This window comes from Pseudofrankia inefficax (assembly GCF_000166135.1).
Classification (GTDB): domain Bacteria; phylum Actinomycetota; class Actinomycetes; order Frankiales; family Frankiaceae; genus Pseudofrankia; species Pseudofrankia inefficax.
The window spans coordinates 345,802-458,572 of the sequence record NC_014666.1; the positions used below are offsets into that span (position 1 = coordinate 345,802).

General features: G+C 72.3%; 102 protein-coding genes and 2 tRNA genes (2 of these 104 running past the window's edge). 40 read left to right on the top strand and 64 right to left on the bottom strand.

All coding sequences use genetic code 11. From position 1 onward, the window contains the following. The 6 genes in view from FRAEUI1C_RS01355 to FRAEUI1C_RS01380 are tightly spaced (each overlapping or abutting the next) and all read right to left on the bottom strand, a layout consistent with a single transcriptional unit that may run on beyond the window. Nucleotides 1-200, bottom strand: partial view of a hypothetical protein gene (locus FRAEUI1C_RS01355; RefSeq protein WP_013421479.1) — the 5' portion only. Its footprint begins 235 nt before the window's first position; only the first 200 of its 435 coding nucleotides appear in the window; it begins with the start codon at nt 198-200; its stop codon lies beyond the left edge, outside the window. Next, nucleotides 197-379, bottom strand: a complete 183-nt coding sequence (locus tag FRAEUI1C_RS01360) for a hypothetical protein (protein WP_013421480.1) — start codon at nt 377-379, stop codon at nt 197-199. The genes FRAEUI1C_RS01355 and FRAEUI1C_RS01360 overlap by 4 nt, the downstream gene beginning before the upstream one ends. Further along, complete coding sequence (locus tag FRAEUI1C_RS01365) at nt 376-690, bottom strand: hypothetical protein (RefSeq protein WP_013421481.1); 315 nt, start codon at nt 688-690, stop codon at nt 376-378. The genes FRAEUI1C_RS01360 and FRAEUI1C_RS01365 overlap by 4 nt, the downstream gene beginning before the upstream one ends. Beyond that, nucleotides 687-1,508, bottom strand: a complete 822-nt coding sequence (locus FRAEUI1C_RS39275; protein WP_013421482.1) for a hypothetical protein — start codon at nt 1,506-1,508, stop codon at nt 687-689. The genes FRAEUI1C_RS01365 and FRAEUI1C_RS39275 overlap by 4 nt, the downstream gene beginning before the upstream one ends. Next, entirely contained in the window at nt 1,505-1,825 is a 321-nt protein-coding gene (locus FRAEUI1C_RS01375) for a hypothetical protein (protein ID WP_013421483.1), read from the bottom strand. Before FRAEUI1C_RS01375 ends, FRAEUI1C_RS39275 begins: the two co-directional genes overlap by 4 nt. Beyond that, entirely contained in the window at nt 1,822-2,283 is a 462-nt protein-coding gene (locus FRAEUI1C_RS01380; RefSeq protein ID WP_013421484.1) for a DUF6011 domain-containing protein, read from the bottom strand. Before FRAEUI1C_RS01380 ends, FRAEUI1C_RS01375 begins: the two co-directional genes overlap by 4 nt. A gap of 137 nt (nt 2,284-2,420) precedes the next feature. Between FRAEUI1C_RS01380 and FRAEUI1C_RS01385 the strand changes: the two genes are divergently transcribed. Next, on the top strand, nt 2,421-2,630 hold the full coding sequence (locus tag FRAEUI1C_RS01385) for a DNA-directed RNA polymerase sigma-70 factor (protein ID WP_013421485.1): 210 nt from the start codon (nt 2,421-2,423) through the stop codon (nt 2,628-2,630). A gap of 266 nt (nt 2,631-2,896) precedes the next feature. Here the strand turns inward: FRAEUI1C_RS01385 and FRAEUI1C_RS01390 are convergent, their stop codons facing one another. The 3 genes from FRAEUI1C_RS01390 to FRAEUI1C_RS41530 form a co-directional block, all read right to left on the bottom strand. Then, nucleotides 2,897-3,574, bottom strand: coding sequence for a Clp protease N-terminal domain-containing protein (locus FRAEUI1C_RS01390; RefSeq protein WP_013421486.1), 678 nt, complete (start codon nt 3,572-3,574; stop codon nt 2,897-2,899). Nucleotides 3,575-3,860: 286 nt separating this feature from the next. Continuing rightward, nucleotides 3,861-5,039, bottom strand: a complete 1,179-nt coding sequence (tuf, locus tag FRAEUI1C_RS01395; protein ID WP_013421487.1) for an elongation factor Tu — start codon at nt 5,037-5,039, stop codon at nt 3,861-3,863. 85 nt (nt 5,040-5,124) lie between these two features. Continuing rightward, on the bottom strand, nt 5,125-5,259 hold the full coding sequence (locus tag FRAEUI1C_RS41530) for a hypothetical protein (protein WP_269724386.1): 135 nt from the start codon (nt 5,257-5,259) through the stop codon (nt 5,125-5,127). A gap of 194 nt (nt 5,260-5,453) precedes the next feature. Between FRAEUI1C_RS41530 and FRAEUI1C_RS01400 the strand changes: the two genes are divergently transcribed. Beyond that, nucleotides 5,454-5,858, top strand: coding sequence for a hypothetical protein (locus FRAEUI1C_RS01400; protein WP_013421488.1), 405 nt, complete (start codon nt 5,454-5,456; stop codon nt 5,856-5,858). A gap of 29 nt (nt 5,859-5,887) precedes the next feature. Here the strand turns inward: FRAEUI1C_RS01400 and FRAEUI1C_RS01405 are convergent, their stop codons facing one another. After that, complete coding sequence (locus FRAEUI1C_RS01405; protein WP_013421489.1) at nt 5,888-6,655, bottom strand: ABC transporter permease; 768 nt, start codon at nt 6,653-6,655, stop codon at nt 5,888-5,890. Continuing rightward, a complete protein-coding gene (locus tag FRAEUI1C_RS01410) occupies nt 6,643-7,764 on the bottom strand; it encodes an ATP-binding cassette domain-containing protein (protein ID WP_013421490.1) in 1,122 nt (373 codons plus the stop codon). The genes FRAEUI1C_RS01405 and FRAEUI1C_RS01410 overlap by 13 nt, the downstream gene beginning before the upstream one ends. Before the next feature lie 594 nt (nt 7,765-8,358). Between FRAEUI1C_RS01410 and FRAEUI1C_RS01415 the strand changes: the two genes are divergently transcribed. Continuing rightward, entirely contained in the window at nt 8,359-8,637 is a 279-nt protein-coding gene (locus tag FRAEUI1C_RS01415; RefSeq protein WP_013421491.1) for an FDXHR family putative zinc-binding protein, read from the top strand. Between the two features lie 39 nt (nt 8,638-8,676). On the opposite strand, the gene FRAEUI1C_RS01420 is transcribed toward FRAEUI1C_RS01415, so the two are convergent. Further along, entirely contained in the window at nt 8,677-10,659 is a 1,983-nt protein-coding gene (locus tag FRAEUI1C_RS01420) for an integral membrane sensor protein (protein ID WP_013421492.1), read from the bottom strand. Nucleotides 10,660-10,970: 311 nt separating this feature from the next. On the opposite strand from FRAEUI1C_RS01420, the gene FRAEUI1C_RS01425 reads away from it, so the two are divergent. Then, on the top strand, nt 10,971-11,702 hold the full coding sequence (locus FRAEUI1C_RS01425) for a hypothetical protein (protein WP_013421493.1): 732 nt from the start codon (nt 10,971-10,973) through the stop codon (nt 11,700-11,702). A 66-nt stretch (nt 11,703-11,768) separates the two neighbouring features. Here FRAEUI1C_RS01425 and FRAEUI1C_RS01430 read toward each other — a convergent pair whose 3' ends face one another. The 5 genes from FRAEUI1C_RS01430 to FRAEUI1C_RS01450 all read right to left on the bottom strand — a co-directional run bounded on the left by FRAEUI1C_RS01430 (nt 11,769) and on the right by FRAEUI1C_RS01450 (nt 16,073). Next, nucleotides 11,769-12,197 (bottom strand): DUF3817 domain-containing protein, encoded by a 429-nt coding sequence (locus tag FRAEUI1C_RS01430; protein WP_013421494.1) that lies wholly within the window; start codon nt 12,195-12,197, stop codon nt 11,769-11,771. 106 nt (nt 12,198-12,303) lie between these two features. Further along, nucleotides 12,304-12,795 carry a hypothetical protein gene (locus FRAEUI1C_RS01435; RefSeq protein WP_041259931.1) on the bottom strand — a complete coding sequence of 164 codons (492 nt, stop codon included), beginning with the start codon at nt 12,793-12,795 and terminating at the stop codon, nt 12,304-12,306. 613 nt (nt 12,796-13,408) lie between these two features. Beyond that, a complete protein-coding gene (locus tag FRAEUI1C_RS01440; RefSeq protein ID WP_013421496.1) occupies nt 13,409-14,746 on the bottom strand; it encodes a hypothetical protein in 1,338 nt (445 codons plus the stop codon). Further along, on the bottom strand, nt 14,743-15,477 hold the full coding sequence (locus tag FRAEUI1C_RS35825) for a SigE family RNA polymerase sigma factor (protein WP_049806799.1): 735 nt from the start codon (nt 15,475-15,477) through the stop codon (nt 14,743-14,745). Before FRAEUI1C_RS35825 ends, FRAEUI1C_RS01440 begins: the two co-directional genes overlap by 4 nt. A 398-nt stretch (nt 15,478-15,875) precedes the next feature. Beyond that, a complete protein-coding gene (locus FRAEUI1C_RS01450; RefSeq protein WP_013421498.1) occupies nt 15,876-16,073 on the bottom strand; it encodes a hypothetical protein in 198 nt (65 codons plus the stop codon). A 158-nt stretch (nt 16,074-16,231) separates the two neighbouring features. On the opposite strand from FRAEUI1C_RS01450, the gene FRAEUI1C_RS01455 reads away from it, so the two are divergent. Both FRAEUI1C_RS01455 and FRAEUI1C_RS01460 read left to right on the top strand, forming a co-directional pair. Further along, complete coding sequence (locus tag FRAEUI1C_RS01455; RefSeq protein WP_013421499.1) at nt 16,232-17,218, top strand: NAD(P)H-quinone oxidoreductase; 987 nt, start codon at nt 16,232-16,234, stop codon at nt 17,216-17,218. A 73-nt stretch (nt 17,219-17,291) separates the two neighbouring features. Next, on the top strand, nt 17,292-17,846 hold the full coding sequence (locus FRAEUI1C_RS01460) for a bacterial proteasome activator family protein (protein WP_041258684.1): 555 nt from the start codon (nt 17,292-17,294) through the stop codon (nt 17,844-17,846). A 13-nt stretch (nt 17,847-17,859) separates the two neighbouring features. On the opposite strand, the gene FRAEUI1C_RS01465 is transcribed toward FRAEUI1C_RS01460, so the two are convergent. The 3 genes from FRAEUI1C_RS01465 to FRAEUI1C_RS35830 all read right to left on the bottom strand — a co-directional run bounded on the left by FRAEUI1C_RS01465 (nt 17,860) and on the right by FRAEUI1C_RS35830 (nt 21,956). Then, nucleotides 17,860-19,263 (bottom strand): metallopeptidase TldD-related protein, encoded by a 1,404-nt coding sequence (locus FRAEUI1C_RS01465; RefSeq protein WP_013421501.1) that lies wholly within the window; start codon nt 19,261-19,263, stop codon nt 17,860-17,862. 31 nt (nt 19,264-19,294) lie between these two features. Further along, nucleotides 19,295-20,860 (bottom strand): TldD/PmbA family protein, encoded by a 1,566-nt coding sequence (locus FRAEUI1C_RS01470; RefSeq protein WP_013421502.1) that lies wholly within the window; start codon nt 20,858-20,860, stop codon nt 19,295-19,297. Nucleotides 20,861-21,152: 292 nt separating this feature from the next. Next, nucleotides 21,153-21,956, bottom strand: coding sequence for a hypothetical protein (locus FRAEUI1C_RS35830; protein ID WP_049806801.1), 804 nt, complete (start codon nt 21,954-21,956; stop codon nt 21,153-21,155). Between the two features lie 551 nt (nt 21,957-22,507). Here FRAEUI1C_RS35830 and FRAEUI1C_RS01480 point away from each other — a divergent pair. The 3 genes from FRAEUI1C_RS01480 (at nt 22,508) to FRAEUI1C_RS01490 (ending at nt 24,481) form a co-directional block, all read left to right on the top strand. Beyond that, nucleotides 22,508-22,894: a hypothetical protein gene (locus FRAEUI1C_RS01480; RefSeq protein ID WP_013421504.1), complete on the top strand. Its 387-nt coding sequence runs from the start codon at nt 22,508-22,510 to the stop codon at nt 22,892-22,894. 399 nt (nt 22,895-23,293) lie between these two features. After that, complete coding sequence (locus FRAEUI1C_RS01485; protein ID WP_013421505.1) at nt 23,294-23,491, top strand: hypothetical protein; 198 nt, start codon at nt 23,294-23,296, stop codon at nt 23,489-23,491. Between the two features lie 69 nt (nt 23,492-23,560). Beyond that, the gene (locus tag FRAEUI1C_RS01490) at nt 23,561-24,481 is read left to right on the top strand and encodes a helix-turn-helix domain-containing protein (RefSeq protein WP_013421506.1); all 921 of its coding nucleotides are present in this window, start codon (nt 23,561-23,563) and stop codon (nt 24,479-24,481) included. A 135-nt stretch (nt 24,482-24,616) separates the two neighbouring features. Here the strand turns inward: FRAEUI1C_RS01490 and FRAEUI1C_RS01495 are convergent, their stop codons facing one another. Continuing rightward, nucleotides 24,617-25,186: a hypothetical protein gene (locus FRAEUI1C_RS01495; protein ID WP_041258689.1), complete on the bottom strand. Its 570-nt coding sequence runs from the start codon at nt 25,184-25,186 to the stop codon at nt 24,617-24,619. Between the two features lie 1,498 nt (nt 25,187-26,684). Here FRAEUI1C_RS01495 and FRAEUI1C_RS01510 point away from each other — a divergent pair. Further along, nucleotides 26,685-27,599 carry a helix-turn-helix domain-containing protein gene (locus FRAEUI1C_RS01510; RefSeq protein WP_013421510.1) on the top strand — a complete coding sequence of 305 codons (915 nt, stop codon included), beginning with the start codon at nt 26,685-26,687 and terminating at the stop codon, nt 27,597-27,599. Between the two features lie 221 nt (nt 27,600-27,820). Here the strand turns inward: FRAEUI1C_RS01510 and FRAEUI1C_RS01515 are convergent, their stop codons facing one another. Next, nucleotides 27,821-28,609 carry a Cof-type HAD-IIB family hydrolase gene (locus FRAEUI1C_RS01515; RefSeq protein WP_013421511.1) on the bottom strand — a complete coding sequence of 263 codons (789 nt, stop codon included), beginning with the start codon at nt 28,607-28,609 and terminating at the stop codon, nt 27,821-27,823. Nucleotides 28,610-28,837: 228 nt separating this feature from the next. Between FRAEUI1C_RS01515 and FRAEUI1C_RS01520 the strand changes: the two genes are divergently transcribed. Next, a complete protein-coding gene (locus FRAEUI1C_RS01520) occupies nt 28,838-29,101 on the top strand; it encodes a phosphoribosyl-ATP diphosphatase (RefSeq protein WP_013421512.1) in 264 nt (87 codons plus the stop codon). Nucleotides 29,102-29,219: 118 nt separating this feature from the next. Beyond that, on the top strand, nt 29,220-30,065 hold the full coding sequence (gene hisG, locus FRAEUI1C_RS01525; RefSeq protein ID WP_013421513.1) for an ATP phosphoribosyltransferase: 846 nt from the start codon (nt 29,220-29,222) through the stop codon (nt 30,063-30,065). 201 nt (nt 30,066-30,266) lie between these two features. Here the strand turns inward: hisG and folE are convergent, their stop codons facing one another. The 5 genes from folE to dacB all read right to left on the bottom strand — a co-directional run bounded on the left by folE (nt 30,267) and on the right by dacB (nt 38,140). After that, nucleotides 30,267-30,971, bottom strand: coding sequence for a GTP cyclohydrolase I FolE (gene folE / locus FRAEUI1C_RS01530; protein ID WP_013421514.1), 705 nt, complete (start codon nt 30,969-30,971; stop codon nt 30,267-30,269). Continuing rightward, entirely contained in the window at nt 30,968-33,124 is a 2,157-nt protein-coding gene (gene ftsH, locus FRAEUI1C_RS01535; RefSeq protein ID WP_013421515.1) for an ATP-dependent zinc metalloprotease FtsH, read from the bottom strand. The genes folE and ftsH overlap by 4 nt, the downstream gene beginning before the upstream one ends. Nucleotides 33,125-33,535: 411 nt before the next feature. Continuing rightward, nucleotides 33,536-35,347 (bottom strand): hypoxanthine phosphoribosyltransferase, encoded by a 1,812-nt coding sequence (gene hpt / locus FRAEUI1C_RS01540; RefSeq protein ID WP_013421516.1) that lies wholly within the window; start codon nt 35,345-35,347, stop codon nt 33,536-33,538. Between the two features lie 9 nt (nt 35,348-35,356). After that, nucleotides 35,357-36,457, bottom strand: a complete 1,101-nt coding sequence (locus tag FRAEUI1C_RS01545) for a zinc-dependent metalloprotease (RefSeq protein WP_041259938.1) — start codon at nt 36,455-36,457, stop codon at nt 35,357-35,359. 198 nt (nt 36,458-36,655) lie between these two features. Further along, the gene (gene dacB / locus FRAEUI1C_RS01550; RefSeq protein ID WP_013421518.1) at nt 36,656-38,140 is read right to left on the bottom strand and encodes a D-alanyl-D-alanine carboxypeptidase/D-alanyl-D-alanine endopeptidase; all 1,485 of its coding nucleotides are present in this window, start codon (nt 38,138-38,140) and stop codon (nt 36,656-36,658) included. A 497-nt stretch (nt 38,141-38,637) separates the two neighbouring features. Here dacB and FRAEUI1C_RS01555 point away from each other — a divergent pair, with 497 nt between their 5' ends. Both FRAEUI1C_RS01555 and FRAEUI1C_RS01560 read left to right on the top strand, forming a co-directional pair. Further along, nucleotides 38,638-39,186, top strand: a complete 549-nt coding sequence (locus FRAEUI1C_RS01555) for an inorganic diphosphatase (protein WP_013421519.1) — start codon at nt 38,638-38,640, stop codon at nt 39,184-39,186. Nucleotides 39,187-39,283: 97 nt separating this feature from the next. Then, the gene (locus tag FRAEUI1C_RS01560; RefSeq protein ID WP_198318688.1) at nt 39,284-39,607 is read left to right on the top strand and encodes a hypothetical protein; all 324 of its coding nucleotides are present in this window, start codon (nt 39,284-39,286) and stop codon (nt 39,605-39,607) included. Nucleotides 39,608-39,696: 89 nt separating this feature from the next. On the opposite strand, the gene FRAEUI1C_RS01565 is transcribed toward FRAEUI1C_RS01560, so the two are convergent. Beyond that, nucleotides 39,697-39,768 (bottom strand) — tRNA-Thr (locus FRAEUI1C_RS01565). 641 nt (nt 39,769-40,409) lie between these two features. Between FRAEUI1C_RS01565 and FRAEUI1C_RS01570 the strand changes: the two genes are divergently transcribed. Continuing rightward, nucleotides 40,410-41,135 (top strand): response regulator transcription factor, encoded by a 726-nt coding sequence (locus FRAEUI1C_RS01570; protein ID WP_013421521.1) that lies wholly within the window; start codon nt 40,410-40,412, stop codon nt 41,133-41,135. Nucleotides 41,136-41,216: 81 nt separating this feature from the next. Here FRAEUI1C_RS01570 and FRAEUI1C_RS01575 read toward each other — a convergent pair whose 3' ends face one another. Then, nucleotides 41,217-42,305 carry a PSP1 domain-containing protein gene (locus FRAEUI1C_RS01575; RefSeq protein WP_013421522.1) on the bottom strand — a complete coding sequence of 363 codons (1,089 nt, stop codon included), beginning with the start codon at nt 42,303-42,305 and terminating at the stop codon, nt 41,217-41,219. Between the two features lie 562 nt (nt 42,306-42,867). Between FRAEUI1C_RS01575 and FRAEUI1C_RS01580 the strand changes: the two genes are divergently transcribed. Continuing rightward, a complete protein-coding gene (locus FRAEUI1C_RS01580; protein WP_013421523.1) occupies nt 42,868-43,053 on the top strand; it encodes a lasso RiPP family leader peptide-containing protein in 186 nt (61 codons plus the stop codon). A gap of 233 nt (nt 43,054-43,286) precedes the next feature. Then, the gene (locus FRAEUI1C_RS01585; protein ID WP_013421524.1) at nt 43,287-44,558 is read left to right on the top strand and encodes an FAD-dependent monooxygenase; all 1,272 of its coding nucleotides are present in this window, start codon (nt 43,287-43,289) and stop codon (nt 44,556-44,558) included. Here the strand turns inward: FRAEUI1C_RS01585 and FRAEUI1C_RS01590 are convergent. From FRAEUI1C_RS01590 to FRAEUI1C_RS01615, 6 genes are all read right to left on the bottom strand, one after another. Further along, nucleotides 44,555-45,811: a DNA polymerase III subunit delta' gene (locus tag FRAEUI1C_RS01590; RefSeq protein ID WP_013421525.1), complete on the bottom strand. Its 1,257-nt coding sequence runs from the start codon at nt 45,809-45,811 to the stop codon at nt 44,555-44,557. The two genes, FRAEUI1C_RS01585 and FRAEUI1C_RS01590, sit on opposite strands and share 4 nt — an antisense overlap. Beyond that, entirely contained in the window at nt 45,808-48,270 is a 2,463-nt protein-coding gene (locus tag FRAEUI1C_RS01595; RefSeq protein WP_013421526.1) for a bifunctional MFS transporter/dTMP kinase, read from the bottom strand. The genes FRAEUI1C_RS01590 and FRAEUI1C_RS01595 overlap by 4 nt, the downstream gene beginning before the upstream one ends. Next, entirely contained in the window at nt 48,270-51,248 is a 2,979-nt protein-coding gene (gene topA, locus FRAEUI1C_RS01600) for a type I DNA topoisomerase (protein ID WP_013421527.1), read from the bottom strand. Before topA ends, FRAEUI1C_RS01595 begins: the two co-directional genes overlap by 1 nt. A 584-nt stretch (nt 51,249-51,832) precedes the next feature. Beyond that, complete coding sequence (locus tag FRAEUI1C_RS01605; RefSeq protein WP_013421528.1) at nt 51,833-54,217, bottom strand: sodium-translocating pyrophosphatase; 2,385 nt, start codon at nt 54,215-54,217, stop codon at nt 51,833-51,835. 715 nt (nt 54,218-54,932) lie between these two features. Then, complete coding sequence (locus FRAEUI1C_RS01610) at nt 54,933-55,526, bottom strand: ATP-binding protein (protein ID WP_013421529.1); 594 nt, start codon at nt 55,524-55,526, stop codon at nt 54,933-54,935. 322 nt (nt 55,527-55,848) lie between these two features. Beyond that, the gene (locus tag FRAEUI1C_RS01615) at nt 55,849-56,190 is read right to left on the bottom strand and encodes an anti-sigma factor antagonist (RefSeq protein WP_013421530.1); all 342 of its coding nucleotides are present in this window, start codon (nt 56,188-56,190) and stop codon (nt 55,849-55,851) included. 525 nt (nt 56,191-56,715) lie between these two features. Between FRAEUI1C_RS01615 and FRAEUI1C_RS01620 the strand changes: the two genes are divergently transcribed. Continuing rightward, entirely contained in the window at nt 56,716-59,292 is a 2,577-nt protein-coding gene (locus FRAEUI1C_RS01620) for a DEAD/DEAH box helicase (RefSeq protein ID WP_013421531.1), read from the top strand. A 248-nt stretch (nt 59,293-59,540) separates the two neighbouring features. Beyond that, the gene (locus FRAEUI1C_RS01625; protein WP_013421532.1) at nt 59,541-60,362 is read left to right on the top strand and encodes a hypothetical protein; all 822 of its coding nucleotides are present in this window, start codon (nt 59,541-59,543) and stop codon (nt 60,360-60,362) included. 64 nt (nt 60,363-60,426) lie between these two features. Here the strand turns inward: FRAEUI1C_RS01625 and FRAEUI1C_RS01630 are convergent, their stop codons facing one another. The 6 genes from FRAEUI1C_RS01630 to FRAEUI1C_RS01655 form a co-directional block, all read right to left on the bottom strand. Beyond that, nucleotides 60,427-60,885 carry an Rv3654c family TadE-like protein gene (locus FRAEUI1C_RS01630; protein WP_013421533.1) on the bottom strand — a complete coding sequence of 153 codons (459 nt, stop codon included), beginning with the start codon at nt 60,883-60,885 and terminating at the stop codon, nt 60,427-60,429. After that, nucleotides 60,882-61,475 (bottom strand): TadE family type IV pilus minor pilin, encoded by a 594-nt coding sequence (locus FRAEUI1C_RS41535; RefSeq protein WP_013421534.1) that lies wholly within the window; start codon nt 61,473-61,475, stop codon nt 60,882-60,884. The genes FRAEUI1C_RS01630 and FRAEUI1C_RS41535 overlap by 4 nt, the downstream gene beginning before the upstream one ends. A gap of 2 nt (nt 61,476-61,477) precedes the next feature. Continuing rightward, on the bottom strand, nt 61,478-61,771 hold the full coding sequence (locus FRAEUI1C_RS01640) for a DUF4244 domain-containing protein (RefSeq protein ID WP_013421535.1): 294 nt from the start codon (nt 61,769-61,771) through the stop codon (nt 61,478-61,480). A gap of 267 nt (nt 61,772-62,038) precedes the next feature. Continuing rightward, the gene (locus tag FRAEUI1C_RS01645; protein ID WP_013421536.1) at nt 62,039-63,544 is read right to left on the bottom strand and encodes a type II secretion system F family protein; all 1,506 of its coding nucleotides are present in this window, start codon (nt 63,542-63,544) and stop codon (nt 62,039-62,041) included. Beyond that, nucleotides 63,541-64,788: a TadA family conjugal transfer-associated ATPase gene (locus FRAEUI1C_RS01650; RefSeq protein WP_013421537.1), complete on the bottom strand. Its 1,248-nt coding sequence runs from the start codon at nt 64,786-64,788 to the stop codon at nt 63,541-63,543. The genes FRAEUI1C_RS01645 and FRAEUI1C_RS01650 overlap by 4 nt, the downstream gene beginning before the upstream one ends. A 381-nt stretch (nt 64,789-65,169) precedes the next feature. Further along, the gene (locus tag FRAEUI1C_RS01655) at nt 65,170-66,042 is read right to left on the bottom strand and encodes a Fic family protein (protein ID WP_013421538.1); all 873 of its coding nucleotides are present in this window, start codon (nt 66,040-66,042) and stop codon (nt 65,170-65,172) included. A gap of 201 nt (nt 66,043-66,243) precedes the next feature. Between FRAEUI1C_RS01655 and FRAEUI1C_RS01660 the strand changes: the two genes are divergently transcribed. Continuing rightward, on the top strand, nt 66,244-66,849 hold the full coding sequence (locus FRAEUI1C_RS01660) for a phage holin family protein (RefSeq protein WP_013421539.1): 606 nt from the start codon (nt 66,244-66,246) through the stop codon (nt 66,847-66,849). Nucleotides 66,850-66,973: 124 nt separating this feature from the next. Continuing rightward, entirely contained in the window at nt 66,974-67,897 is a 924-nt protein-coding gene (locus FRAEUI1C_RS01665) for an alpha/beta fold hydrolase (RefSeq protein WP_013421540.1), read from the top strand. Here the strand turns inward: FRAEUI1C_RS01665 and FRAEUI1C_RS01670 are convergent, their stop codons facing one another. From FRAEUI1C_RS01670 to FRAEUI1C_RS01690, 5 genes are all read right to left on the bottom strand, one after another. Beyond that, entirely contained in the window at nt 67,898-69,079 is a 1,182-nt protein-coding gene (locus tag FRAEUI1C_RS01670) for a MarP family serine protease (protein WP_013421541.1), read from the bottom strand. Nucleotides 69,080-69,120: 41 nt separating this feature from the next. Continuing rightward, complete coding sequence (locus tag FRAEUI1C_RS01675; RefSeq protein ID WP_013421542.1) at nt 69,121-69,501, bottom strand: cupredoxin domain-containing protein; 381 nt, start codon at nt 69,499-69,501, stop codon at nt 69,121-69,123. 89 nt (nt 69,502-69,590) lie between these two features. Continuing rightward, on the bottom strand, nt 69,591-70,466 hold the full coding sequence (locus FRAEUI1C_RS35840; RefSeq protein WP_013421543.1) for an NUDIX hydrolase: 876 nt from the start codon (nt 70,464-70,466) through the stop codon (nt 69,591-69,593). Beyond that, nucleotides 70,463-71,278, bottom strand: coding sequence for an endonuclease III (gene nth, locus FRAEUI1C_RS01685; protein ID WP_013421544.1), 816 nt, complete (start codon nt 71,276-71,278; stop codon nt 70,463-70,465). The genes FRAEUI1C_RS35840 and nth overlap by 4 nt, the downstream gene beginning before the upstream one ends. Nucleotides 71,279-71,413: 135 nt before the next feature. Continuing rightward, nucleotides 71,414-71,650 carry a hypothetical protein gene (locus tag FRAEUI1C_RS01690; protein ID WP_013421545.1) on the bottom strand — a complete coding sequence of 79 codons (237 nt, stop codon included), beginning with the start codon at nt 71,648-71,650 and terminating at the stop codon, nt 71,414-71,416. A gap of 218 nt (nt 71,651-71,868) precedes the next feature. Here FRAEUI1C_RS01690 and FRAEUI1C_RS01695 point away from each other — a divergent pair, with 218 nt between their 5' ends. After that, complete coding sequence (locus FRAEUI1C_RS01695) at nt 71,869-72,558, top strand: Crp/Fnr family transcriptional regulator (RefSeq protein ID WP_013421546.1); 690 nt, start codon at nt 71,869-71,871, stop codon at nt 72,556-72,558. Between the two features lie 49 nt (nt 72,559-72,607). Here FRAEUI1C_RS01695 and FRAEUI1C_RS01700 read toward each other — a convergent pair whose 3' ends face one another. From FRAEUI1C_RS01700 to sp36, 5 genes are all read right to left on the bottom strand, one after another. After that, on the bottom strand, nt 72,608-76,315 hold the full coding sequence (locus FRAEUI1C_RS01700; protein ID WP_438270011.1) for an AAA family ATPase: 3,708 nt from the start codon (nt 76,313-76,315) through the stop codon (nt 72,608-72,610). Between the two features lie 459 nt (nt 76,316-76,774). Further along, nucleotides 76,775-77,623 carry an MBL fold metallo-hydrolase gene (locus FRAEUI1C_RS01705; protein ID WP_013421548.1) on the bottom strand — a complete coding sequence of 283 codons (849 nt, stop codon included), beginning with the start codon at nt 77,621-77,623 and terminating at the stop codon, nt 76,775-76,777. Further along, entirely contained in the window at nt 77,620-78,576 is a 957-nt protein-coding gene (locus FRAEUI1C_RS01710) for an NUDIX hydrolase (RefSeq protein ID WP_013421549.1), read from the bottom strand. Before FRAEUI1C_RS01710 ends, FRAEUI1C_RS01705 begins: the two co-directional genes overlap by 4 nt. 99 nt (nt 78,577-78,675) lie before the next feature. Continuing rightward, nucleotides 78,676-79,155: a RidA family protein gene (locus FRAEUI1C_RS01715; protein ID WP_013421550.1), complete on the bottom strand. Its 480-nt coding sequence runs from the start codon at nt 79,153-79,155 to the stop codon at nt 78,676-78,678. A 37-nt stretch (nt 79,156-79,192) separates the two neighbouring features. Next, nucleotides 79,193-79,360 carry a Sp36 family protein gene (gene sp36, locus FRAEUI1C_RS38870; RefSeq protein ID WP_013421551.1) on the bottom strand — a complete coding sequence of 56 codons (168 nt, stop codon included), beginning with the start codon at nt 79,358-79,360 and terminating at the stop codon, nt 79,193-79,195. A 290-nt stretch (nt 79,361-79,650) separates the two neighbouring features. Between sp36 and bagA the strand changes: the two genes are divergently transcribed. Together bagA and bagB are read left to right on the top strand one after the other, a co-directional pair. Next, entirely contained in the window at nt 79,651-80,607 is a 957-nt protein-coding gene (gene bagA, locus FRAEUI1C_RS01720; RefSeq protein ID WP_232425261.1) for an ATPase BagA, read from the top strand. Further along, on the top strand, nt 80,604-81,941 hold the full coding sequence (bagB, locus tag FRAEUI1C_RS01725; protein ID WP_013421553.1) for an ArsA family ATPase: 1,338 nt from the start codon (nt 80,604-80,606) through the stop codon (nt 81,939-81,941). The genes bagA and bagB overlap by 4 nt, the downstream gene beginning before the upstream one ends. 165 nt (nt 81,942-82,106) lie before the next feature. On the opposite strand, the gene FRAEUI1C_RS01730 is transcribed toward bagB, so the two are convergent. After that, complete coding sequence (locus tag FRAEUI1C_RS01730) at nt 82,107-82,463, bottom strand: WhiB family transcriptional regulator (RefSeq protein WP_013421554.1); 357 nt, start codon at nt 82,461-82,463, stop codon at nt 82,107-82,109. Between the two features lie 618 nt (nt 82,464-83,081). On the opposite strand from FRAEUI1C_RS01730, the gene FRAEUI1C_RS01735 reads away from it, so the two are divergent. Beyond that, a complete protein-coding gene (locus tag FRAEUI1C_RS01735; RefSeq protein ID WP_013421555.1) occupies nt 83,082-85,562 on the top strand; it encodes a transglycosylase domain-containing protein in 2,481 nt (826 codons plus the stop codon). Nucleotides 85,563-85,612: 50 nt separating this feature from the next. Here FRAEUI1C_RS01735 and FRAEUI1C_RS01740 read toward each other — a convergent pair whose 3' ends face one another. Continuing rightward, the gene (locus tag FRAEUI1C_RS01740; RefSeq protein ID WP_013421556.1) at nt 85,613-86,068 is read right to left on the bottom strand and encodes a GatB/YqeY domain-containing protein; all 456 of its coding nucleotides are present in this window, start codon (nt 86,066-86,068) and stop codon (nt 85,613-85,615) included. A 150-nt stretch (nt 86,069-86,218) separates the two neighbouring features. Here FRAEUI1C_RS01740 and FRAEUI1C_RS01745 point away from each other — a divergent pair, with 150 nt between their 5' ends. From FRAEUI1C_RS01745 to FRAEUI1C_RS01755, 3 genes are all read left to right on the top strand, one after another. Beyond that, nucleotides 86,219-87,157, top strand: coding sequence for a metallophosphoesterase (locus tag FRAEUI1C_RS01745; RefSeq protein WP_013421557.1), 939 nt, complete (start codon nt 86,219-86,221; stop codon nt 87,155-87,157). Nucleotides 87,158-87,244: 87 nt separating this feature from the next. After that, nucleotides 87,245-87,321: transfer RNA gene (locus tag FRAEUI1C_RS01750), tRNA-Pro, on the top strand. Between the two features lie 99 nt (nt 87,322-87,420). Next, nucleotides 87,421-88,032, top strand: a complete 612-nt coding sequence (locus tag FRAEUI1C_RS01755) for a LysE family translocator (RefSeq protein WP_013421558.1) — start codon at nt 87,421-87,423, stop codon at nt 88,030-88,032. A 137-nt stretch (nt 88,033-88,169) separates the two neighbouring features. Here FRAEUI1C_RS01755 and FRAEUI1C_RS01760 read toward each other — a convergent pair whose 3' ends face one another. From FRAEUI1C_RS01760 to FRAEUI1C_RS01780, 5 genes are all read right to left on the bottom strand, one after another. After that, nucleotides 88,170-89,039, bottom strand: coding sequence for an Ig-like domain repeat protein (locus FRAEUI1C_RS01760; protein WP_013421559.1), 870 nt, complete (start codon nt 89,037-89,039; stop codon nt 88,170-88,172). Nucleotides 89,040-89,286: 247 nt separating this feature from the next. Beyond that, nucleotides 89,287-90,024 (bottom strand): response regulator, encoded by a 738-nt coding sequence (locus FRAEUI1C_RS01765; protein WP_013421560.1) that lies wholly within the window; start codon nt 90,022-90,024, stop codon nt 89,287-89,289. Continuing rightward, complete coding sequence (locus tag FRAEUI1C_RS01770; RefSeq protein WP_157734777.1) at nt 90,021-91,589, bottom strand: sensor histidine kinase; 1,569 nt, start codon at nt 91,587-91,589, stop codon at nt 90,021-90,023. The genes FRAEUI1C_RS01765 and FRAEUI1C_RS01770 overlap by 4 nt, the downstream gene beginning before the upstream one ends. A 111-nt stretch (nt 91,590-91,700) precedes the next feature. After that, a complete protein-coding gene (locus tag FRAEUI1C_RS01775; protein ID WP_013421562.1) occupies nt 91,701-92,525 on the bottom strand; it encodes an ABC transporter permease in 825 nt (274 codons plus the stop codon). Then, nucleotides 92,522-93,511 carry an ABC transporter ATP-binding protein gene (locus tag FRAEUI1C_RS01780; protein WP_013421563.1) on the bottom strand — a complete coding sequence of 330 codons (990 nt, stop codon included), beginning with the start codon at nt 93,509-93,511 and terminating at the stop codon, nt 92,522-92,524. Before FRAEUI1C_RS01780 ends, FRAEUI1C_RS01775 begins: the two co-directional genes overlap by 4 nt. A 357-nt stretch (nt 93,512-93,868) precedes the next feature. On the opposite strand from FRAEUI1C_RS01780, the gene FRAEUI1C_RS01785 reads away from it, so the two are divergent. The 4 genes from FRAEUI1C_RS01785 to FRAEUI1C_RS01800 all read left to right on the top strand — a co-directional run bounded on the left by FRAEUI1C_RS01785 (nt 93,869) and on the right by FRAEUI1C_RS01800 (nt 97,550). After that, a complete protein-coding gene (locus FRAEUI1C_RS01785; RefSeq protein ID WP_013421564.1) occupies nt 93,869-94,741 on the top strand; it encodes a putative protein N(5)-glutamine methyltransferase in 873 nt (290 codons plus the stop codon). Between the two features lie 95 nt (nt 94,742-94,836). After that, a complete protein-coding gene (locus tag FRAEUI1C_RS01790; RefSeq protein WP_232425262.1) occupies nt 94,837-95,676 on the top strand; it encodes an ABC transporter ATP-binding protein in 840 nt (279 codons plus the stop codon). Nucleotides 95,677-95,793: 117 nt separating this feature from the next. Further along, complete coding sequence (locus FRAEUI1C_RS01795) at nt 95,794-96,519, top strand: ABC transporter permease (protein ID WP_232425263.1); 726 nt, start codon at nt 95,794-95,796, stop codon at nt 96,517-96,519. Further along, on the top strand, nt 96,516-97,550 hold the full coding sequence (locus FRAEUI1C_RS01800; RefSeq protein WP_013421567.1) for an ABC transporter substrate-binding protein: 1,035 nt from the start codon (nt 96,516-96,518) through the stop codon (nt 97,548-97,550). Before FRAEUI1C_RS01795 ends, FRAEUI1C_RS01800 begins: the two co-directional genes overlap by 4 nt. A 21-nt stretch (nt 97,551-97,571) precedes the next feature. On the opposite strand, the gene FRAEUI1C_RS01805 is transcribed toward FRAEUI1C_RS01800, so the two are convergent. The 6 genes from FRAEUI1C_RS01805 to FRAEUI1C_RS01830 form a co-directional block, all read right to left on the bottom strand. Next, complete coding sequence (locus FRAEUI1C_RS01805) at nt 97,572-97,859, bottom strand: hypothetical protein (protein ID WP_013421568.1); 288 nt, start codon at nt 97,857-97,859, stop codon at nt 97,572-97,574. 162 nt (nt 97,860-98,021) lie between these two features. Then, on the bottom strand, nt 98,022-98,672 hold the full coding sequence (locus FRAEUI1C_RS01810) for a TetR family transcriptional regulator (protein WP_013421569.1): 651 nt from the start codon (nt 98,670-98,672) through the stop codon (nt 98,022-98,024). A 164-nt stretch (nt 98,673-98,836) separates the two neighbouring features. Beyond that, nucleotides 98,837-101,056 (bottom strand): acyl-CoA dehydrogenase family protein, encoded by a 2,220-nt coding sequence (locus tag FRAEUI1C_RS01815; protein ID WP_013421570.1) that lies wholly within the window; start codon nt 101,054-101,056, stop codon nt 98,837-98,839. Nucleotides 101,057-101,164: 108 nt separating this feature from the next. Beyond that, a complete protein-coding gene (locus tag FRAEUI1C_RS01820) occupies nt 101,165-102,028 on the bottom strand; it encodes an amidohydrolase family protein (protein ID WP_013421571.1) in 864 nt (287 codons plus the stop codon). Between the two features lie 329 nt (nt 102,029-102,357). Beyond that, nucleotides 102,358-103,764 carry a proline--tRNA ligase gene (gene proS / locus FRAEUI1C_RS01825; protein WP_013421572.1) on the bottom strand — a complete coding sequence of 469 codons (1,407 nt, stop codon included), beginning with the start codon at nt 103,762-103,764 and terminating at the stop codon, nt 102,358-102,360. Between the two features lie 142 nt (nt 103,765-103,906). Continuing rightward, nucleotides 103,907-104,206, bottom strand: coding sequence for a hypothetical protein (locus tag FRAEUI1C_RS01830; RefSeq protein WP_013421573.1), 300 nt, complete (start codon nt 104,204-104,206; stop codon nt 103,907-103,909). Between the two features lie 614 nt (nt 104,207-104,820). Between FRAEUI1C_RS01830 and pstS the strand changes: the two genes are divergently transcribed. From pstS to FRAEUI1C_RS01870, 8 genes are all read left to right on the top strand, one after another. Then, a complete protein-coding gene (pstS, locus tag FRAEUI1C_RS01835) occupies nt 104,821-105,936 on the top strand; it encodes a phosphate ABC transporter substrate-binding protein PstS (protein WP_013421574.1) in 1,116 nt (371 codons plus the stop codon). Between the two features lie 128 nt (nt 105,937-106,064). Continuing rightward, nucleotides 106,065-107,246: a PstC family ABC transporter permease gene (locus tag FRAEUI1C_RS37100; protein ID WP_013421575.1), complete on the top strand. Its 1,182-nt coding sequence runs from the start codon at nt 106,065-106,067 to the stop codon at nt 107,244-107,246. Next, nucleotides 107,243-108,310 carry a phosphate ABC transporter permease PstA gene (pstA, locus tag FRAEUI1C_RS01845; RefSeq protein WP_013421576.1) on the top strand — a complete coding sequence of 356 codons (1,068 nt, stop codon included), beginning with the start codon at nt 107,243-107,245 and terminating at the stop codon, nt 108,308-108,310. The genes FRAEUI1C_RS37100 and pstA overlap by 4 nt, the downstream gene beginning before the upstream one ends. Nucleotides 108,311-108,407: 97 nt before the next feature. Then, entirely contained in the window at nt 108,408-109,184 is a 777-nt protein-coding gene (gene pstB / locus FRAEUI1C_RS01850; RefSeq protein WP_013421577.1) for a phosphate ABC transporter ATP-binding protein PstB, read from the top strand. Nucleotides 109,185-109,186: 2 nt separating this feature from the next. Next, the gene (locus FRAEUI1C_RS01855) at nt 109,187-109,996 is read left to right on the top strand and encodes a response regulator transcription factor (protein WP_157734778.1); all 810 of its coding nucleotides are present in this window, start codon (nt 109,187-109,189) and stop codon (nt 109,994-109,996) included. Between the two features lie 147 nt (nt 109,997-110,143). Beyond that, nucleotides 110,144-110,629 (top strand): hypothetical protein, encoded by a 486-nt coding sequence (locus tag FRAEUI1C_RS01860; protein ID WP_232425264.1) that lies wholly within the window; start codon nt 110,144-110,146, stop codon nt 110,627-110,629. After that, nucleotides 110,629-112,056, top strand: a complete 1,428-nt coding sequence (locus tag FRAEUI1C_RS01865) for a hypothetical protein (protein WP_013421580.1) — start codon at nt 110,629-110,631, stop codon at nt 112,054-112,056. Before FRAEUI1C_RS01860 ends, FRAEUI1C_RS01865 begins: the two co-directional genes overlap by 1 nt. Further along, nucleotides 112,053-112,771, top strand: partial view of a vWA domain-containing protein gene (locus FRAEUI1C_RS01870; protein WP_013421581.1) — the 5' portion only. Its footprint extends 655 nt past the window's final position; the window shows 719 of its 1,374 coding nt (coding positions 1-719); it begins with the start codon at nt 112,053-112,055; its stop codon lies beyond the right edge, outside the window. The genes FRAEUI1C_RS01865 and FRAEUI1C_RS01870 overlap by 4 nt, the downstream gene beginning before the upstream one ends.

Sequence of the window (112,771 nt, forward strand, 5' to 3'; positions counted from 1 at the left end):
CGGGCAGGTGCGCCGTCGGCGTGGCCGACGACCAGCACCACGTCGGTGAGGCCCTCGACCGTGACCGCCTTGCCGTCCTCGCCGGCGAGAGCTACGTCGACGAGCGGCGCGTCGTCGACGAGACCGGCGAGCGCGGCGCGCAGCTCGCCGGCGGTGCACGGCATCGGCAGCACGAGCAGGTGCTTCGGGTGGGCGCTCACACGAACCTCCCAGACCAGTTCGGGCCGGGCGACCGCCACACCGGCGGGTCGGCCCGGTAGGACCAGACCGCGAACCGCGCGACCGCCCCGGCCGCCGCGAGGACGACCAGGGCCAGGGCGACACCAGGCACGGGCACGAGGACGGCGAGGACGGCCAGCACCATCAGGACGCGGATCATCGGCCGCCCACCACCCGCAGCGCCGGACGCGCCTGGTCCGCGTGGATGACCGCGGCGCGGCGCTCGGCCGCGGCCTGGTCGAGGGCCTCCAGCCGGCGCACCGCGACGGCTACCGCCTCGATGTCGCCGGCGGCTAGGGCCCGGCGGATGACGCCCGCGAGGCCGGTGGCCGCCAGGCCGAGGGCCGCATAGCCGGCGGAGAACGCTGCGCCCACGTCGCCGATGCGGACCCGCGCCGCGTCCAGCTCGGCCCGCGACGGGGTCAGCAACGCGGCCGGGATGACCGGCGCCTCCTTCGTCGACGCCCTCACTGGTCACCATCCGGCTGTAGCGCCTGGTCGATGCTGGCGATCTCGTCGGCCAGCTGGCCGGCCTGCGCCGTCCACCGGCCGTCGCTGTCGGCCTCGGTGCCAGCGCGTCGTTCGGCGGCGCGCAGCATCGCCTCGGCACCGGCACGCCGATGCGCAAGGTCGTCATCGTCGGCCGACGCGCCGGGCAGGTCGGTCACGACGGCGCCGAGCGCCCGCAGCTGGCGGCTGGTGAGCGCGCCGTCGCTGCCGACCCGCTGCCAGATACCGGCGCCTTCGTACCGCCACGTCCAGCGGGCGCCCCCGATGACGGCCGCGGCGACCGTGCCCGCCGCGTCGTCGTCACCCGGCTTCCCGTGGTCGTAGGAACGGGTGCAGCCGCACCCGCGGCAGCCGCCCGGCTTGCCCCAGTCGCTGTGGTCGGCGCCAAGATGGCCGCACGGCTCGCTGTCGGTGCCGAGGCAGACCACCGAGTCGACACCGGCCAGGGTGGCCGGCGCGAAGGCGACCAGCGACCCGCACGCCCCCGCCTCACGCCAACCGGCGCCGCGGTGGTCCGCGACCAGGGCGCCGCACTCGCAGCGCTCGACCACGACTGGGGCCGCCGGTACGGCCGGCCCCTCAACGTGCTGCTGGCCGTCATCCGGCGCCGCCGCGTACAGGAAGCCGAACAGTGCCTGCTGGAGCTCGACGAGGTCGGCGCCGGACGTGAGCGTCGGATAGCCGCGCCGCGCGAGCACCGCGGCGACGTCCAGCATCAGGCCGAACGTGAACCGCGGGTCGTCGTCCGGCCGGGGCAGCGGGTAGGCGCGGCCGGTCATCGGTCACCGGCCTCGGGCCGGGCCGCGCGCAGCTCGGCCATGAGCGACGCGAACACGGTCAGGACGTCGCCGGCGCCGGCGCGGTAGCGCAGGCTGGGAACGTCGCCGAGCGACGCGAGCCAGGTCAGGTACGGCTCGTAGGGCTCACGGGGCGCGGGCGGCGCGGCCTGGGCGAACAGCTCGTGCAGCTGCTCGACGGCGTCGGCCGCACCGGCGGCGCGCTCAACGTCTGGGTCGTCGAGGAGCGCGAACAGCGCGGCGTTGGCCTTCGCGTACGCCTCGGCGGCGCTGCTCGGCCTGGTGCACAGGGCGTTCATGCGGCGGCCCGCTCGACCAGCGCGACGGACGCCAGGTGCCAGCAGATGCGGCCCGACTGCCCGGCCGGGCAGTCACAGGCCGCACCGTCGGTCTGGTACACCTCGTCGCCCTTGGACGAGACGACGAGCCAGGCGCGGGGCGTCTCGGCCGGGACGATCGCGCCGTCCTCGACCGCCTCGACGGCCTGCTCGACCTGCCGGTCCGAGAACGAGCCGGCCAGCAGCGCGGCGCGCCGGCGGGCCCGTCGCCAGCAGCCTTCGCCGTACCCGCGGGCCACGGACGCGGCAGCGGTGATGCGGCGGCCGCAACCGAGGCAGGTCGCGGCGGGCGCCGGGGTGAAGTCGGCGACGACGGCGGCGAAGCGGGCCGCCATCTCGTCGGTGTCCGCGCCGAAGCTGTCCAGCGCGGCGAACGGGTCGGCCGGCGCTGCTGCCGGGCGGGTGTCGAGAATGGTCACTAGCGGGGTCCTCCTGGTTGCTCAGGTCGGTTCCGTTAGGGCCCGTTCCGGAGTTCGCAGCTCCGGGCGGGCCCGTCTTGGTTGTGCAATGCACAACCTATCGCAAAGTTGCGCAGTGCACAAGTAGGATGCGGGGCATGGGAGACGTTCCGCAGCTGTGGACGACCAAGGACATCGGCGCGCACCTCGGCATCAGCCGGGAGCGCGCGCGCCAGCTTTCGCACGGCGACGACTTCCCGGCGCCGGTCGGCCAGGTCGGACACATCCGGATGTGGTCGGCGCCCGACGTCGAGGCGTGGGCCACCGAGCACCGGCCCGATAAGGCGGACGCCGGTGACGCGCAGTAGCGGCACCGCCGGTGCGGCTCGCGCGGGATGACGGACGGGCCCGGTGCCCAGAGGGTGCCCAGAGGACGCGGCCGAAATCGGTCGGGCGAAGCCGGGCGAGGCCGGTTAACGGACGGAAAACACCCTGCTAGATAGGGGTTTGGCCGGATCATGCCGGGCCGTCCGGGTGCTGATCGCGGAGCTTGAAAACTGCTATGGGGGCAACCTCATCGTGGGTTCGAATCCCACGCCCTCCGCTCCTGACCTGGTGGGGACGTCGACGGTCGTCAGGTGGCCTGGGCTCGCCAGGAACGCACTCGATCCGCCGTGACGCCCGATGACTCGAGGACTCTGCGGGCTATGCCGCCCTCGTCCGCGAGGAGCGCCAGCAGGAGGATGTCGGTGTCGATGAGTTCTGCTTGGGCGCGGCTCATCTCGCGCGGCGCGTGCGTCTGGAGTACTGCCTGGGCCCGGCCTGTGAAGGCGAGATGCGCTGCCGACGGGGCCTCGCGGTGCACTGTCTCCTCGTTCACCGCGTCGCGTATCGACGCGTGCGAGACGTCGAGCCACTCAAGAACCCGCGTGGCCCTGGAACCGGGCTGACCGAGTAGTCCTAACAGAAGATGCTCAGTGCCGAGGTAGGGGCTGCCGAGTGTCCGGGCCTCCCTCGACGCCGCGGTGACCGAGTCCGAGGCGTCCTTCGTGTAATGCGAGAAGGGCTCTGCGACCGAGGCGGTGCTTTCGGGCCCGAAGCGCTCCCTGGCCGCTCGGTGGCCGATGCCGAGCAGGCCCCCGACCTCGACCCAGGAAGCGCCAGCCTCCAACGCCTGTTCGACGAACATTCTCATGGCGACGTCGGCCTCGATCTGAATTCTGGCAACCTGCCAGGCCGCCGCCGAAAGTTGGTGTAGCTCGTCGCCCTTGAGCGGTTTGACGGCGGCGATGATCTGCTCGGCGATCTCCATGGCGCCGATGATAATGACGGTCTCAGCCTCATTGGATCCGGTCGAGCTCGTTCCTGATCGTTGTTTCGGCCCTCGCGGGGTCGTTGCGGAGGCGCCTGCGCAACCGGTTGAGGGCCAAAACGACGATCAAGCGCCCTGGGTGGCCTCGGCGGCGCGGGCGATTCCGATTGACCCGACAGGTGCCGTATTTCTGCGGGTCTATGGCGGCTCCAGGCCGTCCGGGTGGGCGTGGCGAACGCGCCCACCCGGACGACTGGTGGAGCTGGCCGGGCCGGGACTGGCTCGGTCAGTCGAGCACGGTGACGACGGTTCCGGCGCCGACCGTTCGGCCGCCCTCGCGGATGGCGAAGCCGAGCCCGGTCTCCAGCGGCACGGGCTTGCTGAGCTCGACCGTCAGCTCGGCGGTCTCGCCCGGCAGCGCCAGGCCGGCCTCGCCCAGGTCGACCTCGCCGGCGACGTCCGTGGTCCGCAGGTAGAACTGCGGGCGGTAGCCGGACGCGATCGCGGTGCGCCGGCCGCCCTCGGCCGCCGTGAGCAGGTGAACCTGCGCGGCGAACCGTTGGTGGACCGTCACGCTTCCCGGCGCGGCGACGACGTTTCCCCGCCGGATCTGTCCGCGCTGCACCCCGCGCAGCAGTAGGGCGACGTTGTCACCGGCCTGACCGGAGTCCATTGGCTTGCCGAACGTCTCCAGGCCGGTGACCACCGTCGTCAGCGCCGTTCCGAGGCCGCGGACCTCGACCCGGTCGCCGACGCGGACCGTTCCCCGCTCGATCGCCCCGGTTACCACCGTCCCGCGGCCGGTGATCGTCAGGACGTTCTCCACCGGAAGCAGGAACGGCGCGCCGGTGTAGCGGTCGGGGACGGGGACGTAGCTGTCGACCGCGTCGAGAAGCGTGGCAATCGAGGCCGTCCACGTGGGGTCACCCGCCAGCGCGCGCAGCCCCGACACGCGGACCACTGGAATCTCCTCACCTGGGTAGCCGTGCGCCGACAGCAACTCGCGGATTTCGAGCTCCACCAGGTCGGTGAGCTCTGGGTCGGCGGCATCCGCCTTGTTCAGCGCGACCACCACGTGCCTGACTCCGACGTGCCGAGCCAGCAGTACGTGCTCGGTCGTCTGCGGCATGATGCCGTCCTGCGCCGACACCACCAGGATCGCGCCGTCGAGCTGCGCAGCTCCGGTGATCATGTTCTTCACGTAGTCGGCGTGGCCCGGCATGTCGACGTGCGCGTAGTGCCGGTTGGCGGTCTCGTACTCGACGTGCGCGATGTTGATCGTGATGCCGCGAGCGATCTCCTCGGGGGCGCGGTCGATCCGGTCGAACGGGATGAACGTGCCGGAGCCACCGTCGGCGAGCACCTTCGTGATCGCGGCGGTGAGCGTGGTCTTCCCGTGGTCGACGTGACCCATCGTGCCGATGTTGAGATGCGGCTTCGTGCGGACGTAGGCCTGCTTGGCCATGATCTCTTCCTCTGTGCTGGACGTCCGTGAGCCCCTGGGTCCTACCGACCCTTCCCCTGCGGGGCTCCGGACGATCCGGGAAGAGTCAGCGTCGAGCGCCGCCGGGCAGCACGTCGGCCGAGGGGGCCGAGAAGTCCAGCGCCGAGAAAGTCAGCGCCGACGAGGTCAGCACGACAACGCCCGCGACCGCGGCGGGCGAGGAGGCGTCGTGCCGGAACATGCCTCTCATGGTGGCCAGCGAACGTGCCGCTGGCGAATGCTTTTCCGCCCTCGTGGTTGGGCAGCGGTCTCGCCGAGGCGAGAGGCGATGCGGGAGTCCAGCACCGCCAGCGGTGTGGGCAATTGCCGGCCGGGTACTGGCCGGAGGTGACTAGCAGTGCGACGTCGTCCGGCGCTGGCCGGCCAGGGGACGAGATGACGGTGCCGCGCCTGGACGAGGCGACCAGCGCGGCGGTCGGGAAGCTCGGCGAGGCGCTGGAGTGGGTGGAACGGGCCCGCGGGGCGCTGTATGAGTTCCACCAGCTGTCCGGCCACGCGGACCGGACGCTCGCCGAGGCGATTGAAGACCTGGCGGCGGCGGGGCACCCGCGGTCGGCCGCCCAGCTGCGCCGGGAGCTGCACGGGCGCAACGTGCTTGATGGGCGCTGGACGTTCCAGATCGTCGAGGAGTACGACGAGCTCTACTACCAGCCTTTCGTCGCGTCCGACGAGCGGATCCGGACGAGGTTCACCGGCGGGCGCCGCCACGTCCACGAGGCTCGGATGAAGGCCGCCGAGCGCGACAGGGCCGGCCGCGACCGCTGGGGCCTGGGCGCCTGACCGCGAGCGGAGCCGGGAGCCGGCCGAAGCTAGGCGTCCCGACGCTTGGCCACGATGATGCCGATCGCCAGCAGCAGGGCGGCGAAGGCAGCGAAGTACGCGAGGGATCCCCACGGGCCCAGCCGGGATGGCTGGTCAAGCGCCGAGTCCGTGCCCAGTGGCTGTCCGTCGTACAGGAAGTTGCTGGCGGCGGTGAACGGCAGCCAGTCCTGCAGGTGCGGCCCGATCCGGGGGATGACCGGCAGCAGGTTCTCCAGCAGCAGGTTCCAGATCATGACAGCGCTGATCGCTCCGGCGGAGTGCCGGATGAGCAGGCCAGCCGCTATGGCGATCACCGCCCCGATCGCCCAGACCACTCCGCTTCCGATGACGACTCGGAAGTCCCTCGCGTAGCGCAGCGCCAGCGGGGCGTCCGGCCGCAGCACCACCGAGACGACCCACGAGCCGATCGCGGCGACCTCACCCGTGAGTCCGGCGAGCCCGGCGACGACCACGGTCTTCGCTAGCAGAGCGTCGGTGCGGCGCGGGAACGCCAGGAAGGTCACCCGGATCGTGCTGAACCGGTACTCCGTGGTGACCGCCAGGATGGCCATCACCATCATGATGACGGAGCCGAACCTGCCGGCGAACTGGGTCGCCGCCGGGGTGAAGGTCGGCAGGTCGTCCTTGGTGACCGTCCCCGCCACCAGCATCGCCAGGGCGATGGTCGCGACGGTGGCGGTCGCCAGACACCACCACGGCGACCGGGTCGAGAACAGCTTGATCCGTTCGACCCGAAGCAACGTCAGGCCGGCCACGAGGTCTCCGCCTCCCACACCAAGCCGCCGGCCGGCTCCGCGTAGCCGGCTGGCTCCGGGTAACCGGCTGGCTCCGGGTAACCGGCTGGCTCCGGGTAGCCGGCTGGCTCCGGGTAGCCGGCTGGCTCCGGGTAGCCGGCTGGCTCCGGGTAACCGGCTGGCTCCGGAAAACCGGCCGGCTCCGAGTAGCCGTCACCGGCCCGGTATTCGACGTCCCGGCTGGTCAGCTGCAGGAACGCCTCCTCCAACGAGCCGCGCTGGGCGGCAAGTTCGTGCAGGACGAGGCCGGCGGCACCGGCGAGCTCGCCGACCGCCTCCGTGGTCGCATCGTGCACGGTGAAGGCCGCGGGACCCGCGTCGGAGGCGGGCACCTCGTCGACGGCCAGCCCGCCGGCGGTCAGGACGGCCCGCAGCCGGTGCGGCTCGGGCCCCCGGACCCGTACCGTCGCGCCGGATGCCTGGTCGGTGAACGCGGCCGTGGTGGTCTGCGCGATCAGCCGGCCCCGGCCGATGACGACCAACTCACTCGCGGTCACCGCCATCTCGGACAGCAGATGACTGGAGACGAACACCGTGCGGCCCTCGTCCGCCAGCCGGTGCATGAGCCGCCGAATCCAGAGAATCCCTTCGGGATCGAGGCCGTTGACCGGCTCGTCGAACAGCATCACCCCGGGGTCGCCCAGCAGGGCGCCCGCGATGCCGAGTCGCTGCGCCATGCCGAGCGAGAAGCCGCCGGCCCGCCGGTGGGCCACGTCGGTCAGCCCGACGATCTCGAGGACCTCGTCGACCCGTCGGTCCGGCAGCCTGTTGGCGGCGGCCAGCCAGCGCAGGTGGGCGCGGGCGGACCGGTTCGGGTGGACCCATTTCGCGTCGAGCAGGGCGCCGACGTGGCGCATCGGGTTGGTCAGGTCGGCGTAGCGCTTGCGGCCGATGCGGACCTCGCCCGCGGTCGGGCGGTCCAGCCCGAGGATCATCCTCATGGTGGTGGACTTGCCCGCCCCGTTCGGACCGAGGAAGCCGGTCACCCGGCCGGACCGCACGGTGAACGACAGGTCGTTGACCGCGAGCGTGCGGCCGTAACGCTTGGTCAGCCCGCGGGCGTCGATCATCACTCTCCCCGCTCGGTGGTGCCTCGTTGTCGCCGTCGACCCGGATTCGGCGCCCATTCGGGCCAGACGGCGGCTAGGCGGCAACGACTGGTCGCAGTCTGCCCCTGCGATCGTGCCCCGGGCGATTCGGCGTCGTTGCCCCGGGTTGTCGGAATGGTCCATGACCCGCCCGGCCGGCACGCCGGTGGCGGAGCGAGGGGGTTGGTCACCCGGGGTGCGCCAGGAGCCTGCCGGTCGGGCTGGTCGGTCTGCCCGGTGAGGCGCGATTGATGCTGCGGCCCAGGCTAAGCCCATGATCCGGCGGTCCAGTCGGTGGGTAGGGGCCGGATGGCGGTAACGGGACCGCCAGATCGGCGGGTCGGCCGGTCGACATATGACCAGATATTGGAGATCCGGCACGATGGGGACGGCCGAAGGAGCCGAAGTGGGAGGGGGCCACGTGACCGTCGAGCAGCCGTGCGACAGGATGGCCCGGTGCCTGCCCGCCGGTCCCCTTCGTCCGCATCACTGGTGTCAGCGCCGCCGGTCGCGTCCCCGCCGGCCCAGTCAGCTTCGGCTGCGGGTTATCGGGAGTCAGCAGCCAGGACGGTCGCTGTGAGCGTCGGCCGGCCGGCGCGTCGCGCGGCTGGCGTCCAGCAGACGTTGCCCGTGCCGCTGCGCGGCCTCGGCCAGCCGGGCCGGGGCAGGCACGTTCCGGTGACCGCGAGCTGCGGCGGCTGCGACCAGCGCTGGACCGACGAGGCTGCGACGCACTGCCGGGGCTGCCATGGCCACTGGCCCGACCTCGCCGGCTTCGACGAGCACCTGCCGGCGTGCCCGGCCTACGTCTCGTTCGTGCCACCGAGCCGCAGCCGGGCGCGTAAGGCCTCCTGACCCGCCGTCGGGTCGCGTTACCGCGGACCCCGGCGCGTGTCAGTGCTCCGGGCGTGCCGGCGCGAGACGTAGCGGCCTGGTGGGAGCGCTCGGGTCGTCCGCGCGATGCCGCGCGACGGTGTGCCGCCCCAGCGCCGGCGTCAGGAACCACCAGGCCGGGGGCGGGAACCACAGCGGCACGGCCCACCTCGGCTGCGGCCCCACGCCACCGAGCTGACCGGGGGTCCACGGCTCGTCCGCCGAGGCGTGCGTTCCGTCGTGGCCTGCGCCCTGCGCGGTCGTCACGGAGATCCCCAGCGGGTCGGCGGACCACGGCACCGCGTGCGCGGCGCCCGTCGCGACGGTGCCCGGCGCGGGCGGCGGTACCGAGGGCAGCGGCGGCAGCCGTCGGCCTGGCGGCCCGGCTGGCGGTCCCGCCGGGACCCCGGCCGGGAGCGCGGCGGTCCAGACAGGCGAGCTGGGTGTCAGCACCGTCGGGCGCCGTGTCGGCCCGCTTCCGACCTCCGGGTCCGATGCCGGCTCGCCGGTCTGCTCGCCGGACCCGGGCGACTCGGACCGGGGGGCCCGGAGCGGGGCTGGCACGAGGACCGAGACCAGCTCACCGGAATCCGGGGCGGCGGCCCTGGGCGGCGGGCCGGCCGGTGCCGGCTCGCGACCGCCTGGCGGCGGCACGGCCGGCCGCGCCGCCGCGACCGCGACCGGGGCGAGCGCGTCATCGAACGGCGCGATGTCCTCTGGGTCGACGGCGGGAACATCGTCGATCGCCGCCTGTCCCGGGGCTGGACGCGCGTCGGCTGGCTCGTCGTCGGCCAGCTCCAGCAGCTCGACCGCGTCATCGACCGAGCCGGTGAACGACCGCCCGACGTAGGCGAGCTCCTCGAAGGTCAGCTCGGCGTGCGCGAGCGACGCGGGCGGCTCCTGGGTCGGCGCCCTTCCTGCCGGCGAGACGGCGACCGCCCGGGTGCCCGCGGGCACCGGCAGGGCCGCCTCCGCGCCAGGCCGCACGGGCGCCGGGCCGTCACCGGCGTTCTTGACGGGGATCGGGGCCTGGACGCCCGCCACCTGGACCGGGGCGGCCGCGGGCTTGGGCTCCGGAGGCGCCGGGCCGTCGCCGGGCCGTGCCGCGTGGGCGTCGTCCGGGCCGAAACCGGGGGTCGGTCTCCTGATGGCGGTCCCGCCCCGGCGGGGGGCCCAGGGCCGAGTGGTGGTGCCGAAACCGGCGACCCGAGGCTGCAGGAGGCCGCCGACGGCCGCGACCGCGATGAACATCAGGACGATCGTCGAGCCAGCCGCCGTCACGAGGCCCAGCGCGAACGGGTCGAGCCCCGGCGACCAGCCGTCCTTCGCGTCGGGGATGGTCCTCGTCGCGACCAGGGCGGTGTAGTAACCACCCCGGATGGCCGCCCCGAGCAGCATGGCCGCCACGACGTCGCGCAGGTACCGCTCGCCCGGGCGGAAGGCCACCCAGCAGAGCACGGTCGCGGTGGCCACGTTCATCACCACGGACAGGGCCGCCAGCACGAGGTCGTAGCCGAGCGTCCCGGTGGTGCGCAACGCGGCGATCGTCATGAAGGACGCGGCCGACCAGCCGGCCCCACTCACGATCCCGCCGACGACCAGCCGGCGGGAGCTGGCCGGGCTGGTCGCGACGATCGCCAGGCCGGCTCCGGTCGCCAGCGGCACGACCAGCGCGCCCATGACGATCAGGCGCAGGTCGAACAGCGCGGTGCCGCTGTACTCGCAGGACACGGTGCCGGCGAGCTGGGTCGACCAGACCGCCGCGCCGACCGCGACGGCCGCGGCGGCGGTCCAGCCGGCGCCGCGAACCCCGCGGGACCGCCGACCGTCCGTGGTCAGCCGGATCCTGGCGGCACAGGTGAGCGCCGCGAGCGCGGCCGCGGCGGCGAGCAGGTAGGACACGGCGATGCTCGGGCCGCAGGACGACGAGAGTTGTTCCTTGGCCGCCAGTCCGGATGCGAGCGATGTCAGATGAGGAACGGGGACAGCGGCGGCAACAGTCATGGCGATTCCTTGCTCGGTGACATCGTTGTCACTGTGTGTCCTATCCCGGACGCGGCGGTCTTGGCTTGGGGAAGACCACCAGAAGGCACGGACTCACCGGCTCGCCGCGATCGGGAACGGCGACCTCAATTCGGTCAAGGAGCCGGACGGGGGCCCGGCTACCTGCTACTTTCCGTCGCTGAACATGTGCTAGGGCCGATGGTTACGCGGTGGGTGCCGCCTGGCCGTCTTGGGGTAGTCGCGGCGCGGGTCCAGTCGCCGCCGCGCCGCCCCGCGCGGTCGGTCGCCACGGCGGACGGGAGGAAGCCGGCGTGACCCTGTGCGGCCTGCTGCGGCTGGACGGAGCGGACGTCCGCCGGTCCACCCTGACGGCGATGCTCGCCTCGTCCTCCCTGGGCCTGCCGGCGGCCCGCGGCGTCCATCTCGACGGGCCCTTCGGCGTCGTCACCGCCGCTGGAAGGGCGGGCGGCCCGATCCCACCGATCGTGGTGGACGACGGCGGGCTGATGGCCGTCGTGCTCGCGGGCCGCGGCCACCTGCGGCTCGCCGGTTGGCCAGCCTGTCCGGCGGGCCAGGCTGGCGACGCGGGGGAGCCGAGCGGGTCGGCGCGCGACGAGGACACCGCGGCCCTGAGTGTCGCCGCGGCCTACCGGGCCAGCGGCGAGCGCTGCCTGCGCGAGCTACCGCCGGACCGGCTCGTGCTCGTCTGGGACCCGGGCGCCAGACGGCTGTTGGTCACCCGCACCGGGCGGTTCGCCGCCGACCTGCTGACCTGGTCGGATGGGCGGCACCTCGCGTTCGGTACCGAGCCGGCGCAGCTGTTGGCCGCGTTCCGGGCCCCTGCTCAGGTCGTCGGCCCACGGCTGGACGGATCCGGCCGGCCCCGCCGGTTGGTACGTCGGCTGGCGGTCGGCGAGGGGATCTCGATCTCGGTGACGGCGGCCCGCCGCGGTCCGCGCCCGTCGCGGCCGGCCGCGCTGCGGCTCGTGCCGCGCCCGGCCGCCCCCGACAGCGCCGACCGTCACCGGATCGACCGAGACTGAGCCAGGTCGAGGAAGGCGAGCGTGGCGCAGAGCTCGCGATCGTGTCCGGTGGGTCTGGCGCCGCGGTCAGCGCTCGGTGACCGTGCCGGTGAGCCGTGGCTTCAGCTCGCGGGTGACCGACCGCTCGGCCACGAAGGACACGAACGGGATCGTGCCGGCGAGCATGACCAGGATCGCCCGCCGCAGCGAGAACTTCGCCTTGGTCGCCAGGTTGAAGGTGGCGAGCAGGTAGACGATGTAGAGCACCCCGTGGACCGGGCCGATGATCTGGACGAGCTGCGGGACGTCGGCCGCGTACTTCAGCGGTACGGCGACGAGCACCAGCACGACGAGGATGACGCCGACGACGTAGGCGAGGACCCGGTACGGCCTGTACGCCTTCGCGAGGGCGTCCGGACCGGCGCCCGCGCGGCTGGGCGTGGCCGGCGCCGATGGCGGGCCGGGCACGGGCGACGCGGTCGCGACGGCGGCCGGGTCCTGGCTGGGTGCGGTCATCGTGGTCTCCGGCGTGATCGTCGTGGTGGCACCGGTGCGGCGGGTGCGTCCTGGGAGGCGGGCGTCGTCGGGCGGGGTGTCGTCGAGGGTCAGGCGGAGTCGAGGGTCAGGCGGAGTCGCGGGTGCGCAGGTTGGCCAGGTAGGCGTTGTACGCCGCCAGGTCCTCGTCCTCGGGGTCCTCGTCGTCGGCCGGGGTCGCCGTGAGAGAGGCCGGCACGGCGACGGCGGCGAAGACCAGGGGAGCGTCCGCCCGGGCGACGGCCGTGGTGGCGCCGGCCAGCCCGGTCACCGGCCTCAGGTCCGTCGCCGCCGGGTCGGCCGCGGTGACGGCCGCCTCGGGGCCGGGCTCGGCGGCCGGCGCCGGATTCGGCTGGCTCGGGCGGATCTCTTCGCCGATCATCTTGCCCCACAGGTACAGCACGAACGCGGTGAAGATCCACCACTCGATGCCGTAGAAGAGGTTCTGCAGGGTGCCGTGGCTGGACTCGCCCTTCGTCCACTGCCAGCGGCCCATGTAGATGAAGAACGCGATGAGGCCGAGCGCGAGCAAGTGGCGCAGCAACCACGCTGGCGAGAACAGCTTGAGCACCCTGCGCACATCCCTGACGCTACCCCCGACCCGGCCTGGCGGGATGCGGTGGTAGGTCACGCCTCACGTACCGCCGGCCGCCGTCCGAGCCCGTCGGCGAAGGCGCAGGTCAGGGCATCGGCGGCCAAGACGGAAAAAATCTTCCGAAATGACGGCAACCTGACAGGCTCCCCGAGCAACTACCACGTGAATGCCGAACGGAGTTCGCGCCAGGAGGTTCGGTCGGTGTTCTGGCCCGCTTGTTCCCCCGCTAACCCCCCCCAGCCGGGCGAGCGGGCCACCTAAACCAGCAAGGCTTCGCCAGGCACCCGCCTGGCCGTACCGGCGATCGGAACGTCCGTTGGCAGGCGGACTTCCATCCCCAACCGCTGCCGCCCGGCCCCCCCTTCCCGCCCGGGCGGCAGCGGTACTCCCGGGGTGGGACGGCACGCAGGAGCTCGCGGCTCGCGTGCCGTCCCCTCCGAGGTCCTGTTCTCTTTCGTACTGGTGCTTGATCGCCGTTTTGGCCCTGGGGTGGTTGCGATCGAGCCCGGTTTTCGACCCGTTTGAGGGCCGAAACCGCGATCATGAGGACGCCGGAACGATTCGATCTTGCCTGAGGCGGCGGCAGGGGGCGGCCTGCCTAGTCGAGGACGGCGGCCGCGAGGGAGAATGAGCTTCCGCCCGCGCCGGAGATGCTGATCGTGGCTGGCGTCCAGTAGGGCAGCCCGCCGAGGTCCAGCGTGACCACCGCGGTCGAGCTCGGCAGCGCGACCGTGAAGGTGCTCGACTGCAGGCCGGCCGCGGACACGGTCACCCGCAGGCTCGCGGCTCCGCCCACGTAGAAGGCGAGCTTCCCGTCATGCGGGCCGCGGTACGTCGCGATCGTGGCCGAACGGCCCCCGGGAATCCGCAGCCGGGTCGTGGAATGGCTGCCCTGCGGGCGCGGCGTCCCCCAGGTCCAGCTCACGCTCGTGGGGTAGCCGCGCTGCGCCGACCCGACCCCGGCGATCCTGCTGACGTCCAGGAGCTGAAACGGGATGGCGGCCCGTGCCACGACCCCGCCGTGGCCGTCGCCGAACACGACCCAGTCGGTCGTGTTCCTGTCGGGCAGGACGAGTTCGCTGCCGGACCGGAACGGGGCGACGCTCCAGCCCCGGACAGCCCGCGGGCGGTTGTCCTGACCCGAGGGGACCTGGCCGCCGCGGCCGGACGCCGCTCCCCGTTGCTGGCTGGTACTGGCGACGCTCTGCGATCCGTTGGCGGCTGTGGGGTCGGCCGTCGACTGGCTCTGGCCGGCCGACGGCGTGGCGCTCGGCGCGTCGGGCGCCTGGGTCGCGGGGGCTGGCAGCGGTGCGGCCGGCTGCGTGACGAGGGCGCGGGGCGCGGGCGTCACCAGGACGCGTGACGGCTTCGACTGACTCTGGACGACGCTCGCGATACCCGCGCTGACGCCGATCACGCTGACCACGGCGGCGAGGGCGCCGGCGGTGACCAGACGCGGTCGCGCGGCGCCCGCCCGGTGCGCTCCCGCCGACCGGGCGCTGACCGGGCCGGCGGCGGGGCGGGTCGAGCGCGGCCGGGTACGCGAGCGGCGGCGGGCGGTGTCCGCCGCGCGCTTGCCGGCGGCGAGGTCGCGCTGGGCCGCGGTCGTGGCGGTCAGCACCCGCGCCCGCAGGCTGGCGCTGTCGACGGAGTACTCCCCGAGCACCTGCTCGAACCGCTCGGCCAGCGGTTCCGGACCGGATGGCTCGTCAGCCCCGAATGGGCGGCCGGCGACCGGCGCGGTGCCGCCCGGTTCGCCGGTCCCGAAATCGTCGAGCGCGCCGAACGCGGAGCCGGTGTGGGCGAGATCCGCGGACGTCAGCCGGGCGACCGTGAGGTCGGCGTCCTGGTGCGCGACCGCGGGACCCGCGACAGCGAGGTCCTCCGGCCCGTCGACCGCGGTGGAACTGGGGACGCGCTTGCCACAGAGACTCACGCCTCCCCTCCCCGCAGCGCCACCCGGCGGATGCGCGGACGCTTCCTGGCCGTCGCGCCGGCCCCGGCGCTGGCGGTCGCCCCGGCGCCGGTGCCACCGGCGGCCAGCAGCCGTTCCAGCTCGCTGACCGCCTTGGAGGTCTGGCTCTTCACGGTGCCGATGGAGATCCCGAGCGTGTCGGCCGTCTCCGCCTCGGACAGGTCCAGGCCGTGGCGCAGGATCACGCACTGGCGCTTGCGCAGCGGCAGCCGCAACAGGGCGGACTCCAGGTCCAGGACGGCGGGGACGTCCGGACCGTTCGTCGCCTGGATGGGCAGCTGCCGGCCCAGCTTGGCGAGCACGTTGCGCTCACGGACCGTCCGGCGGATCCGGCCGGCGGCCAGGTTGGCGACGCTGCGGCGCACGTAGGCCAGCGGGTTGTCGGCAGCCTGGACCCGGTCCCAGTGCACCCAGGCCGACGTGAGCGCCTCGGCGGTGATGTCCTCGGCCGCGTCCCGGTCACCGCTGAGCAGGAAGGCGAAGCGGGCGAGCTCGCGATGGTGCGCCTCGAAGAACTTCTCGAACTCGGCCTGGGCCGGTCGACCGCCCGCGTTGGCCGGCCGCCAGTCGGCGGTCGGCGGCTCCGGGAACTCCTCAGCCTGCGTCGGGATGCCCGTCGCGGTACCGATGCGGCGCGCGGTCGGGTCGGACGGCGGGAACGCGCGGCTGGCCGGCCGCGGCGGCGCGGTCATCCTTGACGGGGCGGCGGACCTGGCCCGCGCCGCCGATCGTGACGCCTTCGCGGACGCAGACCCATGACGTGGGCCGCCCAGTTCGTTGAGGTTCACGTCGTCGACGTACACGGCACGCTCCCCCACGGCATTGGCAGGCTCACGGCACGGTACCCCGTTCGGACCGTTGCGTAGAAGGCCGACGACGCTCCGGAACAGTGATAAGTCGGGGAATTCGGCAGATATCGGTGAGGATCTGGGCGTCCGGAGGTTTCCGCGTTCGCCATGATCTTCTGCTCGGACCGGCCGGGCCAGGACCGGTCCACGATCCGTCTGTCCGCTGAAGGCCGCGCCCGTTCACGCCGATACCGGATCGACGAGGCGTTCCGGTGCCCACGGGGCGGGATCGGTGGCCCTGCTCAGACCGGCTCTGGCTCGGGCGTCGACGGGTCGGTCGGCGCCGGCTCGGTGAAGGGGGACGGCTCGTGCGGGGCGGGCGGCAGGTCGCCAGGGCCGTCCGGCAGCAGCGGCCCCGGGTCGTCGGGGATCGGTGCGTCGGGGTTGAGCGGCGGCGGATCCTGCGGCCGTGCCGCAACCCCGACCGGGAGGGCCTCCATGGTCAGGGCCCTACCCCTGGTCCCAACCTGGAAACGCCGCGCCTTCGGAAAACGACCGACAGGGCCGATCACCGTGTCGCCGGCAGCCGTGGCCGGGCAGCGGAACGGCGCTGGGTCCGTCGTCGGCTCCGCCCCCTGCTGCGGACTAAGGTTGGCGGGTGTACGCGGTCACGGTGGACGAGCCCGGTGGTCCCGAGGTGCTCGAGTGGCGCGAGGTGGACGACCCGCCCGGCCCTGGCCCGGACGAGGTGGTCATCGACGTCGTCGCCACCGCGGTCAATCGGGCCGACCTGCTTCAGCGCCAAGGGCTCTACGCGCCGCCGCCTGGTGCCTCGGACATCATCGGCCTGGAGTGCTCCGGGCGGATCGCGGCCGTCGGGCCGGGCGTCGACGGCTGGCGGGTCGGGGACGAGGTCTGCGCGCTGCTCTCCGGCGGCGGCTACGCGACGAAGGTCGTCGTCCCCGCCGGACAGGTGCTCCCGGTGCCGCCGGGGGTCGACCTGGTCACCGCCGGCGGACTGCCCGAGGTCACCTCGACCGTCTACTCGACCGTTTTCCAACGGGCCCAACTCCTCGACGGCGAGACGTTCCTGGTGCACGGCGGCGCCTCCGGGATCGGCACCTTCGCGATCCAGGCCGTCCGGGCCCTGCGGCCGAAGGCCCTGATCGCGACGACGGCGGGCTCCCCGGAGAAGCTGGAGCGCTGTCGCGAGCTCGGCGCGGACGTCACCATCTGCTACCGGGACGAGGACTTCGTGGCCCGGGTGAAGGAGGCGACCGGTGGGCGCGGCGCGGACGTCATCCTCGACAACATGGGCGCGAAGTACCTGGCCCGCAACGTCGACGTGCTCGCCCCCGACGGCCGGCTGGTGGTGATCGGCATGCAGGGTGGCATCAAGGCCGAGCTGAACCTGGCGACGCTGCTGACCAAGCGGGGCGCGGTGCACGCGATGTCACTGCGTCATCGGCCGGGCGAGCAGAAGGCTGCGATCGTGGCCGGCGTGCGCGCCGAGGTGTGGCCGGCGTTCGCGTCGGGCGCGATCCGCCCGGTGATCGACCGAGTGCTCCCGCTGCGCGAGGCGGCCGAGGCGCACCGCGTCGTGGAGTCCCTCGGGCATGTCGGCAAGGTGCTGCTCGCGGTCTAGTGCCGCGTCGAGAGTCTCGGCGGTCTCGCGGCGGCCTGAACTACCGGGAGCCGGAATGCGGTTGGATGGGGACATGACAGATCAACCGGAACCGCGGGTGGTGGTCGTGGGCCCGGACGGCCGGCTGCGCAGCCCGCTGGACGGCGCCGGCGCCGGTTCGGACCACGCAGGCGACGGCGGCTCGGACTCGCCCGACCCGCGCACGATGATCTCTTCGATGGTGTCGCAGCCCGACAAGGTGATGCGGATCGGCACCATGATCAAGCAGCTGCTCGAGGAGGTCCGGGCGGCGCCGCTGGACGAGGCGAGCCGGCTGCGGCTGCGCGAGATCCACCGCAGCTCGATCCGCGAGCTGTCCGACGGCCTCGCGCCCGAGCTCAAGGACGAGCTGGACCGGCTCAGCCTCCCGTTCGACGACAGCCAGACGCCCAGCGACGCCGAGATCCGGATCGCCCAGGCCCAGCTGGTCGGCTGGCTGGAAGGCCTGTTCCACGGCCTGCAGACGGCGCTGTTCGCCCAGCAGATGGCCGCTCGCGCCCAGCTGGAGGAGATGCGCCGCCGGGCCCTGCCCAGCGGCCAGCCCGGCCAGTCCGGCCAGGACGGCTTCGGTACCGGCACCTACCTGTGACCCCGGGGGGGATCTATGACGCGGGGCTGACCGAGCTCATGTTGAAGTCGGGGACCCGTACCGCCGGCATGCGGGAGAGCTTGAACCAGTCGGCCCACTCGCGGCCCAGGGTGCGGCTGGCCGCGCCGAGCTCGGTGATCCGACCGAGCAGGCTCACCGGCGACTCGTTGAACCGGAAGTTGTTCACCGCGCCGGTCACCTCGCCGTTCTCGACGAGGTAGACGCCGTCCCTGGTCAGCCCGGTCAGCAGCAGTACCTCCGGATCGACCTCGCGGATGTACCACAGGCAGGTCAGCAGCAGCCCCCGCTTGGTCGAGGCGACCATGTCGTCCAGGGTGGCCGTCCCGCCGGCGTCCATCGTGAGGTTGTCGACGAACGGCGTCGGCCGGGCGCCGGCGGCCTGGGCTGAGGACCGGGTGTGCACGAGGGCGGCGAGCTTGCCGTCGTCGAGCCAGTTGGTCCGCCCCAGCGCGAGCCCGTTGTCGAAGACGCTCGCCGTCGCGGACGAGTGCCCCGAGACGGCGAACGGCGCGCAGCTCAGCTCGGGGTCGGCCGGGTCGCTGTACAGCGTCATCCCGGCGGGGCCGAACGCCTCACCCAGCCGGGTCCCGCCGCCGGCCTTGCTGAAGACCGTGCGGCCCTCCGCCGCGTCCCGCCCGGCGGCCGACCAGTAGGCGTCCAGGATCAGGTCGGAGACGGCGGACGGCGGCAGCAGGGTCTCGTAGCGGCCGGCCGGCAGGTCGATAGTGCGGGCGCACCAGCCGAGCCGGCGGCGCAGCTCGGCGTCGGTCGCGGCCACGTCGACGTCGGAGAAGTCGTGGGTCGCCTGGCCGTGCCAGACCGAGCCGCCCGGCTGGCCGTTCTTGGCGTTCCACTCGACCGAGCCGGTCGGCTGGCTGTGCCGCAGCCGCAGCCCGGTGGACGTGCCCAGCCAGGTGGTGGTCAGGTCGTGCTCGGCGAAGCCGTACAGCCCGCGGCCCTCGGCCCGCGCCGCCCGCAGCGCCTCACCGAGGTCGGCCGCGAACCTCGTGAACACCGACGTCGAGGTCCGCTCGGCCAGGGCGTCGAACGGCTCGGGGCTCGTCGCCGCGCCGGGCTGACCGGGCGCCAGCAGGTCGGCGTAGTCCTCCGCGTCGTCGGCGTCCTTGGCCGCGGCCTCGGCGGACCGGACCAGCTCGGTCAGCTTGTCGACCCCGGTCGTGCCGGCCTCGATCGTGCTCACCGACCGCACGCCGAAGGAACGGCCGACGATGCTGACGACGGTGACCGACCGGTCTCGGGCGGCCCCGTTCGTGGTGAGCGTGTTGTTCGCCCAGCGCAGGTTGACGGTGCTGGACTCGGTCGCGATCACGATGCAGCCGTCGGCCCGCGACGCGGCGAGTGCCCGCTCGACGATCTCGTGCGACGCCTCGGTCACCAGTTCTCCTTCGCCTGCGCGAGCCCCGTCATCAGCGACCGGCCTCGTGCCGGGTGTTGAGGATGTTGATTCCGCGGAACAGGGTCGAGGGAGCGCCGTGGCTGACGGCGGCGACCTGGCCAGGCTGCCCCTTGCCGCAGTTCATCGCCCCGCCGAGCAGGTAGGTCTGCTCACCACCAAGCCCGTCGAGCGCGCCCCAGAAGTCGGTCGTCGTCGCCTGGTAGGCCACGTCGCGCAGCTGCCCGACGATCCGGCCCTTGCGAATCTCGTAGAACCGCTGGCCGGTGAACTGGAAGTTGTACCGCTGCATGTCGATGGACCAGCTCTTGTCCCCGACGATGTAGATGCCACGGTTGACCCCGGAGATCAGGTCCTCGGTGGACGGCCCGCCGGCCGCCGGCTGCAGCGAGACGTTGGCCATCCGCTGGATCGGCACGTGCCCGGGGGAGTCGGCGAACGCGCACCCGTTCGACCGGCTCACGCCGAGGCGCTCGGCGTTCGCCGCCGCCATCCTGCGGTCCAGCTGGAAGCCGACGAGCGTGCCCGCGTGGACGATGTCCCACCGGCTGGCGGCTACGCCCTCGTCGTCGTAGCCGATCGTCGCCAGTCCGTGCGGCGCGGTCCGGTCGCCGGTGACGTTCATCAGCGGCGAGCCGTAACGCAGGTTGCCGAGCTTGTCGAGCGTCGCGAACGAGGTGCCGGCGTAGGCGGCCTCGTAGCCGAGCGCCCGGTCGAGCTCGGTGGCGTGGCCAACCGACTCGTGGATCGTGAGCCACAGGTTGGACGGGTCGATCACCAGGTCGTAGCGCCCCGGCTCGACCGACGACGCCTTCGCCTTCTCGGCGAGCAGGCCAGGAATCGTCTCGATCTCGGCGTCCCAGTCCCAGCAGCCGGCCGCCGGACCCGAGACCAGCCATTCCCAGCCACGCCCGGCCGGCGGCGCGATCGTGCGCATCGTCTCGAAGCCGCCCCCGGGGTCGACCCGGGTCGCCTCGATCTGGCAGAGCAGGCGCACCCGTTGCTGGGTGGTCGAGGTACCGCTCAGGTCCGCGTAGTACTTGTTCTCCAGGACCTCGTTGAGGTGCCCGTCGACGTGGTCGACGTCGGCCGCGGACAGCAACGTCCGGCACAGCCCGCCGACCCGGTCGACCTTCTCGCGGGTGTCGATGGCGAACGGGTTCACGGCATACGCCGACACCCAGGTGGCGTCGGCGTGCACCGGCTCGTCGGCGAGCTCGATCGGCTCGGTGTTCAACGGCCGGGCGACCCGGGCGATCTCGACGGCCTCCCGGGTGACGCGGACCGCCTCGTCGGTGGTCAGGTCGACCCCGGCCGCGAACCCCCAGGTCCCCTCATGCACGACCCGCACGGCGAAGCCGACGGTCGAGCCGTCATGGCTCGTCTCGAGGCTTCCATCCCGGAACGACAGCGAGCCGTCTCGAAGCCGTTCGATCCGGATATCCGCGTGGCTTACGCCGAGATCGCGGGCCGTCTGCAGCGCCGCGTCCGTCAGCGCCGCCCGCGGCAACGCGAGGAACTCCGGGTCGACCTCCTGCGGCGGCGTCCTGGACGCTGTAGGCGAAGCGGCTGTCGGCATGCGTCCCATCCTGTACCGCCCGCCGCCGCTCTGGCGCGCCGGGCGCGACCGAAATCACTCTTGGTGCTGGTGCTGGTGCTGGTCGGCTGGGTTGGCGCCTCGGCCCGCCCCCCGAGGACGAGCCGAGGCGCCTTGGCGGCTTGGTGGCAGCTGCCCTGTGTCGTGTTCCTGCGTCCCAGGTCCCAGTGGCCGCTGGCGGTCGGTGCTCGGCTTCCCTCCGGCCGTCCCCTCGTGCAGGCCGGTCAGGAGCGCGATTCGCCGTCAGGCGCTCAGGTGATGCGGTTCCACCCGCTTACCACTCGTCGATGCGAGGGTTGCCGGTGTCGTCGCCGAGGTGGCCGTGGTCCTGCTTGACCAACGTCCAGCGACGTTCCGCCTCGCTGATCGCCGCCGACATCAGCACCGGGTCCCGGGGGCTGCGGTCGAGGAACAGGTCGGTGGCGTAGGTGAACGCGGTGACGAAGCGCTGGGTCACGGGCGCCTGCAGGTCGACCACCGCCGGCCGGTCGTGGTGGGCCACGACATGCTTCATGAAGTCATGCGCGAGCTGGTTCATTCGCGTCGAGAAGGTGTCGCCCCGGGGGCTTCCGGCGTCGAGGCTCGGCCAGGGCTTTGTCCGCGGCGGGCCGGTGTCCGGTTCCGTGACGTCGCGGTCGTCCGCCCACACCGGATGCGGGTCGTCATCGAGGTCGTCGTTGTGGTCGCCGTGCCCGTGGGCCGCGCCGTCGAGCACGAAGTCCTCGCGGCGGGCCCGAGTGACGGCGGTGAAGAGCAGCAGCCCCGCCACGACCGCGATCAGCAGTGTGGTGGTTCCGAGGATCCAGACGGGCCAGTAGGAGTGGCCACGGGCGCCGGCGCCCGCGGTCGGATCGGTACCGGAACCAGCAGGCAGCGCTCGTGCCGGTGGCGCCGTCGGCCGCGTGGTGCTGTCCGCCGGGCCGGTGTCGCCGATCCCGGTCAGCCAGCCGATGACGCTGGCCAGGCCGGTGACCAGCAATGTCGGAATACCTAGGAATACCGCCAGGCGCGACTTCCCGAGGCAGGCCGCGAGGGCCGTGAGGCAGATCCCGACGATGATCAGCTCCTGTGCTGACACGCCAGATCCGAGACTCGACAAGCTAGGCTCAGTCACGTACTCGTCCTTCCAGCCACGGTGGATCTTCGGATTTCGTACCCCCGAGGGGGTCGTGGCCGGGTACTAGCGAGAGCTGGGCTGGCTGGGACGCTGAGTGACGTCAATGTCATCAAGCGAGGCATCGTGTACCCCCTTGACTAGGCGACCGGTGGTCGATCGGCTGGCCTCACCAGAATAGTGCGGCAAGATGAGTCGCCGTGGCAAGAAGATTCGGAATATTTGCCTGTAGGTCAGGTTCTGGACGTCGATCGCACGGGTCGACCGCAGTCCGCCTCGACCCGGCCCCGTGATCCAGAACGGCGCTCGCCGGTCGGCCAGGTGGCCAGGCCGGTTGGCGCGGTCGGCCGGGCGGCGGCAGTACAGGCCGTTGGGCGATGTTCAACAAAACGTCCCGCCGTGGGCAATCTGCCGTGTTTCAATAGAATTTCCGGTGGTCGGTCTCCTACGGGCCGCTGTGCCCGGCCGACCCCCACCAGAGCCGACCACGGTGGTGGCGGGAAGGTGAGCCCGGCATGGTTCTTGTCCTGGCCATTGCGGCCTGCGGTTCCGGCGCGTGCCACGCGGTCTTTGTGGATGGCCGTGACGTCTGGGTGGTCGGCGATCGGTTGCCGCAGAGGGCTTCCGGTCGGGACGGCGACCCGGCCCGCACGACCGTCCGGGTGGATCTGACGGTCTTTGAGCCGGCGACCGCGAGATTGCGCGCCGCGTTTCACGCGGCCGGCACCGACCCCGCTGAAATAGATGAGCTGGCCGAGAGCGTGCGGGCGGGATCGGCCTATGTGGTCGGCTCTGCAGCCACTACGCCACCCGAGTCCATTGGCGTCGCCTCTCACGAGGCCGCGGTCATCGCGCGCCGGTTGCCTTCGAAGGTGGTCGGGCAGTTGGCGCTGGCCGCCTAGCAGGTTCGGCCGCCGGTCGGCATCGGGTAACGAGGGCGGATCCCGTCGGCCTATGTCCGACCGGCATATTCGCGCCTCGTGTGCTCGGAGGCCACTGTCTCAGCGTCGAGTCTCGCCACCGGCCAACTACTCACGGTTGTCAATCTTGTTCAGATTGAATCATCGTTGCCCGCTGTGGCTCGACCTATAGCCACATGCAGTCTGTTGTTTACCAAAGGTGACACGCCGTGAGTGGAACCTCGCCGCCCAGCAGGCGGAGCCTGGATGGAGGCCGGTAGGGTCGCCTCATATTCCCAGTGGTGGCGTGGGTGGTCGGAGTGCGATGCCAACATATTCTGACATATTTGCCCTCGATCCACTCTGGGTGTAGGTTCCCGTGTGCCTAGGAGAGGACGAGCAATGCAGCCAACCCCTCTGGTGACTGTGTGCGGCTCCGGAGGTTGCCCGACCGTCTTCACGACCGAAGACGACGCGGTGATCGTCCAGGGCTACCTGCCGGAACCTCGCCTCTCCGAGGGCGTTCCCACGGGGGAAGCGCGTGTCGTCATCCCCCGGGAGCTGTTGAACGAGGCGGCGCGCAGGCTGTTGGCGAGCTGAGGTCGACGTCGGCTGGGGCGTGAGGCCGCCAGCGGTAGCCCGGGCTCGACCCCTGGGGCGGGAGGGACGATGGAGACCGACGACCGGTCCGGTCGGCATCATGATCCCTCCGAGACGGTGGGCGCCGCGCTCGCCAGACTGCGTCGGGAGAGCGGCCTGACCGGCGTCGAGGTCGCCAAGCGGTCCGGTGTCAGCCAGGGCCAGATTTCCAAGATCGAAAACTCGCGGGTCACGCCGTCGCAGGCCGATGTCGTGCGGTTCGCGGGTGCCCTCGATCTGCCTGGCGCCCTGGTGGCCGATCTCGTGGAGCGATCGCGCCAGGCTCAGGCGTTGGCGCGGGAGCGTCGACGTGGCGCGAACCGGAGCGTTGCCGCCAACCAGGAGGACTACCTCGAAGAAGAGGGCAGAGCGAGGCATCTGCGCGCCTTCGAGCCGATCCTCGTGCCGGGCCTGCTACAAACCAGCGAGTATGCCCGCCGGGTGATCAACAGGTTCTATGCCGTGATCTACGGCGACGACCGCCAGGGCTGGCCGGACACCGCCGCCGCGGTGCGGCTGCGGTTGGAGCGTCAGGAACGGCTTTACGATCCCGATCGAGATTTCAAGTTCATCATCAGCGAGTCGGCGCTCCGGGCCCGCTTCGGCGCGAAGGACTACTGGCCGCTGCTGATGGCCGCGCAAATCCAACGGATCGAGAGCGCCTGCGAACTCCCGAACGTCGAGATCCGGATCGTGCCCACCGACACGTCCCTGCCATTCCCGGCCATCGAGCCTTTCGAGATCATGGACGACGCCGTCGTGATCACCGAGTCGACCGCCGGATCCAGCCGCCGAGACCGTGATGGCGTCGAGATCTACGCCAGGGTTTTTGATCGGTTCTGGTCCAGCAGCACGCCAGACGTCCTGCCGATCCTGAGCCGGTACAAGACCGAGTTTCTCGAGGAAAGCACGAAGGTCGCGAAGTCGGAAGACGCGGGCACCGGACAGTAGTCCACGTCGTGCGTCGACCGGCGACCTGTTGGCCGGCGATGCGGTTTGGCCCGTGCCACCAGCCAGGCCGGCACGCGATGGACGTGCGGCACCTGGCCCGGCCGACTCCGTCGGCGGTCGGGCCAGGTGGTCGGCTTACCGTTGCGGGGTGAGCTCGCGGCGATGGCCTGCCGAGCCGACCGAGACCTTCTCGGCTATGCGGCTGTCGCTTCCACCCCGGCCTGTGGCCGGTGCATCGGGGACTCGGCCCGCGGCGGCCCGGGACTGCGCGAGGCGAGCCTCCGCGCGGCGGGTGGCCTCGACGGTCCTGCTGTCGTGGACGAGGGTGAGCCGCTGGGGCGTCTCGCCGCCGGTAACACGCTGCACGGGCAGGTCCCGCCGGTAACCGGGCCGCACCCGCAGGTCGGCCCAGGTGGTTCCGGAACGGTGCAGGTCGATCTGCACCTTCTGCCAGCTGTCCTCCGCGCGCCGGACGGCGCCGACCAGCGCGGTCCGCGAGTTCTCCTGGTCGCGGTCGACCAGGATGCGGACCGCGTCCCCCAGAGCGCCCGCCATCGACCGGGCTTCATCCGAGAATGCGTCCAGTCGGGCAGGCTGGCCGGGTTTCGCCGCCGTGTAGCGCAGGTACTGGCGGGTCAGCCAGGACAGCCGGGTGTACAACTGGTCGCGGTTGGTGCCGGTGAGAGTGGCGTAAACGGTCAGCATTGACATGCGATCACGTCCAGCTGGATCTTGGTGCTGTTCAGGCGTTGGCCGGCGCCCCCGGCCGTGGGGTGGGCTGTGCTGGCCGAGGTGGCCATACCCCACCTGGGTACTACACAGGAATCAGTGGTGAGATCCCCCGCGTGCGGCATATTCCGACGCACCTCCTGCTTCCGAGGCCCGTGACCGCTGGTCGACTGGACCCTTGAGCAAAAGGTAGACGACTGCGAGACCGTCGACAAGGCGACTTGAGAATATAGTCCAAGATCTTTACAAAGCTGGCGTTGAGGTGAATACTTTCGACCTGGCAGGGACATCGCTGGTTCGGCTGCCGTTCGCGAGCGGGCCAGCGATCCGATCCGGGTACCGGACCGGGACAGGACGAGACAGGTGGCGACGTGACGTCGAGACGGTCGCGCGGGTCCGTGCCGGCCGTCGTGCCTTTCGGGGCAGCAAAACCGGCCGGCTCGGTTGACGCCGGCGGGGTGAGTGTCGCCGGACCGGCCGGGGTGGGCGGGGCGGCCGGCGGGGGCAGGCTGGTCCGGTCAGGCTGGCCGGTCGGATACCGCTGCCGCCGCGGCCCGAAAGATTTCCGCCGGAATCTCGACCAGGACCTCACCGGGGGCCGGCTGCACGGTGTCGTCAGTCACGAGCGTGCCCTGGACGACGATCGTGCCGTGGTCGCTCGCATAGACCTGAGGGCACGAGTTGGTTCCGCAGTCGTGGTCGGTCAGAGGTATAAGGCGCATGTTCCCGCCCTTTCGTGTGGAGCCCCCAGATCCCTTCGGCGAACGTCGGGTTGGCGCCGCGGGACCCGGCCGACCGGGGATCGCCCCATCGGCGGACAGGACCGTGTTACTCGATTTGAGCACGCAATCGCGGAACACGCCGCCGATATACGTGGTCAACAGGTTCCACATCCGGACCCGTGGCAGACCACCCGCAGGCGCGAATTGCCTGGTAGACGCCCTTCGCATGCGCGTTTGTTGATTCATGCGAGTGTTCTTGCGTGGGGGGTGCCCGAATGGGTGGCTTGGCGGCTCCAGCTCGACGCGCCGGCCAGGTTCCCCGACTGCCGACTTGGCGCCGCCGGTCTAGTATTCAGGCCTGGGAGATCATGTTCTTCCGAAGATCGATATTATTCACTCTGTCATTGCCGGTGGCGGGTACTTGATGTTGAGCGCGCCGCGGAGGAAGTAGGAGCAATGGAGCTCGTGCCGCTTGCCCAGTCCAGCTGCGGGACGTCGACGTGCCCAGGCGTCTTCGAGGCGTCTGACGGGTCCGTGGTCGTTCAGGGTTATGTTGTGCCTACGCAGCGCTACGCTGACGGGGTGCCAGACGGGGAGGCCCGAGTGCAGATTCCTCGCGACCTGCTCATCAGAGCGGCGCGCAGTCTGCCAGACTGGGATGGACAGTAGTCGGGCCGGGTAGCTGCGCCATCGGGCCTGGTGTACTGGGTCTCGACCCGGCGTAATTGTTCTCGCGGAAGCGGAGGGCTGTCGTGGCGGACGATATTGTCGATGTCGTTCCGTCACTTGGCGTTCCCGCGCTTGGTGCGGAGCCGGGCTCCTCGACATTGGCTGGGGAGCTCGGTCGCGCGCTTGCTGGGTTGCGCAAGCGCAAGGGGATGACGGGGGAGGAACTCGGCCGGGCGATCGGCGCGAGTCAGGCGAAGATCTCGAAGATCGAGCGGGGAGCGCTGCGGCCGAGCCCGTTGGACGTTGAGAAGATCGTGTTGGCCCTGGACGGTTCGAAGGACGCCCTGCACGAGTTGGTGGGGCAGGCGACCGAGTTGCAGGCTCTGAGTAGCCGCCCGCGGTTGCCGCGTCGTGGCCCGGTTAACCAGCAGGACTATGCCGATCTTGAGAGTCGCGCCACGCTGGTGCGTGACTTCGAGCCGATCACCGTTCCAGGCCTGATGCAGATCAGTGAGTACACCCGCCGGGTGATCAACGCGTTCCATGCGGTCGACATTGGTGACCATGAGTCGAAGTGGGCCGAGACTGCGGCGAAGGTGACGCAGCGGCTCCAGCGCCAGGAGCGGCTCTACGACACCAACAAGACGTTTGAGTTCATCCTGCTGGAGAACCTGCTCAACAACATGTATGTCACTCCGGGGTACATGCTGGCGCAGGTCGACCGAATCGAGCAGATCGCGAAGCTGCCGAACGTGACGGTGCGGATCGTCCCGATGACGGCCCAGCTCGGCCTGCCACCGAGCCACGGATTCATGATCTTTGACGACGATGTGGTCGTCACCGAATCCCTGGACGCGACCGTCTACCAGGACCGGCGCAGTGTCGAGTTCTACACCCACTTCTTCGAGAGCTACCGCGAGCTCGCGAATGCCGACCTCTTCGAGGTCCTCGAGCGCTACAAGGCGCGCTACGCCGACATGGCGATGCCCAAGCCCTGATCGACCCGAGCCCTGAACAAGGCTGAGGGCTTGCCCGTCGCCATGATCGCTGTTTCGGCCCTCTGGTGGCTGCGAAACAGCCCCGGGCACGACCATCCGAGGGCTGAAACAGCGATCATCGGGCTGCCGAGCTGCCGGGGGACCGGGGCGCGACCTTGCGGGAGCCGGCGTTGGCCCGGCGCGGAAGGTCCGGGGTGCGGTCGATCTCGGACTGGGTGGCCTCAGTCGAAGAGGCGTTCCAGAACGAGGGCGACGCCGTCCTGGTCGTTGGAGGCGGTAATCTCGTCGGCGGCCGCGAGGACCTGCGGGTGGGCGTTGGCCACGGCGACGGCGTGGCCGGCCCAGGCGAGCATCGGCAGGTCGTTGAGCATGTCGCCGAAGGCGACGACGTCCGCCGCGGTGACCCCGCGGGCGGTGGCGACCTCGGCCAGCGCGACCGCCTTGGAGACGCCGGCGCCGGCGATCTCGATCAGCGTCTCGGTGGACCGGGTCACCACCGCCTCGGCGCCCGCGAGGTCCACGACCTTCTCGTAGACGTCGGCGAGCGACTCTCCGCTGCGGCGAACGAGCAGCTTGATGGGTGGCAGCGTCACCAGCAGGTCGGCGAGGTCGGCGACCAGCTCCAGCGGGTCGGGCCACATCGTGCGGAACCCGGGCTCCCGCCCGAACCTCAGCCCGCTCTCTACCGCGAACGCGACGTCCGGCACCATCTCCCGGATGGCCTGGGCCAGCCGTAGCGCCGCCCGCTGGTCGAGCTCGCGATGGTTGACCGTCGTCTGCGCGTCCAGGTCGTAGACGAGGGCACCGTTCGCGCAGACGGCGATGCCGGCGACCGAGGTCTTCGCGACGACGTCCGCCATCACCCGGATCGGTCGGCCGGTCACGAACACGACGGTCGCGCCGTGCTCGCGCACCCGGCGCAGGGCTCGACGGGTGCGCTCCGACACGGTGCCGTCCGACCGGATCAGGGTTCCGTCCAGATCGGTGGCGACGATCGCGGGAGGGGACACAGCGACCCAGTCAACCAGCGCTGGGCCGTTTTCACCATGGTCATGTCGGGGCGCGGACCCAGGTCGCTCCGCGTGACGGCGCCGTGCGTCTGTGCCGCTGGGACAGCGGGGCCCGGGACCGCGGGCCCGCCCAGGTAACATGCGGTTCATGAGGTCTGTCGGCTGCACGCGCGCGTGCCTGGGCGCATGTGGTGGCGTCACCGCTTCCGCTGCCGAGGGTCGCCGGCCGTGAAGACCTTTGACGAGCTGTTCGTCGAGCTGTCCGCGAAGTGGCAGGACAAGACCCCGGGCTCCGGCTCCGTCGCCGCGCTCGAGGCCGGCGTGCACCACATCGGCAAGAAGCTGGTCGAAGAGGCTGCCGAGAGCTGGATGGCGGCCGAGTACGAGACCGGCGAGCGGGCCGCCGAGGAGCTCTCTCAGCTGATCTACTGGATTCAGCTCATGATGATCTCCCGTGGCCTCACCCCGGACGACGTCTACCTCCATCTCTGACCCCGCACCCGGGTGTCGTATGCCCCTGGGGTGGCGCGGGTTCCGGCGACGTCAGACCACGTCGCGCCCCTTGCCCTGTGAGCGGCCACCATCGGCCTGAGATGACACGGACATGATCATGCTGCGTATCGCGGTACCGAACAAGGGCGCGCTCTCCGCCGCCTCCAGCCAGCTGCTCGGCGACGCCGGGTACCACGTGAAGCGGGACGGCGCCGAGCTCGTCGTCGCCGACGTCGAGAACGACATCGAGTTCTTCTTCCTGCGCCCGCGCGACATCGCGGTCTACGTCGGCGCTGGCCGCCTCGACGTCGGCATCACGGGCCGCGATCTGCTGCTGGACAGCGGGGTGCCGGCTCGGGAGCTCGTCGCGCTCGGCTTTGGGCACTCGACGTTTCGTTACGCGGCGCCGAAGGGCGCCATCGCCGACGTCGCGGAGCTGGACGGGTTGCGTATCGCCACCTCGTTCCCCGGGCTGGTCCGCGCGGACTTCGCGGCTCGGGGGCTGACCGCGCAGGTGGTCACCCTGGACGGCGCGGTCGAGACCGCGGTGCGCCTGGGCGTCGCGGACGCCGTCGCCGACGTCGTGGAGACCGGGCGCACGCTGCGCGCCGCGGGGCTGGAGCTCGTCGGTGAGCCGGTCATGCGGTCCGAGGCCATTATGATCACCAAGCAGGGCGCGGAGCTCGGGTCGGCGCAGGAGCGGCTGCTGCGCCGGGTCCAAGGTGTCCTCGTCGCCCGCCGATACGTGATCATGGACTATGACGCGCCGACCGACGTGCTGGAAAAGGCGTGCGAGATCACCCCGGGCTTCGAGTCACCCACGATCTCGCCGCTGGCTCGGGAGGGCTGGGTCGCGGTCCGGGCCATGGTGCTGAAGGACGACGTCAACCGCACGATGGACGACCTGTGGGACCTCGGTGCCCGCGGCATCCTCGTCTCCGCGATCCAGGCCTGCCGCCTCTAGGGCGTGCGCTGCGCGCCCGCCGTCGGGCGCTGGGGCGCCCGACAATGCGGATCTTGGCTGAGGTATTTGGCGTCGTTAGCCCGATACTGCCTGGCGAGGTGGTTGCGTTGGCGCCGCGCTGATGCGCCGTCACCTCTGACGGAGACAACGACGAAAGCCCCCGGGCGAACCCGGGGGCTTTCGTCGTGACTGGCTGAGCGGCTACCGGCGGTGGCTGCTCAGGATGAGGCTCATGCCCTCGTTGCGGGTCGCGGGGGAGAGGAACTGGCCCCGGACCGCGGACGTGACCGTGCAGGCGCCAGGCTTGCGGACCCCGCGCATCGACATGCACAGGTGCTCCGCCTCGACGACCACCATGACCCCGCGCGGCTGGAGCACGTCCACCAGCGCGTCGGCGACCTGCGAGGTCAGCCGCTCCTGTACCTGCGGCCGGCGGGCATACAGGTCGACCAGCCGGGCCAGCTTCGACAGGCCGGTGATCTGGCCGTTCTCGTTCGGGATGTAGGCGACATGCGCCTTCCCTGAGAAGACGACCAGGTGGTGCTCGCACAGCGACGAGAAGTCGATGTCGCGCACCAGCACCATCTCGTCGTGACCCTCGTCGAAGACGGTGGTCAGCACGTCGGCGGGGTCGCGGCCCAGCCCCTCGACCGCCTCCGCGTAGGCACGGGCGACCCGGTCGGGCGTCTTGCGCAGGCCCTCCCGATCCGGGTCCTCCCCGATGCCGATCAGCAGCTCACGCACCGCAGCGGCGACGCGGTCGTGGTCGAACGGGCGTATCCGACCGTTGCCCGGCCGGAACTCCGCGACGGCGGCGCCGGAACCTGACCCAGTCTCCGCCGCCGAGCCGCCCTCGTCATCGAGGTGGTCGAGGTCGGCGGACAGGAGGTCGGTCTCGGACGTCAACTGCGTTTCCTTTCGTCGTCGTTCGGCCACACCGGGGGCGCCCACGGGTTCGAGATCCGTGGAGCATCCGGCGGGGGCGCGGCCGGTGGCCCGGCCGGCCCGGTCGGGCCGTTGACGGGCCCGGAGACCGGGCCGTGGCCGGTGTCGGCACCCTGCCCGGGAGCGGCCGCCGGGTTGTTGAGGCCTGGCGAGCCGTTGCCGGTCGGGTGACCGTTTCCGTTCCCGTTGCCCTTGACCAGGTCGGCCACGTCGGACGCGACCAGACCCAGCTCGGCAGGGGTCTGCACGGGTGGACGATCCGACGGTACCCGTCGGCCGACGCCCGTGTAGAAACCACGAACCGGCCGCTTCTGAACGGTGGCGAAGGTCTCCAGCACGTCGTCCTTGCTGAGGGTCTCGGTGTCCATCAGCCGTAGGACAAGGTTGTCCAGCTCGTCGCGGTAGGTGTTCAGCACCTCCCAGGCCTCGTCGTGCGCGGCCTCGATGAGCTTGCGAACCTCGTTGTCGATCTCGCCGGCGACGGCCTCGGAGTAGTCGCGCTGGTGTCCGACCTCACGGCCGAGGAACACCTCGCCCGACTCGGCGCCGAACTTCAGCGCGCCCAGCTTGTCCGACATGCCGTACTGGGTGACCATCGCGCGGGCGATCTGGGTCGCCTTCTCGATGTCGTCGCTCGCTCCGGTGGTCGGCTCGTGGAAGACGACCTCCTCCGCGGTCCGGCCGCCGAGCAGCACGGCCAGCTTGTCGAGCATCTCCGACCGGGTGGACAGGTACTTGTCCTCCAGGGGGAGCTGCATCGTGTAGCCGAGCGCCCGGCCACGGGGCAGAATCGTGATCTTGTGGACCGGGTCGGAGTTCGGCAGCGCGTGTGCCACCAGGGCGTGTCCGCCCTCGTGGTAGGCGATGCGCTTCTTCTCCTTGTCGCTCATCGCCCGGGTCTTGCGCTCCGGGCCGGCGAGCACGCGGTCGATCGACTCCTCCAGCAGGTCAGAGGAGATCATCTTCTGGTCCGCGCGAGCGGCCAGCAGCGCGGCCTCGTTCAGCACGTTGGCCAGGTCCGCACCGGTGAAGCCGGGGGTACGGCGGGCGATGACCAGCAGGTCGACGTCCGGGCCGATCGGCTTGCCCTTGGCGTGCACCTTGAGGATCGCCTCACGGCCCAGTAGGTCAGGGCGGTCGACCACGATCTGCCGGTCGAACCGGCCCGGGCGCAGCAGCGCCGGGTCGAGGATGTCCGGCCGGTTGGTCGCGGCGATCAGGATCACGCCGCCCTTGACGTCGAAGCCGTCCATCTCGACGAGCAGCTGGTTGAGCGTCTGCTCGCGCTCGTCGTGGCCACCGCCGAGGCCGGCGCCGCGGTGACGGCCGACCGCGTCGATCTCGTCGACGAAGATGATCGCCGGCGCGTTCGCCTTGGCCTGCTCGAACAGGTCGCGGACCCGGCTCGCGCCGACACCGACGAACATCTCGACGAAGTCAGAGCCCGAGATCGAGTAGAACGGCACGCCTGCCTCGCCGGCGACCGCACGGGCCAGCAGCGTCTTACCGGTGCCCGGTGGGCCGTACAACAGCACGCCCTTGGGGATCTTGGCCCCGATGGCCTGGAATTTTCCTGGATTCTCCAGGAACTCCTTGATCTCCTGGAGTTCCTCCAGTGCCTCGTCGGCGCCGGCCACGTCCGCGAAGGTCGTCTTCGGTGTGTCCTTGTTGACCAGCTTGGCCTTGGACTTGCCGAAGTTCATCACGCGGTTGCCGCCGCCCTGCATCTGGTTCATCAGGAACAGGAACAACGCGACCACGAGCACCAGAGGCAACAGGTTGAGTAGCAGCGAGACCAGGACGTTGCTGCGCTCGACCTTGACCTCGTACGGGACGTTCTTGTCGTTCAACTCGGCGGCAAGCGAGACCGCCTGGTTGGTGACGTAGCTCGACTCGTACTTCTTGTCGTCCTTGGTCGTGATCTGGACTATCTGCTTGGAGTCCTCGATCGTGGCACTCTTGACCTGGCCAGCAGCGATCTTGGCCTGGATATCGTGCAGGTTCTCCTTGCTGTACTCCTTGGGACCAGACAAGACGTTGGTCGTCAGGAAGATCACAAGCAGGACCAGGAGAGCCAGGACCACCCAGCCGCGGAAGATTCTTCTTGGAGTCATCTGCCTGGAGCGCTGGACACGCGCGCTCCACCCTCCTGACGTGTGTGCTGCCCTCGATCGGGATTCCCTTGTGCCGAGGGTACCGCCGGCACGCGCATGTCACCCACGCGTACAGCTGAGGAACGGTTCGCCAGCCCGCCGTGTTCCGTACGCGGCGGTCGGCCGGAACCGGGCGCGGAGCGCCCTTCGCGGACCTGCCGGATCGACTCCGTCGATCCGGCAGGAACCCCGGCTCCGCCTGGTCGGGCGCTGCGCGCCCTCCCCAGCGCTTGCTGTCCTGGCACCCTGAAGTCTGGGGTCGGAGTGAATCTAGGTCGGGTCCGTGGTTGGTTCACGCTGCCACCGATCTGGGAGGTTCGGAGCACGGAGGGCAGCCTTCCCAAGCGAGACGGGACGACGCGGAGCCGCCGGTCAGGACGGGCGGGGGCCTCGGGCGATTGCTTCGGGGGTGAGTGTCCCCACGAACGGCAAGGTTCGGTAGTGCTCGGCATAGTCGAGGCCGTAGCCGACCACAAAGGCGCTCGGGATGTCGAAACCGACATATCGGACGTCGACGTCGACGGTGATGGCCTCCGGCTTCCGGAACAGCGCCAGCACCTCAAGCGAGCCCGGGTTACGCGAACGCAGGTTCTTGAGTAGCCAGGACAGGGTCAGCCCGGAGTCGATGATGTCCTCGACTACCAGGACGTCGCGTCCCTCGATCGACCGGTCCAGATCCTTGAGGATGCGGACCACTCCGGACGAGGAACTCGCCGAGCCGTAGGACGACACGGCCATGAACTCCATGGTCACGGGGGTACGCAGCGCCCGCGAGAGGTCGGCCATGACCATGACAGCGCCCTTGAGCACGCCCACCAGCAGCAGCTCGCGCCCGGCGTAGTCGGCGTCGACCTGCGCGGCGAGGGCGGCGATGCGGGTGGCGATCTCCTCCTCGCTGACGAGGACCTCGCCGATGTCCCCGTCGTGCCAGGGCGGCGTGTCGGCGGGCGCCGAGCCGGGTTTGCTCTGATCGGGCGAGCCGGTTGTGCTTTGATCAGCGGAGTCGGGTGCGCTCACTTCGGCCTGGCTCACCGGCATGCCCTCCTCGGCGTCGGGCCGCGCGGCGTCAGGCCGGCGCGGCGATGGTCGCGGGCCGGTCGGCCCTGATGCAGCGTCGCCACCGTCCGCCGTCCCGCGGCGCCCGGACCTGGTCTCGCCCGGTCCGGCCACGCTGATCCTGTCACCTCGACGCCGGGCGGTGACGCCGGACGGCAGCGGGACCGGCTGCTGCCCGCGCCATCGGGTCACCAGCTCCTCCATCGCCCAGACGTGCTCGGCGCGCAGCGCGGACGCCGATGCGCCCAGCGCGAGCGCGGCCCGGCGCAGCACCCGGGTCCGCAGCGCGCTGGGTAACGACCCGAGCGCCTCGACGGCGAGTTCGACCGAACCAGCGCCGGCCGGTGAACCGGCGGTGGCCTGGGCATAGGCGTCATCCGTCAGCGCGTCGAGCGCCTCGGCATCGGCGCGCAGCAGGTCGGCGCTGCGGGACAACGACTCGGCGATACCAGGACCGAGCTGTTCCTCCAGCGCCGGCAGCAGGGCGTGCCGGACGCGGGCTCTGGCGAAGGCCGCGTCGGCGTTCGTCGGGTCCTCCCACACGTCTAGACCCTCGGCGCGGCAGGCGGCCCTGGTCTGCTCCTTGCGCAGTCCCAGCAGCGGCCGGCGCAGCAGTCCGTCGCGCGGCGACATGGCGCCCAGCGAGCGGGCCCCGGCGCCGCGGGCGAGCCTCAGCAGCACGGTCTCGGCCTGGTCGTCCAAGGTGTGGCCGAGCAGCAGCGCCGCGGCGCCCAACCGTTCGGCGGCGGCCGCGAGCGCCGCCCGCCGGGCGTCCCGCGCGGCTCCCTCGGACCGGGCCGAGTGCGCGACCAACAGCTCCACCGGGTCCAACCGCAGCGCCCGGCCCTGCGCGACGACGGACTCGGCCCGCTGGTCGGAGGCGCCGTCCCAGCCGTGGTCGACCGTGAGCAGCCCGGCGCGCAGGGCGCGGCGCGGCGCGACGAACGCCGTCGCGGCGGCCAGCGCCAACGAGTCCGGCCCCCCCGAGCAGGCGACCAGCACCAGCGCTCCGGGCGGCAGATCGGCGACGGCGTGCCGCACGGCCAACCGGATGGCGGCCACGGCCGGCGCCGGCGACCCCGACGGGTGGATCCGCTGCCCGCTGGCGGGGCTCGCGGAACCGGTCACCCGCGGCACCTAGGCGGAGATGGACGGACGGCTACCCAGGACGCGAGCCATCCAGGCCCCTGGGTCGGCGATCTCGGCCTGGCTCGGCAGCGTAGCGGGCGACTGCCAGACCAGGTTGAACCCGTCGACACCCGCCTCGGCGACGACCGCGCGCACGAACGCGCCGCCCTGCCGGTACTGGCGCAGCTTCATGTCCAGGCCGAGCAGCCGGCGCACGAACCGGTCCAGCGGCGAGCCGCCGGAGCGACGGGTGTCGAACCTCGCGCGAATGTCGGCGACGGTCGGCACCACCTGCGGGCCGACGGCGTCCATCACCTGGTCGGCGTGGCCCTCCAACAGCGTCATGAGCGCCTGCAACCGGTCGAGCACCGACCGTTGGGCCGGCGTCTGGAGTGCCTCGACCACGCTCGGGGCGTCCGGGCCGCGGTCGCGCACGGCGCCGCGCAGCGCTCCGACGGCCGAGCGCAGCCGGTCCGCGAGCACGTCAGGGTCCAGGTCGGTGGCCTCGATGAAGGCGCCGATCTCGGACTCGAGGTGGGCGCGCAGCCACGGCACGGCGGTGAACTGGCTGCGGTGGGTCTGCTCGTGCAGGCACACCCACAGCCGGAAGTCACGCGGGACGACGCCCAACTGGCGCTCGGCGTGCGCGATGTTCGGCGCGACCAGGCTCAGCCGGCCCACCGGCCCCGCGCCGTCGGCCCAGTCGGACCGCGCCGGCGTGGCGGTCGGCCCGTACTCCTCGGGCGGGAGGAAGACCTCGTACTGGCCGAGAACCTTGCCCGCGAGGTAGGCGAGCGCCGAGCCGAGCTGCACGCCGGTGACGCGGCGGCCGACGGCCGTCGACAGCGAGCCCTTGGCGTTGTCGGCCAGCCGGTCGAGCAGCGGGGTAGTGATCATGCGAAGGCCGGCGACGTTGGAACGGGCCCATTCGGGCCGGTCGACGACGGCGATCGGCGTCACCGCTGCGGCCGGCCGCAGGTGGGTGTAGTCCTCGACGTGCCGCTCGGCGTCCACCGCGAGCCTGCGCAGGCTGCTGACGACCTCGTCGGCCTCGGCGCGGGTGAGCTGCGGGCCGGGCCGGACCAGCTTGCGGGCCGTCGCGACCGCCAGATCCCAGTCGACGGGCTGCTGGTCGGCGTGTTGCCCGTCGTCGGGCCGCTTGTCCTCGGGTTCGCTGTCCTGGGGCTGCGCGTCCACCACGGGGACCACGCTACCCGCTCAGGGCTATTCGATCTTGAGAACCGCCACCCCGCCGATTCGCCGTGCGCCGGTCCGTGGCATCGCCCCGGATGCTGGCCGCGGGTGCGGTCAGTGCCCGCGCTGGGTGGCTGCCTGCGGCTCGCCGCCCTTGTCGGGCTGGACGGGCGCCGTGCCGGCGGACGTGGAGGCCGGCGGCCCGGCGGCGGAACAGCCGCAGCCGGCGAGGGCAGCGGCGACCCGGTCGAGGCTCGCCTTCGCGGCCGTCGACTCGTTGACCGGCGCGAAGAAGCCGAACAGCAACAGCCGCCCGTCCGCGTCGACGAGCTGGCCGGCGAGGCTGGTGACGGTGCTCAGGCTGCCGGTCTTCGCCCGCACGTCGCCGGCGGCCGGCGCGGTGTCGGTGCCGCCGTACCGGTCGCCGAGCGTGCCGGAGAATCCCGCGATCGGCAGGCCGGTGATCAGCGGGCGCAGCTCGGGATGGCCGGGCAGCGTCGCGGTCCGCAGAATCGCCACCAGCGTCCTCGGCATGATCGCGTCCGTCACCGACAGGCCGCTCACATCGGCCAGTGACATCCCGGCGGTGTCGATACCGAGCTGTGTCAGCACCTTTCCGACGGCGGCGGTCGCGCCGGCGAACGTCGGCGGCAGCCCGTGGGCGCGCGCGACGAGCCGGCCGAGGCTCTCGGCGATGTCGTTGTCCGAGTCGGTCAGCATTCGCTCGACCAGCACCGGGATCGGGGGGCTCGCGGCCGTGGCGACCGTCTTGGCCGCGGGGTCGGCCGGCCCGGTGCCCAGGCCGCCCACGGCGACGCCCGCGGTGTGCAGCGCGGCCGCGAACGCGCCGGCCGCGGCGGCGTCCGGGGTACCGGTTCTCGGCCCGACAGCCCCCGGCGTGGGCCGGCCCGCGTCGACCTCCAGCGCCGAGACCGGTGTGACGTCGCCTTCGGACACGTAGACGTCCTTCCAGCCGGGCGCGGTGGCCGGACCCTGGTAGAGCGTCCCGTCGCCGATCAGCCGGCTGACCGAGGTGATCCCCGCGGCGTGGACCTGGGCGGCCAGCTCCGAGAGCTTCGCGCTGATGCTGGCCGGGTAGCCGGCCGGGCCGGTCGCGGCGGTCAGCGTCGGGTCGCCCGCGCCGACCAGCCAGAGCGTGCCGCCCTGGCGGACGCCCGGGCCCGGGGTGGACGGCCCGGCGGGGGGCGGCAGGTAGACCACCCGGGTCGTCAGCCGGGTGCCGGCGGAGAAGGTACGCAGCGCGGCGGCGGCCACGGCGGTCTTCAGCGTCGAGGCGGGCGCGGTCGGCACCGAGGCCCGTTGGTCGAACAGGACCTTCCCCGTCAGGCCGTCGACCACCAGGCCCGCCGGGCTGCCCAGCAGCGGGTTCGCGAAGGGCCCGGCCAGGCGGCCGGAAAGAGCGGCCGGATCCGGGAGCGGGCGGTTCGCGGCCAGGCCTGCCAGAGGCGCCGCGCTGACCGGGGGTACCGTCGGGCCGGGCGCCTTGTCTCCTCCGGGCCCGGGGGAGATCGTCAGCGATCCGGCGAGCAGCGCGCCGGCCAGCGCGGTGAGGCCGCCGACCCGGGCACCTGCTGTCACGGATGGAGCCTACGGTCGCTCGCTCCGGTCCGGCTGCCGGGGCGACCCCTTCGATGACCTTTGGCGGGGATATCCCAGGCGGGCTCGTGTGTGGCTGGTCCGGGCGCTCCGGCAGGATATCGGCGGGGGCTGGACCTGGAACGCCGACTGACAGAGGTTCCGGGGTCAACCGCCCGTGGAACAGGTACTGAAGGTTATGAAGAGGTCACTGCGGCGGCGGTCGGGTGGGGCCGGGCAACGAGGTCGGAACCTCGGGGTGGGGTAGGCCACATCGCCGGAGCTGCGGACGGTCCGATGTCCGTCGACACTGGACGAAGGCACGATTCACGAACCTGGTGTGATCAGACGGCTTGTTCTGGTCGCCGCCGGGCGAACGCAGGTCGGTCCTGGGCCGACCGGGCACCGAGCCGGAATCCGACCCGCGGAAACCGGCTGACTGGAGAGAAGCCGCGCCCATTCGGGGCTCGGCTGTCAATAAGAAGGAGACAGGGAGCGGCGTGGACCTCGAGTTCGACGTGACCATCGAGATCCCCAAGGGGCAGCGCAACAAGTACGAGATGGATCACCACACGGGGCGGATCCGGCTGGACCGGATGCTGTTCACCTCCACCCACTACCCGTCCGACTACGGGTTCATCGAGGGCACGCTCGGCCGCGACGGTGACCCGCTGGACGCGCTCGTGCTGCTGGAGGAGCCGACCTTCCCGGGCTGCCTGGTGCGCTGCCGGACGATCGGCATGTTCCAGATGACCGACGAGAAGGGCCCGGACGACAAGGTCCTGTGCGTGCCCGTGGCCGACATCCGCCAGGAGCACCTGCGCGACATCCGGCACCTGCCGGAGTTCGACCGGCTGGAGATCCAGCACTTCTTCGAGGTCTACAAGGACCTCGAGCCCGGCAAGTCGGTCGAGGGCGCCAGCTGGGTCGGCCGCGCCGACGCCGAGCGCGAGATCCTCGCGTCGATCAAGCGTCTGGAGACCGACGGGGCGGAGCACGCTCCCGTCGTCGACGAGGTCGAGACCGAGGCGGAGACCGAGACCGCCTGAACTCCCCGCGGCCCGACCGGGCCGCACACATCGCAAGGCCCCGGCAGGTTCGCGAACCAGCCGGGGCCTTCTCGATGTCTCGGGTCTCGTGGCTGTCGTGGCCTGGCGCGGCCTGCGCGGGGCCGGCCGGCTGGCCCGGCCGCCGAGCGAGGCGACGTACGATCCGGTCGTGTCGTCGCGACTCGACAGATCGTGGTTGGTTCTCGCCAGCCACCAGACGGCCGAGGCTGATCGCTGCGTCGACATCTTCAGACGCCCCGAGGGGACCTTCGGGTTCGAAGAGTTCCGCAAAGACCCAGAAGACATGGGCAGATGGACGCCGGTCAGCTACTTCTCAGGCTGGCAGTACCCAACGGAAGACGAGACCCTCGACGCCGCCTGCGCGACAGTGCCCTGGCTCGGCCCGCTCGTAGGCCGCTGACCGCTTCGATCCCGGGACGTCAGCAATCAAGCTGGCCTGTCCGGACTGATCGTGCCTGACGGGCGACTGCCCTGGTCGGCGGGGGTCTGAGCCGAAGGCGGGGATTGAACCCGCGACCTATCGCTTACGAGGCGATTGCTCTGCCACTGAGCTACTTCGGCGTACGCACCAGCAGGACCTACTGGTTGGCGCGGCTCCGAGTATGCCAGATGGGATGACCTGCTGACCGGTGCGCCTCGGGGGTAAACAGTGCCCGCTGGGCACCGGCTCCGTCGGGTGGTTCGGCCCGCGGGGAGATCGGCTTGGGGCAGCGGCCGGGGCTCCGGCGTGGGCGATCTCCTCCGGCTCCTCCGGCCAGGTAGCCAGCCGATCACCGCGTCCCGCGGAACGCGAAGATCGGCCGGCTACCTGGCCCGCGGAGATCGCGCCAACGCCTGACTCTCCGTCCGGCTGCCTCTTCCTGTGGCACATGGGCGGACACCGGATCCGTCGCGCGCGGCGGGGGCTGGCCGGTCGTCCGCGTCTGCCGGCTCGGTGTCTGGTTGGGAGCACGTACGGCATCTGGGGGGCTTGTGGTGTCTGTGTGTGCTCCTAAGGTGCCCGCGAGCGCGGATTTGGCGTTGGGCTTCCGGATCGTGTGGTGACGGACTGATGGGTGACTAGGGGTACAGGTGAGGGTTTGGTGACCGGAGGCTTTGGTCCGGTTACGACCGTGTGTCGAGATGGCCTCCTCCGTGGCCCGAATTTCGTCAAATGCGACCCCGCTCGCAGTGGCACCGGAGAGGTTGCGTAGGGTTTCGGCATGACCGGGGAAGCAGTCGCGACGACGACGCGGGGAGCATCGCTCCTCGTCGCCGAGGACGACGAAGCATCGCGCGTCGCACTCGCGCGCAGTCTGGAACGTTTCGGATACCGCGTTCTGGAGGCGGCGGACGGCGAGACCGCGCTGCGCCTGTTCCAGACCACAGAGATCGACTTGGTCGTGCTCGATGTCGCGATGCCGCGCATGGACGGCTTTGCCGTGCTCAGCCGGCTGCGGCAGACGAGCGAGGTCCCGGTGATCATGCTCACCGGCCGGGCCGAGGAAGTCGACCGGGTGGTCGGCCTGGAGCTCGGGGCGGACGACTACGTCGTCAAGCCGTACTCGCTGCGCGAGCTGGTCGCCCGGGTCAGGGCCCGGCTGCGCCGCCGTCCCGTGGAGGCGCCGCCTCAGCGGTCCGGGGACGGCAACGAGCCGCTGATCTACGGCGACGTGTCGATCGACCTGCGCGCCCGGGAGGTGGCCGTCGCCGGCGAGCGGATCGATCTGACCGCTCGCGAGTACGAGCTGCTGGCCTTCCTCGCCCGGCACCCGCGCCGCGTCTTCAGCCGCGAGGAGCTGTTGGAACAGGTCTGGGGCACGCGCTTCCAGGACCCGGCCACGGTGACCGAGCACGTCCGGCGGGTCCGGACGAAGGTCGAGGGGCGGCCCCCGCAGCGTCGCCTCGTCACCACCCTGCGCGGCATGGGCTACCGCTTCGACCCGTGATCCGTTGATCGCTGGCCCTGAGCTGGGGGCGCCTCCGTCCGGTCGGGCGGAACGGGGTCCCCAGTTGAGGGCCGTCCACGGTTAGGCCGGGCCGGCGGGGCGGGAACGTCGCCGCCGAATCCGATGGTGACCCCCTTCGCCCGAGTCGGTCTGGCCCGCCGCGGTTTCCGCGTCGGGCCGTTCGGCGTTGCCCGCCCCGCCGGGCCCCGGGCCTCGGCTCACGGCCTCCGTCGCGACGCCCGCCGCGGTCGAGCCCGCGCCGACCTGGGCGGCGTCGCGGCCGGCGTCGGCCTCAATCTGGCCGGGACCCGCACCGGCGAGGACGGCGGAGTCGCAGCCGGAGGACGCGGTCGCCGGGTAGGCGGCGTCGTGAGCGCGGCGGGACGAACAGACGTCGGACCGGTCGCACGCCTTGCGGCCCCCCGCGTCGAGCGCGACGACGACCTGTTGGCGCGGTACGTCATGGGCGATCACCCGGCCGGGGCCGTCGGGCGTGCGCGCCTTTGCGCCGACCGCCGGGACGGCGGCGGTGAACTCCTCGTACAACGGGTGTTCGTAGCGCAGGCAGCACATCAGTCGCCCGCAGGCACCGCTGATCTTCAATGGGTTCAGGGCCAGGTTCTGGTCCTTCGCCATCCGGATGCTCACCGGCTCGAAGTCGGTGAGGAACGTCGAGCAACACAGGTCTCGGCCGCAGGAGCCGATCCCACCCTGAAGCTTCGCGCTGTCCCGCGCGGACAGCTGGCGTAGGTGGACCCGGGTGTCCAACGTCCGGTTGAGGTCACGGACGAGCGCGCGGAAGTCGACCCGCCCCTCGGCGGTGAAGTAGATCGTGAAGGTGTCGGCGGAGCTGACGTGGTCGACTCCGACGATCTTCATCGGCAGTCCGTGGTCGCGGACCAGGCGCCTGGCGGCGACCCTCGCCTGGGCGCGCCGCCGCCGCGAGGCCGCCTCACGCTCCACGTCGTGGTCGGCCGCGAGCCCTACCAGCACCGGCAGGTGCCCGATGTCCTCGCTGACCCACTGGGGCGCCCACATGCAGGTGGCCACCTCGGCGCCGTCATCGGTCGGGACGAGCACCCGGTCGCCGACCTTCGGCGTGAGTGACCCGGGATCGGCGTAGTAGAGCTTCCCTCGAGGGGAGAAAGCCACCGCGCACATCATCGGCATGGGTGCCCGCGCCTTCCGTGTCGCTGCCGGCGACCGCGCCTGCCGCGACAAGCCTCGGCGTCGGCGGGGCAGGGAACCCGTCGTGTCCGCGCCGATCGGGAGATCGGCACCGAACGTGGTCATCCAGGCCGTGGCCGGAAATCGGGCGGAGGAACCGGCGGGAATCGCCCTGCGGGCCAGAGCGTACGTCCGGTGCCGTCCCCGGGCATCAGGTTCGCCGGGTCCTGGGCGGTTCGTCCTCAACCTGCTGGTAACGGCGGGATCTGCGCAGCGTGCTGAACCGTCGGTGAACCGGCCGGTGGCATCCTGGTAACCGGTTGACTTCGGACGGTAATCCGCGACGACCGTTCCCACCTTTGGATAAAGATTCGCGACGCCCGGAGTCGCCGAGGTATGTGCACGCTGAGTAATGAACGGCGGATGAATCCTCAGGTGGGAGGCTAGTGACTGGTCGGATGCGGGCGGTTATTACGCCTGATCGACGCGTCGGTGCTTAGCCGATGGCCGTCGGCTTGTTCGGCCGAGGGCGCCTAGGAGCGCACTTACAGGGGGAGGAAACATCATGAAGGCTACGTATCAGGCCCCGACCCTCCAGGATGCCGGGTCCTTCCGCGACCTCACCGGGTACGGCTTCGTCGGCGTCGGCGGCTTCGGCGGCTGGGGCGGCGGCGGCTGGGGCGGCTGGGGCGGCGGCTGGGGCGGCTGGGGCGGCGGCGGCGGCTGGGGTGGCTGGGGCGGCGGCTGGTAAGACAGCGGCCCTGGCGCCCGTTGAGGTCGTGGACGCCTCGATTCGAGACAGCCTCACATGCAGGACCCGTCGGTGGCGGTGGTCGTTCGATGACCACCGCCACCGGCGTTCGCTGGGACGGGCCTGGCGGGCTGAGCTGTCCGGCCGGCGGGCCGCCGCGTCGGTGGCGCCGGGAGTGGGTACCCACACTGCAACACGTGGTGACTGAACCCTCACGGAAGGCGACGGCTCGGATGAGGATTGTTTGTGTCGGCGGCGGGCCCGCCGGGCTGTACTTCGCGATCTGCGCCAAGCGGCGCAACCCCGACCACGAGATCACCGTGCTGGAGCGGGACCCGGCTGGAGCGACCCACGGCTGGGGGGTCGCCTACTGGGAGCCGTTGATCGACAACATGTTTCACAACGACCCGGTCTGCGCGCTGGCAGTGCAGGACGCCGCGGCGCTGTGGCAGGAGCACCGGCTCGCCGTCGGCACTCGGACGGCCTACCTGCCCGGCCACGGCTACGGCATCCAGCGGTCGGTCCTGCTCGACGTGTTCGCGCGGCGCGCGACCGAGCTCGGTGTCCGGCTGCACTACCGCCAGGGCATCGTCGACGAGGCGGAGCTGCGCGCGTTGTGCGCGGAGAACGACCTGGTGGTCGCGGCGGACGGCGGGCGCAGCCAGGTGCGGCGGCTGGCCGGGACGGACGTCTTCGGCACCCGTCTCGAAGAGGGCCTGAACCCGTATATCTGGCTGGGCACCGACCAGCGGTTCACGGACTTCCGATTCGCGTTCCAGCGCACGCCACATGGCTGGATCTGGTTCCACGCCTACCCGTCAGCGTCGGATGTCGGGACCTGCGTGTTCGAGTGCGCGCCGACGACCTGGACCGGGCTCGGTCTGGACCGACTCGACGACGCGGCGGGGCGCGAGCTGCTGGAGACGATCTTCGCCGACCAGCTCGCCGGCCACCGGCTCCTCGGCGGCGGCGAAGGCGACCGGGGCACGAGTCGGCCGGCCCACTGGCAGCGGTTCACCCATGTCAGCAATCGCTCGTGGCGGCACGACAACATCGTGCTGATCGGCGACGCCGCGCACACCACTCACTTCACCTTCGGGTCCGGAACCGCGCTGGCGATGATGGACGCCGTCATGCTCGCCCGGTTCCTGCGCCGGCACGACGGCGACCTCCCGGCGGCGCTGACGGCGTTCGACACCGCCGGGCGCAAGGCACTCGGCCGGGTGCAGGCGCACGCGCGCAGGGGATCGGACTGGTTCGAACGGATCGACGACCTCTTCGACAACGAGCTGGCCAGCCCGCAGGACAGTATCGACGGGCCCGATCCGGTGACGGTCGCCGCGGCGCTGTCCAGCCGCCATGGCGGCGGTATCCAGCCGCTGCGCCGCCGCGTGCTGCGCTCGAACCAGGTCCCGGCGGTGCGCCGGGTGCGCCGGGAGGCCAGCACGGGCGGCCGCTGGCTGCGCGAGCGCCGCCGCGCCCGCGAGCTGACCCGAGCCGGCTAGGGCTCTCGAAGCGTCAGGGCGAGGGACTCGACGGTGAGCTGGGCGACCAGCCCAGGGTTGGCCGCCAGGGCGTCGCGGGTGGCGAGCACCGCCTCCAGGCGCTGCAGCGTGCGCTCCGGCGTCGCCCTGGCCGCCAGGCTCGCGATCTCGCGGGTGGCGTCCGGATTGACCGGGTCGACGGTTGCGCCGAGCTGTCGGGCGAGGACGTCGCGGTACAGGCCGGCGAGGTCGAGCAGGGCCCGGTCGAGCGAGTCCAGGACGGTGCGCCGGCCCCGGCTCTTCTGCGACTTCTCCAGGTCCTTGAGGGCGCCGGCCGCGCCGCGCACCATCATCGTCTTCGCCTTCGGGGCGGCCTTCGTGACACGTTTGGTCCGGCCGGTGCCCCCGGACGAGGTGGCGCCCATGCCGAGCGCGGTGCGCAGCGCGCCGGCCTCCGCCTCGTCGCGCTCGGAGTTCGCGGTCTGGGCGTCGGCGTTCGCGGCGGCGACGAGGTCGCCGGCCGCCGCCAGGCACTCGGCGACCCGTCCGAGCCGGCTCGGGAGCGCCAGCACCTGAGCCCGGCGGCCCCGGGTCTCGTCGTCGGTGGCCAGCAGCCGCGCCCGGCCGAGGTGGCCTTGCGCCGCCCTGGCCGCGACCTGGGCCGTCGCCTCGTCGACCCCGTCGCGCCGCAGCGCTCCGACCAGGTCGTCGACGGTCGGCAGCCGCAGCGCCACCACCCGGCAGCGGGACCGGATCGTCGGCATGACGTCGTCAACGGAGGGCGCGCACAGCAGGAACACCGAACGCTGCGCCGGCTCCTCCAGCGCCTTCAGCAGCGCGTTCGCGGCCGAGTCGGTCAGCCGGTCGGCCTCCTCGATGAGCAGGATCCGGTACCGGCCGCTGGTCGGCGCGCTCGCCGCGTCGCGGACCAGCGCCCGGACGTCCTGGACCCCGAGTGAGAGCCCCTCGGCCCGCACCGTGCGCAGGTCGGCCGCGGTGTCGGTGAGCACCGTGTGGCAGCCGACGCACTCCCCGCAGCCTGGCCGCGCGCTGGTGCCGTCGGCGCGCACGCAGCTCAGCGCGGCGGCGAAGGCCCGAGCCGCGTCCGTCCGGCCAGCGCCGGCAGGACCGGTGAACAGCCACGAGTGGGTCATCCCGGCGCGGGCGGCCGCGAGCGCTCCCTGCGGACCGCCGACGAGTGTCGCGGCGGCAGCCGCCGCCTCCAGGGTCTCGACCACCGCGTCCTGGCCGACGAGCGCGTCCCAGACGGTCATGCCGACCCCTCAGGCCCCGCTCCGTCGACGGAGCCGGCCGGGCGGCCGGCGCCGTTCGCCCTGCCGGGGTAGGCGGCGTCGTACAGCGCGTCGTCGTAGACCGGGTCGTGATCGGTGGCGGCTGTCGCGGTGGCCGCCGTCGCGGGCTCGGTGAGCCGGCGTTGGACGGCCTGCCTGATGCGGCCGCGCAGCTCACTGGCCGGGGCCGTCCCGTCGAGAACCAGGTAGCGGTGCGGCTCGTCGTCGGCGAGCTGTAGGAGCGCCGCCCGCACGCGTTGGTCGAACAGCCCGCCATGGCCGTTCGCGCGGGCGCCGTTCGTGGACGTGCCGTTCGCGGGAGTGCCGGGCGCGGACGGGTTCCTGGGCTCGACGTCGAGCAGGATCGTCACGTCGGGCACCAGCGACCTGGTGGCCCAGTGCGACAGGATGGTCAGCTCGTCCAGGGCGGCACAGGCCTCGGCGCTCTGACGGGCTATCTCCGCGTCGACGTACGAGTCGGTGAGCACCACCGCGCCGCGGGCGAGGGCTGGCTCGATCACCCGGGCCACGTGCTCGGCGTGGATCGCCGCCGTGAGCAGTGCCGTGGTCCGCGGGTGCAGCCCGGCGGCCGGGTCGGGCTGCACGGTGCGCAGCGCGGCCTCCAGCTCGGAGGTGTCGGCCGGGCTCTCCGCGGTGACCAGCACCTCGCGGCCCGCCTCCAGCAGCCACCGACGCAGTGACTCCAGTTGGTCGGCCCGGCTCCTGAAGTCGGCGCCCTCGATGGCGACGAAAAGCCCGGCGTGGCGCGGCCGGCGGACCCCGCGGCGGCCGCGCAGCGCGTTCCACAGCTCCGGCAGCACCGGAACGCCCGAATGATCGTCCATCTGCCGGTAGGCGAACAGGCCGACCACGATGGCCAGGGCACCGCCGGCCAGGAGCACCACCGTCACGCCATCGGCGCGGACGTTGACCTCGCCCCAGAGGTGAATCTGATGGGTGCCGATCAGGCCGACCAGCGCCGGCGCGACCGCCAGCACCAGCAGCAGGTCGACCCGGACCAGCGACTGCACCAGCGCGAACGTGCGCCCGCGCAGCTCGTCGGCCACCTCCGCCTGCAGCAGCGTGTTCCCGGTGACCCAGGCGACCCCGGCGAACATCCCGACCAGCACGACCAGGATGCAGGCCAGCACCAGGTTCGGGATGATCGCGACGAACACGAGCGTGATGCCGGCGCCGGTGACGCAGACGCCGAACAGGCGGGTACGGCTGTAGTCGCCGAGCAGCCTCGGCCCCGCCGCCATCCCGGCCGCCAGGCCCACGAACACCGCGCCGAACAGCACGCCGTAGGCCGAGTCGCCGCCGCCGAGAATGTGCACGTAGAGCCGGCCCAGCGCGATCACACAGCCGGCGCCGGCGAACCCGCCGAGGATGCCGACGACCAGGCCGCGTACCAGCCGGTCCTGGCCGACGAACTTCCAGCCCTCGGTGATCGAGGCGAAGAAGCCCGGCTCCGGGCCCTGGTCCGGCCGCTGGGCCTTGCCGATCGAGCGCAGTCCCCAGATCACGATCGCCGAGAGCAGGAAGGTGACCGCGTTGAAGTAGAGGGCGAGGTCGACGGGCGAGTCCCGGAACCACGGGTAGCTGGGCGCCAGGCTGCGGGCCAGTGTGGCCAGCAGCGCGAAGATCGCCGCGGCCACCGGCGCGCTGCCGTAGGTGGTGATGAGGCTCAGCGTGTTCGCGGCCGCCAGCCGCTCCTTGGGCACGAGGTGCGGGACGCTCGCCTCCTTGGCCGGCGCCCACAGCAGCGTCACGCACTCGACCAGGAACGACGCGATGAACAGCCAGGCCAGCGTCCCGACGATCGGGATCGAGGCGAACAGCGCGAAACGCATCAGGTCGGTGACGACCATGGTGCGGCGCCGGTCGAGCTTGTCCGCGACCGCGCCCGCGATCGGGCCGAAGATCAGCGCCGGCATCAGCCTGATGATCAGCAAGGAGCCGATCCCGTAAGCCTGCCCGGAGAAGCTGTGCGCCAGCTCGGCGACCATCGCCGTCGTGGCCAGCAGGCCCATCCAGTCCCCGAGGCTGGACAGCCCGAGCTGGATCCACAGCCGGCGGAACTCCGGGATGCGAAGGACCGCGCGGACGTCGCCTTCGTCCGAGCTTGCCGGGGCTCGCCGCTCCGGTGGCTCGGGGACGCTGGTGACCGGGTGCTGCCCGACCGACCGGTGTGCCCAGCCCGCCCGGCGCGCGCGCCGCACGACTAACGCCGTGTCCGCGCCCTCCGGCCCGTCGGCGGGCAGCTCGGCGCGCCCGTTGGGGGCCGTGGCTCCCGACGGGCCGTCCGGGCCGTGCGCCGCCCTGGAGGGCGCGGCGGCCTGTGGGCCCGGGGAGCCGGTCCCCGGCTGGTCATCGCGGGCGTCCTGGAAGCCGAGCTGCGCTCGGCGAACGGAGCCTTCCGCCTCGTCCGCCGTCGACATCAACCCTCGCCGGCGCCGTCAGCGCCGGACGCGGACCGCTTCGTCGCGCGCGTGCCGGTCTTCGTGGTCGTCTTCGCCGTGGCCTTGGCGGCGGACGACGCGCGTGCCGAGGACTTCGCCTTGGCGGTGCTCCCAGCCTTCGCCGGCGCCTTGGAGCCGGCCCGAGCGTTGGCGCGGCGCGGGGTCGCCGGGCCCCGGGCCCGCCGGTCGGCGAGCAGCTCGGCGGCGCGCTCGATCGTCAGGGTGTCGATCTCGTCGCCCTTGCGCAGGCTGGCGTTGGTCTCGCCGTCGGTGACGTACGGGCCGAACCGGCCCTCCTTGAGCACCATCGGCTTACCGGTCGCCGGGTCCGCGCCGAGCTCGCGCAGCGGCGGGATCTCGGCCGCGCTGCGCCGGCCCCGCGTCTTCGGCTGGGCCAGCAGGTCAAGCGCCTCCTGGAGCGTCACCGTGAACAGCTGCTCCTCGTTCGCCAGCGAGCGGCTCTGAGTCCCGTGCTTGACGTAGGGGCCGTAGCGGCCGTTCTGGGCGGTGATCTCCTCACCGTCCTCGCCGGCGCCGAGCACCCGGGGCAGGGTGAGCAGCTTGCGGGCGTCGTCGAGGGTCAGCGTCTCCAGCGACATGGTCGACAGCAGGCTCGCGGTGCGCGGCGGCTCGGTGTCGGTGGTGACGTAGGGGCCGTAGCGGCCCGCCTTGGCGGTGATCGTGGCGCCGTTGTCAGGGTCGGTGCCGAGCACCCGGTCGCCCGACGGCGCGTCGAGCAGCTCCAGCGCCTTCGGGATCGTCAGCTCGTCCGGTGGCAGGTCCTCGGGCACGCTGGCCCGGCCCTCGCCGTGCTGGACGTAGGGGCCGTACCGGCCGACCCGGACGACGACCGGAACCCCGTCCTCGGCGGCGCCGAGCGGGATCGAGTTGACCTCACGGGCGTCGATCTCGCCGAGCCGCTCGCTGACGAGGTGCTTCAGGCCCGGGTCGGGGGTGGCGCTCTTGCCGTTCGCGGCCGATGACGCCACCGGGGCGGCGGCGTCATCGCCGAAGTAGAACCGGGTGAGCCAGTCGGTCGATCCGGACGAACCGGACGCGATGGCGTCGAGGTCGTCCTCCATCGTCGCGGTGAACCGGTAGTCGACCAGCCGGCCGAAGTGGTCCTCCAACAGCCCGACGACGGCGAACGCGACGAAGCTGGGGATGAGCGCTGAGCCCTTCTTCCAGACGTAGCCGCGGTCCTGGATCGTGCCGATGATCGACGCGTAGGTCGACGGGCGGCCGATGCCCAGCTCCTCCAGCGTCTTGACCAGGCTCGCCTCGGTGAACCGGGGCGGCGGGCTGGTCGAGTGGCCGCGTGGGGTGAGGTCGCGGGTGGCCAGCGGGTCGCCCTGGCGGACGTCGGGCAGCCGGGTCTCGCGGTCCTCGAGCTCCGCGTCCGGGTCGTCGGCGCCCTCGACGTAGGCCCGCAGGAAGCCGGGGAAGGTGATGACCTTGCCGGTCGCGGCGAACTCGGCGTCCTCGTTCGTGCTGGACTTGCCGCCGAGCCGGACGGTCGCGCTGGTGCCGCGGGCGTCGGCCATCTGGCTGGCGACCGTGCGCTGCCAGATCAGCTCGTAGAGGCGGAAGCCGTCGGCGTCGAGCTCGCGGCGGACCTCGCCCGGGGTGCGGAACGTGTCGCCGGAGGGGCGGATCGCCTCGTGCGCCTCCTGGGCGTTCTTGACCTTCTTCGTGTAGACCCGGGGCTTGTCCGGCACGTACTCCGACCCGTAGAGCTGCCGGGCCTGCTCGCGGGCCGCCGCCAGCGCCGTCTCGGACAGGTTCGTCGAGTCGGTTCGCATGTAGGTGATGTAGCCGTTCTCGTACAGCTTCTGCGCGATCTGCATCGTGCGCTGGCTGGAGAACCGCAGCTTGCGGCCCGCCTCCTGCTGCAGCGTGGAGGTCATGAAGGGCGGGTACGGCGAGCGCTTGTACGGCTTGGTCTCGACCGAGCGGACCGCGAACGCGGTGGCGGCCAGCCGTTCGGCGAGGCCCCGGGCCGCGGCCTCGTCGAGCCGGACGACCTCGGCCGAGGTCAGGTTGCCGGTGGCGTCGAAGTCGCGGCCGGTCGCCAGCCGACGGCCGTCGAGGGCCACCAGGTTCGCCGGCAGCGGCGTCGTGTCGGGTGCCTTGCCGTCGTGGCCGACGGTGGCGACGAACCGGCCCTCGATGTTCCAGTAGTCAGCGGAGCGGAACCGCATCCTGGCCCGCTCGCGCTCGACCAGGATGCGCGTCGCGACGCTTTGCACCCGGCCGGCCGAAAGGCGCGGCATGACCTTCTTCCACAGCACGGGGGAGACCTCGTAGCCGTAGAGCCGGTCCAGGATGCGCCGGGTCTCCTGGGCGTTGACGAGGTTCTCGTCGATCTCGCGCGGGCTGTCGACCGCGCGCCGGATCGCCTGCGGGGTGATCTCGTGGAAGACCATCCGCTTGACCGGGACCGTCGGCTTGAGCGTCTGCAGCAGGTGCCAGGCGATCGCCTCGCCCTCGCGGTCCTCGTCTGTCGCGAGGTAGAGCTCGCTCGCGTCCTTGACCAGCTCCTTGAGCTTGGACACCTGCGGGCGCTTGTCCGGGGTGACGATGTAGAGCGGCGCGAAGCCGTTGTCCACGTCCACCCCGAGCCGGGCCCACGGCTTGCCCTTGTGCGCGGCCGGCACGTCCGCGGCGCTGCGCGGCAGGTCGCGGATGTGGCCGATGCTCGACTCGACCTGCCAGCCCGGCCCGAGGTAGCCCGCGATCGTCTTCGCCTTCGCGGGCGACTCGACGATCACCAGTCGGTTGCCGGTGCCCGCCGGTGCCCGCCTGCGCCCGCCGCCGCGGGTGGTACCGGACGACGGCTCGGCGTCGTCGACCTGCTCGGCCAGGTCGACGATCTCGGCGTCGAGGTCGAGCGGTTCGGCTAGCGGTGTGGACGACCGGGACGGGGTCCGGGCCGTCGTCTTCGCGCGCGGTGGCACTGGTCTCCTCGGTACTGCGTGTGCTCGGCTCTGCGTTTGGTGAGCGTCGTGGGGCCCGGGAGCTACCCCGGCTCGATAGTGCGGCCCTCCGGGACGCTGCCAGAAGGTCAGCGACCACGGTAGGCCGGCTCGGTTGTCCGGAGTCGCGTCCTGGCAGCGGCCTCGGCTGCCGCGTGTCGTGCTGCACGGTACGCCGCGCCGTCGCGGTCGGCTGCTCGCCGCCCGGCCGGGTGAGGCCGGCGCAGGTTCGATCGTGGCACGCTCGCGACCGCGAGGGACGAGTCCCCCCGGTCACAGGCCGCCCGCCGGACTCCCGATCCCACCACTACCAGTGAACCCGAGATATCGCGAGAGTAGGGCCCGGCGCTCTGGGGGCCAGGTTACGGACCTGCCGGCGGGAGCCCAGGGGGCGCGCCGCCGGAGGTCCCGCTCCGACCGGCGGGGCACCCCCGATGGGGCCTCGGACGACAACGACCACCCGCCTCCGGCTGAGCCGGCGACGGGTGGTCGTTGGATGCGGACGCCTGGCCTGGCGGCGGTCAGGACCGCCGACTGGTCAGGACTGCCGGTCGGTCACGTCCCCGTCAGACGTTCACCTGGTCGGGGGCGGTCGCCGGCTGGCCAGCCGCCGTCGCCACGACGACGTTCGACGAGACCGCGGTCCCGCTGTCTCCCGGAACGGCGTCGAGCGCCGAGCCGCGCCGCTTCGAGATCGTGATCACCGTCGCGATCACGGCGAGCGCCACGATCGCGATGAGAACCCGCAGCCAGGTGTTCTTGTCCTGGCCGACGGAGAACTTGACCACAGTTGGCGCGATCAGCAGGCTGACCAGGTTCATCACCTTGATCAACGGGTTGATCGCCGGGCCGGCCGTGTCCTTGAACGGGTCCCCGACGGTGTCGCCGATGACCGTGGCGGCGTGGACGTCGGAGCCCTTCCCGCCGTGCATGCCGTCCTCGACCAGCTTCTTGGCGTTGTCCCAGGCACCGCCCGAGTTCGCGAGGAAGACGGCCATGAGCACACCACCGGCGATCGCGCCGGCGAGGTAGCAGCCCAGGGGCGGGTAGCCGAGACCGAAGCCGACCGCGATCGGTGCCATCACGGCGAGCGTGCCGGGTGTCACCAGCTCCCGCAGCGAGTCACGGGTGCAGATGTCGACGACCGCGCCGTAGTCGGGCTTCTCGGTGCCCTCCATGATCCCCGGGTGGTCCTGGAACTGCTTGCGCACCTCCCAGACGACCCGCCCGGCGGCCCGGCCGACGGCGTTGATCGCGAGGCCGGAGAACAGGAACACGACGGCGGCGCCGAGGATCAGGCCGACCAGCGCGTCCGGGTAGGCGACGTTCAGGCCGCCGATGGTGCCGCGGGTGGTGCTCGGGTTGACGCCCGCCTTGGCGAGAGCCTCGGTGATGGTGTCGGTGAACGACCCGAACAGCGCCGTCGCGGCGAACACCGCGGTGGCGATCGCGATGCCCTTGGTGATGGCCTTCGTGGTGTTGCCGACCGCGTCGAGCGAGGTGAGGATCGTTGCCCCCTCCTCGGTGACCTCGCCGGACATCTCGGCGATGCCCTGCGCGTTGTCGCTCACCGGCCCGAAGGTGTCCATCGAGATGATGACGCCGACGGTGGTCAGCAGGCCGGTTCCGGCCATCGCGACAGCGAACAGCGCGACGGTGATGCTCCCGGAGCCGAGCAGGTAGGCGCCGAACACCGCCGCGCTGATCAGGACCGCCGAGTAGACCGCCGATTCCAGGCCAACCCCGATGCCAGCCAGGATGTTGGTGGCGGGGCCGGTGGTGGAGGCGTCCACCACGCTGCGGACCGGCTTGCGCTTCGTCTCGGTGAAATAGCCGGTGAGCAGCTGGATCGCCGCCGCCAGCACGATTCCGATGAGGCAGGCGCTGATGGCGATGACCCGCGGGTCACCCTTCGGGACGCCGCCGGCCAGGTCGTGGAAGCCCTTGAAGCTGCCCGGCAGGTAGACGAGCGCGACCACCACGACGCCGATCGCGGAGATGACGGCCGAGATGAAGAACCCGCGGTTGATCGCGGCCATCCCGTCCCGGTCACCCGACCGCGGGGCCACCGCGAAGATCCCGATGACGGCGGTGATGACGCCGATCGCCGGGATCAGCAGCGGGAACACCAGCCCGTGCGAGCCGAAGGCCTTGATCCCGAGAATGAGCGCGGCCACCAGGGTGACCGCGTACGACTCGAAGAGGTCGGCCGCCATGCCGGCGCAGTCGCCGACGTTGTCCCCGACGTTGTCCGCGATCGTCGCCGCGTTACGGGGGTCGTCCTCGGGGATGCCCTTCTCCACCTTGCCGACCAGGTCGGCGCCGACGTCCGCGGCCTTGGTGAAGATGCCGCCGCCGACCCGCATGAACATCGCGAGCAGCGCGGCGCCGAAGCCGAATCCCTCCAGTACCTGCGGCGCGGTGTGCTTGAAGATCAGCACCACCACCGCGGCACCGAGCAGGCCGAGGCCGACGGTGAACATGCCGACGACGCCGCCGGTGCGGAAGGCCAGCCGAAGCGCGGCCTTCTCACCGCGCTCGTTGGCGGCCGCCGCGGTCCTGGTGTTCGCCCTGGTCGCCAGCGACATGCCGACGAAGCCGACGAGCGCGGAGAACACCGCACCCACGACGAAGAACGCCGACCGTCCGATCCGGGCGCCCAGGTCGTCGGCCGGCAGGGCCAGCAACACGAACGGGATGACGACGACGAACGCGGCCAGGGTTTTGAACTGTCGACTGAGGTAGGCCGCGGCACCCTCCTGGACGGCCTTTCCTACCTCGATCATCTTGGGGCCGCCCTGGCTCGCCGCGAGCACTTCGCGGACCAGATAACCGGCCACCAGCAGGGCCAACGCTGCGATGAGCGCCACACCGGCGACCAATCCCAGTTGCCCGCCAGTAAGGTCGATCCCAGTGCCCGCGGGTGACTCCGCGGCCTGGATCGGGGGCATGGTTCCTCCCGGTCTGCACTTTTTGTCCCCTGCCTGATCGGCAGCGCGTACCTCGTCATCGCTCGACGAAGCACGCGCGTCCGACGGTCACAGCGCGGCGCCGCATCTGACGACGCCGTGGGTGGTGACTCGGGGATGTTGTGGACTCGCGGTTTCCGCGGGTGGCGGCGCGCAGGCGACATCGCCCCGCGGGACCGGCTGCAACCGATCCCGCAGGCAGTTCCAGTCGGGGTCGCGGTGCCCTTTTCGGGGGCGTCACGAGTGAACCGACCGGGTCGGCGCCTGCGTGGCCGTTCCTAGCGGAAGCTCCTGCGTCCCCACCTCCACCGCACTCCACCGGGAGCACCAACGGGGTCACGGCCGGTCAGTTGCGACCGTCCGTGAGATGCGGCGGAGTCTATCCACACGTCTGCGGCGTGCGCTCGTTTTTGAGCCTCCCGCCCCGTGACATGTTTGGCCAACTGCGGGCCTACCTGCGGGTACGTAGCCACTATGTGGCGAGCGGCGTTCCCCGGACGCGCCGCGCAAACGGGGTTGAAAAGCCAAAGATCAGCGGGCGGATTTTCCGCAAATGTCACTCAGCTGTCGCCGAAAGGCCGTGCTGCCACGGTCGGCTGCCGCCGGATCGCGGCTTCTCGCCGACGCGGTCCGGCGGCGCCCTGGACCGCCCGCGCCGGATCCGGCGCGGGCGCCGTGAGAGCTACCCAGAGCTACCTCAGAGGGCGGACGCCAGGCCTCCGTCGACCAGGGACGTGGTGTCCCAGGTCATCGTGACGACGGTGCCGACGCCGTCCGGGCGGCGTCGGACCTCGACGTCGTCGACGAGCCCCTCGATGAGGGCCAGCCCGATGCCGGGCGGCAGCGCCGACCCGGCGCCCGCGGAGTCCGCGTCACCGGGCAGGTACTCGGCACCAGGGCCGCCTCCGGCGGTCTCCGTGCCGTAGCCGGCCACGCCGAACAGGGCGGGCAGGCCGAGCGGCCCGCCGTCGGGGCCAGGAGCCGCGTCGTCGCCCGGCTCGCCGGAGTCGGCGACCGAGACGGTGAAGACGCCGTCGGCGCTGGTCATCCTCACGACGACCAGGTCCTCGGGGGCGCGAAGGCGGTTCACGTTCACGGCCCGCAGGCAGGCCTCGCCTACCGCGAACCTGATCTCGTCGAGCGCGTCCGTCGGCACCAGGGACCGCCGGGCGACCGCCGTCGCGATCATGCGGGCGGTGCGGACATGTCCTGGCAGGGCGGCGATGCGCAGCTCCACGGTGGACGTGCCGAGAGCGGGTGGGTCGACGGTGGATGTGTCGACGGTGGACATGCGGCGCCTCCCACCGATCTGCTTCTCCGGCGACACGAGGCCGCCCGCACGGGTCCGGGGCGCAGATCGGCGGGTCCCCGGCCAGGGGCACATTCTGGTCGTTCGAGGTAGAGCTTGTCCTGTTTCGCTCCTCCACCTGCCCGTCGCTCACGGCGACGAGTGCTGAGGTGGGCGAGGCCGGGCACCAGATCCCCGCCGGCTCCGGTGCGAGCCGGCGGGGACGGCAGCCGTGACAGCCCGACCGGCCGCCTCGGCGAAGCGACCCGTGAGAGCCCAGGCCCGCGTCGAGGCGACGCGAGCACGGACCAGCCGATCTCCCCGGTCAGTCGGTGGCGGCGAGCGCTTCCTCGACGGAGGCGTGGATCGGGAAGACCTTGGTCAGGCCGGTGATCCGGAAGATCTTGAGGATTCGCTCCTGCGTGCACACGAGGCGCAGCGAGCCGTCGTGCGCGCGGACCCGCTTCAGGCCCCCGACCAGGACGCCGAGGCCGGTGGAGTCGAGGAACTCGACACCCTCCATGTCGACGACCAGGTGGTAGGAGCCGGCGGAGACCAGGTCGATGAGCTGCTCGCGCAGCTTCGGCGCGGTGTAGACGTCGATCTCGCCGCCCACGACGACGACCGTGTGGTCGCCTTCCTGGCGGGTCGTGAGGGACAGGTCCACGGGGGTCCTCCTGGGTGTTGCGTCGTCGGCGGTGCTACGTCGTCACGGAGCGTCTGGTGGTCGTCCGGCTGCGCGGTGGCCGGCCCGGCAGGTCCGGTTTCAGGCGCCACTACCCCACCAGACGGAGAATCAATCCGCCTGGCTCGGGCACAACCAGCCGTTGCCGCCGCGCCGGGATGACCCCGCGCGCCGGACCTGACGCGTACCGACGCCACCGGAAATCTACGCCGGATCTTGCGGCTTCGGGTGCGACTGTCGGTGACCGAGCTTCGTTCGGTTGTCAGAAGACACCGCAGTGGCTTCCACGGCCCCGTCCTGTCACCTTTCGGCGCCCGTTTGCGTGATATGTCGGATGCGTGTGGGTTGTCCGCCAGATTGTCGCGCCCGCCTGGTCCGTCGCGACGTCCTGGGCCGCGGGGGCGGATGTTGGCCGTTTCCGTGATTTCCTGGCTGTCACGCGGGTCGCTCGCCGAATCGGCTCGCCCGGCACGGTCCGGGTGTGACCAGCGACCGGCCCGGCCCGCTATGCCGCCCTGTCCTGACCGGGGGCGCACTATCCTGACTCGGGTGATTCCGACGGTGGGGACCGACCGGGGCTCCGAGATCCTTTCCCGGCTGCGGGCGGACCGTCGGCGCGACCGCTGCGTCACCCACGTCGAGCGGGTCCCGGCCCGCCTGGGGTCCCCGGTCGACTGGCCGGACTGGGTGGACCCGCTGCTGCTGGGCCGGCTGCGGGCCGCGGGCGTGACGGCGCCGTGGAGCCACCAGGCGGCGGCGGCGACAACCGCGCACGCCGGCCGCAGCGTCGTGCTGGCCACCGGGACGGCGTCGGGAAAGTCGCTCGGCTATCTGCTTCCGGTGCTCAGCGCGCTGCTCGCGGATCCCGGCGCGCGGGCGCTGTACCTGGCGCCGACCAAGGCCCTCGCGCACGACCAGCTGCGGGCGATCCGGGCGCTGACCCTGACCGCGGTCCGGGCCGCGAGCTACGACGGCGACACGCCCGCCGCCGAACGCGAGTGGGTGCGTGCGCACGCCAACTTCGTGCTGACGAACCCGGACATGCTGCATCGGGGGATCCTGCCGGGACACCGTCGGTTCGGCCCGTTCCTGCGGGGCCTGCGCTTCGTCGTCGTCGACGAGTGCCACGGCTATCGCGGGGTGTTCGGCGCGCACGTCGCCCAGGTACTGCGCCGGCTGCGCCGGGTCTGCGCCCGCTATGGGGCGGACCCGGTCTTCGTGCTGGCCTCGGCGACGGTCGCCGACCCGGGCGTCGCGGCCGGCCGCCTGACCGGGGTCGACGTGGACGTGGTCGACGAGGACGGCTCGCCGCGTGGCGCCACGGACTTCGTCCTCTACGAGCCGCCCCTGTTCCTCACCGCGCCTCGGGACCAGCCGGGCACTGCCGCGGCCGGGATCAGCCGTCAGCGGACGCCACAGGGCGGTGGGGGGCCGGGCGACGGTGCGGGCCTTGAGACCCGTGGGGGCCTGGGTGCCGCTGGGGGACCAAGTGCCGAGCAGGGGCCAAATGCCGGCCAGGGGCCAAGTGCCGGAGCAGGGCCGGGTTCCGTGGCGGGGCCAGGTGGGAGCCAGGGGGTGGGTGCGGGGGAGAACGGGGCGCCCGTGCGGCGATCGGCGACGGCCGAGGCGGCGGACCTGATGGCGGACCTGGTCGTCGACGGGGTGCGCACGCTGGTCTTCGTCCGGTCCCGTCGGGCCGCCGAGGTGGTCGCCAACTCGGCGCGCCGGGCGCTCGGCCTGGTGGCCCCCGAGCTCGGCGAGCAGATCGCCGCTTACCGGGCCGGCTACCTGGCCGAGGAGCGGCGCGAGCTGGAGGCGCGGCTGCGCTCCGGCGACCTGCTCGGCGTCGCCGCGACGTCCGCGCTCGAGCTCGGCGTCGACATCAGCGGGCTGGACGCGACAGTGATCGCCGGCTACCCGGGCACGCTGGCCTCGCTGTGGCAGCAGGCCGGGCGGGCCGGGCGGGCGGGCCAGGGCGCGCTGGCGGTGCTGGTCGCGAGGGACGACCCGCTGGACACCTACCTGGTGCACCACCCGGAGGCGGTGTTCGGCCGGCCGGTCGAGGCGACGGTGTTCGACCCGGACAACCCCTACGTCCTCGGCCCCCAGCTGGAATGTGCCGCCGCGGAGCTGCCCGTCACCGAGGCCGACCTGGCCCTGTTCGGCCCGTCGGCCAGGGCGGTGCTCGACGATCTGGTCCGCCGCGGCAGGCTGCGTCGGCGCCCGAACGGCTGGTACTGGACGCAGCGGTCGCGCCCGGACGTCGACATCCGGGGCGTCGGCGGCACGCCGGTGCGGATTGTCGAGGCCGACACGGGCCGTCTGCTCGGCACCGTCGACGCGGCCACCTCCCACTCCACCGTTCATGCCGGCGCGGTCTACCTGCACCAGGGCGTGAGCTTCGTCGTCGACGAGTTGGACCTGGACGAATCGGTCGCGTTCGTCGTCCGCGCCGCGCCGGACTGGACCACGACCGCCCGCGATCACACCGACATCCGCATCGTCGAGTCCAGCCGTTCCAGGCCGGTCGACGACGACCTGACGGTGTTCTTCGGCACCGTCGAGGTGACCAGCCAGGTCGTCGGCTACCAGCGACGGCTGATCACGACCGGCGAGGTTCTCGGCGACGTGCCGCTCGACCTGCCGCCGCGCCACCTGCGCACGCGCGGCGTCTGGTATACGGTCTCGGACCGGCTGCTGGAGCAGGCGGCGATCGAGCCGGCGGACGTGCCCGGCGCGGTCCATGCCGCGGAACACGCCGCGATCGGCCTGCTCCCGCTGTTCGCCACCTGTGACCGGTGGGACATCGGCGGCGTCTCGACCGCGCTGCATCCGGACACCGGCCAGACGACGATCTTCGTCTACGACGGCCACCCGGGCGGCGCCGGCTTCGCCGAGCGGGGGTATGGGCGGTTCGAGCCGTGGCTGACCGCCACCCGGGACGCGGTCGTGGCGTGTGAATGCCCCGCGGGCTGCCCGTCCTGCGTCCAGTCACCCAAGTGCGGCAACGGCAACGACCCGCTGGACAAGGCCGCGGCTGTCCGCCTGCTCGACTCCGTCCTGGAGCGGATCCGCTCGGCCTGAGGGAACCCGTTGTGCCTGAGGCGGATATGTCCGCGCCAGGTGGGTACTTCGCGATCGTCAGGGTGATCTAGGCCGTCGCCGGGCTTGCCCGGCCGGCGGACGAGCGCCCGGCAGGATCGCCCGTCCCTTCGCGAGGGGCTCCGCCGGTCCGTCGTAGCGGATCGACGGAGCGGGCCTCGGGAGACTGGCGATCTTCTGTCCGACGACCACGAGGAAATCCGAACTAGTCGGGGGATCTGGAGGTCAGGGTGTTCACCCTTGGCGTGGTGCTGCTCGTCATCGCGGGCGGGCTCACCGCGGACATCGTGCTGGAGAGCAACGACGTGACACAGGTCGCGCTCTTCGGTCACGAGTTCGCATTCGACAACTGGCGACTGTTCGCCTTCGGGCTGCTCACCGGTGTGCTCACCGTGATCGCCCTTCAGCTGATGTGGGGTGGCCTCGTCCGTGGTGGCCGCCGCCGTCGGACCCTGCGGGTTCAGCGGCGCGAGCTCGCTGCCGCGGGACTGGCGACCGGGTCGACCGTCCCGCAGGCGACCACTCCGGCCCCGCAGGCCACGGTTCCGCAGGCCACGGTTCCCCGGGCCACCGTTCCCTCGGCCACCGTTCCGCAGGCCGCGGCTCCGCAGCCGGCTACGGCTCCGCGGCCGAGGGTCCCGCAGGCGGCCGTTCCCCAGCCGACAGGTCCGACCCCGCAGGCCACGGCTCCGGTCCGGTCGAGGTTCGGCCGCCGCTCGACCGATGGCACGTTGATCGGGTCCGGCCGTGAAACTCCGGCGGGTGCCGCGACCGTGGCCTCGGCTGAAGGCGCCCGCACCGGCCCGGCGCCGGTCGTCACCGCGGACGACTCGGCGACTGCGACGATGCCCTTCCGGCGCTTCCGTCGGCCGGTGGGCAAGCCCGCCGACTCCGACGGTGCGGCCGCCGACCGGGGCGACGCCGTCCCCGCGCAGTCGACGAGCAGGACCGGCGCGGGCGCGGTCTACCCGTCGGACCGCCCCAAGGACCGGGTGGTTGCCCGTGCCCGCGGCGCGCGCGACACCGTTGGTCAGGACACCGCTCGCGACTGACATCCCGGGCGTGCGAACACCCCGACTTCTGTCCGCTGTCCAGGACGGCCCACGGCCGAGACCGTTAGCCCGGTCCGGTCGTGGGCCGTTGGGCCGCGCCGATCCAGGGCCCCGCCCGCGCGGTCGCCGCGAGCGGGCCGAACCCGCCTAGCGCGGGCGGCAGCCGCGCCGCCGCCACGACCTCAACCGTGCCGCCGCCCACCCGGCAGGCGATCAGATCCGTGCCGTTGCGTGCCGCGAACGTCCGGGCCTGGGCACAGACGGCCGCCGGGTCTCCCGTTCGGTCCATCGCCCCGGCCAGCGCCGCGAGGTCCGCGCCGGTGGCCGCCTGCCGCCGGGCCAGCGTCACCGCTCCGACGGCGAGCAGAATTCCTCCCACCGTCGCGACGACGAGCAGCCAGCCCAGCAGCAGGACTGTCGCGGAGCCACGATCCCCGTTCCGGTTCGCCTGCGGCGCAGACCATTGACCCGGGGGCGCGGACCGTGCCCGTCGCCGTCGTTCTGGCCTGGTCCCCGCGCTCATCGTCTGTTCTCGCCGTCCGGCGGGAGTGGCGTCGCGTCGACCTCGGCCGGAGTAGCGACGTCCGCCGATGCCGCGTCGGTGATCGCCTGTTCGGACGGGGCCGTCGCCGTGGCGGTGAGCGCGACGGGCGTCACCAGTGGGCCGGCCGCGGCGAGCCGATAGTGCACCGTGACCGCGACCCGGTCGTCCTGGCGGCTGATCTTCACCGTCGCGCCGGCCGGCGCCGCGTCACGGACCCACGCGGCGACCTGCCCGTCGGCCTCGCCGCGGGCTGCGGCCCGCGCACCGATCCTTGCTGCCTCGTCCACGCGTGCCTGCGCCCCGACGGCCGCGAGCAGCCACAAGGCCACGATGATGATCGCGCCCAGGGTCGGCAGACCGAGGGCGAGCTCCGCGGTGGCCTGACCCCGGTCGGGCCGGCGGTTCCCTCGGTGGCGCGCCGGCGCAGCCGGGTCCGACTGACCGCGCTCATGGGCCGCCTGCTCACCGGGCCTCGCCGCTGGCGGTCGTCGCGGGTCGGGTGGCGTGACGACAGAGGAGCCGAGACCGCGAGCGGCCGGCGTCGCGAATGTGCTCCGGGACCGGTACATGGTCAGAAGGGGAGCGTCAGCGCGCGGCGGACCACCGACATGATCAGGTCGTGGGTCGCCGAACTGCTGACGACCGCGTAGAGCACTCCCGCGAACGCCACCGCGGCGACCGTGCCGACGGCGTACTCGGCCGTCGACATGCCGGCGTCGCCGGGCCGGTCCTCCCGGCGGAGCTGACCGGGCCGGCCCGGCGTGGCGTGCCGGTCCTCGGCTGGGCGCCGCGCCAGGCCGTGGGCCAGGACGGCGCAGCCCGCCACCATCGCGGCCAGTGAGACGACTGTGGGCAGCAGGGACATCGCTGAGACCTCCGTGGTCGGGGCGGGGAGCCACCTGGCCCACCGCGTCGCCGGCTGAATGCGGGCCCGCCGACGAGCCGCGTGGTCGGCGAGCAGGGAGATCGTGACCGGGCGGCACTCGTCGTGTCAGGCCGGACGAGCCGTCTGTGGAGAACGTCCGACTGTCCACAGGGCCGCCCCCAAGGCTGCGAGGCCGACGCGATGTCCAGAGCCCAGGGGCAGGCCCGGAACAACCCAGGAAGCGACTCGCGGGGAGGCGGGGCGCCTTCACGGGGCCGGAACCAGGCCGTGGAACGAGCCGAGAATCGTCGGAACCACGCCGAGCAACAGGAACGCTGGCAGGAAGCACAGGCCGAGCGGGGCGACGGCCGCGACACCGGCCCGACGAGCCGCGCCGATCGCCTCGTCGTGGGACTGCGCGCGGGCCCGGGAGGCGATGCTGGTGAGCGCGTCGGCAAGCCGGGCGCCGCTGCTCTCCACCCGGCCAAGCGCTTGCGCCGCGGCCGCCAGCGGCTGCCCACGGCCTGTGCCGCGATGGCCCGTCACTCGACGCAACGGCCCGGGGAACGGCCCGGGTGGTCCCTGGCCGGCCGCTATCAGCCGGGTGGTCGTGTGGCCGGCAGGCGCGCCGAGCCGGAGGCCTCGGGCGGTCGCCCGCAGCTCGGCGCCGAGCGGTCCGCCGACGCCGTCCCCGGTCGCCTCCAGCGCCGCAGGGACCGTCGCTCCCGCCACCAGGCAGGCGGCGACGAGGTCGAGGGCCAGCGGCAGGTCGGCCAGGAGCCGTTCCCGTCGCGCCCGATCCGGATCGGTGCGCATCCCCGCGCCGACCAGCGCGGCGACCGCCCCGGTGGCCAGCAGCACCCCGAACCCACGCTGGCCGTGGCTCACGAGCGCCGCCGCGCCCGCGCACAGCCCACCGGCCGCGATGACCAGCGCGATTGGCCGGCCTGGCCGTCGGCCGGCGGAGCTGGGCGGGCGCCGAGACTGATCGGTGCCGGACCGCCGTGGCCGTCTGCCGGGCGCGGCCCTCCGCCCAGGCCGGAAGGAGGCAGCCGACGCGCCTCCGGATGACAGCGACCGACGATGGGACGCCTGATCGGCCCACCTTGTCGGCGGCTCGGCCCGTCGCGCGACCCGGTCGCCGGTCCAGCGCAGCCACCGCAGGCCCAGGAGGTCGAGCAGCACCCCGCCGGCCAGGCAGGCCGAGCCGGCCGACGTGCCCAGCAGGACGTGCACCGGTCCGGCGCCCAGCAGGGCCGCGAATCCGAGGCCGACCAGCGGCAGCCCGGCCACCAGCCGCCCGGACGACCGTGGCCCGGCCAGCGCTGCGGCCAGTTCACCGGCCCGTCGAGCGTCCGCCTGGGCCTGCCCGGCCAGCGCCCGGGCGACCGGCGCGAGTCGAGCCCCGCCCGCCCGGCAGACCTGCAACGCGATCCCCAGCTGCCGCAGCATGGGCGTCCGGCAGCCGGCGAGTAGTCCGGCCGGGTCCGTCCCGGCCGCCAGCCCGGCGGCCACCGCGTCCAGCTCGCCGTCGCGGGACGCGGACGGTCCGGTCGCGGTTTCGACGGGCCCGGTGCCGGCCGCGCGGGACGCCGTGACCGCCGAGCGCAGGGCCACGGCCGGCTCCGCCCCGGCGTCGAGCTCGGCCGCGAAGGCCACCAGCAGATCCTCGGCGACGGCACGGTCGTCGGCCGATCGCCAGCGCCGCGCGGCTCGCCGCGCCGACCGGACGGCCGAGACCAGGACGACGATGCCGAGCGCCACGGCGATCACGAGGCGGCCCCGAACGGGGGCGGCAGGGTTACGCCGCGGTCGCGCAGCAGGTCACGCAGCGCGGACAGGCCGTCGGCCGCCAGCAGGGCGCCCGGCCAACCGTTTCCCGCCGGAGCCGTGACCAACGCGGGCCGGACCCGCACGAGACCGTCCGACTCGGTGCGCAGCACGCCGATCGCGGCGACGGCCCGCCGCCCGCCGCTGTCCCGACGCAGGTGGACGGTCACCTGTACGGCCGCCGCCAGCTGGCTGTGGACCGCCGCCCGGGACAGGCCGGCGAGCGCGCCAAGCGCCTCGACCCGTGCGGGCAGCGCCCCGGCGGCGTTCGCGTGAATGGTCGTCAGGCCGCCGTCATGGCCGGTGTTGAAGGCGACCAGCAGGTCGAGCACCTCCGGGCCGCGGACCTCGCCGACGACCAGCCGGTCCGGCCGCATCCGCAGTGCCTGGCGGACCAGGTCCCGCTGGGTGATCGCGCCGGCTCCCTCGATGTTCGCGGGCCGGCCCTGCAGCCGGACCAGGTTCTCCCGCGCGAGCACCAGCTCGGAGGTGTCCTCGACGATGACGACCCGTTCCGCGGGGTGCGCACAGCCGAGCAGCGCCGCGAGCAGCGTCGTCTTGCCGGTGCCCGTGCCGCCGGTGACCACGACCGCGAGCCGGCCGGCGACCAGCGCCCGCAGTACCCCAGGCAGCGCGACGTCCTGCCCGTCGACGCACTCGGTGAGGGTGAGCGGCACCCGGCGCGGCCGGCGCAGCGACAGGCAGGTCCCGTCGGCCGCCACCGGGGCCAGCACCGCGTGCAGCCGGCTGCCGTCCGGCAGGCGGGCGTCGGCGAACGGCGCGGCCGCGTCGAGGCGCCGGCCGGCCGCGGCGGCGAGCCGGGTCGCGAGCCGCCGGACCGCCTCCTCGTCGGCGAAGCGGACCTCGGTTCGCTCCAGGCCGGCTCCGCGGTCGACCCAGACTCGGGCCGGGCCGTTGACCAGCACGTCCGTCACGTCCGGGTCCGCGAGCAGCGCCTCCAACGGGCCGGTGCCGAGCAGCTCGGCGGTGACGGCCCGCCGGGCGGCCTCCTGATCGGCCGCGGGCAGCGGCCCGGCGACCTGGGCCAGGGCTCGGGCGACGTCCGCGGGCGTCGGCGGGTGTGCCGTGTCGGTCAGCCGGTCGCGCACCGCGTCGACCAGGGGCGGGCCCGCGGCAAGCGCGGCGGCCGGGATCCGCGCGGTGCGGGTGGTGGGGGCAGGGGGCATGGCACCCGCGTCCCTTCGGTCCGGAGGGCGAGTTCCCGCCTACCGTGCCCCAGCGAGCGCCCTGTGGATGAACGTCATCCACAGGCGCCTGATGCGCTACAAGGGAGGGTTGACCGCGGCCCGCTGATCATGGACGGGCGGCTGTTCGCGACGACGCGGCCGGGATCACACCATCGCGCCGACGGTCGGGAGCGAGCCGGCCGCATCCGCGTGGGCGCCGATCTCCGTCGAGATCGGCGCCGTCCGCGGCGTCGCCTGCCGGTTTGATCGCCGATTTGGCCCTCGCCTGGCTGTGATCAGGGCTTTTCTACGACCACCCGAGGGCCAAGACGACGATCATGAGCCCGAAGGCGGTGGGTGGTTGGCCGGGTTGGTGGGGCGCTAGGACGCCGCCCGGCTGATCGCTTCGCAGACAGCGAGGGACTCGCGGGCGCCGAGCTCGGTGGCGCGGGCGCAGTGCAGCAGCCAGGCGCGCAGGCCGTCGGCGCCTCCGTGGACGTACCCGGCCGCGGCGGTCCGGTAGTCGGCGACGCCGTCGCCATCGACGCCGGCCTCCAGATGGCCCACGTCGGTGGCGGTGACCGCCTTGGGGTCCAGCCCGCGGCCGATGAGCACCAGCCGGGCGGCAGCTCGGCCGATCATCCCGTCCAGGCTCCCGAACGGCCGCAGCGCGAGGAGCTCGCCGTGCACGATCGCGCTGACGACGATCGCGGGTGCCGTCGTCTTCTCGACCAGGAGGCCGACCAGGCCGTCCAGCCGGGCCGACACCTCGGCCGGGCCGGGTGGTGTACCCAGCCCGAGTGGGTCGGCGGCGGACGCGTCGGCGCGCGGCCGGCCGAGCTCGCCGTCGGGGACGATGCCCCGGCCGAGCAGGGTGTGCATGCGGGCCAACGCCTGCCGCGGGGCCCGCTCCCAGGCGCCGGCCAGGCTGCCCAGCTCCGCGTACAGCCGGACCGCGCCCAGCGTCACCGCCAGCTCGTCCCCGCCCTGGGCCGCCGACTCGCCGGCGGTCAGCCGGGCCCGCAGCGTCTCGAGGCCGAGGTCGTGGCCCTCCAGGGCGGCGCTGGCCCGGGCGGAGCGCAACGACGCCTCGGCCGTCACCTCGGCGCTCTGCCGGCGCAACACCCGGTGGCGCAACAGGGTGTCCACGGCCGAACGGGCCGTCGTGACGGCCTCGGCGACGCCGGGCAGGGCGGCGACCCGGGCGAACGGGTCGAGCGCGGGACCGGCCTGGGTGCTGGGCGCTGTCGACACCCGGCCGACGCTACACCGGCCCTGCCGACGGCTCGGCCGGGCGCGAACCCCGCCACATAACGGCCCACTTATCGCTACGCGCCGCGCTCGGGCGTCGCTGCCGGCACACTCGACGTGGGGCGGGAAGTCCGGGGGCGCGGGTGGCCGCCGGACCCAGGGGCAGGCGCGGTGCCGACAACCGCGGGGATGTGGGAGGGACCTGTGGCGGTGTTCGGACACGGCGATCGGCGCCTGGGGCGGGACGCGTCCCTGGGTGAGCTGGTCGCGCTCGCGACCAAGGACGTGTCGCTGCTCGTCCGCCAGGAGATCGAGCTGGCCAAGGCAGAGGTGGGGCGCCAGGTGGCGTCGGCCGCGGTGGGCATCGGGCTGCTCGGTGTCGCGGCCGGCCTGGTGCTGGGCGCGCTGCTCGCTCTGATGATCTTCTTCGGTGAGCTGTTCGCCTGGCTGGGCCTGGAGCGGTTCTGGGCCTTCCTGCTGACGGCCGGGCTGTTGTTCGTGCTCGCCGGGGTGTTGGCGCTGCTGGCGGCCCTTCGCCTGCGCAAGCTACAGCCGCCGCGCCGGACCGTTGCCTCGGTCCGTGAGGACGTCGCCCTGTTGCGCCACGCGACGGGCGGCGCGGGCGACGCCAGGGGCGGGTCCCCGGCGAAGTCGGGCCCCCCAACCGGGCAGACGACCCCGGTAGGGGCCGAGACACGCTCGGCCAGGCCGGTCGTCGCGCCGATCCCGCAGTCCCGGGACGCCGCCCCGCCGGCCGGCCGCCGGCCCGCCGAGTTCGACCGGCCCGGGGCCGTCGAGCCGCGCGCCTGAGCCGTCGAGCGGCCCGTTACCGGCGGGTGAGCGTCCCGGCCGGCGACGCCGGATCCACCGGTCAGCGGGCCTCCGGCGGCGACCGGCCGGACCAGCGGCCGCCCGGTCTGCGATTCTCGTGGGAATGGACGAGGCCGCACCGGATCCCGCCAGCGTCCTGATCGACGGGCCCTGGCGGCATCGCGACGTCTCCGCGAACGGCACCCGGCTGCACGTGGCCGAGCTGGGCCAGGGGCCGTTGGTGCTGCTGCTGCACGGATTTCCGCAGTTCTGGTGGGCCTGGCGCCACCAGCTGGTGGCGCTCGCCGCAGCCGGTTACCGGGTTGTCGCGCCGGACCTGCGCGGCTACGGCGCCAGCGACAAGCCGCCTCGGGGCTACGACGCCTTCACGCTCGCCGACGACGTCGCCGGGCTGATCCGCGCGCTGGGGGAGCGCGACGCGGTCCTGGTCGGCCACGACTGGGGCGGGCTCGCCAGCTGGACGGCGGCGGCGGTCTGGCCGCGCCAGGTCCGCCGGATCGCCGTTCTCGGGATGCCCCACCCGCTGCGGATTCGGCACGAGTACGCCGTCGACCCGCGCGGGCAGGGCCTCGCCGGCGCGCACCTGTTCGGCTTCCAGCTGCCCTGGCGCCCGGAGCGCCAGCTCGTCGCCGACGACGCGGCCCGGGTCGGCGGCTACCTGCGCGCCTGGGGCGGTCCCGGTTTCCCCAGCGACGACGAGGACCGGCGGTACCGGGCGGCGATGCGGATCCCGGGGGTGGCGCACAGCTCGCTGGAGTACCACCGCTGGGTGTTCCGGTCGCTGTTCCGGCCGGACGGGGCCCGGTTCGCCCAGGCGCTGCGCCGGGCGGTGAACTGCCCGGTGCTGCACCTGCACGGCGGCGCCGACCCGTTCCTGCTGCCGGACACCGCGCAGGGCTCGGGCCGCTTCGTCAGCGGGCCCTACGCCTGGCAGTTGCTGCCAGGCGTAGGGCATTTCCTGCCCGAGGAGGCGCCTGACCAGGTCAGCGACGTCCTGCTGCGCTGGCTGGACGCCCCGACGCCCTGATCAGCGGCAACCGCTGGTGCTGACGGGAGTGGTCGCGGTCGCGGCGGCCTGTGCCGAGGCGTTGACCTCATCGGCGGTCAGCGCGTAGCCGGTGTCGTTGTCGTCGGTGGCCGCCGCGAAGATCACGCCGTAGACCGTTCCCGAGGCCGACAGCAGCGGGCCGCCCGAGTTGCCCGGCAGGACCGTGCCCCGGATGGCGAAGATGTCCCGCAGGACGCTGCCGCGCGAGTAGATGTCCGGCGCCTTGGCCTCCTGCCGGTCACGGATGCGGGCCGCGACCATCTGGTACGGCCCGTCCTCCGGATAGCCGGCGATGACCGCGCTGTCGTCGGCGCCTCCGTCGGGCGAGCTCTGCAGCCGCAGCGGCGCCCGGTTGAGGTCCGGAACGTAGAGCACCGCGATGTCACGCGCCGGGTCGAACAGCACCACCCGGGCCGGGAGCTGCCGGCCACCGACCTCGACGGCCGGCTCCCGGACGCCGGCGACGACGTGGGCGTTGGTCATGACGTGCTGCGGGGCGAAGACGAAGCCACTGCCCTCGATCTGACGGGAGCAGGAGGGCGCGATCCCGCGGACCTTCAGCACGCTCGCCGCCGCGTCGAGCACCGCCGGGTTCTGCACGACGGTCGGGTCGGGCGGGTCGGTCGCGACGATCGAGCCGCCGCCGATGCCGGAGAACACCGCGGGGAAGCCGCTCCCGTCGGCGAGCCTGCGCAGGCTGGAGAACGCGTCCCGCACGGCCGACGGCATGCCGGCGTCGACCGTCGTCAGCACGGCGGAGCCGCGGACCTCGCGGGCCGCGGTCGGGTAGGGCGAGCGCTCCACCGCGGTCGCCAGCAGCCAGGCGACCAGGAGCACCGAGAGGCCAGCCAGCACCGCGCCGGCGAGCGAGTCCACGGTCTCCCCTGGCCGCCAGGTGAGCCGGCTGCGCAGCGCGACCCCGGCGGCCGTGCCGGCGACCTGGCCGAGGCAGGCGAGCACGATGACGACGGCCAGCGCGATCAGCGCGCCGTGCTGGCGCTGTCCGATCAGCTGGGCGAACGGGTAGGCGATCTGCGCGCCGATCATGCCGCCGCCGAGGAAGCCGACGAAGGACAGCGCGCCCACCAGGAAGCCCTGGCGGTAGCCGGAGGCCGCGAAGAGCAGCGCGACGAGCAGCAGGATGACGTCGAGGAGGTTCATCTAGTTCGTGGTCGTCCCGGGGTCGTCGAGGGCGCGCCGGGTCAGCCGACGTGCAGCGTTGCGGACATGCTTGGGTGCAGCGTGCAGATCACCGGGTAGTCGCCCGGTTCGGTGACCGCGAACGTCACCGACTGGGTCGACCCGGCGCCGATGATGTCCGTGCGCGCCGCCGGGATCTTCGGAATGACGAAGTCGTGGGACGCGGAGCCTCTCGCCACCGTGAAGTCGACCCTGATCTTGCCGGGTCTCGCCTCCAGGGTGCTGACGTCGAAGCGCAGGTCCGCGAGGCCGGTGACCTGAAAGACCTGGACGTCGCCCGACATCGTCGGCGTCTCGATCGCGACGACCTTGGGCGCGACCGGCTCCTTGGCCGCGCAGCCCGCGGCCGTCACGCCCAGTGCCAGTGCCGCGGCGATGGCCACGCGCCGGCCCCTCTGGACGCTGCCAGGACCTTCGCCAATGGGGCCGCCATGGAGCCGTGCCACGGTGTCCGAGCTGTTCCAGGCCCTGCTCACGCCGCCGACCCTTCCTCGGTGGAGTCGGCACCGGTCCCGGTGCCGACCGGGCCGCCGTCTGGCGCGCTGGCCGGCGCGGGGACGCCCAGATCCCGTACCGGTAGGTCGGCCGGGTCGATCTCGCCTGGGCCGGCCTCGGGCAGCTGGGCCGCCGACAGGGCGATCGACGCGTTGACGGTCGCGTCCTCGACCGGTGGCCCCTCGCCCCACGGCCGCTCCAGGCCGGCGAGGCGCAGCAGCGCGTCGAGGATGCCCGCCGTGAAGCCCCAGACCGTGGCCGTCAGGCCGGCGACCCGGAACGCGGGGCTCGGCAGCGCGGTGCGTGGGTGGCTCAGCCGCACCCGGTTCGCCGGGTCGACCAGCTCCGCGATCGGCACTCTGGCGACGGCGGACGTCTCTCCCGCGTCGACGGCGAAGACCCGCGACGGCACCCGCCACCAGGCCAGCACCGGGGTGACCAGGTAGTTGCTGTGCGGGACGTAGAGCGGCGGGCCGACGCCCAGGATGTCGACGCCGGCCGGATCGAGGCCGACCTCCTCGCGGGCCTCGCGCAGCGCGGTCTCGGCCGGCGAGCCGTCGCTCGGGTCGGAACCGCCACCTGGGAAGGCCGGCTGACCCGCGTGTTTGCGCAGGTCGGCGGACCGCTCCAGCAGTAGCACCTCGGTGCCGCGCTCGCCGGCGCCGAACAGGATGAGCACGGCGGCGGGCCGGGCGTGCGAGGGCGGCCCCGGCCAGTCCTCCGGGTGGAACGACAGCCCGCCGTCGGCGACCGTCGCGACCACCGCCGTCAGCCAGCCGGGCGGCCCGTCCGCGGGCTGCTCGGCCGGATCAGGCTGCTCGGTCGGATCAGGCCCGCCGTCGGGTCCGGTCATCGGGCCGCTTCGACGTCGCCGCGGACCAGCTTGGCCGCCTCGATCTCGGACGTCGGGCCCGTGCCGTACGACGGGCACAGCTTCGCGACGGCGCACGCCCCGCAGGCCGGCCGCCGGGCATGGCAGATCCGCCGACCGTGGAAGATCATGCGGTCGGAGGCGATCGTCCAGTCCTTGCGCTCGATCAGCGCGGCCAGGTCGGCCTCGACCTTGACCGGGTCGTCCTGGGTGGTCAGGCCGAACCGGCGGGAGAGCCGCCCGACATGCGTGTCGACCGTGATGCCCGGCGTGTCGAACGCGTGCCCGAGCACGACGTTCGCGGTCTTGCGCCCGACGCCGGGGAGCGTGACCAGCTCCTCGAGGGTCCGCGGGACCTCGCCGCCGAACCGGTCGACCAGCGCGGCGCCCAGGCCGATCACCGAGTTCGCCTTGGCCCGGAAGAAGCCGGTCGGCCGCAGGATCGTCTCCAGCTCGGCCCGGTCGGCACCGGCATAGGCCGCCGCGGAGGGGTACCGGGCGAAGACGGTGGGAGTGACCTCGTTGACCTTCTTGTCCGTGCACTGCGCCGAGAGCACGGTCGCGACGATCAGTTCCAGCGGCGTCGTGAAGTTCAGGGCGATCCGGGCGTCCGGGTGCACCTCACCCAGGATGCGCACGATCCGCCGTGCCCGCCGGGTCCGCGCCAGCGGCGTCTCCGACGGCTGCGCCTGTGCCTGCCGTGTCTGTGCCTGCCGTGTCTGTGCCTGCCGTGTCTGTGCCTGCCGTGTCGGGGGCCCGGGAGTCTCCGGGGACGGGTCGACGGTGGCTGGCATGAGCCGAGCCTATTCCTCCGTGCCGACAGGTTCCGACACGTGGGGCACCCGGGCGGCTACCGGACAGCCCGGACGGACCGGTCGGTCAGCGACCGCCTGACCTGCGCGCAAGCGCCCCAGGCGGTGGTCGGGAGCCTAGGCCGCCCGGTGTTTGCCGGGAGGGGTCCGGCGAATCCGGCGGCGGTAGCGCTCGAGCGCGGCGGCCAGGCCCTGGTTGACGAAGGTGTTGACCTCGTCGGGCCGGGCGTTGTCGAGGAAGCCCTCGAGGCCCTTGCGGGTGTCGGCGGCGTTGAGTGGGCGCTCGACCCGCTCCATCGCCAGCAACAGCCCGAGCAGCACCACAGGGAACGCGATGGCGGCAAAGAGAAACATGACGGGTACATGGTGGACGACGCACCCACGGTCGTGGAAGTGGGGTCCGGCGTGTCGTGGGCGAGGGGTGTCGCCGACCGCCGGCGGACCCCGCCAGCCGTCTCAGGCGACTACTCTGTGCAACATCTTTGGGCTGATCTGGTCATTTTGAGCGGCCGCGAGGGGTCTCCAGGTGCCCTGGTCGTGCTCGACGGGCGCTGGACTGGCATGCTCACTCCGTGGACGATCTGCTTGCCCGCGTTCCGTTGTTCGTCGGGCTGTCCGACCTGGACCGCCAGGCGCTCTCCAGTCACCTCGAACGGAGGGACGTCACCCGTGGTGACGTGCTCTTCCGGGAAGGGGAGCCTGGCGACCGCGTCTTCGTGGTCCTATCCGGCAAGGTGAAGATAGGACGCCAGTCGGCCGACGGGCGCGAGAACCTCTTGTATGTCATGGGCCCAGGGGACATCTTCGGAGAATTGTCGCTCTTCGACCCAGGCCCTCGGACCGCGACCGCGACGGCCGTGACAGACGCCTCACTGGTGTCGCTGGAGCACTCGGCGCTGCGACCGTGGCTGCGGGCCCGGCCGGACGCCGGGTCGCTGCTGCTGCGGGTGCTGGCCGCCCGGTTGCGCCGGACCAACGACGCCATGGCCGACATGGTGTTCACCGACGTGCCCGGCCGAGTCGCCAAGGCGCTGCTCGACCTCGCCGGACGGTTCGGTGAGCCCGCGCAGCCTGGCAACGAGGCCGCCGGGGTCCGCGTCGAGCATGGCCTGACCCAGGAGGAACTGGCCCAGCTGGTCGGCGCCTCCCGGGAGACGGTCAACAAGGCGCTGGCCGACTTCGCCACCCGAGGGTGGCTGCGGCTGGACTCCCGCGCGGTCGTGCTGCTTGACCGCGACCGGCTGGCCCGCCGCGCCCGGTGATCGGGCCGGCCGGGCCCGGCCGGCGGTTCCGCTCCGCGGCCCCGTTCGGTTAGGCGCTGGTGACGGTGGCGCCGTCGGGGATCGCGGGTTCGTCGCCACCAGTCCGTGATCCGTCCTGGTCGTCGGCGACCAGTCCCGTGGCGTCGGCGGGCACGGTGTGTTCGGCGAGCACCGTGTGTTCGGCGAGCCCGTTGCCGGTCGGACGGGCCGACAGGGCCGGTGCGTGGTACCCGCGCGCGTCCGAGGGCTCCATGCCCGGTTCGGGCAGTGCCGCGAGCAGCCGGCGGGTCTGGGCCGCCTCGCTGACCGCCTCGGTCGCGGTCGCCGCCCGCAGCGCGCGCAGGTAGGCGTCCCGGCCGCCTTCCAGGTCGCCGCTGGAGGCCAGGCAGGTCCCCAGTGCGCGCCAGGCGAGCACCTGGGCCCGCACGTCCTCCGCGTCCACCGCGACCGCCCGGCGGGCCACGGCGAGGGCCTCCTCAGGCTGGCCCGCGTCCAGCAGGGTCCCGGCCAGATGCGCGTACGCCTGGCGGCGGGGGAACAGCAGCGTCGCCGGCTCGCTCGCGGACAGCGCCTCGCGCAGCAGGGCGATCGCCTCGCCGAGCCGGCCGCGGGCGCGGGCGATCTGAGCACTGAGGACCTTCGCGCCCAACTGGGCGTGGGGGCGCAGGTCGAGGCTGCCCAGCTCGGCCATCGAGGCCTCGGCCGCCTTCTCGGCCTCGTCGACCCGGCCCGCGTCCAGCAGTGTCAGCCCGAGCATCAGCGACGCGAGCGCGCCGACGAGCGTCTGGCCGGCCTCGTTCGCGTCCGCGCAGGCCGCGGCCAGGAACTCCGCGCCGGCGTCCGGTTCGCCGGCCCCGCGAGCGGCCAAGCCCTGGGCGACCTTCGCGAGGATGCGTCCCCAGCTGTCACCGCCGCTCTCGAACAGGGCCGCGGCGCGGGTCGCGTCGGTGCGCGCGGCGCTGATGTCGCCGAGTTCCGCGGCGGCGATCGCGCCGATCGTCAGGCAGACCGCCATCCCCCAGCGCTCGCCCATCGACTCGCCCGCGTCGACCAGCCCGCGCGCCAGCGCCCGCGCCCTGGCCAGCTGGCCGCTCAGCAGCAGTACCAGCGCCTCGGTGCCGCTGCACCAGCCGATGCCGCCGGCGTCCTCCAGCCGCTCGAAGACCTCAGTGGCCTGGCGCAGGTGGCGTTCGGCCTGCGGGTAGTCGCCCCGGGTCGTCGCCGACCAGGCCAGGTGCTGCAGCGCCCAGCCGACACCGCGCGGGTCGTCGACCCGGCGGGCCAGCTCCAGGGCCTCCCGGTAGAGCTCCTCGGCGACCCGGATCCGAGCGGCGCCGTACTCCAGCGTTCCCAGCCGGCGCAGCGCGGCGGCCGCGGCCCGGTCGTCGCCGGCGGCGCGGGCCGCGTCCAGGGCCGTGCGCAGCGCCCGGGTGGCGAGCTCCGTGCGGCCCTGCTTCTGGCGCAGCTCGCCGAGGACGGCGTAGGCGGACGCCCGGCGAGCCGGCTGCGTCACCCGCAGGGCCGGGCGCAGCGTCCGCTCGGCCTCCTCCAGCCGCCGCAGCGACACGAGAGCCTCGGCGTGCAGCACCCGGGCGACGTTCTCGTCGTCGTCATCGATCACGCCGCGGCCCAGCCGACGGGCGTCGGCGAGCTGGTCGGCCGCGGTGCGGTGGTCGTCGCGGGCCAGGGCGGCTCGGGCCAGTCGCAGCAGCGCCCGGAAGCCTGGCTCGCGCGCCGACCAGGCCGGATCGGTCGGCGGCAGCGCCATCGACGACGCCAGGTCGAACGCCCGCAGGGCGTGGGTGGCGACGAAGTTCGACACCTCGCGGGACGAGCCGGTCATCGCCGTGACGCCCCAGCGGGCGGCGGTCGAGTGGCGCCGCGCCCGTTCGACCTTCGGCAGCCCGGCGTAGGCCACGTCGCGGGCCATCGGGTGGACGAAGCGCCACAACTGCTCGCCGGCCCGCGGTGAGCGGACCAGCTGGCGTTCGGTCAGCCGGTCCAGCGCGCTGGCGACCTCGGGTCCCGGCAGCTCCTCGACGGACGGCAGCGCGGCGGCCGGGAATCGGCTGCCGAGCACGGCGGCGGCCCGGAGCACGGCCTTGTCGGTCTGTTCGAGGTCGTCGATCCGGGCCGCGAGCACCGACTGGACCCCGGCCGGCATCGCGGTCTCCGACAGCTGGCCCTCCAGCACCCAGCGCGGGCCGTCCTGGCCGGTCGGCTCGGCCGTGGCCTGCCTGCGCAGCTGGTCACGGTCGATCAGCAGGTTCAGCAGCTCGGCGAGGAAGAACGGGTTCCCGTGCACCCGGTTGAGCAGGGCGGCCCTGGTCTGCGCGCCGAGCGCCGCTCCGCCGAGGAAGTCGTTGAGCAGCCGGGACGCGGCCTCCTCCGGTAGCGGCGCGAGCGCCATCCAGTGCGCGCCGGGAAGGTCGGTCAGCCGCGGGCCCTCCCGGTCCAGCAGCGTCAGCATGATCGGGCCGACGATCCGCGCCGCCAGTCGGCGCAGCGCGGCGGTCAGCGGGCTGGACGCCCATTCCAGGTCGTCGATCACGACGATGAGCGGGTGCTCGACGGCGAGGGCCGACAACATCAGGGCGACGGTGTCGACCGCGAGGTCGAAGGAACGTTCGCCGGTGGACGTCTCGCCCTGGTCGTTCTGCCGGCCGGCGGGGTCGCCGGGAGGCGCCTCGGCCGGGGAGGTGGCCCGCCGGTCGGTCGGGACGCCGAGCATGCCGAGCAGCCGGTCGGCGAGCCCGGCGGGCAGCCTGGCCCCGGTGATCGGGTGTGCGAGCCTTCCGACGGTGCGTCGCACCCGGTCGGCGACCCGGTCGAGGCTGTCGCCGTCGACGACTCCGCAGGCGCCGCGGATCACGTCGGCCAGCGGCGCCAGGCTGCGCCCGTCGCCGTGGCGGACCGTGCGCCCCCACAGCACCTGGGCGCCGCCCTCGTCACGGGCCCTGGCCGCGAGCTCGCCGGCGACGCGGGTCTTGCCGATGCCGGCCTCGCCGGTGACCACGGCGATCGTCGGCGCGCCGGACTCGACGGTCTCGACGAACCAGGAGTACAGCTCGGTGAGCTCCCGGTCGCGCCCGACGAAGGTCGCGTCGTCGCCGAGGCCCGGCCGGGCCACGTTGGACGGGCGCAGGCTGACCAGCTCGTAGGCCGGGACCGGCTCGCGCTTGCCCTTGAGGGTCAGGTCCGGCAGCTCCCGCCAGGTCGCGACCGAGCGGGTGGCGTGCATGGTCTCGCGGCCGGCGTAGACCGCGCCGACGGCGGCCGCCCCGGACAGGCGCGCGGCGGTGTTCACGGTGTCGCCGACGACCGTGTAGGTCATTGAGGCCTGGACACCGGCGAGCACCTCGCCGGTGTTGATCCCGACCCGCAGGCCCAGGGGGCTGGAGTCGTCCTCGCTGTCGGTGACCAGGCGGCGGACGGTCTCCTGCATCGCGGCGGCGGCCCGCACGGCGCGCTCGGGGTCGTCCTCGTGCGCGGTCGGCGCGCCGAAGACCGCCATGATCCCGTCACCGGCGAGGTTGTCCACCCGGCCGCCGACGTCGTCGACCTCCTTGGACAGCGCGGCGAGCACCAGGTCGGTCACCTCGCCGACCCGCTCCGGGTCGCGGTCCTCGGCCCACGAGGTGAAGTCGGACAGGTCACCGAACAGGACGGTGACCACCCGGCGCTCAGCCGACTCCGGCCCGGACGCGAGCTGGGTGAACCGCAGGCCGCAGTGGAAGCAGTAGCGCGCGGCCGGCACGGCCGGCGTCCCGCACCGCGGGCACCGCAGCGTCCCCCCATGGGTCGGGACGATCACCATTGCTGACTGGCCTTACGGACTGTGCGCTGCACTGGCGGGCCCCCTCCAGTCGGCAATTCTAGTGGGCGGGTTTCGACCCACTTGCGCGCTCGCCGTCCCTGCGTTGTCGGACGCCTGACCGGCCGACACCCCAGGTTGGCCACGTCCAAGCCCTCAGCGGAGGGAGCGACGGGTCGCCGCTTCTCGGGTACAAGGTCCCGGCGACTGTCGGATCGAGGCTTTCCCACTGTGATGCCGCTCACACCATCTTGCTCCCGGTCAGTCCGTCAGGTTCCGGGGGCCCCGCCTTGGGCGTCCTGAGTCGCATGACGAAGAGGCCTCTGGTCCCCGCCTCGGGGGGGGGACCGGCGTTGGGAGGGCGCGCAACGCCCCCGGCGGACCGAGTCGCGGGTGGCGCGGTCAGGCGTTGTCGCGGAGGTATTCCAGTTGGGCGCGGACGGAGAGCTCGGCGGCCGGCCAGAGGACGCGGTCGACGTCGGCGTAGACGCGCTCGACGACGGCCCGGGGGGAGGCTTGCGCCGGGCCGACGCCCGCGGCCGTGAGGGCGGCCCTGACCTGGTCGAGCCGCTCGGCCCGGTGGGCCAGGTAGTACGTCGCCGCCGCCCGGGCGTCAGCCAGCTCGGGTCCGTGACCGGGCAGCACCCCGAGGCCGGTGGGCAGGTCGGCCAGTCGGTGCAGGCTGGCGAGGTAGTCGGCCAGCCGGCCGTCCGGATGGGCCACGACGGTGGTGCCGCGGCCGAGGATCGTGTCGCCGGTCAGCACGGCGACGGCCTCGTCGCCGTCCGGGACGTCCCCGAACAGCAGGAAGGACAGCGAGTCGGCCGAGTGGCCCGGCGTCGCCAGCACCCGCAGCTCGATCCCGGCGGCCGCCACGACGTCGCCCTCGACCAGGCCCTCCGAACCGAGCCGGTGCGTCGGGTCCAGGGCCCGGACCGGGGCTCCGGTGAGCTCGTGCAGCGCCGCGGCGCCCTCGCTGTGGTCCGGGTGGCCGTGGGTCAACAGGATCGTGGTGACGGGGCCGGCGGCGGCGATCGCGGCCAGGTGCTCGGGGTAGTCCGGGCCCGGGTCGATGACGACGCAGCCGTCGTGGCCGGGCGCGCGCAGTACCCAGCTGTTGGTGCCCTCCAGGGTCATCGGGCCCGGGTTCGGGGCGAGCACGACGGCGGCCAGCGGGTTGACCTGCCGCGGGGCGGAGGCGGGGGGCGGCGGCCCCGCCGGGCGCGGGCTCGGCTGGCTTCCGGCGGTCATACCTGCTCCGGCGTGGTCGACGGGGTTGTGAGGGCAGCGTCGTTCGGGCCGTGGGTCCAGGCGCTGTGGCCGGGCCCCGCGGCGGTGGCCGCGATGATCGCCGTGGCGCTCGCGGGGTCGGCGGGTGGCGCGGCGGTGGCGTACTCGGGGTCGTGCGGCAGCAGGAAGTGCACGGCGCCGTCGGCGATCACGATCTTCGGCATGATCGGGGCGATCGCGCGGCCGGGCGCCGCGGCGAGCACGTCGGCGACCGTGGCGTAGTCGAGCAGATCGGCCAGCATGGAGGCCGTCGGCGGCAGCATGGCCATCAGGCCGGCGGTGTGCCGCTCCAGCGCCTCGGCCGGGCGGATCCACTCCATCCGGTCGGCCTCGCCGGACAGCTCGCCCGGCGTCTGGCCCGGCGGCAGCGCGGCCATGAAGAACCGGGTGTCGTAGCGGCGGGGCTCGACCTCCGGGGTGATCCAGCGAGCCCAGGGGGCGAGCAGCTGCGCCCGCAGCGCCAGCTCATGGCGGGCCAGCAGCTCGCCGAGGCCCAGCTCGCGGCGCTCCATCGCCCACCGGTCGGCGATCCAGCCGGGTCCGGTCAGGTCCAGCGGCCGCTCGGCGCCCTCGGCCGGGCCGGCGAGCAGTACCCCGCACTCCTCGAACGTCTCCCGGACCGCCGCGCTGACCAGGGCGCGGGCCAGCTCGGGGTCCGGCTCCAGCGTGCCCATCAGCGCGCCGACGGGCGGGCCGCTCCAGCGCACGTCGACGGCGCTGTCCGCCGGGTCCACCCGGCCGCCAGGGAACGCGAACACCCCACCGGCGAAGGCCATCGTCCGGACCCGCTTGACGACGTACGCCTCGATGCCGCCCGGCGCGTCGCGCAGCAGCACGACCGTGGACGCGTCCCGCAGCGGCGCCACCGGGCCCGCGTTCGCCGCCAGCACCCCGCGCGGCGACGACAGTGGCATCGGCCGCCGGAGCAGGGCGATCAGCGCCGCTTTGTGATCAACCACGTCTTCGATGGTAGGGACCGCCAGGCCGACGTGCCCCCGGTTGGTACCCGCGGGTCAGTCGCCGTGGGTCAGCGCGACCAGCTCGACCTCGACGGGCGCGCCGAGTGGCAGGGCCGCGACGCCCACCGCGGAGCGGGCGTGCCGCCCCGCGTCACCGAAGATCTGGCCGACCAGCTCGGAGGCCCCGTTGACCACCGCGGGCTGGGCGGTGAAACCTGGGGCGCTCGCGACGAACCCGACGAGCTTGACGACGCGGCGGATCCGGTCCAGCCCGCCGGCCGCCTCGGCCGCGGCTGCCAGCGCGTTCAGGGCGCAGATCCGGGCCAGCACGGCCGCGCGCTCCGGCGTCACCTCGGCACCGACCAGGCCGGTCTCCGGCAGGGTGCCGCCGACGAGCGGCAGCTGCCCGGCGGTCCACACCGTCTCGCCGTCGCGGACGGCCGGCACGTACGCGCCGGCCGGCACCGGGACGGGCGGCAGCTCAAGGCCGAGCTCGCGCAGCCGCTCGCTGGGGGCGCCTGTGGTATCGCTCACGATGCCTCGCCGTCGCCTGGTCGGCCTGCCCGCGCGCTCACGCCGTCGGCTCGCCCTTCGGGCGCTTGAAGTAGGCGACCAGACTCTCCGGGTTCGGCCCCTGGATGACCTGCACGAGCTCCCAGCCGTCCTCGCCCCAGTTGTCGAGGATCATCTTGGTCGAGTGGATCAAGACTGGGACGGTGACGTACTCCCACTTCTGCATGGTCCCGGACTCTAGTGGGGACCCCACTCGCGGCCGTGGCGCGGGACTGGCGCGGCCGGGCGAGGCTGTGAAGTCGCGGCGTCGGGGCGGAAGGTGCGGGCCGTCCCGGGTACGTTCGAGCCGTGAGGGCCTCGGATCGCGACCGGACCGACAGCCACCGGGCCGACGGTGAGCCCACCGCCCGGCGAGGGCCAGCCGCCCGACCGGGGTCATCGGTGGCCAGGCAGGCATCGGAGGCCGGACGGGTAGCGGAGGCCAGACAGGGGCCATGGCTGCGCCGGCTGCACGTGGTGACCGGCAAGGGTGGCACCGGGAAGACGACGGTCGCCAGCGCGCTGGCGCTCGCCCTGGCGACCGGCGGGCAGCGGGTGCTGCTCACCGAGGTCGAGGGCCGCCAGCAGATCGCGCAGGTCTTCGACACGCCCCCGCTGGCCTACCGCGAGCGGCGGGTGGCCAGCGCCCCGGGCGGCGGCGAGGTGTACGCGCTCGCCGTCGACGCCGAGGAGGCGTTGCTCGAGTACCTGGAGATGTTCTACAACCTGCGCGGCGCGGGGAAGGTCCTCGGCAAGATCGGCGCCATCGACTTCGCGACCACGATCGCTCCTGGCGTGCGGGACGTGCTGCTCACCGGCAAGATCAAGGAGGCGGTGAACCGCCCGGACGGTACCCGCCCGAGCGGCCTCGCCTATGACGCCGTCGTCCTGGACGCGCCGCCGACGGGCCGGGTGACCCGGTTTCTGAACGTCGCGCACGAGGTCGCCGGACTCGCGAAGATGGGGCCGATCCGGTCCCAGGCCGACGGCGTGCTCAAGGTGCTGCACTCCGGGCAGACCGCCGTGCACCTGGTGACGTTGCTGGAGGAGATGCCGGTCCAGGAGACCGTCGACGCGGTCGAGGAGCTGCGCGCCGCGAACCTCCCGGTCGGCGCGGTCGTCGTGAACATGATCCGCCCGCCGATGCTCGGTCAGGCCGACCTGACCGCCGCCCGCGCCGGGACGCTCGATCTGGAGGAGCTCGCCGCCGGGATCAAGGAGACCGGCGTCGAGCCGACCGCCGAGCTGGTCGGCGAGCTCGCCCGGGAGGCCGCGCAGCACGCGGAGCGGGTCGCGCTGGAGGCGGCCCAGCGGATCGCGGTCGAGGCGCTGGACCGGCCGGTCTACGAGCTTCCGCTGGCGGCTGACGGGATGGACATGGGGATGCTCTATCGCTTCGCGGAGATGCTGCGCGCGCAGCGGATGGTCGCGTGAGCCCGGCCGCGAACGGCGACGGCGGCCCGCCCGCGCGGCCGAAGCGGTCCGCGCCGCCCACCGGCCGGGCGAAGACCCCGGCGGCGAAGAAGCCAGCGACGAAGGGGACCGGTACCGCCAAGGAACGTTCGGGCAAGGACGAGCCGGCCCCCGTCGTCCGGATTCACGCGCGGGTGCGCCCGCAGCCGGCGGGAGTACCGCGCCTCGACATCGACGAGCTGCTGGCCACCGAGCGGATCATCGTCTGCTGCGGATCCGGCGGGGTGGGCAAGACGACGACCGCCGCCGCGCTCGCGTTGCGGGCCGCCGAGCAGGGCCGGGCCGTGGTCGTCCTGACGATCGACCCTGCGCGCCGGCTCGCGCAGTCGATGGGCCTCACCGAGCTGGACAACACCCCGCGGGAGGTGCTCGGTGTCGACCGGTCGGCCGGCGGGCGCCTCGACGCGATGATGCTGGACATGAAGCGGACGTTCGACGAGATCGTCCTGGCGCACGCCACGCCGGACCGGGCGGAGCAGCTGCTCGCGAACCCCTTCTACCAGTCGCTGTCGTCGTCCTTCTCCGGCACGCAGGAGTACATGGCGATGGAGAAGCTGGGCCAGCTGGACGCGGCCGACGACTGGGACCTGATCGTCGTCGACACCCCGCCGACCCGCTCGGCCCTGGACTTCCTGGACGCCCCGAGCCGGCTGGGCGCGTTCCTGGACGGCCGGCTGCTGCGGCTGATGCTGGCGCCGGCGAAGGCGGGCGGGCGGGCGTACGCGAAGGTGCTCGGTGTCGGGTTCGGCGTGTTCACCAGGGTGCTGACCAAGGTCATCGGAACCCAGCTGCTGACCGACCTCAGCCAGTTCGTGACGGCGCTGGAGACGATGTTCGGCGGTTTCCGCCAGCGGGCGGAGAAGACCTACCGCCTGCTCGGCGCTCCCGGTACGTCGTTCGTCGTGGTCGCGGCCCCCGAGGTCGCGGCGCTGCGGGAGGCGAGCTACTTCGTCGACCGGCTCGACGCGGACGGCATGCCCCTGGCCGGCCTGGTGATCAACCGGATGCACCAGAGCGACGGCAGGGTGCTGACGACGGAGCGGAGCCTGGCCGCCGCGGAGAACCTGACCGAGCACGGGGAGCATCCGCTGGCAGCCGCGGTGCTTCGGGTGCACGCGGACCGGCTGCGGCTGGCGGAGCGGGAGTCGAGGCTGCGCGAGCGGTTCACCTCGGTCCACCCCGACACGCCTCTGGTCGAGGTCGAGGCGCTGGCCGAGGACGTCCATGACCTGGCCGGCCTGCGCGAGATCGGCGATGCGCTCGCGGGTGACGTGCGTCTCACTCGCGCGATCTGAGAAACCTGGCGCCCGCCTGACTCAAACGTGTTATTGCGTCGGCGGCGCATTTGTGAATTGTCCGCGCACGGCTACTTACGGTGAGCAGTCTCGCGGACGTGCCCCCGGATCCCGCGCGCGACGCTGCGCCGGGGTCCGTCGGGACGGTGTTCGGGCGTGGTGCTGTCAGCCGGTCGAGGTGGTCCGGTGGTCCGCCTGGGCGTCAGCGAGCAGCTTCCGCCAGGAGCGGACGTCCGGGCGGCGTCGCAGCAGCGCGCGGCGTTCCCGTTCGGTCATGCCACCCCACACGCCGAACTCGACGTGATTGTCGAGGGCGTCGGCGAGGCACTGGGTCCGCACGAGGCAGCCGAAGCAGCGGGTCTTCACCCGGTTCTGCGCGGCGCCCTGCACGAACAGCTCATCCGGGTCGACGTCGCGACACGCGGCGAGCGCGGTCCAGTCGCCATCGGCGATGCCGCTGACGAGACGGGTGGTTCCGCCACGGCGAGCCGTGGAGACGGCCGGAGTTGGGCTTCTGGTCATGCCACCTGCCTTTCGAGAGAGACCGTGGTCAAGGGACCCGTGCGGGTGACGTGGCGTCGTTGGCGTCGTGCGAAACCGTACGGAGTGCGGTGGCCACGGCACAGACCCCACTCGGGTGGTTATCTGGATGACTAGTCCGGGCCATTGATGTCGAACCAGACTGTAGGTCCGTCGATGACATCCACGTGTCGTTCGTGTGACAGGACGGTCCTGTTCTGAGTTCGTTCGTTTCTCGCCTGTTGCCTCACCTCCCACCGGTCTCGTCGGCGCTGCCTCGGTGGCACGTCCGGGCGTTGACCTGCCCGAATGCACACCGTCGGCGACCGGTCGACCGCCGACGCGGGCGCCGGGGACGCGGTTCGTGACCGGCCGGCGGCCGTTGGGCGCAAGGTGTTGATTGCCGCGGAATGGGGGTGAGACCGCCGCGGCGTGCCGTCGCGAGCGTGCGCGCGTCACTGGTTGGACAGTCGGGCGAGGTAACCTCAGCCCGCCGCCCGCTGGCAGCGCGCGCCACTGGTCCGTGCATGGGTGGAACGATGAGGCCTGCGGACGTCGATGGGCAAGTGGTGTGCATCCGTGGGGGATCGGTCTGGGGGGCGGACGGAGGTTCCGAACCATGTGGGCACACGCGTGAAGCCCCGCGCGAAGACCGGCGGCAGTTCTCAACGCCCGGTCCGCGCTGATCGACGGGTCACTATTCGACGCCTTTCCGGCGCGCTGTTCGCAAGTGCCGCCGCCGGCCTCGTCATCGCGCTTCTCGCGGCGCCGTTCGTCGGACTGGTCGGCATTTCGGCGAAGTCCGGGGCCGATGAGTTTCTTGCCCTGCCGGAGAATCTGACCGTCGGCCCACTGGTCGAGCCGTCGACGATTCTCGACGCCCGCGGCAACGTCATCGCGACCCTCGTCGGCGACCAGTACCGCGAGGTCGTGCCGCTGTCGCAGGTGCCGCAGGTGATGCGCAACGCCATCATCGACATCGAGGACGCGCGTTTTTACCAGCATTCCGGCGTCGACTACAAGGGCATGATCCGCGCCTACGTCGCCAACCGGAACAACGGTTCGGTCACCCAGGGCGCGAGCACAATCACCCAGCAGTACGTGAAGAACGTCCTGCTGCAGGCGGCGACCACTCCGGAGGAACGCAAGGCGGCGACCGCCCAGACCGTCGACCGGAAGCTGCGCGAGGCGCGGTACGCGCTCTACCTCGACCAGCACCTGCCCAAGGACAAGATTCTCGAGGGCTACCTGAACATCGCCTACTTCGGTGACGGGGCCTATGGCATTCAGGCCGCCGCCAAGCGGTACTTCAACGTCGATGTCTCCCAGCTGACGCTGCCGCAGGCCGCGATGCTCGCCGGGCTGGTGAAGAATCCGACGGCCTATGACCCGATCCAGCACCCCCAGTCCGCCCAGGATCGGCGCGGCCTCGTCCTGGACGCCATGCAGACACACGGCCACATCAGCGCCGCCGACCTCGTGGCCGCGAAGGCGGCCCCGCTCGGGCTCAACCTGCGGCCGCACTCGGCGGACTCCTGCGCCGACTCGACCACGCCGTTCTTCTGTGACCAGATCCGGCAGATGCTGCTGGCCGACCGGACCTTCGCGCCGAGCAGCGAGGCAGCCAGCAAGCTGCTGTTCGACGGCGGGCTGACCATCCACACGACGCTTGACCCGGTGGCGCAGGCGGCAGCCGACTCGTCCGCCCGCACGATCGTGCCACCGGGCAACCGGGTCGCCGCGGGTGTGGCGATGGTGCAGCCGGGTACCGGCGCCGTGCTCGCGCTGACCGAGAACCGCGACTACGGCTCGACCGACGACGGCCAGCCGCCGGCGACGACGACCGACTTCGTGCACACGAAGGAGGTCTACCCGACCAAGGAGACGTCGTTCTCGCCCGGCTCGACGTTCAAGATGTTCGCGCTCGCCTCGGCGCTGGAGCAGGGGCTGCCGCTGTCGACGACGTTCATGTCGCCGGCCTGCTACCACTCCGACCAGTTCCCCAACCCCAAGCCGAACGACTGCTATGCGAACGCCGACCCGAGCGAGGCCGGGCCCTACTCGCTGACCACCGCGACCTGGAACTCGGTCAACACCTACTACGTGCAGCTCGAGCAGAAGATCGGCGTTCTGAAGATCGCAGAGATGGCCCGCCGGCTCGGCGTGAGCTCGTGTCGGGTGCAGCCGCAGACCGCCAACCTGCAGACCAACTCGCCCTGCCACAAGTTCGAGGGGGTCGGCTCGGTCGACGGCTCGTTCGTGATCGGCTCGAACGAGATCAGCACGCTGGACCTGGCCACCGCGTACGCGACGATCGCCGCGCACGGCGAGCGCTGTGACCCGGTGTTCATCACCTCGATCACCCAGCAGATCGGCGGCGCGGACCGCCTGGTGAACTACACCAAGCCGGGCAGCTGCGAGCAGGTCCTCAACCCGACGGTCGCCGACACCGTGACCTCGGTGCTCGAAGGCGTGATCAGCCATGGCACCGCGACCGCCAACGGGCAGATCGGCCGCCCGGCCGCCGGCAAGACCGGTACCGCCGAGGACTTCACCACCGCCTCGTTCGTCGGCTTCGTCCCGCAGCTGGCCACGGCGGTCACCCTGGCCGACCCGCGCGGCCCGCAGTCCCATCCGCTGCGCAACGTCCTGGGCTACGCGCACGTCTACGGCGGCGACCTACCGACGAAGATCTGGTCGAGCACGATGCGCCAGACCCTCGACGGGCTGAAGCTCCCGGTCGAGGCGCTGCCGCCACCGGACAACACCCAGCCGGTGCTGCCGAACGTGGTCGTGCCGAACGTCGTCGGCGCGCTCGCCCCGGCCGCGGTGGCGTTCCTCCAGTCGCAGGGATTCTCGGCCCAGGTCCGGGGGAACCCGAACAGCGTCGTGCTGCTGCAGTACCCGTCGGCGGGCAGCCAGGTTCCCGCCGGGCAGACGATCGCGCTGGTCACGCCCGGCGGCTCCATCGCCGGCCTGGCCGCGCTGGACCCCGGCGGGACCCAGACCCAGGGCCAGGACCCGAGCCAGAACCCGACTCCGCCGGCCGGTACCGGCACCGGCCGGCGAGGCGGTCGGCCCCCGACCGCGAACTCCGGCTAGGAGACCGCCGTCCGGGGCCGGACCGGTCGCGCCGAGCGAGGCCCGTGGCGTCAGGCCGTCAGCCGCGCCTTGACGAGGCCGGCGACCTTGCCGCCGTCGGCGCGGCCGGCGACGATCGCCTGCACGGCCTTCATGGCCGGGCCGATCGCCTTCGGCCCGGCGAAGTCGCCGTCGGCGAGCACCTTGTCGACGATCGCGGCGAGCTCGTCGTCGCCGAGCTGCTTCGGCAGGTAGTCGGCCAGGACCTCGCCCTCGGAGCGCTCCCGGGCGGCCTGCTCGGCGCGGCCGGCGCCTGCGTAGGCGTCGGCAGCCTCGCGGCGCTTGCGGACCTCCCGGGTCAGCACCTTCTCCACTTCGTCGTCGGTGAGCTCGTGGGCCGACTTGCCGGCCACCTCGGCTTCCTTCACCGCCGAGATCGCGAGTCGCAGCGTCGACGTCCGCAGCTCGTCCCGGGCCTTCATCGCCGTCGTCAGGTCGGCGCGCAGCCGCTCCTTCAAGGTGTTCATGATTCCCGCAGCCTAGGTTCGTGCCCGAAGTCTGGTCACCTTCATTTTCGCCGCGGCCGCGGCGGGCGGCAGCGCGCAGGCCGGTTCGCGCGATGGCGGCCGGTCCGACCGCCCCCGGTTGGAGCGGCGACGGTGGGTGAGACTGGACGAATGCGAGGAGAAACGCGGACAGTCTGGCCAGCGGCGCGCCGGGTGGCCGGCGGGCTGGCGTTGCTGGGGGCCGCCACCGTCGGGTACGGCGTGTACGAGCGGGACGCCTACACGCTGACCAGGCGGGAGGTGCCCATCCTCGCTCCGGGCGCGGCTCCGCTGCGCCTCCTGCACCTGTCCGACCTGCACGTGACGCCCGGTCAGACCCGCAAGTTCGACTGGCTGGGGGAGCTCGGCCGGCTGGTGCCCGACCTGGTCGCCATGACCGGCGACGTGCTGTCGCACCAGGACTCGTCCGCGCCGCTGCGCCGGGCACTCGCGCCGCTGTACGCCTTCCCCGGGGTCTTCATCCCGGGCAACAACGACTACTACGTGCCGAAGCCGCGCAGCCCGCACCACTACTTCAAACGCCACCCCGGCGGCCCGCACAAGGGGCCGGCGCTGGACTGGGACGGTTTCGCCAAGGACCTCGTCGCGGACTCCGGCTGGCGCGACATGACCCACGTGCACGACGTCCTCACGATCGGCGGGCGGCGCCTGGACGTCCGCGGGGTCGACGACGCCCGGTCACGGCGGGACCGGGTGGCCCTGGTGGCCGGTCCGCCCGAGCCGGGGGCCGACGTCGTGCTCGGCCTCTCGCACACGCCCGAGCCGCGGGTCCTGGACGCCTTCACGGCCGACGGCGTGCAGCTGACGCTGTCCGGGCACACCCACGGCGGCCAGATCCGGCTGCCGTTCGTCGGGGCGCTGGTCACCAACTGCGGCCTGGACCCCAGCCGGGCCCGCGGCCTGTCCCGGTGGAGCGCCGCCGGCCCGGACGGCGCGCAGCGGATGTCCTGGCTGCACGTCTCGGCCGGTCTCGGCACGTCGCCGTACGCGCCCATCCGCCTCGGCTGTCGCCCCGAGGCGACCCTGCTCACCCTCGTCCCCGCCAGGTAGATCGCCGCGGGAATGGGTGGGCCAAGTCGGCGCGACCCATCGGCCTGGACCCAGGATCCATCGGGTATGCTGACCATCGTTGGTCAGCGGGGTGTGGCGCAGCTTGGTAGCGCGCTACGTTCGGGACGTAGAGGCCGTGGGTTCGAATCCCGCCACCCCGACCAGCAAAGGATCGCGATCATCGGTCGCGGTCCTTTTTGCTGTTCGGGGCCCAGTTCCGGTGATCCTGCGGGCCGTGGCTCGTCGTGGGTCACAATCCCGGCATGAGCCTGGCATTTCTGGTGACCTCGTTGGCGATCGTGGCGACGCCGGGGACCGGGGTGGTGCTGACCGTCGCGGCCGGCCTGCGCTCGGGGCGACGGGTGGCGGTGGTGACCGCGCTGGGGTGCACGCTGGGGATCGTGCCGCATCTCGCGGCGGCGGTCACCGGGACGGCGGCCCTGCTGCGGGCCGGCGGCCTCGCGTTCGAAGGACTGAAGATCGCGGGCGTGTGCTACCTGCTGTACATGGCCTGGTCGACCTGGCGTGACCAGGGGATTCTGGCCGTCGACGAAAGCGGGCCGCCGGTGTCGACGGCGCGGACCATCGGAAACGCGGTCCTGGCCAACCTGCTGAACCCGAAGCTGACCTTGTTCTTCTTCGCGTTCCTGCCCCAGTTCGTCAACCAGGGCGGCGCGGGCGCGACGACGCGGATGGTGGCGCTCGGCGGCATGTTCATGGCCATGACCCTGGTGGTGTTCATCGGCTATGGCCTCTTCGCCAGCTACCTGCGCCGCCACCTGATCGACCGGCCGAACGCCGTCCGGCGGCTCCAGCGCTTCTTCTCGCTCAGCTACCTCGGCCTCGGCGCCAAACTCGCCACCACCCACCGCTGATCGCGCCGGCCGGAAACCGCTCATGATCGCCGTTTCGGCCCTCGGATGGTCGCAAAACGGCGCGGACGACGACCACCGCAGGGCTCACACGGCGATCATGAGCGGAGAAACGCGATCAAGGGCGCCCGGGGGCGCGCCTAACTGGTGGGGGCGGGGAGGAAGGTGAACAGGACCATCACGCGCCACGGGGTGAAGGTGTCGTCGCCCGCGTAGTTGATGTAGATCGGGTAGTTGTCCTGCCTCGTCGTGCCCGATGTCAGGTACGGCGACGGCGGGACGGTGAGAGTCGCGTGACCGGTCGCGTCCAGGGTTGCTTCGGCCGTGTCGAAGGCGAAGCTGGAGTCGTTAGTGACCTTCCCGGTCGGGATGCCAGTCACGCCCGGGATCGGGCTCACCTGTATGTCGACGGTGATCGGCTGTCCCCAGACGACGGTGCCGCCCGGTACCGACGCGGTGATCGTGACGTTGGTGACGTCGATCTTGCCCGTGTCATGGGCCGGCTGGTAGCTGGCGTCGCCGCTGTAGTCGTAGGTGAACGTGTGCCGGCCGGGCGCGAGCGTGAGGTTGAAGTGGCCGCCGTAGTACCCGTCGGTCGGGTCGTAGGCGACGTTCACCTGGCCGATCAGGGTGCTTCCCTCGTGGATGAGGAACGTGCCGGTCAGCGCGGGGTTGGTGCTACCGCCGTACGGGATGACGCCCACGGAGAAGACGCCGTTCGAGTAGTTGCCGCCGAGGTAGACCGCCTTGCGGCTGTCAGCCGTCGGCGTCGGCGATGTGGATGCGGTGCTCCCGGTCGACGTCGGCTTGACGGTCGGGGTCGGCGTGGTCGCCGGGGTGCTGGTCGACGGGGTGGGCGTCGGGGACGAGGTGGCGACCGGGCCGCTGCCACCGGGGCCGGGGCCGGTCAGCGCGCAGCCCGTAAGCAGGGCGGCGCAGGTCGCGGCGGCGGCGACGCTGACCGCCGTCAGCCGGGCGTTCCGCTGGCGCGTGAGACGTCGCGACCGCATGCATACCTCCAGGTCAACCGGTGGGAACCAGCGGACGCCTATGCGTCGCGGGCGGCTCGCGGACCGGGTCGAACCGGTCCGAATCGGCCCGGGGCGCACACGCTACTGATGGCCGTGCGCCATTCAAGACCGCGTGGGCAGGTTTGTGCCGCCGTGGTGTCGCGAACGGCCGTCGCGTTTGCGGGAGAGGGCGATTGTTCGGCTGGGCCCGCGCGTCAAGCGCGGCGGGCTCAGTCTCGCGGCGGGCTCAGCCGTCGTGGCGGGGCGGGTTGGCGGACGGGCGGATGAGGCCGGTCTCGTAGGCGAAGACGACGGCCTGGACGCGGTCGCGCAGCTCCAGCTTGGCCAGGATGCGGCCGACGTGCGTCTTGACGGTCGCCTCGGACAGGACGAGCCGGGCCGCGATCTCGGCGTTCGACAGCCCGGCCGCGACCTCCCCGAGCACGTCGCGCTCCCGGTCGGTGAGGCGGTCGAGCCGATCGGTTCCGGCGGTGCGCCGGTTGGCGACACGGCCGGCCGGTCGGTCGGGACCGCCGTCCGCCGAGGCGTCCGGGTCGGGCAGATGGTGCGCGAAGGCGTCCAGAAGGCGTCGGGTGACGTTCGGAGCGACGACGGCGTCGCCCGCGGCGACCGTGCGGATCGCGGTGAGAAGGTCGGCCGGCGGCACGTCCTTGAGCAGGAAGCCGCTTGCCCCGGCGCGCAGGCCGGCCAGCACGTACTGGTCCAGGTCGAACGTCGTCAGGATCAGCACCCGGGACACGCCGCCCGCGGCGGCGATCCGTCTGGTCGCCTCGATGCCGTCGACACCGGGCATCCGGACGTCCATCACCACGACGTCGGGGGAGAGTTCGGCGGCCAGCGCCGCGGCGGCGGCTCCGTCGCCGGCCTCGCCGACGACCCTCAGGTCCGGCTGCGACTCGATCACCATCCGGAATCCCATCCGCAGCAGCGGCTGGTCGTCCACGAGCAGCACGGTGATCGTCATGGGCGCGGGGCTCCCTCGGAGTATCGACTCGCCTCAGTCCCCGGCGGCGTGGCGACCGCGCGTGCCGGCGGCACTTCAGGCGCCTGGCCGGTCGCCGCGACCGGTGGCGGTCCCGCCGGGGCGACGATGCGCGCGGCCACCCGCCACCCGCCGGCCCCGGGGCCGGCGACGAGCGTTCCACCGTGGAGCGCGGCGCGTTCCCGCATGCCCGAAATCCCCCGGCCGGGTGACCTCGGCCCCTCGGCCACCGACCGGTCCGACCCGTCGTCGGGAGCCGACCCGGTGTCGGTGATCTCGATGTCGACTCCGCTGGGATCGAATCCCAGCCGGACCACGGCGTTGGCCCGTGGCCCGGTGTGCTTGAGGACGTTGGTCAGCGATTCCTGAACGATCCGGAAGACCGTCAGCTCGGCGTCGGTCGGCAGCTCCCGGCGCTGGCCGGTCACGAGGAACCCGACGGTCGGCCCGGCGTGCCGGACCTGCTCGATCAGCCGGTTGAGGTCGGCGATCCGCGGCTGGGGCGCCCTGGCCGGCTCGTCCGGGCGAGGCCCACCGTCCAGGCCCGGCCCGGCGGCATCACCCCACTGCTCGACGACGTCGAGGCCCGGGTCGCCGGCTGGCCAGTTCCCGCTGAGCGCGCCGTCGGGGCCGAGGCCACCGTCCGCCGGCTGGGTGAGGCCGCCGTCGTCTCGCAGGACGCCGAGCAGGCTGCGCATCTGCGCGAGGGCCTCCCGGCCGGTGGCCGACACCGATTCGACCGCCTTGGTCGCGCGGCGTACCCGCTGGTCCTGCGGGTCCGCCGCGTCGCCGAGCAGGTCACGCAGGGTGTAGCCGGCGCCGTCGGCCAGCGCGATCATGACGGAAAGGTTATGCGCCACGATGTCGTGCATCTCGCGGGCGATTCGGGAGCGTTCGCCGGCCGCCGCCAGCCGTGCCTGCTGGTCACGTTCACGCTCGGCCCGGTTGGCGCGGTCGGTGATCGAGGCCACGTAGGCCCGACGGGTGTTCGCGTTCACGCCGAGCACCCCGGCCGCGACCGCCGCCGGCAGGAAGACGAGCGCCACCCCGACCCGGTCGACTGCGCGGACCTGCGGCAGTCTGACGCAGAACCAGAGGATCCAGGCCGTGACGGACGCGGCGGCGGCCGAGGTCGCCCGCCGTGAGCACCACTTCGCGACGGTGTAGAACTCGATCAGCAGCGACGTGAACGTGCCGAACGACGGCACCCACAGCAGGATCTGCGCCAGCGACACCAGGGCGCAGACGACGAACGTCCCGAGCGGGTAGCTGCGCCGCAGGCACAGCGGCGCCGTCGCCGCGAGGGTGAGCAGCAGGATCGCGCCTTCCGGCCCGTGCGGCGGCAACGCCAACGGCACCAGCGCCAGGACGCAGACCGCGAGCGCCAGCGTGGAGTCGACGAGGACGGGGTGGGCGCGCAGCGCCGTCCCGATCCGGCTGTGCCGCATCCGGCCGAAGACCACGCCGGGAACGTCCGGCGGGTCCTGCCGGACCGCCAGCGCTGTCAGCCCGGCCCGGCCGCGGCGCCAGTGGCCGAACGATTCCATAGGACCCATCGTGACGCCTTCGAGCTCGGTGGGGCGGTTTGCCGGGAACGGCCAGTCCGGCGGGCCCATGGCGCCGCCGGACCGGTCCTGGACGACCTGTCGAGATCTTCGTCAGACGTCCCGCCGGGCGAGGACGAACGCGCCGGCGACCAGCCCGACGACGGTGTAGAGGGACATCACGACGAAGCACAGCCCGGGGGAGAGCTGATGGGTGACGCTGGGCGGGCTGGTCGACGCCATGCCCTCGCCCAGCAGGGTCGGCAGGAAGCGCGCCGCGGGCTGCCAGCTTTCCGGCAGCAGCCCGAACAGGATCGGCAGTCCCAGCAGGACACCGAGCAGCGCCGACACCGCGCCGGCGGTGTGCCGAAGCAACGCGCCGAGGGCGAGTCCGAGCAGGCCGACGAGGGCCAGGTACCCGGCGGCGCCGAGCACCGCACGGGCGGCTCCGGGGCTGCCGAGCGTGACTCCGACGCCGTGGTGTGACAGGGGCACCTGGCCGACGAGGAACGAGACGAGCGCGGCGACCAGCATGAGCACGAACGACGCCGCCCCGAAGACGGCCACCTTGGCCCACAGCACCGGAAGCCGCTTCGGCACCAGGCCGAGCGTGGCCCGGATCATTCCGGTGGCGTACTCGCCGGTCATCGTCAGCACCCCGAGCACGCCGATGGGGATCTGCGCCAGCAGGAGCCCGCCCAGCGACTGGAACACCGGGTCCTGGTCTCTGGACTGGACCTCGGCCGGAGACCAGTGGTGCGAGGCCTGCAGGCAGAGGGGAAGGCCGAGGCCGATGAGCAGGAGGACCGCTGAGCCAAGCGTCCAGCCGGTCGAGCGCAGGGACCGCAACTTGACCCATTCCGAGTGCACGACCCGCAGCTGGGTGACATCTCCCGTGCCCACGCCGAGCCGGGCGTCCGCGATCGTCGTGGTGTTCATCGGTTCCCTCCGCGGGTCGACGGCGTCGCGGTGGCGAACTCGACCGCGTCGCGGGTGATGTCCATGAACGCGTCCTCCAGCGAGGCGAGGCGCGGGCTGAGCTCGTAAAGCGTGATTCCGTGCGCGCGGGCCAGGTCGCCGATCCGTTCGACCGGGAGACCCGCTACCTCGATCGAGTCGGAAATGGTCAGCTGCGGCGGAATGCTGCTGACCGCTCTGGTCGCCGGATTTCCGGCGGTGGCGGGCGAGAAGCTGACCGTCGCGCCCGCCTGGGCGAGAAGCTCGGCGAATTCCGCGGCCTGTGGGGAGCGGACGTGGACCCGGCTGCTGGAGGCGGCGCGGACGAACTGCTCGACCGTCGTCTCCTGGATCAGTCGGCCTCGGCCGATTACGACCAGGTGGGTCGCGGTCAAGGCCATCTCGCTCATGAGGTGCGAGGAGATCAGAATGGCCCTCCCCTCGGCGGCCAGCCCGCGGAGCAGATCCCGAATCCAGCGGATTCCCTCGGGGTCGAGCCCGTTGACCGGTTCGTCGAGGATCAGCGTCGACGGGTCGGCGAGCAGCGCGGAGGCGATTCCCAGCCGCTGGCCCATGCCGAGCGAGAAGCCGCCGGCCCGCTTCCCGGCCACCTCGCGCAGGCCGACCAGGTCGATCACCTCGTCGACCCGCCGCGTCGAGACACCGTGGGTCGCGGCGAGCGCCAGGAGGTGATTGCGCGCGTTGCGACCGGAGTGGATCGAACGTGCCTCCAGCAGGGCGCCGACATGCCGCGCCGGTGCCCGCAGCTCGCGGTAGGGCCGGCCGTCTACGAGCGCGATGCCGCTGGTCGGCCGGTCCAGGCCGAGAATCATGCGCATCGTCGTGGACTTGCCCGCGCCGTTCGGGCCCAGGAAACCGGTGACCACTCCAGGCTGAACCGTAAACGAGAGGTCCTCGACAGCGACCTTGCGGCCATAGCGTTTGGTGAGCCCCTGCACCTCGATCATCGGTGCACCTCGATCATCGGAACCTCACGTCCGTCGCCTTCCGTGCCGGTCGCGTCCTGGTGGCCGACCGGCTGTTGACAAGGCAGAACGTTAGAGATCTCCGCCTGCGCCGCCGACGCCCGCGAGACCGATCTTTGTCCGGTCCGGGGTCCCCCTCAGGTCGTAGGCCGTACACCTTGAGAGGTAGTCGGTCCGCGCGACGCGCGACCCTGATCGGGTACAGTGCGGCCTGCGTAGCGACGGCCCGAGGAGGTGAGACCCATCAACGTCCAGACAGGGTGGGTGCTCCCGTTTCCGGGCCGTGCGGCTGATCCGCGGCGGCGGTGACCGGGAGAGCCCCGTTCGGAAAGGCTCCTGATGTCGCTCTCCCCGTCGTCGCCGCTTTCTTCGGCGCCGCATTCATCGTCAGTTCCGGCCCCGCGTGCGCGTGACAACCTGATCGCCAGGCTGCGGGCGGCGGGCTGCGTTTTCGCCGAGGACGAGGCCGCGCTGCTGCTCGCCGCGGCCACCGACCAGGCCGAGCTGGACCGGCTGACCGACCGGCGCGTCGCCGGCATTCCGCTGGAGCACGTCCTCGGCTGGGCTGAGTTCCATGGCCAGCGGATCCTCGTCGACGACGGCGTCTTCGTGCCGCGCCGGCGCACCGAGTTCCTCGTCGACCTCGCGGCCGGCCGCTGGCTCGCGGACCGGGCCGCGGAGGCGGTGCCGCGGGCGGCAGTCGTGGTCGATCTGTGCTGCGGCTCCGGCGCTCTCGGCGCCGTCGTCGCGGGCCTGCTGCGGTCGTCCGGGGTGGAGCTGCACGCGGCCGACATCGATCCCGCCGCGGTGCGCTGTGCTCGGCGCAATCTCGCTCCGCTCGGCGGTCAGCTGTATGAGGGCGACCTTTACGCGGCCCTGCCGGTGGGGCTGCGAAACCGCGTCGATCTCCTGCTCGTGAACGCGCCCTACGTGCCTACGGCGGCGATCGGCCTGATGCCGCCCGAGGCCCGGGAGCACGAGTCGCCCGTCGCGCTCGACGGAGGCTCCGACGGGCTCGCCGTGCTACGCCGAGTGCTGGCCGGTGCGGGCGACTGGCTGGCCGTAGGCGGACGCCTGCTGGTCGAGACCAGCGAGGCGCAGGCGACGGAGCTGATCGCGGCCGTCTCGGCCGCCGGCCTGGCCGGTGAAGCGGTGCATTCCGAGGAGCACGACGTCACCGTGGTCCTCGCGACCAGGCCCGCTCATCGCTGAACCCACGGCCACGGTGCCGTCCGCCGCGGAAAGTGATGTGAGCCGGGCCAGCTTGACCCGGTATGCCGCTGGTCGGTTGTATCGGCCAGCGTGGCGTGGTCGGTGGCGGCGTGACTGAGGCTGGGATTCGGCTGACCGGTGTTACGCGGAGCTACGGCGATGTCCTCGCGGTCGAGGGGGTTGATCTCGCCGTTCCGCGCGGCCGCCGGCTCGCGGTCGTGGGGCCCAGTGGTTGCGGCAAGTCGACGATCCTGGGCCTGATGAGCGGTCTTGACGAGCCGGATCAGGGCGTGGTCGACGTACTCGGCGCCACCGACCAGGCGGCTCGGTTGGCCCGGTGCGCGTGGATGCCGCAGCGCGACCTGCTGCTGCCGTGGCGATCGGCCCTGGCGAACGCGGCGGTCTCCCTGGAGAACCGTGGGATCTCGCGGCGCGAGGCCCGAGCGGTCGTCCGGCCGCTGTTCGCCCGGTTCGGGCTCGCCGGGTTCGAGGAACACCGGCCGCGGCAGCTATCCGGTGGCATGCGGCAGAGGGTCGCCTTTCTGCGGACCTTCGTCGCCGGCAAGGAGGTGCTGCTGCTGGATGAGCCGTTCGGGGCGCTCGATGCGATCACCCGTGCGGAGGCGCAGGACTGGCTGCGCGCCGCCCTGGAGGCAGAGCCCCGCACCGTCGTGCTCGTCACCCACGACGTCGAGGAAGCACTGTTGCTGGGCCACGAGATCGTCGTCCTGACCGGTAGGCCGGGCAAGGTGGCCGCCAGCTACGCCGTCGACCTGCCCGCCGCCGCCACTCGCCGCGAGCTGCTGGCGACGCCCGAATTCATCCAACTGCGCGACAAGGTGCTCGCCGCCCTGGAGCAACGGCCGTCGGCGCCGGTCGCTGCCGTGAAATCCGCCGATGGCAGCCCTAACCCGGTGCGACGGGCGGAGGGCTGATCGATGTCGTCAACGGCGCAAGCGCACGCAGCAGCCCGGACCGGGAATCGGACGGCAGGGCGCCAGGGGAGGCTTGTCCGGGTCTTCCGGCGTTATGGCCCGGCCGCGGTCGTTCTGGTGGCGATCCTGGCTGCCTGGGAGCTGGCCACCGTCGTGTTCGGTGTCGAGGACTACATCCTGCCGGCGCCGAGCGCGGTCGTCCGTGCCCTGGTTGACCGCTGGAACGGCACGTTGGCGAGCGCCACCTGGGTGACCCTGACCGAGGTCCTGCTCGGGTTCGCGATCGCGGTGGCCGCCGGGCTGGTGACCGCGTCCTGCCTGCATTTCTCGCGGATCGCTCGGGCGGCGCTGTATCCCTGGCTGATCGGCTCCCAGACCGTGCCCGTGGTCGTGATTGCCCCGGTTCTCGCGATCATTTTCGGCTACACGCTGACGCCGAAGCTGATCCTCGTCGCGCTGCTCTGCTTCTTTCCCATCGTGGTCGCGACGCTGGACGGTCTGGCGGCCGTCGAGCCGGACCTCGTCCGGCTGATGCGAACCCTCTATGGCAGTCGCTGGGCCATCTTCCGACGAGTGGAGCTGCCGGCTGCGCTTCCGTCCATGTTCACCGGGCTGCGGCTGTCGGCGGCGTATGCGGCGACCGCCGCCGTGTTCGGCGAGTATTCCGGTTCCTCCGACGGCCTCGGGCATGTGATGCGCCAGGCCGTTCCGCAGTTGCAGAGCGCGCTGGTCTTCGCCGCGATCGCGCTGCTCTCCGCGATGTCTGTCGCCTTGTTCGTGCTGGTCACCGTCCTGGAGCGGTTGCTGGTCGGCTGGGCTCACGAAGGGAAGAAGGTCCGATGAGAGCTCACCGATCTCGGCTGCTGACCGGCCTGGGTGCCGCTTCGGCACTGATGGCCGGAGTACTTGTGCTGACTGCCTGCGGCGGGGGCACCAAGTCGTCCGACGCGGGTGGCAGCGCGCAGACCCGCAGGACGACCGTGCTCCTGGACTGGGACCCGAACCCGGACCACGTCGCCCTCTATTCGGCCCGCGCGGCCGGCTACTTCAAGGCCGCCGGTCTCGACGTCACGCTCCAGTCGCCGTCCGACCCGTCCGACCCCACCAAGCTGGTCAGCACCGGAAAGGTCGACCTCGGCATCTCCTACGAGCCGGAGACCATCATCGCCGGGTCTCAGGGCCTGGATGTCGTGTCCGTCGGCGCGTTGGTCCCCACCGCGCTGACCTCGGTCATCGCGACGGACAAGTCCCGCGTGCACTCCATCCCGGATCTGGCCGGCGCTCGCGTCGCCACGGCCGGGCTCGCCACCCAGGACGCGTTCCTCAAGACGATCCTTGCCCAGAACCACGTCGACGCCGGCTCGGTGAAGAAGGTCGACGTCGGCCAGGACCTGATCGCCGCGATGGTGACCGGCAACGTCGACGCGACCCTGGGTGGCTTCCGCAACGTCGAAGCGGTCCAGCTCGAAGCCCAGGGGCTGAAGCCGACGGTCATCCCCGTCACCGCCGCCGGTGTCCCGAACTACGCCGAACTGGTCGTCATCGCCAAGGCGAGCCGGCTGAAGTCCGACCCGGCCTATCGGCAGCTGGTCCGCGACTTCCTGGCCGCTCTCGCCAAGGGCAACGCCGCCGTCCTGGCCGACCCCGCGACCGCCGCCGCGACGATCGCCAAGGTCGCCCAGGGCTACGACCCGGCTGTCCTGCCCAAGATGGTCGACGCGACCGTTCCCCTGCTGCGTAACGCGGCCGGCTTCGGCCACGAGGATCCGGCCGCCTGGCAGAGCTTCGCGGACTGGATGTCGGCTCAGCAGCTCATAGACAAGCCGGTGAAGGCCGCCGACGTCGTCACCAACAGCTATCTACCGGCAAGCTGAGCGCCGAAGGTCAACCGAAGGTCAGCCGGTGCTCCCGGCTGTCCGGCAGCGTGGGTCGTTCGGCGCGATCGCGACCGAGCCGTAGGCGCTGTCGGAATGGTAGACGACATAGACCATGTTCGGCCCGTCGCATTTGGCCGAAACGTTGCTGAATCCGTCCGGCATGTTGATGAGCCGGGCGGGCTTGTCGTCGTGGCTGGAAACCGGCGCGTCGCGGCCGACCTCCCGGGCCTTCTGCGAGCATCCGGTCGCCGTGGCCGCGATTGCGACCACCGCGAGAAGCGACGCGCCGACCAGGCGGATCCTCATGGGTCTTTCCCCTCGTCCAGTTCACAGTGCTCGCCCATAGTGGCGAGAACCGGAACGCCGAGTCCCCTTTTGTCCCGATTGCGACATGGGACGTGCCCGGAGCGCCCGACCGTCGGGTCTGTCGAAGGGGCCCGCCTGGTCGCCGGCCGTGTCGCCGGAGCGTCAGCCGGCTGCGGTGTCGTCGTAGTCGCGGAGAACGAGGCGGGTGACGTCTTCCAACTGACGGACGAGATCGGGGAAGGTGAGGCGGCCGGCGGTCCAGGAGGCCAGCCCGGACGCGAGCGTCGCATTGATCGCGATCGTCGCCGGCCGGGCGACCTCCGGCGGCACTCCGCTCATCAGGGCGGCCATCACGGTCCGGTTGTCGTCGGCGAGACCGGCGATCTCCTCGCTCGCGAACGGGTCGCTGGCGACCTCGACGTGCGTGACGAGCCGGGCGAAGTTCGGGTGGCGCTGGAAGGCCCGGATCTCCCGGTGCAGAAAGCCGACGACGCGGGTGCAGGCCCCGACGGGCGGCACAGCCGCGGATCCGCTTCTCCCGTGGTCACGGGAGACCTCGCCGCGTACCCGGTCGGTCAGCCGCCGCTGCCAGTCGGCCCAGGCGGCGGCGAGCAGGTGGTCCTTCGACGAGAAATAGCGGTAGGCCGTCCCGAGCGCGACGCCGGAACGCTCGGCGACATCGCGCATCTGGAGCTGGTCCGGCGGCACCTGGTCGATCATCTCGATCACGGCGTCGGTCAGCCGCCGCCGCCGCGCGAGCTGCGCAGCCGTCATCGTGCTCACCGGCTGCGGCAGCGTTTCCTCTTTCGCCACCTTCTCAGGCTACCTGGAAGCCGGTTTCAATCCCGCCAGCCGGAGTGCCACGCGGTATCGGGGCGCTCCGCTCGTCGCATTGACGAGGCTCGGGTCACCCACGAAACAGCGTTCTAGCGACCGGCCGAGCACGGATCGTCCGGCCGGTCGCGACTCGTGGGCCGTCAGCCGCGCGGGAGGCCGAGAACACGTTCGGAGATGACATTGAGCTGGATTTCGATGGTGCCACCGCCGATCAGGTGCGGCGGGATGCTGAGGTACTGGTGGACGGCCGCCGCCGCCGGACCGTCGGCACTCGCGGCCGACGGGCCGAACCAGCGCAGGACACGCGTCCCCACGTCGGTGTTCAGGAAACTGGCCGCCACCTTCGCGACGCTCGCCTCGGCGCCAGGCCGCAGGCCGGAAAGGGTGCGCAGCGTGGAGCGCAACGACATCGCCGACAGCGCGAACGCGAGGGCGTACAGGGCGCCGATGTCGCGGCGAACGTCGCCCGGATCGGTCACGAGCTCGCCGGAGGCGGCGAGCGCGGGCAGGTCCATGCGCAGCTCACGCATGCCGCCCATCGCCACGCGTTCGTTGCCGAGCGTCGTGCGGGCCAGTGCCCAGCCCTTGTCGGGCTCGCCGACGATCCTGTCCTCGGGCACGAGGACGTCGGTGAAGAAGACCTCGTTGAACAGGTAGTTGCCGTTGGCCTCGCGCAGCGGGCGCACGTCGATGCCGGGCGTCTTCATGTCGACCAGGAAATACGAGATGCCGCGGTGCTTGGGGACGTCCGGATTGGTCCTGGCCAGGCAGATGCCGTAGTTCGCACGTTCGGCCATCGAGTTCCAGACCTTCTGGCCGTTGAGCCGCCAGCCGCCCTCGACCTTCTCCGCCCTGGTGGACAGGGCCGCGAGGTCCGAACCGGCCCCGGGCTCGCTGAACAGCTGGCACCAGGTGATCTCGCCGCGCAGCGTCGCCGGTACGAGTGTCGCCTTCTGCTCGTCGGTGCCGTGCGCGAGGATCGTCGGCATCGCCCATTCACCGATGATGGTCTTCGGCTGGGTGACGCCGGAACGTTCGTATTCCTGCTGGATGACGAGCTGCTCCAGCGGTGTCGCCGCGATCCCGTAGGGGCGTGGATAGTGCGGGAGAACCAGCCCCTCATCGGCCAGCCGGCGCTGTCGGTCGGCCGCGGGAAGGCTTGCGACCTCGCCGAGCACCGAGGCGATCCGGGCCCGGAACGCCGGATCCTCGTCCGGCAGTTCGAGCGTGAAGTCGCGGGTCGGCCCGCCGGCGGCGGTCGACTGCCCGGCGGTTTCCCGCGGCGCGCCGCCGACCAGCTCGCCGAGCCGGTGCTCGAAAGCCGAAACCGGCCCGAGCAGGCTTTCCAGCGCCATCGCGCGCCGCCAGTACAGGTGGGTGTCGTGTTCCCAGGTGTAGCCGATGCCGCCCAACAGGGTGACGGTGTCCAGGCCGAGCTCGGTGGCGCCGGCGAGGCACAGAACGGCGGCCTCCGCGGCGGCGAGCGCGAGCTGCTCGTCGCCCTGCTCGACGGCGCGCGCCGCGTCCCAGGCGGCGGCCGACATCGTCTCGACCCGGACCAGCATCCGCGCGCACCGATGCTTGATGGCCTGGAACGAGCCGACCACCTGGCCGAACTGCTCGCGCACCTTCACGTACTCCACACCGGTGGTGAGCAGCCAGCGAGCCACGCCGACCGCCTCGGCGGCGAACAGGACGACCGCGAGCGTGCGCGCGGACTCGGTGTCGAGGGCGACCACCTGTTCGGCGTCGACCCGGACACCGTCGAGCCGGATCCGGGCGACGCCACGGGTCAGGTCGACGGCGGTGGCCGGCTCGACCCGCAGCCCGGGGGCGTCCGGGTCGGTGACGAACCACAGCTCGCCGTCGTCGAGCCGAGCCCCGAGCAGGAGCAGCTCCGCCCCCGCCGCGCCGAGCACCGGGACGCTCACGCCGGACACGGTGTAGCCGCCGTCGCCGGCCGGCGTCGCGCGCAGCCCGGCGGCGGCCAGGGCGCTCGCGCCGAGAGTTCCGGCGGCCAGCCCGGGCAGATGCCGCTTGCGCAGGTCGTCGCCGCCGTGGTGGGCCAGCAGCGCGCTGGTCAGCACGGTCGGGAGCAGGTGCCCGGGCACCAGGCCGCGGGCGGTCTCCTCCAGCGCGACCGCCAGCTCCACGTAGCCCGCGCCGGCACCGGCGAACTCCTCGGGCAGGTGCAGCGACGTCAGCCCCAGCTCCACCAGCCCGTCCCAGTACGGAACCGGTTTTCCGGCCGCGTACTGGTCGAGCTCGGCGCGGGTCGCGGTGGACGGGGCATGGCGGGTGACGAAACCCCGCACGGAGGCAGCGAGCGCGGAGTGCTCCTCCGTCAGGCCAATCGACACGACGACTCCTCGGGATCTCGGCGTTCGGCCGCTCGGGTCTCGCCGTCGGCGGTGGCCGCGGCGCCGGCCCGAGCGAGAGGGAAAAGGCCTGCTGGCGGATGGAGCGGCTTACGCGTCGAGCTTGAGGACCTTGCGGGCGTTCTCGTGCAGGAACTTCGGCCACACGTGGTCGCGGAACGGCACGGTCGGCATGTCCGTCATGATCCGTTCGAGCGTGAGGCCCATCGGGAAGTACCCGGCGTAGAGGATCTTGTCCGCGCCGCGGGTGTTCGCGAAGTCGACGATCGCCTTCGGGTAGTACTTCGGCGTGAAGGCGGAGGTCGAGTAGTACAGGTTCGGCCACTTGAGCAGCAGCTTCACGGCCAGGTCGGTCCATGGCTCGCAGCCGTGCCGGGTGACGAAGACGAGGTCGGGGAAGTCGAACATGACCTGGTCGATCAGCTCGACCCGCTGCGGCTCGAACTTCAGCCGCGGCCCGGGAACCCCGGCGCAGCAGAACACCGCGATGCCCAGCTCGACGCACTTCGCGTACGCCGGGTACATCTTCTCGTCGTTGATCGCGACCTGCGGGAAGGTCCCGGACGGGAAGGCGCCGACCGCCCGGATGCCGTACTCCTCGTGGTCCCGGACGATGGCGCGCACGGTGCCCATGACGTCGTTCGGGTCGTTGATGTTGCCGCTCGCCACGAACCTGTCCGGGAACTTCTTCAGCGCGACGCGGGCGGACTCGCCGGCGCACCCGATCAGGCCCTTCTCGACGCCGAACCGGTCCATCTCGTGCAGCGTGACGCTCACCGGGTCGTCGGTCGGCAGGTCGTGCGGGACGTTCTTGAACATGTACTCGGCCGGGAAGGCGAACTCCTTGGACTCGGCGTCCTTGAGCTGCCGCCGGATGAAGTCGTACTGCGAGGTGCCGGGCTGCGGGAAGCCGATCATCGTGTCGATGATCGGGACTCCGGTGGGGAACGCCATCTCACATCCTCGTCGCCAGGTGCCAGGCCGTGGCGCGGACCGCCCGCCACGATCGAGTCGAGCCGGAGCGGGCCCCGGCTCGCCGGCCGGTGCCCGGACGCCTCGACCGCCCCCGCGCTCGCACCAGCCCGTCCAGCCTGGGCCTAGTCTGAAATCCGGTTCCATGACAGTCAAGGGTTGCCGTACTGGCAGACCCCTTAGGAGCGAAACACAGTTCTACCCGAAGTGCCCGCCGGAAGCCGGCTCGGCAACGCCCACGGGCCCGGCCGCATGGTGACGCGGCCGGGCCCGTGGGCGTTGGACCGACCCTCGGGGGCCGGTCGATGGGGTCAGTAGGCCCTGGCCACCAGGCAGACCAGGTCGTCGGTGTCGTCCGTGCCGGTGGGCAGCGTGCCGTCGGCGTTCTGGATGCAGCGCACGGTCAGGGACTCGGCGGCGAGGCGCGCCTCGCCCTCGTCGCCGACCAGGCGCCAGGGCAGCCGGGCGAAGCCGGTGGCGGCCGCCTCGATCGCGTCCGCGAGCGAGGTGACGTCGGCGGTCCGGGAGTCGCGCAGCGCGAGGGCCTGCTGGTAGAGGCCGGCCTGGACGTCGTCGAGCAGCGCGGGGACGCGCGCCGCCGCCTCGGCGAGCGGCACGGTGATCTTCTCTCCGGTGTCGCGGCGGGCCAGGGTGACGTTGCCGACGGCCAGGTCACGCGGGCCGACCTCGACGCGGACCGGCGCACCCTTGAGCTCCCAGTCGGTGACCCGACGGCCGAACGACAGCCCCGGCCGGGCGTCCAGCGTGGCCCGCACGCCCGCGGCCTTCAGCGCGTCGGCGATCTGGGTCGCCGTGGCCACGACCTTCTCGTCGTCCCGGACCGGCAGCACGACGACCTGGGTCGGGGCGAGCCGCGGCGGGACCCGTAGGCCGGCGTCGTCGCCGTGGGCCATGATCAGCCCACCGACCATCCGGGTGGACGAGCCCCACGAGGTGGTCCAGGCCAGGTGGCGGGCGCCGTCGGCACCGAGGTAGTCGATGTCGAAGGCGCGGGCGAAGTTCTGGCCCAGCTCGTGGCTGGTGGCCATCTGCAGCGCCTTGCCGTCACCCATCATGCCCTCGCAGGTGAGGGTGTTGATCGCGCCGGCGAAGCGCTCCTTGCGGGTCTTGCGCCCGACGAAGACGGGCATGGCCAGCACCGAGACCATGAAGTCCTGGTAGACCTCCAGCGCGATCCGCCGCGCGTAGGCCGCGGCGTCCGGGCCGTCCGCGTGCGCGGTGTGGCCCTCCTGCCAGAGGAACTCGCTGGTACGCAGGAACAGCCGCGGCCGCAGCTCCCAGCGGACGACGTTCGCCCACTGGTTGAGTAGTAGCGGCAGATCGCGGTAACTCTGGGTCCACTTCGCCATGTACTCGCCGATGACCGTCTCACTGGTCGGACGGACGACGACCGGCTCCTCCAGCTCCTTGCCGCCTCCGTGGGTGACGACCGCGAGCTCCGGGCTGAACCCTTCGACGTGCTCGGCCTCCCGGCGCAGGTAGCTCTCCGGGATGAACAGGGGGAAGTAGGCGTTGACGGCGCCGGCCGCCTTGATCCGGGCGTCGACGTCGGCCTGCATCCGTTCCCAGAGCGAGTAGCCGTACGGTCGGATCACCATCGACCCCCGGACCGGACCGTTGTCGGCCAGCTCGGCCTTCGCGATCACGTCCTGGTACCAGCGGGGGAAGTCGTCGGAACGAAGAGTCAGTACGGCCACGCGTCCACGATATTGCCCGCACCCGTCGTACGAGCGATAGCCCTGCGTGGCCGGACACCTTTCGGCCGGGCGCGGACCGGTGATCTTACGCCTGGCCGTCGTCCCGGCCGGGGTCGTCGCGCGGCGCGCCCGGACCGGCGAATCAGAGCGCCGCGTCGGCGGCGAGCCCGGCTGGCTCGCGGAACACGAGCGCGACGTCGCCGGCGCCGCGGTGACCGACCAGGGCCGCGGCCGGGGGCATCAGGATCATCGCGGCGGTGACGTCGGCGGCCGTCGCGCCGGGCGAGATCAGGAGCTGGTGCTCGACCGCGCTCCCCTCGCGGGCGGTCGTCACCACGGCGAGCGAACGAGGCAGCTCCGCGAGGTGGCCTGGCTCCGGGTCGAGCTCGTCGGTGTCGCCTCCGGTCTTGAGGTCACCGGCGCCGGCGGCGGTGTCGTTCATCGATGTCTCCTTCTGCCTGCCTGCGGGTACCGGCCCCGTGCTCGGTCGCCGCGCGGCCGCTGCCGGTCGGAGTCGTCATCGCCTCCATGACCTGCGGCTACCTGACGCATGCTGTCAGCAACGATGTCGTTGCTGTGCAGCAATCAGCTCGCACCGGTGATCGGTGAAGGGTGATCTCGGGGCGATTGGGGCGCTGGGCAGCGCTCGGCCCACGTTGGTTGCGTTGCGTAGTTGTCCGGCCATCGCCTGGTGTGTCTCTGGAAAACGAGCCCCGTGTCGGGCCGCGCGGTCGGCGCGGAGCCCCGGCGCGGGCTGATGGGCCCAGGCTGGTCGGACGTCGGCGTTGGTGGCGACCAGGACGCCCACCGTGGTCTCACAGTGGTCCGCGTGGAGGTGAACAAAACCGAATGGTTACCGTTCGTAGTCGTTTTTGTGATCACCTGGCCGCGATGCCAGAGGATCAACGCATACGAGTAGCTGTTCCGGTGTGTGTCTGGTTTGTGTTCGGGTTTGTTCATTCTGGGTTCATCGTGGCCGACTTCGATGTTCCATCGGCGGTCCGGATCGGACTGCTGGGGGCAGGTGCCTTCGGGCGCCATTCAGAAGGGCTACTCGTGAAGGTAGGCAAGCGTCAGTCCGCCGCCGCCGGCATCGCCGTCGCGGCGCTGCTCGGGGTCGCGGCTTGTGGCTCGGACAACAACAGCGGCGGTGGCGGCTCGACGCCGTCGGCCGCCGGCACGTCGGCCGCGACGATCAGCTGCGCCACCGGGAGCATCAGCGGCTCCGGTTCGTCGGCGCAGAAGAACGCCATGGACCAGTGGGTCAAGGACTACACGGCGAAGTGCAGCGGCGCGCAGATCCAGTACGCGTCGGTCGGCTCCGGCGCGGGCCGCACCGCCTTCATCGCCAAGCAGGTCGACTTCGCCGGCTCCGACTCGGCGCTCGCGGAACCGCAGGCGACCGACGCGAACAAGGTCTGCACCGGCGGCGCGGCCATCGACATCCCGACTGTCGCCGGCCCGATCACCCTCATCTACAACCTGTCCGGCGTCTCGACGCTGAAGCTGTCGCCGTCGCTGGTCGCCAAGATCTTCTCGGGCGCGATCACCAAGTGGGACGACCCGGCGATCAAGGCCGAGAACAGCGGCGCGAGCCTGCCCAGCACCCCGATCCAGACCATCCACCGGTCGGACAGCTCGGGCACCACCGACAACTTCTCCAAGTTCCTGCACGGCGCGGCTCCGGCTGACTACCCGACCGACCACAGCTCGGACTGGAAGGCCCCGGGCGGCCAGGGTGCCAAGGGCAGCGACGGCATCACCTCCGTCGTCAAGTCGACCGCGGGCGCCATCGGCTACGTCGAGCAGTCCTACGCCGACAACGCCGGCCTGCCGACCGCCGAGATCAAGAACGCGAACGGCGAGTACGTCAAGGCCAGCACGGACGCCGCTTCGAAGGGCCTGTCGACCGCCACGGTGGCCGACGGCAACGACCTCAAGGTCACCTTCGACTACACGTCCAAGGTCGCCGGCGCTTACCCGATCTACCTGATCTCCTACGAGATCGTCTGCACCGCGGGTCAGGACCCGGCGAAGGCCGGCCTGGTGAAGTCCTTCCTCACCTACGCCACCTCCGACGCGGGCCAGTCCTCGATCACCGACCTGGGCTACTCCCCGCTGCCCTCGTCGCTGGCCACCAAGGTCCGCGGCGTCATCGCCACCCTCCCGTAACACCGAACCAAGCGGCTGCCTGAAGGCGCGGGTCCGTACCGCGTCGACGGTTGTCCGTCCGGCCGCGGCCGGGGTGTCCTCACCCCGGCCGCGGCCGGGCCTTTCATTCAGCTGACTAGGAGGGGACGATGACGACAGAGCCGGCCATCGAGCCGGGCGGTCCTGCTGGGCCGGGGGGGACTGAAGGCATCGAGCCACCTCCTCCCATCACACCCGAGGGCGGCAAGGCGAAGGTCAGCCTCGCCGACTCGCTGTTCAAGAACCTGACCCGGGCCTGCGGCGTGGTGCTGCTGCTTCTCATCGCAGCCATCGCCGTTTTTCTCGTTGTGAAGGCCACGGGCGCGCTGGGCGCGAACAAGGGCAACTTCTTCACCACGAAGACCTGGAACCCGAACGACATCCCGCCGGTCTTCGGCATCGCCGCGCTGCTGTCCGGAACGGTCATCACCGCGGCCATCGCGATGCTCCTCGCCGTGCCGGTGGGGGTCGGCATCGCGCTCTGCATCACGAACTACGCGCCACGCCGGGTCGCAGACCCAATCGCCTACGTCGTGGACCTGCTCGCCGCGGTGCCCAGCGTCGTCTACGGCCTGTGGGGCCTGGTCGTCCTCGTGCCGCACATGGTCGGCGTCGAGTCCTGGATGAACCAGTACCTGCTCTGGTTCCCCTGGCCAGAGCTCGCCGGCGCGCTCATCGGCTTCGTCGTCCAGCGTCTCGTGGGCCGGGGGACCGTCGGCTCGTTCGTCACGTCGGGTGGCGTCCTCGGGCTCCTTGTCGGCATCGTCGCCGGCATCGCCAAGGCGCCGGACAGCATCGGCATCTTCAACACGCACGGCGCGGGCACCGTCGGCCGAGGCATCTTCGTCGCCAGCGTGGTGCTGGCCGTGATGATCCTCCCCACGATCGCCGCCATCTCTCGTGAGGTGTTCCGGCAGGTGCCGACGGCTCACAAGGAGGCGGCGCTCGCCCTTGGCGCCACCCGCTGGGAGATGATCCGTACCGCGGTCCTGCCCTACGGCCAGCCCGGCGTCATCAGCGGTGCCATGCTCGGCCTCGGCCGCGCGATGGGCGAGACGATCGCGGTCGCCCTGGTGCTGCCCGCCTCGTTCAACATCCCTTGGCGCGTCCTGACGCCGGCCGGAAACACGATCGCCGCGAACATCGCGAACGCCTACGGCGAGGCGAACGACAACGGTCGCGGCGCCCTGATCGCCTCCGGTCTGGTGCTGTTCATCGTCACCATGATCGTCAACATGGCGGCTCGCGCGGTCATCGCCCGGCGCGCCGAGTTCTCCGGGAGCGCCACGTGACCACTGCGACCGCCGAGGCGCCGGCCGGCGCCCCGTCCGACGACCACCTGCATCTCAAGGGCAACCAGCTTCCGGCGTACGCGCTGCCGGCCGTCGCCGCCGGCGCGGTCGCCGTCGCCCTGGTGCTGTACTTCGCCACGTCGATCCAGGGCAAGATCCAGACTGGGCTGATCGCGATCCTGCTCTACGGGATCGGCCAGACGATCGCCTCCAGCCTGGTGGAGGGCGGTCGTCGCGCCGTCGACCGGTTCGTGCGGACCATCATCTTCGGCACGCTGCTGCTCGCGCTCATCCCGCTGGTCGCCGTCCTGGTCCAGGTGCTCGTCAAGGGCGCCAGCCGGCTGGACGGCGACTTCCTCACTCACTCGATGGCCGGGATCAGCGCCCGTGACGCGGGCGGTGGCGCCTACGCCGCGCTGATCGGGACGCTGGAGCAGATCGGCCTCGCCAGCCTGATCTCGATCCCGTTCGGGGTGCTCGTCGCGGTCTACCTGGTCGAGTACGGCCGGCGGAACCGGTTGAGCCGGACGATCAGCTTCTTCGTCGACGTGCTGACCGGCCTGCCGTCGATCGTCGCCGGCCTGTTCATCTTCGCGTTCTGGATTCTGCTGCTGCACCAGCACCAGACGGGATTCGCGGGCTCGCTCGCCCTGGTCATCCTGATGATCCCGACGGTGGTCCGCTCGACCGAGGAAATGCTCAAGCTCGTCCCGAACGAGCTGCGCGAGGCGAGCTTCGCCCTCGGCATCGAGCGGTGGCGGACGATCATGAAGGTCGTCATTCCGACCGCCCTGCCCGGGATTGTGACCGGCGTCATGCTGGCCATCTCCCGAGTGGCCGGCGAGACGGCGCCGCTGCTCCTTACGATCTTCGGCAACGACTACATCAACTCCAACCCGTTCGTGGGTCACCAGTCGTCGCTGCCGATCTTCATCTTCACCGAGGCCACCAAGCCGCAGGCGTCCGCGATCGCCCGTGCCTGGGCCGGCGCGCTCACGCTGATCATCCTGATCATGCTGCTCAACCTCATCGCCCGGCTCGTGTCGCGCCGGGCCAAGGTCTGACGGGCCGGGGAATGATCCGCCCGATTCTCTCCCGGACCCAACCCGAACTCACCGTCGTGTCGAGCGAGCCCCGGCGGCTCAGGTAGCAGAGGTAGCAATGGCCACCCGAATCGATATCCAGGGCATCGACATCTTCTACGGCAAGTTCAAGGCCGTGTCGAAGGTGGAACTCGCCATCGAGCCGAAGAACGTCACCGCGTTCATCGGCCCGTCCGGCTGCGGCAAGTCGACCGTGCTGCGCACCCTCAACCGGATGCACGAGGTCATTCCGGGCGCTCGCGTCGAAGGCAAGGTCCTGCTCGACGGCGAGGACCTGTACGGCCCCGGGGTCGACCCGGTCAACGTGCGTCGCCGGGTCGGCATGGTCTTCCAGCGGCCGAACCCGTTCCCGACCATGTCGATCTACGAGAACGTCATCGCCGGGCTGAAGCTCAACGGCGTGCGCAAGAAGTCGCTGCTCGACGAGCGGGTCGAGGAGTCGCTGCGCGGCGCGAACCTCTGGGAAGAGGTCAAGGACCGCCTCGGCCGGCCGGGCGCCGGTCTTTCCGGCGGCCAGCAGCAGCGGCTCTGCATCGCCCGCGCCATCGCGGTCGAGCCCGAGGTGCTGCTCATGGACGAGCCGTGCTCCGCGCTCGACCCGATCTCGACGCTCGCGATCGAGGACCTCATCCAGAAGCTGAAGAACAGCTACACCATCGTGATCGTCACCCACAACATGCAGCAGGCCTCCCGGGTGAGCGACGCGACGGCGTTCTTCTCGCTGGAGGCGACCGGCCAGCCCGGCAAGCTGATCGAATACGACAAGACCACCAAGATCTTCAGCAACCCGGCGGAGAAGCGGACCGAGGACTACATCTCCGGACGGTTCGGCTGAGCATGTCCCTTCCCGTCGAGGCGGGAGCTCCCGTTGTGCCGGCCGCCGCGGCTCCGACCGCGGCGGCGGCCGTGGTGCTCGTCGCCGACGCGGAGGTGGACGACACCCTCGTCGCCGCCTTCGCCGCCCGCGGCGCCGAGGTCAGGGTCGTCGGCGACGGCGCTCTCGCGCTGCTGGAGGCCGGCCGGCTGGCTCCGTCCGTCGTGCTCGTCGGGGCGAACCTGCCGGTGGTCGACGGCATCGGCGTCGTCCGCGCGCTGCGGGCGATGCGTGGCCGGGGCGAGGTGACCATCCTGCTCGGCCTCGGGCCGGATGACCTCGCCCAGGCCGCCGACGGCCTGGAGGCCGGCGCCAGCGCCTGTGTCGCCAAGCCCTACCTCGTCGCCGAGGTGCTCGCGCTCGCCGGCCTGCCGGCCGATGGCCTCGCGACGACTCCGGGTGCCTCGGCGCTTGGCGGGCCTCGCCTGGCCGCCCGGCCCGGCGGCTCGGGCACGGAGGCCGATCCGGAGGTGCTTCGGGTCGGCGCGGTGTCCCTTGACATCGGCGCGCACCAGGTCCGGGTCGACGGGGTGCCGGTCGCTGTGCCGCCGCGGGAGTTCCGGCTGCTGCGCGTGCTGCTGGAGCGGGCCGGCCGGGTCGTGCCCCGGGAGAGCCTGCTGGAGCTGGTCTGGGGCACCTCCCAGATGGACTCCAACACCCTCGCCGTGCACGTCCGCCGGCTGCGCCGCCGGCTCGGCGACACCGCCGAGACGCCCTGGTCCATCGAGAGCGTCCGCGGCGTCGGCTACCGCTACCGCATTCCGACGTCCTGAGCCCCACCGCAGGTCAGCGGTCGTCCAGCCCACGCCTGGTTCGGCTCGTACCGTCAGAAACTGTCGGACGGCCCGAGTAGAACTGGGGGACAACGGGCAGATCGGACGGTCGGGACTGCGGAGGTTGTGGCGGTGGTCGAGAGCGGCGTGGACAGACGCAGCGTCGGGCGGGTGGTACCGCCGGTCGGGCCGCGAGCACTGGCCAAGGTGCCCTTCGTCGAACTGGCGCACGGACGGCTGCAGGGCGTCGTCTCCAGCGGGTCCGACATCGAGCGGGTGTACGTCTCGTCGATCGAGACCCGTTCGCACGCCTACAACTGCGGGACGAACAACAACCGGCCATGCGGCGGGCTCACGGGCGGCGGTCCGTGCAACCACCTTCGGGCGCTGGTGGACGCGGCCGTGATGCAGTACGGCGTCGAGCGGGTGGCCCGCTACCTGCGAGTCGACATCGCCGAGGGTGCGGGCAGCGGGTCGGACGTGCTGGCGGCCCTGCGCGGCCAACGCGCGCAGCTGCCGGCGTCAGCCGTGTTCTCCGATTTCTTGCGCCATCTCGGCTACCTGGAGCTGCCGGATGTCACCGAGCCGGTGCCGGAGCTGGACTGGTTCCCGGCTGGGCGGGTGGTGGCCTGATGCTGGCGACTCAGCTGGCTGACCTGCTGGCCGCCACTCCCGCCGGCGTCGCGGATGCGCTCGCTGTCGTGGACGGGTTCGACGACACCCTGGTCACCGGCCTGGGTCGGCTCGGGGCCGACCAGCACGCGGCGGTGTTCGCACTGGCCGACGTGCTGGCCGCGAGCCCGCTCGGGCCGGTCGCCCGCGAGGCGGCCGAGAAGCTTGCCACCGGCTCGGTCAGCGACGACGTGCTGGCCACGCTCGCGGGAGCGCGCGCCGCGGTGCTCGGGGCCGTCCACGACGCGTTGCTCGGCGCCGTCGACCTGACCGTGGGCCGGGAGCGGTCTGCCTGGGACGAGGGGATGGGCTCGGCTGGCGCGACGGCGGGGGAGGCGGCGCTCGGGGGCTGCCGATCGTGGCTGCGCGAGCTGGCGATCGTTGGCTGGCGCGGGGCCGAGGACGAGCTGGTCTCCTCGTCGGCCCAGGCACGCGAGGCCGCGTTGGCGGTGCCACCGCTACGCCGGCTGGCCGTGCTGCTGGACGGACTCGCCGCGGAGCTGCTCGCGGCCGGTCCGGTGGGGGTGCGGGGACGCCTGCCGGTGCGGCGCTGGGCTGACCTCTGGACGCGCGGCGTGCTGCTGGCTCGCCACGGTGCCTGGGCGGCTGACGGCTCGGCCGGCGTGTCGACCGGCCGGCTGCTGCCGCTCGGCGCCGAGGTGGCCGAGCACGGCACGGCTGTGCGGCTGGTCGTCCACGCCGTGCTGGAGACCGCCGGTGAGCGTCCCCGGCTGATGCGGACCGCGGTGACCGCCGCGAAGGTGGACACGATCGTCGGGCCGGCGGTGTGGCGGTTACTCGAGACCTACCCGGTCCTGGTGGGCGCGCTCGTGGAGCGGCGGGCCGTGGAGTTCTCCGAGCTCGTTCTGCTCTCGACCGGCGACCTGGTCTGGCGGGAGGACGCCGCACGCCTGGCCGAGGCGGCCGACCCGTTCGTGACCGCCCGGGTGCTGCCGGCGGGGGCGCTCGCCCCGCCGGTCGCGCCGCTGGATCGGCATCCGGTCCGGATCTGCGAGCCGGTGCTGCTCGAGGGCTACACGGCCACGCTCGCCGACGACGGGCAGACGCTGACATTCGATCTGGGCGGTTCGGTGCTCGGCGTGGAGGTCGAGCCCGCGGCGGCGGACCCGGCGGTGAGCCTGGGGCCACTCGCGCCGGCGGTGCTCGCTGGCTCGTCGGCCTGCCTGGGCCTGCTGCGCTGGGATGAGGGTCGGTGGCTACTGCGGCCGCTCGGCGTCCAGGCCGTGGTCAAGAAGAAGCCGCTGGTCGCGCACGTCGGCGACTGGGCCCGCGGGGCCCCCGACCCGAGAATCGCCAAGGCTCGTGCGAAGAACGAGGACGCCGTGCCCGTACTGCGCGAGCGCGCGGGAAGGCTGCTGCGCGGATGAGCATCCCCTCCGTCTCCAGTGGGCCAGCCGCCTCGGCGGGGCCAGCCGGGTCAGCCGAGCCAGAGCTCGATCCGGCCGCGTCCGAGAACCGTCGGCAGGTGCTCTACTGGCGGCTGCTGGCGCGGATCTTCGCGCCGGACGAGCAGCCCTCGCTGGAGGCGGCGAGCCTCGCGATCGTCGAGGATCTCGACCTGCCGGCGGCGCTGCTGGACCCGACCGTGTCGATCGACAACGTCGTGCAGCGGTTCCCGGCGTTGGCCCCCGAGATCGACGGCCTGCTCGCCGCGCCGGCGGCCGACCTCCCCGCGGGGTCGGTCGGCGCGGCGGAGGTCCGAACCGCCGCGGTGATGGCGAAGCTACTGCTGAACACCTTCGCGACCGGTTCGGGAGGTGTCACGGCCGGGCAGCTCGCCGACTGGCAGGCTGACGCCGGCTGGCTGCGGCGGACGCTCGGGCCCGACGTCGGCGACGGGCCCGGTGGCCCGGGCGCTGTGCTCGGCGAGATCGAGGCCGACCTGGTGAGCCGGATGCACCTGCGGGAGGTGCTGGCGAATCCGACGCTGGCCCGCCGGTTGACCCCGAGCATGTCGCTGATCGAGCAGTTGCTGCGCGACAAGGACAACCTCTCGGGTGTTGCGCTGGCGAACGCGAAGGCCCTGATCCGCCGGTTCGTCGACGAGGTCGCCGAGGTGCTGCGTACCCAGGTCGAGCAGAC

What these genes read in the sequence shown, in the direction of transcription:
- pstB (WP_013421577.1), top strand. Translation starts at nt 108,408, where the DNA reads ATGGCCACCCGAATCGATATCCAGGGCATCGACATCTTCTACGGCAAG.
- FRAEUI1C_RS01770 (WP_157734777.1), bottom strand. Translation starts at nt 91,589, where the DNA reads ATGGAATCGTTCGGCCACTGGCGCCGCGGCCGGGCCGGGCTGACAGCG.
- FRAEUI1C_RS01755 (WP_013421558.1), top strand. Translation starts at nt 87,421, where the DNA reads ATGAGCCTGGCATTTCTGGTGACCTCGTTGGCGATCGTGGCGACGCCG.
- FRAEUI1C_RS01760 (WP_013421559.1), bottom strand. Translation starts at nt 89,039, where the DNA reads ATGCGGTCGCGACGTCTCACGCGCCAGCGGAACGCCCGGCTGACGGCG.
- FRAEUI1C_RS01830 (WP_013421573.1), bottom strand. Translation starts at nt 104,206, where the DNA reads ATGAACGACACCGCCGCCGGCGCCGGTGACCTCAAGACCGGAGGCGAC.
- FRAEUI1C_RS01775 (WP_013421562.1), bottom strand. Translation starts at nt 92,525, where the DNA reads ATGAACACCACGACGATCGCGGACGCCCGGCTCGGCGTGGGCACGGGA.
- FRAEUI1C_RS01485 (WP_013421505.1), top strand. Translation starts at nt 23,294, where the DNA reads ATGCAGCCAACCCCTCTGGTGACTGTGTGCGGCTCCGGAGGTTGCCCG.
- FRAEUI1C_RS01575 (WP_013421522.1), bottom strand. Translation starts at nt 42,305, where the DNA reads ATGCCGATGATGTGCGCGGTGGCTTTCTCCCCTCGAGGGAAGCTCTAC.
- FRAEUI1C_RS41535 (WP_013421534.1), bottom strand. Translation starts at nt 61,475, where the DNA reads ATGTACCGGTCCCGGAGCACATTCGCGACGCCGGCCGCTCGCGGTCTC.
- FRAEUI1C_RS35840 (WP_013421543.1), bottom strand. Translation starts at nt 70,466, where the DNA reads ATGACCGGACCCGACGGCGGGCCTGATCCGACCGAGCAGCCTGATCCG.
- FRAEUI1C_RS01765 (WP_013421560.1), bottom strand. Translation starts at nt 90,024, where the DNA reads ATGACGATCACCGTGCTGCTCGTGGACGACCAGCCGCTGCTGCGGATG.
- nth (WP_013421544.1), bottom strand. Translation starts at nt 71,278, where the DNA reads ATGCCAGCCACCGTCGACCCGTCCCCGGAGACTCCCGGGCCCCCGACA.
- FRAEUI1C_RS01470 (WP_013421502.1), bottom strand. Translation starts at nt 20,860, where the DNA reads ATGCCGACAGCCGCTTCGCCTACAGCGTCCAGGACGCCGCCGCAGGAG.
- FRAEUI1C_RS01595 (WP_013421526.1), bottom strand. Translation starts at nt 48,270, where the DNA reads ATGTCGACGGCGGACGAGGCGGAAGGCTCCGTTCGCCGAGCGCAGCTC.
- FRAEUI1C_RS01785 (WP_013421564.1), top strand. Translation starts at nt 93,869, where the DNA reads ATGTCGCTCTCCCCGTCGTCGCCGCTTTCTTCGGCGCCGCATTCATCG.
- FRAEUI1C_RS01800 (WP_013421567.1), top strand. Translation starts at nt 96,516, where the DNA reads ATGAGAGCTCACCGATCTCGGCTGCTGACCGGCCTGGGTGCCGCTTCG.
- FRAEUI1C_RS35825 (WP_049806799.1), bottom strand. Translation starts at nt 15,477, where the DNA reads ATGACCGCGCCGCCGCGGCCGGCCAGCCGCGCGTTCCCGCCGTCCGAC.
- FRAEUI1C_RS01420 (WP_013421492.1), bottom strand. Translation starts at nt 10,659, where the DNA reads ATGACTGTTGCCGCCGCTGTCCCCGTTCCTCATCTGACATCGCTCGCA.
- FRAEUI1C_RS01605 (WP_013421528.1), bottom strand. Translation starts at nt 54,217, where the DNA reads ATGCCCCCGATCCAGGCCGCGGAGTCACCCGCGGGCACTGGGATCGAC.
- ftsH (WP_013421515.1), bottom strand. Translation starts at nt 33,124, where the DNA reads ATGACTCCAAGAAGAATCTTCCGCGGCTGGGTGGTCCTGGCTCTCCTG.
- FRAEUI1C_RS37100 (WP_013421575.1), top strand. Translation starts at nt 106,065, where the DNA reads ATGACGACAGAGCCGGCCATCGAGCCGGGCGGTCCTGCTGGGCCGGGG.
- FRAEUI1C_RS01430 (WP_013421494.1), bottom strand. Translation starts at nt 12,197, where the DNA reads ATGACCGCACCCAGCCAGGACCCGGCCGCCGTCGCGACCGCGTCGCCC.
- FRAEUI1C_RS01805 (WP_013421568.1), bottom strand. Translation starts at nt 97,859, where the DNA reads ATGAGGATCCGCCTGGTCGGCGCGTCGCTTCTCGCGGTGGTCGCAATC.
- FRAEUI1C_RS01360 (WP_013421480.1), bottom strand. Translation starts at nt 379, where the DNA reads ATGATCCGCGTCCTGATGGTGCTGGCCGTCCTCGCCGTCCTCGTGCCC.
- FRAEUI1C_RS01670 (WP_013421541.1), bottom strand. Translation starts at nt 69,079, where the DNA reads ATGAACCTCCTCGACGTCATCCTGCTGCTCGTCGCGCTGCTCTTCGCG.
- FRAEUI1C_RS01490 (WP_013421506.1), top strand. Translation starts at nt 23,561, where the DNA reads ATGGAGACCGACGACCGGTCCGGTCGGCATCATGATCCCTCCGAGACG.
- FRAEUI1C_RS01495 (WP_041258689.1), bottom strand. Translation starts at nt 25,186, where the DNA reads ATGCTGACCGTTTACGCCACTCTCACCGGCACCAACCGCGACCAGTTG.
- FRAEUI1C_RS01630 (WP_013421533.1), bottom strand. Translation starts at nt 60,885, where the DNA reads ATGAGCGCGGGGACCAGGCCAGAACGACGGCGACGGGCACGGTCCGCG.
- FRAEUI1C_RS01820 (WP_013421571.1), bottom strand. Translation starts at nt 102,028, where the DNA reads ATGGCGTTCCCCACCGGAGTCCCGATCATCGACACGATGATCGGCTTC.
- FRAEUI1C_RS01590 (WP_013421525.1), bottom strand. Translation starts at nt 45,811, where the DNA reads ATGACCGTCTGGGACGCGCTCGTCGGCCAGGACGCGGTGGTCGAGACC.
- FRAEUI1C_RS01480 (WP_013421504.1), top strand. Translation starts at nt 22,508, where the DNA reads ATGGTTCTTGTCCTGGCCATTGCGGCCTGCGGTTCCGGCGCGTGCCAC.
- FRAEUI1C_RS01640 (WP_013421535.1), bottom strand. Translation starts at nt 61,771, where the DNA reads ATGTCCCTGCTGCCCACAGTCGTCTCACTGGCCGCGATGGTGGCGGGC.
- FRAEUI1C_RS01400 (WP_013421488.1), top strand. Translation starts at nt 5,454, where the DNA reads ATGACGGTGCCGCGCCTGGACGAGGCGACCAGCGCGGCGGTCGGGAAG.
- FRAEUI1C_RS01745 (WP_013421557.1), top strand. Translation starts at nt 86,219, where the DNA reads ATGCGAGGAGAAACGCGGACAGTCTGGCCAGCGGCGCGCCGGGTGGCC.
- FRAEUI1C_RS01410 (WP_013421490.1), bottom strand. Translation starts at nt 7,764, where the DNA reads ATGATCGACGCCCGCGGGCTGACCAAGCGTTACGGCCGCACGCTCGCG.
- FRAEUI1C_RS01855 (WP_157734778.1), top strand. Translation starts at nt 109,187, where the DNA reads ATGTCCCTTCCCGTCGAGGCGGGAGCTCCCGTTGTGCCGGCCGCCGCG.
- FRAEUI1C_RS01740 (WP_013421556.1), bottom strand. Translation starts at nt 86,068, where the DNA reads ATGAACACCTTGAAGGAGCGGCTGCGCGCCGACCTGACGACGGCGATG.
- FRAEUI1C_RS01610 (WP_013421529.1), bottom strand. Translation starts at nt 55,526, where the DNA reads ATGTCCACCGTCGACACATCCACCGTCGACCCACCCGCTCTCGGCACG.
- FRAEUI1C_RS01585 (WP_013421524.1), top strand. Translation starts at nt 43,287, where the DNA reads ATGAGGATTGTTTGTGTCGGCGGCGGGCCCGCCGGGCTGTACTTCGCG.
- FRAEUI1C_RS01390 (WP_013421486.1), bottom strand. Translation starts at nt 3,574, where the DNA reads ATGGAGATCGCCGAGCAGATCATCGCCGCCGTCAAACCGCTCAAGGGC.
- FRAEUI1C_RS01730 (WP_013421554.1), bottom strand. Translation starts at nt 82,463, where the DNA reads ATGACCAGAAGCCCAACTCCGGCCGTCTCCACGGCTCGCCGTGGCGGA.
- tuf (WP_013421487.1), bottom strand. Translation starts at nt 5,039, where the DNA reads ATGGCCAAGCAGGCCTACGTCCGCACGAAGCCGCATCTCAACATCGGC.
- FRAEUI1C_RS01650 (WP_013421537.1), bottom strand. Translation starts at nt 64,788, where the DNA reads ATGCCCCCTGCCCCCACCACCCGCACCGCGCGGATCCCGGCCGCCGCG.
- FRAEUI1C_RS01865 (WP_013421580.1), top strand. Translation starts at nt 110,629, where the DNA reads ATGCTGGCGACTCAGCTGGCTGACCTGCTGGCCGCCACTCCCGCCGGC.
- FRAEUI1C_RS41530 (WP_269724386.1), bottom strand. Translation starts at nt 5,259, where the DNA reads ATGTTCCGGCACGACGCCTCCTCGCCCGCCGCGGTCGCGGGCGTTGTC.
- hisG (WP_013421513.1), top strand. Translation starts at nt 29,220, where the DNA reads ATGCTGCGTATCGCGGTACCGAACAAGGGCGCGCTCTCCGCCGCCTCC.
- FRAEUI1C_RS01460 (WP_041258684.1), top strand. Translation starts at nt 17,292, where the DNA reads ATGACAGATCAACCGGAACCGCGGGTGGTGGTCGTGGGCCCGGACGGC.
- FRAEUI1C_RS01665 (WP_013421540.1), top strand. Translation starts at nt 66,974, where the DNA reads ATGGACGAGGCCGCACCGGATCCCGCCAGCGTCCTGATCGACGGGCCC.
- FRAEUI1C_RS01780 (WP_013421563.1), bottom strand. Translation starts at nt 93,511, where the DNA reads ATGATCGAGGTGCAGGGGCTCACCAAACGCTATGGCCGCAAGGTCGCT.
- FRAEUI1C_RS39275 (WP_013421482.1), bottom strand. Translation starts at nt 1,508, where the DNA reads ATGACCGGCCGCGCCTACCCGCTGCCCCGGCCGGACGACGACCCGCGG.
- FRAEUI1C_RS01375 (WP_013421483.1), bottom strand. Translation starts at nt 1,825, where the DNA reads ATGAACGCCCTGTGCACCAGGCCGAGCAGCGCCGCCGAGGCGTACGCG.
- sp36 (WP_013421551.1), bottom strand. Translation starts at nt 79,360, where the DNA reads ATGCAGAAGTGGGAGTACGTCACCGTCCCAGTCTTGATCCACTCGACC.
- FRAEUI1C_RS01620 (WP_013421531.1), top strand. Translation starts at nt 56,716, where the DNA reads ATGCCGCCCTGTCCTGACCGGGGGCGCACTATCCTGACTCGGGTGATT.
- FRAEUI1C_RS01570 (WP_013421521.1), top strand. Translation starts at nt 40,410, where the DNA reads ATGACCGGGGAAGCAGTCGCGACGACGACGCGGGGAGCATCGCTCCTC.
- FRAEUI1C_RS01690 (WP_013421545.1), bottom strand. Translation starts at nt 71,650, where the DNA reads ATGTTTCTCTTTGCCGCCATCGCGTTCCCTGTGGTGCTGCTCGGGCTG.
- FRAEUI1C_RS01385 (WP_013421485.1), top strand. Translation starts at nt 2,421, where the DNA reads ATGGGAGACGTTCCGCAGCTGTGGACGACCAAGGACATCGGCGCGCAC.
- FRAEUI1C_RS01710 (WP_013421549.1), bottom strand. Translation starts at nt 78,576, where the DNA reads ATGCCACTGTCGTCGCCGCGCGGGGTGCTGGCGGCGAACGCGGGCCCG.
- FRAEUI1C_RS01450 (WP_013421498.1), bottom strand. Translation starts at nt 16,073, where the DNA reads ATGGAGGCCCTCCCGGTCGGGGTTGCGGCACGGCCGCAGGATCCGCCG.
- FRAEUI1C_RS01705 (WP_013421548.1), bottom strand. Translation starts at nt 77,623, where the DNA reads ATGACCGCCGGAAGCCAGCCGAGCCCGCGCCCGGCGGGGCCGCCGCCC.
- FRAEUI1C_RS01580 (WP_013421523.1), top strand. Translation starts at nt 42,868, where the DNA reads ATGAAGGCTACGTATCAGGCCCCGACCCTCCAGGATGCCGGGTCCTTC.